Annotated in this window: 106 protein-coding genes, 2 tRNA genes, 2 pseudogenes and 1 riboswitch (1 of these 111 running past the window's edge); of the genes and pseudogenes, 55 read left to right on the forward strand and 55 right to left on the reverse strand. The window is 63.8% G+C overall.

The features are described 5' to 3' along the window. Positions 1-230: 230 nt before the first annotated feature. From thiD to BMX99_RS05905, 10 genes are all read right to left on the reverse strand, one after another. Complete coding sequence (gene thiD / locus BMX99_RS05860) at positions 231-1,052, reverse strand: bifunctional hydroxymethylpyrimidine kinase/phosphomethylpyrimidine kinase (RefSeq protein ID WP_093448559.1); 822 nt, start codon at positions 1,050-1,052, stop codon at positions 231-233. After that, positions 1,049-1,999, reverse strand: a complete 951-nt coding sequence (locus tag BMX99_RS05865) for a HesA/MoeB/ThiF family protein (RefSeq protein WP_093448561.1) — start codon at positions 1,997-1,999, stop codon at positions 1,049-1,051. The genes thiD and BMX99_RS05865 overlap by 4 nt, the downstream gene beginning before the upstream one ends. Then, a complete protein-coding gene (locus BMX99_RS05870; protein ID WP_212632885.1) occupies positions 1,996-2,598 on the reverse strand; it encodes a thiamine phosphate synthase in 603 nt (200 codons plus the stop codon). The genes BMX99_RS05865 and BMX99_RS05870 overlap by 4 nt, the downstream gene beginning before the upstream one ends. Before the next feature lie 5 nt (positions 2,599-2,603). Then, complete coding sequence (locus BMX99_RS05875; protein ID WP_093448564.1) at positions 2,604-3,362, reverse strand: thiazole synthase; 759 nt, start codon at positions 3,360-3,362, stop codon at positions 2,604-2,606. 3 nt (positions 3,363-3,365) lie between these two features. Further along, positions 3,366-3,560 (reverse strand): sulfur carrier protein ThiS, encoded by a 195-nt coding sequence (gene thiS, locus BMX99_RS05880; protein WP_093448566.1) that lies wholly within the window; start codon positions 3,558-3,560, stop codon positions 3,366-3,368. Next, the gene (locus BMX99_RS05885) at positions 3,550-4,656 is read right to left on the reverse strand and encodes an FAD-dependent oxidoreductase (protein WP_093448568.1); all 1,107 of its coding nucleotides are present in this window, start codon (positions 4,654-4,656) and stop codon (positions 3,550-3,552) included. The genes thiS and BMX99_RS05885 overlap by 11 nt, the downstream gene beginning before the upstream one ends. Then, positions 4,653-6,530, reverse strand: a complete 1,878-nt coding sequence (thiC, locus tag BMX99_RS05890; protein ID WP_093448570.1) for a phosphomethylpyrimidine synthase ThiC — start codon at positions 6,528-6,530, stop codon at positions 4,653-4,655. The genes BMX99_RS05885 and thiC overlap by 4 nt, the downstream gene beginning before the upstream one ends. A 134-nt stretch (positions 6,531-6,664) precedes the next feature. After that, positions 6,665-6,785: riboswitch (TPP riboswitch) on the reverse strand. Between the two features lie 162 nt (positions 6,786-6,947). After that, positions 6,948-7,769, reverse strand: a complete 822-nt coding sequence (kdsA, locus tag BMX99_RS05895) for a 3-deoxy-8-phosphooctulonate synthase (RefSeq protein ID WP_093448572.1) — start codon at positions 7,767-7,769, stop codon at positions 6,948-6,950. After that, a complete protein-coding gene (locus BMX99_RS05900) occupies positions 7,766-8,557 on the reverse strand; it encodes a 3-deoxy-manno-octulosonate cytidylyltransferase (RefSeq protein ID WP_093448574.1) in 792 nt (263 codons plus the stop codon). Before BMX99_RS05900 ends, kdsA begins: the two co-directional genes overlap by 4 nt. Before the next feature lie 9 nt (positions 8,558-8,566). Further along, a complete protein-coding gene (locus tag BMX99_RS05905; RefSeq protein WP_093448576.1) occupies positions 8,567-9,517 on the reverse strand; it encodes a KpsF/GutQ family sugar-phosphate isomerase in 951 nt (316 codons plus the stop codon). A 266-nt stretch (positions 9,518-9,783) separates the two neighbouring features. Between BMX99_RS05905 and BMX99_RS05915 the strand changes: the two genes are divergently transcribed. After that, the gene (locus BMX99_RS05915) at positions 9,784-10,272 is read left to right on the forward strand and encodes a fasciclin domain-containing protein (RefSeq protein ID WP_093448580.1); all 489 of its coding nucleotides are present in this window, start codon (positions 9,784-9,786) and stop codon (positions 10,270-10,272) included. An 89-nt stretch (positions 10,273-10,361) separates the two neighbouring features. On the opposite strand, the gene BMX99_RS05920 is transcribed toward BMX99_RS05915, so the two are convergent. Both BMX99_RS05920 and clpB read right to left on the reverse strand, forming a co-directional pair. After that, complete coding sequence (locus BMX99_RS05920) at positions 10,362-10,832, reverse strand: DUF2867 domain-containing protein (protein ID WP_093448582.1); 471 nt, start codon at positions 10,830-10,832, stop codon at positions 10,362-10,364. A 191-nt stretch (positions 10,833-11,023) separates the two neighbouring features. Beyond that, a complete protein-coding gene (gene clpB, locus BMX99_RS05925; RefSeq protein WP_093448584.1) occupies positions 11,024-13,642 on the reverse strand; it encodes an ATP-dependent chaperone ClpB in 2,619 nt (872 codons plus the stop codon). A 201-nt stretch (positions 13,643-13,843) separates the two neighbouring features. Here clpB and BMX99_RS05930 point away from each other — a divergent pair, with 201 nt between their 5' ends. From BMX99_RS05930 to BMX99_RS06015, 19 genes and pseudogenes are all read left to right on the forward strand, one after another. Then, the gene (locus BMX99_RS05930; RefSeq protein ID WP_093448586.1) at positions 13,844-14,146 is read left to right on the forward strand and encodes a hypothetical protein; all 303 of its coding nucleotides are present in this window, start codon (positions 13,844-13,846) and stop codon (positions 14,144-14,146) included. 306 nt (positions 14,147-14,452) lie between these two features. Continuing rightward, entirely contained in the window at positions 14,453-15,166 is a 714-nt protein-coding gene (pyrF, locus tag BMX99_RS05935; RefSeq protein WP_093448588.1) for an orotidine-5'-phosphate decarboxylase, read from the forward strand. Positions 15,167-15,564: 398 nt separating this feature from the next. Further along, positions 15,565-17,094, forward strand: coding sequence for a signal recognition particle protein (ffh, locus tag BMX99_RS05940; protein ID WP_093448590.1), 1,530 nt, complete (start codon positions 15,565-15,567; stop codon positions 17,092-17,094). Next, a complete protein-coding gene (locus BMX99_RS05945; protein ID WP_093448592.1) occupies positions 17,091-17,645 on the forward strand; it encodes a GNAT family N-acetyltransferase in 555 nt (184 codons plus the stop codon). Before ffh ends, BMX99_RS05945 begins: the two co-directional genes overlap by 4 nt. After that, the gene (locus BMX99_RS05950; RefSeq protein ID WP_093448594.1) at positions 17,642-18,184 is read left to right on the forward strand and encodes a GNAT family N-acetyltransferase; all 543 of its coding nucleotides are present in this window, start codon (positions 17,642-17,644) and stop codon (positions 18,182-18,184) included. The genes BMX99_RS05945 and BMX99_RS05950 overlap by 4 nt, the downstream gene beginning before the upstream one ends. Continuing rightward, positions 18,181-18,735 (forward strand): GNAT family N-acetyltransferase, encoded by a 555-nt coding sequence (locus BMX99_RS05955; RefSeq protein ID WP_093448597.1) that lies wholly within the window; start codon positions 18,181-18,183, stop codon positions 18,733-18,735. The genes BMX99_RS05950 and BMX99_RS05955 overlap by 4 nt, the downstream gene beginning before the upstream one ends. Beyond that, on the forward strand, positions 18,732-19,265 hold the full coding sequence (locus BMX99_RS05960) for a GNAT family N-acetyltransferase (protein WP_093448600.1): 534 nt from the start codon (positions 18,732-18,734) through the stop codon (positions 19,263-19,265). Before BMX99_RS05955 ends, BMX99_RS05960 begins: the two co-directional genes overlap by 4 nt. Then, complete coding sequence (locus tag BMX99_RS05965) at positions 19,255-19,860, forward strand: GNAT family N-acetyltransferase (RefSeq protein ID WP_093448602.1); 606 nt, start codon at positions 19,255-19,257, stop codon at positions 19,858-19,860. Before BMX99_RS05960 ends, BMX99_RS05965 begins: the two co-directional genes overlap by 11 nt. Next, positions 19,853-20,161 (forward strand): chorismate mutase, encoded by a 309-nt coding sequence (locus BMX99_RS05970; protein ID WP_093448605.1) that lies wholly within the window; start codon positions 19,853-19,855, stop codon positions 20,159-20,161. The genes BMX99_RS05965 and BMX99_RS05970 overlap by 8 nt, the downstream gene beginning before the upstream one ends. 46 nt (positions 20,162-20,207) lie before the next feature. Then, positions 20,208-20,591: a 30S ribosomal protein S16 gene (gene rpsP / locus BMX99_RS05975; protein WP_093448608.1), complete on the forward strand. Its 384-nt coding sequence runs from the start codon at positions 20,208-20,210 to the stop codon at positions 20,589-20,591. A gap of 77 nt (positions 20,592-20,668) precedes the next feature. Then, the gene (locus BMX99_RS19985) at positions 20,669-20,803 is read left to right on the forward strand and encodes a hypothetical protein (RefSeq protein WP_261315367.1); all 135 of its coding nucleotides are present in this window, start codon (positions 20,669-20,671) and stop codon (positions 20,801-20,803) included. Positions 20,804-20,807: 4 nt separating this feature from the next. After that, entirely contained in the window at positions 20,808-21,308 is a 501-nt protein-coding gene (gene rimM / locus BMX99_RS05980; RefSeq protein ID WP_093448610.1) for a ribosome maturation factor RimM, read from the forward strand. A gap of 4 nt (positions 21,309-21,312) precedes the next feature. Further along, positions 21,313-22,098: pseudogene (gene trmD, locus BMX99_RS05985) on the forward strand (tRNA (guanosine(37)-N1)-methyltransferase TrmD); the annotation flags it as partial. A gap of 429 nt (positions 22,099-22,527) precedes the next feature. After that, positions 22,528-22,911: a 50S ribosomal protein L19 gene (gene rplS, locus BMX99_RS05990; RefSeq protein WP_093448614.1), complete on the forward strand. Its 384-nt coding sequence runs from the start codon at positions 22,528-22,530 to the stop codon at positions 22,909-22,911. An 11-nt stretch (positions 22,912-22,922) separates the two neighbouring features. Continuing rightward, positions 22,923-23,144: a 50S ribosomal protein L31 gene (rpmE, locus tag BMX99_RS05995; RefSeq protein WP_093448616.1), complete on the forward strand. Its 222-nt coding sequence runs from the start codon at positions 22,923-22,925 to the stop codon at positions 23,142-23,144. Between the two features lie 179 nt (positions 23,145-23,323). Then, positions 23,324-25,450 carry a GumC family protein gene (locus BMX99_RS06000; RefSeq protein ID WP_093448619.1) on the forward strand — a complete coding sequence of 709 codons (2,127 nt, stop codon included), beginning with the start codon at positions 23,324-23,326 and terminating at the stop codon, positions 25,448-25,450. A gap of 112 nt (positions 25,451-25,562) precedes the next feature. Further along, positions 25,563-27,311, forward strand: a complete 1,749-nt coding sequence (locus tag BMX99_RS06005; RefSeq protein ID WP_093448621.1) for a DUF2793 domain-containing protein — start codon at positions 25,563-25,565, stop codon at positions 27,309-27,311. 138 nt (positions 27,312-27,449) lie between these two features. Beyond that, positions 27,450-27,656: a hypothetical protein gene (locus BMX99_RS06010; RefSeq protein ID WP_093448623.1), complete on the forward strand. Its 207-nt coding sequence runs from the start codon at positions 27,450-27,452 to the stop codon at positions 27,654-27,656. A 168-nt stretch (positions 27,657-27,824) separates the two neighbouring features. Then, positions 27,825-29,174, forward strand: a complete 1,350-nt coding sequence (locus BMX99_RS06015; protein ID WP_093448626.1) for a polysaccharide biosynthesis/export family protein — start codon at positions 27,825-27,827, stop codon at positions 29,172-29,174. Positions 29,175-29,178: 4 nt separating this feature from the next. Here BMX99_RS06015 and BMX99_RS06020 read toward each other — a convergent pair whose 3' ends face one another. The 3 genes from BMX99_RS06020 to BMX99_RS06030 form a co-directional block, all read right to left on the reverse strand. Then, positions 29,179-30,159, reverse strand: coding sequence for a hypothetical protein (locus BMX99_RS06020; protein ID WP_139216899.1), 981 nt, complete (start codon positions 30,157-30,159; stop codon positions 29,179-29,181). A 7-nt stretch (positions 30,160-30,166) separates the two neighbouring features. Next, positions 30,167-32,425 (reverse strand): glycoside hydrolase family 99-like domain-containing protein, encoded by a 2,259-nt coding sequence (locus tag BMX99_RS06025; protein ID WP_093448630.1) that lies wholly within the window; start codon positions 32,423-32,425, stop codon positions 30,167-30,169. Positions 32,426-32,502: 77 nt separating this feature from the next. After that, positions 32,503-33,270, reverse strand: a complete 768-nt coding sequence (locus tag BMX99_RS06030; protein ID WP_280140390.1) for an ABC transporter permease — start codon at positions 33,268-33,270, stop codon at positions 32,503-32,505. 85 nt (positions 33,271-33,355) lie between these two features. On the opposite strand from BMX99_RS06030, the gene BMX99_RS06035 reads away from it, so the two are divergent. From BMX99_RS06035 to BMX99_RS06055, 5 genes are all read left to right on the forward strand, one after another. Beyond that, entirely contained in the window at positions 33,356-34,603 is a 1,248-nt protein-coding gene (locus BMX99_RS06035; protein ID WP_093448632.1) for a hypothetical protein, read from the forward strand. Position 34,604: 1 nt separating this feature from the next. Then, complete coding sequence (locus tag BMX99_RS06040; RefSeq protein ID WP_093448635.1) at positions 34,605-35,285, forward strand: ABC transporter ATP-binding protein; 681 nt, start codon at positions 34,605-34,607, stop codon at positions 35,283-35,285. Next, positions 35,282-36,121: a glycosyltransferase gene (locus tag BMX99_RS06045; protein WP_093448637.1), complete on the forward strand. Its 840-nt coding sequence runs from the start codon at positions 35,282-35,284 to the stop codon at positions 36,119-36,121. The genes BMX99_RS06040 and BMX99_RS06045 overlap by 4 nt, the downstream gene beginning before the upstream one ends. 96 nt (positions 36,122-36,217) lie before the next feature. Continuing rightward, positions 36,218-37,699: a calcium-binding protein gene (locus BMX99_RS06050; protein ID WP_139199443.1), complete on the forward strand. Its 1,482-nt coding sequence runs from the start codon at positions 36,218-36,220 to the stop codon at positions 37,697-37,699. Positions 37,700-37,786: 87 nt separating this feature from the next. Then, positions 37,787-39,160 carry a calcium-binding protein gene (locus BMX99_RS06055; protein WP_244525475.1) on the forward strand — a complete coding sequence of 458 codons (1,374 nt, stop codon included), beginning with the start codon at positions 37,787-37,789 and terminating at the stop codon, positions 39,158-39,160. A gap of 9 nt (positions 39,161-39,169) precedes the next feature. Here the strand turns inward: BMX99_RS06055 and BMX99_RS06060 are convergent, their stop codons facing one another. Continuing rightward, positions 39,170-39,955, reverse strand: coding sequence for a metallophosphoesterase (locus BMX99_RS06060; protein WP_093448653.1), 786 nt, complete (start codon positions 39,953-39,955; stop codon positions 39,170-39,172). Between the two features lie 9 nt (positions 39,956-39,964). Next, complete coding sequence (gene glmM, locus BMX99_RS06065) at positions 39,965-41,305, reverse strand: phosphoglucosamine mutase (protein ID WP_093448659.1); 1,341 nt, start codon at positions 41,303-41,305, stop codon at positions 39,965-39,967. A gap of 224 nt (positions 41,306-41,529) precedes the next feature. On the opposite strand from glmM, the gene BMX99_RS06070 reads away from it, so the two are divergent. From BMX99_RS06070 to BMX99_RS06085, 4 genes are all read left to right on the forward strand, one after another. After that, positions 41,530-43,626 carry a YjbH domain-containing protein gene (locus tag BMX99_RS06070; RefSeq protein WP_093448663.1) on the forward strand — a complete coding sequence of 699 codons (2,097 nt, stop codon included), beginning with the start codon at positions 41,530-41,532 and terminating at the stop codon, positions 43,624-43,626. Beyond that, complete coding sequence (locus BMX99_RS06075) at positions 43,623-44,273, forward strand: YjbF family lipoprotein (RefSeq protein ID WP_093448668.1); 651 nt, start codon at positions 43,623-43,625, stop codon at positions 44,271-44,273. Before BMX99_RS06070 ends, BMX99_RS06075 begins: the two co-directional genes overlap by 4 nt. Positions 44,274-44,410: 137 nt before the next feature. Then, the gene (locus tag BMX99_RS06080) at positions 44,411-45,502 is read left to right on the forward strand and encodes a carboxynorspermidine decarboxylase (protein ID WP_093448674.1); all 1,092 of its coding nucleotides are present in this window, start codon (positions 44,411-44,413) and stop codon (positions 45,500-45,502) included. Positions 45,503-45,586: 84 nt separating this feature from the next. Further along, complete coding sequence (locus BMX99_RS06085; RefSeq protein WP_093448677.1) at positions 45,587-46,840, forward strand: saccharopine dehydrogenase family protein; 1,254 nt, start codon at positions 45,587-45,589, stop codon at positions 46,838-46,840. Between the two features lie 84 nt (positions 46,841-46,924). Here the strand turns inward: BMX99_RS06085 and BMX99_RS06090 are convergent, their stop codons facing one another. The 3 genes from BMX99_RS06090 to BMX99_RS06100 all read right to left on the reverse strand — a co-directional run bounded on the left by BMX99_RS06090 (position 46,925) and on the right by BMX99_RS06100 (position 50,535). Next, complete coding sequence (locus BMX99_RS06090) at positions 46,925-48,262, reverse strand: capsular biosynthesis protein (RefSeq protein WP_093451116.1); 1,338 nt, start codon at positions 48,260-48,262, stop codon at positions 46,925-46,927. A 4-nt stretch (positions 48,263-48,266) separates the two neighbouring features. Continuing rightward, positions 48,267-49,757: a GumC domain-containing protein gene (locus BMX99_RS06095; protein ID WP_175480266.1), complete on the reverse strand. Its 1,491-nt coding sequence runs from the start codon at positions 49,755-49,757 to the stop codon at positions 48,267-48,269. A gap of 160 nt (positions 49,758-49,917) precedes the next feature. Further along, positions 49,918-50,535, reverse strand: coding sequence for a response regulator transcription factor (locus tag BMX99_RS06100; RefSeq protein WP_093448681.1), 618 nt, complete (start codon positions 50,533-50,535; stop codon positions 49,918-49,920). 425 nt (positions 50,536-50,960) lie between these two features. Here BMX99_RS06100 and BMX99_RS06105 point away from each other — a divergent pair, with 425 nt between their 5' ends. The 3 genes from BMX99_RS06105 to BMX99_RS06115 all read left to right on the forward strand — a co-directional run bounded on the left by BMX99_RS06105 (position 50,961) and on the right by BMX99_RS06115 (position 55,497). Beyond that, on the forward strand, positions 50,961-52,391 hold the full coding sequence (locus BMX99_RS06105; RefSeq protein ID WP_093448684.1) for a WecB/TagA/CpsF family glycosyltransferase: 1,431 nt from the start codon (positions 50,961-50,963) through the stop codon (positions 52,389-52,391). Between the two features lie 165 nt (positions 52,392-52,556). After that, entirely contained in the window at positions 52,557-53,072 is a 516-nt protein-coding gene (locus tag BMX99_RS06110; protein ID WP_244525476.1) for a putative pterin-binding protein, read from the forward strand. A 7-nt stretch (positions 53,073-53,079) separates the two neighbouring features. Then, positions 53,080-55,497 (forward strand): hybrid sensor histidine kinase/response regulator, encoded by a 2,418-nt coding sequence (locus BMX99_RS06115; protein ID WP_093448687.1) that lies wholly within the window; start codon positions 53,080-53,082, stop codon positions 55,495-55,497. Positions 55,498-55,550: 53 nt separating this feature from the next. Here BMX99_RS06115 and BMX99_RS06120 read toward each other — a convergent pair whose 3' ends face one another. Then, positions 55,551-56,741: a polysaccharide biosynthesis/export family protein gene (locus BMX99_RS06120; protein ID WP_244525477.1), complete on the reverse strand. Its 1,191-nt coding sequence runs from the start codon at positions 56,739-56,741 to the stop codon at positions 55,551-55,553. Between the two features lie 264 nt (positions 56,742-57,005). Between BMX99_RS06120 and BMX99_RS06125 the strand changes: the two genes are divergently transcribed. Genes BMX99_RS06125 through BMX99_RS06140 form a run of 4 tightly spaced genes read left to right on the forward strand, consistent with a single transcriptional unit; the run spans position 57,006 to position 61,219 of the window. After that, a complete protein-coding gene (locus BMX99_RS06125; protein ID WP_093448697.1) occupies positions 57,006-58,247 on the forward strand; it encodes an oligosaccharide flippase family protein in 1,242 nt (413 codons plus the stop codon). A gap of 1 nt (position 58,248) precedes the next feature. Next, positions 58,249-59,163: a glycosyltransferase family 2 protein gene (locus BMX99_RS06130; RefSeq protein ID WP_093448700.1), complete on the forward strand. Its 915-nt coding sequence runs from the start codon at positions 58,249-58,251 to the stop codon at positions 59,161-59,163. A 32-nt stretch (positions 59,164-59,195) separates the two neighbouring features. Beyond that, the gene (locus BMX99_RS06135; protein ID WP_093448704.1) at positions 59,196-60,176 is read left to right on the forward strand and encodes a glycosyltransferase family 2 protein; all 981 of its coding nucleotides are present in this window, start codon (positions 59,196-59,198) and stop codon (positions 60,174-60,176) included. A 38-nt stretch (positions 60,177-60,214) separates the two neighbouring features. After that, positions 60,215-61,219, forward strand: a complete 1,005-nt coding sequence (locus BMX99_RS06140) for a glycosyltransferase (protein ID WP_093448707.1) — start codon at positions 60,215-60,217, stop codon at positions 61,217-61,219. A 116-nt stretch (positions 61,220-61,335) separates the two neighbouring features. Here BMX99_RS06140 and arsB read toward each other — a convergent pair whose 3' ends face one another. Beyond that, a complete protein-coding gene (arsB, locus tag BMX99_RS06145) occupies positions 61,336-62,370 on the reverse strand; it encodes an ACR3 family arsenite efflux transporter (RefSeq protein WP_093448711.1) in 1,035 nt (344 codons plus the stop codon). Between the two features lie 114 nt (positions 62,371-62,484). On the opposite strand from arsB, the gene BMX99_RS06150 reads away from it, so the two are divergent. Further along, positions 62,485-62,811 (forward strand): ArsR/SmtB family transcription factor, encoded by a 327-nt coding sequence (locus BMX99_RS06150; RefSeq protein WP_093448715.1) that lies wholly within the window; start codon positions 62,485-62,487, stop codon positions 62,809-62,811. A gap of 69 nt (positions 62,812-62,880) precedes the next feature. On the opposite strand, the gene gyrB is transcribed toward BMX99_RS06150, so the two are convergent. The 8 genes from gyrB to BMX99_RS06190 form a co-directional block, all read right to left on the reverse strand. Beyond that, positions 62,881-65,298, reverse strand: coding sequence for a DNA topoisomerase (ATP-hydrolyzing) subunit B (gyrB, locus tag BMX99_RS06155; RefSeq protein ID WP_093448719.1), 2,418 nt, complete (start codon positions 65,296-65,298; stop codon positions 62,881-62,883). A 116-nt stretch (positions 65,299-65,414) separates the two neighbouring features. Next, positions 65,415-66,035, reverse strand: coding sequence for a LysE family translocator (locus BMX99_RS06160; RefSeq protein WP_093448724.1), 621 nt, complete (start codon positions 66,033-66,035; stop codon positions 65,415-65,417). Then, entirely contained in the window at positions 66,032-66,505 is a 474-nt protein-coding gene (locus BMX99_RS06165) for a VOC family protein (RefSeq protein ID WP_093451121.1), read from the reverse strand. The genes BMX99_RS06160 and BMX99_RS06165 overlap by 4 nt, the downstream gene beginning before the upstream one ends. Before the next feature lie 15 nt (positions 66,506-66,520). Then, positions 66,521-67,624 (reverse strand): DNA replication/repair protein RecF, encoded by a 1,104-nt coding sequence (recF, locus tag BMX99_RS06170; protein ID WP_093448727.1) that lies wholly within the window; start codon positions 67,622-67,624, stop codon positions 66,521-66,523. 76 nt (positions 67,625-67,700) lie between these two features. Continuing rightward, positions 67,701-68,819 (reverse strand): DNA polymerase III subunit beta, encoded by a 1,119-nt coding sequence (gene dnaN / locus BMX99_RS06175; RefSeq protein ID WP_093448731.1) that lies wholly within the window; start codon positions 68,817-68,819, stop codon positions 67,701-67,703. 244 nt (positions 68,820-69,063) lie between these two features. Continuing rightward, on the reverse strand, positions 69,064-70,455 hold the full coding sequence (gene dnaA / locus BMX99_RS06180; RefSeq protein WP_093448735.1) for a chromosomal replication initiator protein DnaA: 1,392 nt from the start codon (positions 70,453-70,455) through the stop codon (positions 69,064-69,066). 495 nt (positions 70,456-70,950) lie between these two features. Next, complete coding sequence (gene rpsT, locus BMX99_RS06185; RefSeq protein WP_093448739.1) at positions 70,951-71,214, reverse strand: 30S ribosomal protein S20; 264 nt, start codon at positions 71,212-71,214, stop codon at positions 70,951-70,953. 104 nt (positions 71,215-71,318) lie between these two features. After that, entirely contained in the window at positions 71,319-71,942 is a 624-nt protein-coding gene (locus BMX99_RS06190; RefSeq protein ID WP_093448743.1) for a helix-turn-helix domain-containing protein, read from the reverse strand. A gap of 139 nt (positions 71,943-72,081) precedes the next feature. On the opposite strand from BMX99_RS06190, the gene BMX99_RS06195 reads away from it, so the two are divergent. Beyond that, a complete protein-coding gene (locus tag BMX99_RS06195; RefSeq protein WP_244525478.1) occupies positions 72,082-73,209 on the forward strand; it encodes an NAD(P)/FAD-dependent oxidoreductase in 1,128 nt (375 codons plus the stop codon). A 5-nt stretch (positions 73,210-73,214) separates the two neighbouring features. On the opposite strand, the gene BMX99_RS06200 is transcribed toward BMX99_RS06195, so the two are convergent. From BMX99_RS06200 to BMX99_RS06215, 4 genes are all read right to left on the reverse strand, one after another. Next, positions 73,215-74,003: an SDR family oxidoreductase gene (locus BMX99_RS06200; protein ID WP_093448748.1), complete on the reverse strand. Its 789-nt coding sequence runs from the start codon at positions 74,001-74,003 to the stop codon at positions 73,215-73,217. A gap of 96 nt (positions 74,004-74,099) precedes the next feature. After that, entirely contained in the window at positions 74,100-74,876 is a 777-nt protein-coding gene (locus tag BMX99_RS06205) for an enoyl-CoA hydratase (protein WP_093448751.1), read from the reverse strand. A gap of 65 nt (positions 74,877-74,941) precedes the next feature. Further along, complete coding sequence (gene mutM, locus BMX99_RS06210) at positions 74,942-75,793, reverse strand: bifunctional DNA-formamidopyrimidine glycosylase/DNA-(apurinic or apyrimidinic site) lyase (protein ID WP_093448755.1); 852 nt, start codon at positions 75,791-75,793, stop codon at positions 74,942-74,944. Positions 75,794-75,800: 7 nt separating this feature from the next. Then, positions 75,801-76,277, reverse strand: coding sequence for a hypothetical protein (locus BMX99_RS06215; RefSeq protein ID WP_175480267.1), 477 nt, complete (start codon positions 76,275-76,277; stop codon positions 75,801-75,803). A gap of 133 nt (positions 76,278-76,410) precedes the next feature. Here BMX99_RS06215 and ubiE point away from each other — a divergent pair, with 133 nt between their 5' ends. Both ubiE and ubiB read left to right on the forward strand, forming a co-directional pair. Further along, entirely contained in the window at positions 76,411-77,157 is a 747-nt protein-coding gene (gene ubiE / locus BMX99_RS06220) for a bifunctional demethylmenaquinone methyltransferase/2-methoxy-6-polyprenyl-1,4-benzoquinol methylase UbiE (RefSeq protein ID WP_170848669.1), read from the forward strand. Between the two features lie 3 nt (positions 77,158-77,160). After that, on the forward strand, positions 77,161-78,693 hold the full coding sequence (gene ubiB, locus BMX99_RS06225; RefSeq protein ID WP_093448763.1) for a 2-polyprenylphenol 6-hydroxylase: 1,533 nt from the start codon (positions 77,161-77,163) through the stop codon (positions 78,691-78,693). On the opposite strand, the gene BMX99_RS06230 is transcribed toward ubiB, so the two are convergent. From BMX99_RS06230 to fliK, 3 genes are all read right to left on the reverse strand, one after another. Next, positions 78,688-79,569 carry a phosphotransferase family protein gene (locus BMX99_RS06230; RefSeq protein WP_093448768.1) on the reverse strand — a complete coding sequence of 294 codons (882 nt, stop codon included), beginning with the start codon at positions 79,567-79,569 and terminating at the stop codon, positions 78,688-78,690. The two genes, ubiB and BMX99_RS06230, sit on opposite strands and share 6 nt — an antisense overlap. Before the next feature lie 63 nt (positions 79,570-79,632). Further along, positions 79,633-80,286, reverse strand: coding sequence for a flagellar hook capping FlgD N-terminal domain-containing protein (locus BMX99_RS06235; protein ID WP_093448772.1), 654 nt, complete (start codon positions 80,284-80,286; stop codon positions 79,633-79,635). 12 nt (positions 80,287-80,298) lie between these two features. Next, entirely contained in the window at positions 80,299-82,899 is a 2,601-nt protein-coding gene (fliK, locus tag BMX99_RS06240) for a flagellar hook-length control protein FliK (protein WP_139199447.1), read from the reverse strand. A 167-nt stretch (positions 82,900-83,066) separates the two neighbouring features. Between fliK and BMX99_RS06245 the strand changes: the two genes are divergently transcribed. Beyond that, positions 83,067-83,285: a rod-binding protein gene (locus BMX99_RS06245; protein WP_370268772.1), complete on the forward strand. Its 219-nt coding sequence runs from the start codon at positions 83,067-83,069 to the stop codon at positions 83,283-83,285. Then, positions 83,278-83,640 carry a flagellar protein FlgN gene (locus BMX99_RS06250; RefSeq protein WP_244525479.1) on the forward strand — a complete coding sequence of 121 codons (363 nt, stop codon included), beginning with the start codon at positions 83,278-83,280 and terminating at the stop codon, positions 83,638-83,640. The genes BMX99_RS06245 and BMX99_RS06250 overlap by 8 nt, the downstream gene beginning before the upstream one ends. 197 nt (positions 83,641-83,837) lie before the next feature. Here the strand turns inward: BMX99_RS06250 and BMX99_RS19465 are convergent. Both BMX99_RS19465 and BMX99_RS06255 read right to left on the reverse strand, forming a co-directional pair. Beyond that, positions 83,838-83,945 (reverse strand): annotated as a pseudogene (locus BMX99_RS19465) (chemotaxis protein MotB); the annotation flags it as partial. Between the two features lie 99 nt (positions 83,946-84,044). Continuing rightward, entirely contained in the window at positions 84,045-85,067 is a 1,023-nt protein-coding gene (locus BMX99_RS06255) for an amidohydrolase family protein (protein WP_093448786.1), read from the reverse strand. A gap of 177 nt (positions 85,068-85,244) precedes the next feature. Between BMX99_RS06255 and BMX99_RS06260 the strand changes: the two genes are divergently transcribed. Further along, a complete protein-coding gene (locus BMX99_RS06260; RefSeq protein WP_244525480.1) occupies positions 85,245-85,955 on the forward strand; it encodes a sugar transferase in 711 nt (236 codons plus the stop codon). Between the two features lie 99 nt (positions 85,956-86,054). Here the strand turns inward: BMX99_RS06260 and BMX99_RS06265 are convergent, their stop codons facing one another. From BMX99_RS06265 to dgcN, 3 genes are all read right to left on the reverse strand, one after another. Further along, complete coding sequence (locus tag BMX99_RS06265) at positions 86,055-86,915, reverse strand: D-amino-acid transaminase (RefSeq protein ID WP_093448794.1); 861 nt, start codon at positions 86,913-86,915, stop codon at positions 86,055-86,057. A gap of 19 nt (positions 86,916-86,934) precedes the next feature. After that, entirely contained in the window at positions 86,935-87,915 is a 981-nt protein-coding gene (dgcA, locus tag BMX99_RS06270) for an N-acetyl-D-Glu racemase DgcA (protein WP_409371769.1), read from the reverse strand. 79 nt (positions 87,916-87,994) lie between these two features. After that, positions 87,995-88,999 carry an N-acetyltransferase DgcN gene (gene dgcN, locus BMX99_RS06275; RefSeq protein ID WP_093448798.1) on the reverse strand — a complete coding sequence of 335 codons (1,005 nt, stop codon included), beginning with the start codon at positions 88,997-88,999 and terminating at the stop codon, positions 87,995-87,997. Positions 89,000-89,266: 267 nt separating this feature from the next. Between dgcN and BMX99_RS06280 the strand changes: the two genes are divergently transcribed. Together BMX99_RS06280 and BMX99_RS06285 are read left to right on the forward strand one after the other, a co-directional pair. Continuing rightward, positions 89,267-90,229, forward strand: coding sequence for an HpcH/HpaI aldolase/citrate lyase family protein (locus BMX99_RS06280; RefSeq protein WP_093448802.1), 963 nt, complete (start codon positions 89,267-89,269; stop codon positions 90,227-90,229). A 197-nt stretch (positions 90,230-90,426) separates the two neighbouring features. Continuing rightward, a complete protein-coding gene (locus BMX99_RS06285; RefSeq protein WP_093448806.1) occupies positions 90,427-90,924 on the forward strand; it encodes a hypothetical protein in 498 nt (165 codons plus the stop codon). A 7-nt stretch (positions 90,925-90,931) separates the two neighbouring features. Here BMX99_RS06285 and BMX99_RS06290 read toward each other — a convergent pair whose 3' ends face one another. Continuing rightward, positions 90,932-91,375 carry an Lrp/AsnC family transcriptional regulator gene (locus BMX99_RS06290; RefSeq protein WP_093451131.1) on the reverse strand — a complete coding sequence of 148 codons (444 nt, stop codon included), beginning with the start codon at positions 91,373-91,375 and terminating at the stop codon, positions 90,932-90,934. A gap of 101 nt (positions 91,376-91,476) precedes the next feature. Here BMX99_RS06290 and BMX99_RS06295 point away from each other — a divergent pair, with 101 nt between their 5' ends. Both BMX99_RS06295 and BMX99_RS06300 read left to right on the forward strand, forming a co-directional pair. Continuing rightward, complete coding sequence (locus BMX99_RS06295) at positions 91,477-92,073, forward strand: LysE family translocator (RefSeq protein ID WP_093448809.1); 597 nt, start codon at positions 91,477-91,479, stop codon at positions 92,071-92,073. A gap of 109 nt (positions 92,074-92,182) precedes the next feature. Beyond that, on the forward strand, positions 92,183-93,181 hold the full coding sequence (locus BMX99_RS06300; protein ID WP_093448813.1) for an acetyl-CoA carboxylase carboxyltransferase subunit alpha: 999 nt from the start codon (positions 92,183-92,185) through the stop codon (positions 93,179-93,181). A gap of 99 nt (positions 93,182-93,280) precedes the next feature. Here the strand turns inward: BMX99_RS06300 and BMX99_RS06305 are convergent, their stop codons facing one another. Both BMX99_RS06305 and BMX99_RS06310 read right to left on the reverse strand, forming a co-directional pair. Then, positions 93,281-93,940 (reverse strand): GntR family transcriptional regulator, encoded by a 660-nt coding sequence (locus BMX99_RS06305; RefSeq protein ID WP_093448817.1) that lies wholly within the window; start codon positions 93,938-93,940, stop codon positions 93,281-93,283. A 66-nt stretch (positions 93,941-94,006) separates the two neighbouring features. Beyond that, the gene (locus BMX99_RS06310) at positions 94,007-94,705 is read right to left on the reverse strand and encodes a M48 family metallopeptidase (protein WP_093448821.1); all 699 of its coding nucleotides are present in this window, start codon (positions 94,703-94,705) and stop codon (positions 94,007-94,009) included. Positions 94,706-94,816: 111 nt separating this feature from the next. Between BMX99_RS06310 and BMX99_RS06315 the strand changes: the two genes are divergently transcribed. The 3 genes from BMX99_RS06315 (at position 94,817) to BMX99_RS06325 (ending at position 96,551) form a co-directional block, all read left to right on the forward strand. Continuing rightward, positions 94,817-95,134: a TIGR02300 family protein gene (locus BMX99_RS06315; protein WP_093448825.1), complete on the forward strand. Its 318-nt coding sequence runs from the start codon at positions 94,817-94,819 to the stop codon at positions 95,132-95,134. A gap of 106 nt (positions 95,135-95,240) precedes the next feature. Beyond that, positions 95,241-95,316: transfer RNA gene (locus BMX99_RS06320), tRNA-Ala, on the forward strand. A 125-nt stretch (positions 95,317-95,441) separates the two neighbouring features. After that, positions 95,442-96,551 (forward strand): THUMP domain-containing class I SAM-dependent RNA methyltransferase, encoded by a 1,110-nt coding sequence (locus BMX99_RS06325; protein WP_093448829.1) that lies wholly within the window; start codon positions 95,442-95,444, stop codon positions 96,549-96,551. A 24-nt stretch (positions 96,552-96,575) separates the two neighbouring features. Here BMX99_RS06325 and BMX99_RS06330 read toward each other — a convergent pair whose 3' ends face one another. Then, complete coding sequence (locus tag BMX99_RS06330; RefSeq protein ID WP_093448833.1) at positions 96,576-98,129, reverse strand: gamma-glutamyltransferase family protein; 1,554 nt, start codon at positions 98,127-98,129, stop codon at positions 96,576-96,578. 48 nt (positions 98,130-98,177) lie between these two features. Then, the gene (locus tag BMX99_RS06335; protein ID WP_093448836.1) at positions 98,178-99,581 is read right to left on the reverse strand and encodes an FAD-binding oxidoreductase; all 1,404 of its coding nucleotides are present in this window, start codon (positions 99,579-99,581) and stop codon (positions 98,178-98,180) included. Between the two features lie 127 nt (positions 99,582-99,708). Between BMX99_RS06335 and BMX99_RS06340 the strand changes: the two genes are divergently transcribed. Together BMX99_RS06340 and chrA are read left to right on the forward strand one after the other, a co-directional pair. Next, positions 99,709-99,785: transfer RNA gene (locus BMX99_RS06340), tRNA-Met, on the forward strand. A 182-nt stretch (positions 99,786-99,967) separates the two neighbouring features. Then, on the forward strand, positions 99,968-101,362 hold the full coding sequence (gene chrA / locus BMX99_RS06345) for a chromate efflux transporter (RefSeq protein ID WP_093448840.1): 1,395 nt from the start codon (positions 99,968-99,970) through the stop codon (positions 101,360-101,362). 56 nt (positions 101,363-101,418) lie between these two features. On the opposite strand, the gene fahA is transcribed toward chrA, so the two are convergent. Both fahA and hmgA read right to left on the reverse strand, forming a co-directional pair. Next, positions 101,419-102,675 carry a fumarylacetoacetase gene (gene fahA / locus BMX99_RS06350; protein WP_093448844.1) on the reverse strand — a complete coding sequence of 419 codons (1,257 nt, stop codon included), beginning with the start codon at positions 102,673-102,675 and terminating at the stop codon, positions 101,419-101,421. A gap of 104 nt (positions 102,676-102,779) precedes the next feature. Beyond that, entirely contained in the window at positions 102,780-104,147 is a 1,368-nt protein-coding gene (gene hmgA, locus BMX99_RS06355) for a homogentisate 1,2-dioxygenase (RefSeq protein ID WP_093448848.1), read from the reverse strand. Positions 104,148-104,297: 150 nt separating this feature from the next. Here hmgA and BMX99_RS06360 point away from each other — a divergent pair, with 150 nt between their 5' ends. The 3 genes from BMX99_RS06360 (at position 104,298) to pepT (ending at position 107,614) form a co-directional block, all read left to right on the forward strand. After that, positions 104,298-104,741 (forward strand): MarR family winged helix-turn-helix transcriptional regulator, encoded by a 444-nt coding sequence (locus tag BMX99_RS06360; protein ID WP_093448852.1) that lies wholly within the window; start codon positions 104,298-104,300, stop codon positions 104,739-104,741. 119 nt (positions 104,742-104,860) lie between these two features. Next, positions 104,861-106,372 (forward strand): L-piperidine-6-carboxylate dehydrogenase, encoded by a 1,512-nt coding sequence (gene amaB / locus BMX99_RS06365; RefSeq protein ID WP_093448856.1) that lies wholly within the window; start codon positions 104,861-104,863, stop codon positions 106,370-106,372. Positions 106,373-106,381: 9 nt separating this feature from the next. Beyond that, complete coding sequence (gene pepT, locus BMX99_RS06370) at positions 106,382-107,614, forward strand: peptidase T (RefSeq protein ID WP_093448859.1); 1,233 nt, start codon at positions 106,382-106,384, stop codon at positions 107,612-107,614. 18 nt (positions 107,615-107,632) lie between these two features. Here the strand turns inward: pepT and paaZ are convergent, their stop codons facing one another. The 6 genes in view from paaZ to paaA are tightly spaced (at most 30 nt apart) and all read right to left on the reverse strand, a layout consistent with a single transcriptional unit that may run on beyond the window. Further along, complete coding sequence (gene paaZ, locus BMX99_RS06375; protein ID WP_093448863.1) at positions 107,633-109,618, reverse strand: phenylacetic acid degradation bifunctional protein PaaZ; 1,986 nt, start codon at positions 109,616-109,618, stop codon at positions 107,633-107,635. Between the two features lie 30 nt (positions 109,619-109,648). Further along, positions 109,649-110,716, reverse strand: a complete 1,068-nt coding sequence (locus BMX99_RS06380; RefSeq protein ID WP_093448866.1) for a ferredoxin--NADP reductase — start codon at positions 110,714-110,716, stop codon at positions 109,649-109,651. After that, positions 110,716-111,198: a 1,2-phenylacetyl-CoA epoxidase subunit PaaD gene (gene paaD / locus BMX99_RS06385; RefSeq protein WP_093448870.1), complete on the reverse strand. Its 483-nt coding sequence runs from the start codon at positions 111,196-111,198 to the stop codon at positions 110,716-110,718. The genes BMX99_RS06380 and paaD overlap by 1 nt, the downstream gene beginning before the upstream one ends. Beyond that, positions 111,198-111,938, reverse strand: coding sequence for a 1,2-phenylacetyl-CoA epoxidase subunit PaaC (gene paaC / locus BMX99_RS06390; RefSeq protein ID WP_093448873.1), 741 nt, complete (start codon positions 111,936-111,938; stop codon positions 111,198-111,200). The genes paaD and paaC overlap by 1 nt, the downstream gene beginning before the upstream one ends. Next, positions 111,938-112,222 carry a 1,2-phenylacetyl-CoA epoxidase subunit PaaB gene (paaB, locus tag BMX99_RS06395; RefSeq protein WP_093448877.1) on the reverse strand — a complete coding sequence of 95 codons (285 nt, stop codon included), beginning with the start codon at positions 112,220-112,222 and terminating at the stop codon, positions 111,938-111,940. Before paaB ends, paaC begins: the two co-directional genes overlap by 1 nt. Before the next feature lie 4 nt (positions 112,223-112,226). Further along, on the reverse strand, positions 112,227-112,786 hold the 3' portion of the coding sequence (gene paaA, locus BMX99_RS06400) for a 1,2-phenylacetyl-CoA epoxidase subunit PaaA (protein WP_093448881.1). Its footprint extends 415 nt past the window's final position; 560 of the gene's 975 nt are visible here — the last part of the coding sequence; its start codon lies beyond the right edge, outside the window — the gene reads right to left on this strand; the stop codon is at positions 112,227-112,229.

The following is a 112,786-nucleotide window of genomic DNA, read 5'->3' on the forward strand; positions in this document are numbered from 1 at the left end:
TTCGGCTTCGGCTTCGGCTTCGGCTTCGGCTTCGGCTTCGGCTTCGGCTTCGGCTTCGGCTTCGGCTTCGGCTTCGGCTTCGGCTTCGGCTTCGGACAGGATCAGATTGTCTGCCGGACAGCAATACAATCGGTGATCCGAACCTAAATGCCTCCGACGTCCAGATCTTCGGGCCCGCCCCGGCGCGGGACCACTCGCCTATGTCCGGTCGCGCAACGCGCCAAGCCTCCTCAAGCCGTACGAAAGCGAAGAAGCAGATCTTCCCGCGCTTCCCGCACCGCCTGCGACAAACCGCGCCCCCGCGCAAGGGACACGGCCATGGCGCTGGCCAGATGACAGCCGGTGCCGCGCAGGGTCTTGTCGATCCGCGGCGCGGCAAAGCGAAGGGGGGTGTCGTCCCTCTTGTAAAGACGGTCCTCCACCTGCACCCGGTCCGACCCGTGCCCCCCTTTGACCAGCACCGCGCCAGCCCCGTGGCGCAGCAGGTGCCCGACCCCGGCCGTTTCGCCGGTGGACAGCGGGGACAGCGCTGCGAGCTCGGGCAGGTTCGGCGTGACCACACTGCACAGCGGCAAGAGTGTCGTCAGCAAAGCATCCTGTCCATCCGCGTCCAGCAAGACCATGCCGGAGGAGGACATGAGAACCGGATCCAGCACGATCGGCAGATCCGCCGGGACGCAGGTCTTTGTCAGGGTCTGCGCATGATCCTTTGGCGGGCCCTCCTTTAAGCCTGCCTGCACAGCCTCGGCCCGGGTTTCAGTCCGGGTCGTCACACGGGGCTCCGCCAAAGTGGCCGCCACCATCCGGGTGATCGCCCCATTGCACAGCATGCCGATTTTCACCGCGTCCACCGGCCCGGCCGCGCGGATCTGGGCCTGCACCACCTCAGGCGAGACCGGGTCGCAGGCGAAACCAGCCTGATCCGTCTGAGCTGTGACAGCGGTGACGGCGACCGTGGCCTGCCCTCCCAGGCGGGTGACGGTCGCAACATCGCGCAGGATCCCCGCACCTCCGCTAGAGTCCAGACCGCCGATCACCAGCACACGGGTCATTCCGCCACCCTCGCCATCGGGGCGGTGCAGATGGCGACGTTCTGATGCCCCCGTTGGATCAACTGGCGCGCCGCGCGCCAGGCCCGCAGACCAGTGACGCATTGGAAGACCACGCGCTGGTCTGCCTTAGGCCTATGCCCCTGCCCAAGGCCGTCGTCCGCCGTCAGGTCGACGAACAGATCGCCCTGCGCGACCTCGGATGCCGCGATGACCGCCGGGATCTGCGCGGGTTCCGGTGCCGCCGCAAAGGACATCGTGTTGACCCGCCAGGATGCCAGATCCATCGACATCAACCGCCCGAGCGGAGAGGGATCGTGCCCCAGCAACAGGCTCAGCGCCATCTGAGCCTGCAGCGCCCCAAGCATTGCAACCACGGGCCCCATGACGCCGCCGGTGGCGCAGGTCTGCGCCTGGCCGGGCAGGTCCGGGAATAACGCCCGAAGGCTGGGCCCAGAGCCGCAGAAGGCACCGACATAGCCCTGGCGACCCAGCACGGACGCGCTGACCAAGGGGACCTTTGCCAACTGGCACGTATCCGAAAGCGCGTAGGACACAGCGAAATTGTCTGCCGCATCAATCACCAGGTCACACTGTCGAACCGCCTCACGGGCCAATACCGGGTCCATTGCCCTGCACTCTGCCCGGATCGCGACATCAGGGTTCAGGGCGACAAGAGCCTCTGCCGAGACCTGGGCTTTGGGTCGTCCAAGATCGGCCTGCCGGAACAGGATCTGGCGGTGCAGGTTATGTTTTTCGACCCGGTCGGAGTCGAATATCCGGATCTCTCCTTTCTCATGCGCAAGGCCAACCCCCGCACCGGCGAGCAAGGGAAGCAGCGTCGCCCCAAGACCGCCTGCGCCCACGACAAGCACACGGGCAGAGGCCAGCCGTGCCTGTCCCCCTGCCCCGACCTCGGGCAGGATCATCTGACGGGCATAGCGGTTCATCCCGCGTACTCCCGCGTGGCGGCAAGCCATTCGGCACAGCGGGCCCCGGGGCTGGAGGCCTCCTGGATATCGGTCACGACGGCGGCGCTGTCCGCCCCGGCGGCGAAAAGCCCGGGCAGGCGTTCGGGGGTCAGCCCGCCGATTCCGACCAAGGGAAGGCTACCGACAAGACCTTTCCATTCGGTTACCCGATCCAGTCCCTGCGGCCCCCAGGCCATCTTTTTCAACAGCGTCGGATAGACAGGGCCAAGCGCGACATAGGCCGGATCCAGCGCCAGGGCGCGCTCCAGCTCGGCCCGGCCATGGGTCGACAGGCCGAACCGCACGCCCGCCCGGCGCAGCGCGGCGAAATCCGCCGTCTCCATATCCTCCTGGCCCAGGTGGACCATGTCGCAGCCCAGATCCAGGGCGATCCGCCAGTAATCATTGACCACCAGTTGCGCATGATGCGCCTGACAGACGGCCTTGGCGCGGGCGATCTGATCGCGCAGCTCGGCCTCGCTCCGGTCCTTGATCCGCAGCTGCACCAACCGCACGCCAAGCGGCACCAGACGCTCCAATGCGCTGATATCGCTGACGATAAGATAGAAGGGATCCAAGCGCATCAGCCCAGCACCCCCATGCCGAAAATCGGGGTCGAGGCCTGCGCCATGTCCCGCACCGGCATCAGCCCCGCGCCATGGGCCTCTTGCCCCGCCGCGATGGCCAGGGCGAAGGCCCGCGCCATGGCGACCGGGTCCAGCGCGCGCGCCACGGCGGTGTTCAGCAGCACGGCGTCAAAGCCCATTTCCATCGCCCGCGCGGCCTGGGACGGGGCGCCGATGCCTGCGTCGATCACCAGAGGAATGCCTTCGAAATGGGCCCGCATCGTGCGCAGCGCCTCGGCATGGCGCAGCCCCTGGCCCGAACCGATCGGTGCGCCCCAGGGCATCAGGACCTGACAGCCGGCCTCGATCAGCTTTTCGCCGACGATCAGATCCTCGGTCGTATAAGGAAAGACCTCGAACCCGTCAGAGCACAGGATGCGCGCGGCCTCGACCAGAGCGAAGGGATCGGGTTGCAGCGTGTCGGCGTGGCCGATCACCTCGAGCTTGATCCAGGGCGTGTCGAAGATTTCGCGCGCCATATGAGCGGTGGTCACGGCCTCTTGCACGGTATGGCAGCCTGCGGTGTTGGGCAGGATGCGGCAACCGCTGTCGCGCAGGAGGTCGCGAAAACCTTCGCCCTGCGGCCCTTCCCGCCGGAGAGAGACGGTGATGACCTCGGTCCCTGACGCCTGGATCGCGTCGCGCAGGATTTGTGGCGAGGGGTATTGAGCGGTGCCAAGCATCAACCGATTGTTAAGCTCTGTGCCGTAGAACATGTCTCAGCCCCCCTGCATGGGCGACAGAACCTCGACCCGCGCACCGGGGTGAAGGGGGCGGTTGCGTGCATCGCGGGGGATGAATGTCCCGTCAAGTGCCGTGGCAACGCTGGCGGCTTCGAAGTTCTGCTCGGTAATGAGGTCGGCAAGCGTCGCGGCTCCGGTCTCGATCGGGGTGCCGTTCAGATCAATGCGCATGGCTCTGGTCCTGTTTTGGGGCTTGGGTGTTTGGGGTGTTGTTTGGGGCGGGCGTGGTCATTTTCGGTCTGGCGGGTGCCGGGGACTGCGCCGGGGTCTGTCCGGTCGACGCATTCCTTCGGACCTGTGACGGCTGCGAAGGCGGCCGAATCGTGCCGGTTTGGCGACTGGTTCGTTCGGGCAGCGGAAGGCGCGCCACAAGGTCGGTGGCCAAGGCCGGGGCCAGAAGAAAGCCGTGACGGTACAATCCGTTGAGGCGAAAGACCGTGCCGTCCTGCCGGATCGTGGGCAGGTTGTCGGGAAAGGCGGGGCGCAGACCGCAGCCCGTGGCGATCACCTGCGCCTCGGCGAAACCGGGGTGAACGGTGTAGGCGGCGGACAGAAGCTCCATCATAGCGCGGGCGGTGACGGGGCCGGTGTCGCCGCTTTCCACCATGGTGGCGCCGACCATGTAGCGATTGGCCGGCCGGGGCACGATGTAGCAGGGAAAGCGCGGGTGCAGCAGTCGGATCACCCGGGTCAGCGTGACGTCGGGCGCATGGAGCTCCAGCATCTCACCGCGCACCGGGCGTAGATGGGGATCTTCGGGGATGGCAGCGGGGCCGCAGCAGTCGATGATCCAATCGCCTCTTGGGGCGGGGCGCGTCTGCACACCCTGTAGGGCGAGGGTGTCACGCAGGGTTGTGAGGGCGGAGACCGGGTTCAGATGCGCCTCACCCGCGTAGAACAGACCGCGGGCAAAGCGGCCGGAAAGCGCGGGTTCCAAGGTGGCAGGGTCAACCCATCTGTGGCCCGTCGTGGCGCTGGCGAAACGGGTCAGTTCCGCCGAATCGCGCGGCGGGGCCAGCACCAACGTACCGCGCCGGACCACGCCGGGAACGCGGTCCGACCACCAGTCGATGGCCCCGCGGCCACGTAGGGTGACGTCCTTAGGTGCGGATTCACCTTCACAAAAAGGGGCCAGCATCCCTCCGGCAAGGCGGGAGACCGGCGGGGGCGTGCCATCGGGCAGAACAAGTTCGACCTTGTGCCCTGCCTCGACCAGGGCGGTGGCGGCGCAAAGCCCCGCCACCCCTGCCCCAAGGACCGAGATCATTCTGCCGGACCCGATGCGGCGGGCGAAGGTTTTGCCGATGACTGCGCGGGCACCTTGTCAACGGATGCTCCTTCGACGTCGGAAACGAGACCTGTATCGGCTTCTGCGGGTACGTAAAGCTTGCCGCCCTTGCGGAACAGATCCGCCATGTCGGCCATGCCCTTGGACTTCTCGGCCTCGGCCCGGATGTCGTGGCTGATCCGCATCGAACAGAACTTCGGCCCGCACATCGAACAGAAATGCGCGACCTTGTGGGCCTGCGCGGGCATGGTTTCGTCGTGCATCTCGCGCGCGGTGTCGGGGTCGAGACCTAGATTGAACTGGTCTTCCCATCGGAATTCGAACCGCGCCCGGGACAGTGCATCATCGCGTGCCTGGGCCCCTGGGTGCCCCTTGGCCAGATCGGCGGCATGGGCGGCCAGTTTATACGTGATCACCCCGGTCTTCACGTCGTCGCGGTCGGGCAGGCCAAGGTGTTCCTTGGGCGTCACGTAACACAGCATCGCGGTGCCGAACCACCCGATCATCGCCGCGCCGATGGCGCTGGTGATGTGGTCATAGCCGGGCGCGATGTCGGTGGTCAGCGGCCCGAGCGTGTAAAAAGGGGCGTCATGGCAATGCTTTAACTGTTCGTCCATGTTGGCCTTGATCTTGTGCATCGGCACATGGCCCGGCCCTTCGATCATCACCTGGCAATCCTTGGCCCAGGCGACTTTTGTCAGCTCGCCCAGGGTGTGCAGTTCGGCAAACTGGGCGGCGTCATTGGCATCCGCGATCGAGCCGGGGCGCAGCCCGTCGCCAAGCGAAAACGACACGTCATAGCGGCGGCAGATGTCGCAGATTTCCTCGAAGTGTTCATACAGGAAGCTTTCCCGGTGATGGTGCAGGCACCATTTCGCCATGATCGAGCCGCCGCGCGACACGATGCCCGTCACCCGGTCGATGGTCATCGGGATCATGTGCAGACGCACGCCGGCATGGATGGTGAAATAGTCGACGCCCTGTTCCGCCTGTTCGATCAGCGTGTCGCGGTAAACTTCCCAGGTCAGATCCTCGGCGATTCCGCCAACCTTTTCCAATGCTTGGTACAAAGGCACCGTCCCGATCGGCACCGGCGCGTTGCGGATGATCCAGTCGCGGATGTTGTGGATGTTGCGCCCGGTCGAAAGGTCCATGACCGTATCGCCGCCCCAACGGATGGCCCAGACCATCTTTTCCACCTCTTCCTCCATCGAGGAGGTGACAGCCGAATTGCCGATATTGGCGTTGATCTTCACCTTGAAGTTGCGGCCGATGATCATCGGCTCCAGCTCTCGGTGGTTGACGTTGGCGGGGATGATCGCGCGACCCTCGGCGATTTCCTGACGGACGAATTCGGGGGTCACAAGTTCGGGCAGGGTCGCGCCGAAGGGTTCGCCATCGGTGGCGTGGCGGGCAAGACGGCCTTCGTTTTCGCGGATGGCGACGAATTCCATCTCGGGGGTGATGATCCCCTGACGCGCATAGGCCAGCTGGGTCACGGCGCGGTCGCCGACGGCGCGCAGCGGCGGGTGCTGCACCGGAAAACCCGGGGTCAGGCGGTCGCCGGTCGCGAAACCATTGTCGGCCTCGGTCACTTTGCGGCCCGCGTAGGCCTCCACATCGCCGCGGGCCTGAAGCCAGCCACCGCGCACAGGTGGCAGCCCCCGGGCAATGTCGATCTGCGCGTCGGGATCGGTATAGGGGCCAGAGCTGTCGTAGACGGTCAGCGCATCCTCTCCGCTGACGGAAATTTCGCGCATGGGGACGCGCAGGGGATGCAGCGTGCCCTCAAGATAGATCTTGCGAGAGGCAGGCAGGCCGCCGGTGGTGATTTCGGGAGCAATGTCTTTCATATCGGTCTCTTCTTCACGATGAGACCCAAGCGAAACGACGATAGAAGGCGGCCACGCGGGCCCGGCACGCCCGGACGGGCACATGCCATGGGCCATCAGCGGCCCGAAAGGACCGCCCCTGTTCAAACATGGGGGGAATTGCCCTTCGGTCTTCCTACGCCAGCGTCAACTGGGTCAGGTTCAAAGGGTCGCGTCACCGGGGTTTCCCCCTGTCAGCCTCTCAGTCCCCTTGGCGGGACTCCCCTGACGTAAGCTTGGGGTAGCACCGTTTGCGGGGCCGTGGGAAGGGGGGATTTGTGAAAAGGGCGGGTGTGCAAAAGCACGACGGCCGCCCGGGTCGGGGCGGCCGTCCTAGGGATGCAAAGGGCTGGACCGATCGGTCCAGCAAATTTGAACGAGCCCGAAGGGGGGCTAGCCTTACAGCCCCTTGGTCAGGTCGTCGATCTGCGCCAGGCGCTTCAGCACCGCGGGCAAATCCTGGATCGGCAGCATGTTCGGCCCGTCCGAGGGCGCATTGTCCGGGTCTTCGTGTGTTTCGATAAACAGCGCCGCGGTGCCAACGGCCACCGCCGCCCGCGCCAGGGTTTCCACGAATTCGCGCTGACCGCCGGTCGAACCGCCCTGCCCGCCGGGCTGCTGAACGGAATGGGTGGCGTCGAAAACCACCGGGTATCCGGTCTGCGCCATGATTGGCAGGGCACGGAAATCGGACACCAAGGCATTGTAACCAAAGGAGGTTCCGCGTTCGCACAGCATGATGCGGTCATTCCCGGTCGACGCGACCTTGTCCGCCGCATGCACCATGTCCCAGGGGGCGAGGAACTGACCCTTCTTGATGTTGATCGCGCGCCCGGTTTCCCCGGCAGCCAGCAGAAGATCGGTCTGGCGACACAGGAAGGCGGGGATCTGCAGGATATCGCAGACCTCGCCGGCGGGGGCGCAATGGCCGGGTTCATGCACGTCGGTCAGCACCGGGCAGCCGAATTCGCGCTTGATCTCGGACAGGACATGCAGGCCCTTTTCCATGCCCAACCCACGCTTGCCCTTCAGCGAAGACCGGTTCGCCTTGTCATAGCTGGCCTTGAACACCCAGGGGCGGTTCGCGGCCTCGGCTGCGGCGGCAATCTTTTCGGCCAGCATCCGCGCGTGATCCAGGCTTTCCATCTGGCAGGGGCCCGCGATCAGCATGTAGGGCGCGGCGTTCGAGACCTCGATCTCACCGATCTTCAGGGTTTTCATGCGATACCTTCCTTCTTCAGGACACCTTCGATGCGGGCGACGTCCACGGGGTTGTTCAGCTCCCAGAACACACGGCCCTTGCCTTCGACCGCGACGCAGGCCACGGGCCAGCCGTTTTCCAGAAACCGCAGCTGTTCAAGGCCTTCGGCCTTTTCCAGCGGGCCTTCGTCCCAGCCGGCATAGGCGGTCAGCGCCTCGGGGCGGTAGGCGTAGCAGCCCACATGGTGCCAGACCTGCGGCGGAGATTCGAGCGATCCGACGTAAGGCAGCACCTCTTTCGAGAAGTAGATCGCCGTGCCGTCCGCGCGCATGACCGCCGTGGTGCCGCCAACGCGGCCTTCCTTGCGGTCGGTGACAAAGTTCGCCAGCGTTTCAGCATCGGTCAGCAGGACCGGCGTCGCCATCTGGGCGTCGGGGTTGGCCTGCATATGCGCCACCAGATCCGAGACGAACCAGGCGGGCGTCAGCGGCGCGTCGCCCTGCAGGTTCACCACGACCTCGGGGGTTTCGGGCAGTTGCGCAACGCCTTCGGCGCAGCGTTCGGTCCCGTTGCGCGCCTGGGACGAGGTCATCAGGACCTTGGCCCCGAAACCCTCTGCCGCAGCGCGGATGCGGTCATCGTCGGTCAGCACATAGACCGCGTCGATGCCGGGCACGGCGCATGCGGCTTCCCATGACCTTTGGATCAGGGACTTTTTCTCTCCGCTCGCGCCGGTCAGTTCGACCAGCGGCTTGCCGGGATAGCGGGTCGAGGCATAGCGCGCCGGAATGAAGACAACAGTTTTCATGGGACCCCCTCAGGCCACGCCGACGCGCAGGGCGTCATGGATATGCACCAGCCCTTCCAGCTGGCCGTCGGCATCCACGGCAAAAAGCGCCGAGATCCGGTTTTCGTTCATGATCCCAAGGGCATCGACCAGCAGGATATCGGCGGAAATGGTGCGCGGGCTGCCGGTGGCGACGCCCCCGGCGGTGCGGTCCAACAAGCCCTGAAGGTTGCGCCGCAAATCGCCGTCGGTGATCACACCGGTCAGCTTTCCGCCTTCGGTTACCGCGACGACGCCGAACCCCTTGGCCGACATTTCCAGCAGGGTGTCGCCCATGTCGGTCTCGGGCGTGACGACGGGAAGCGCTGCGCCCTTGTGCATCACCGCGCGCACCGTCAGTAGCTGTGCGCCCAGGGTGCCGCCGGGATGGAAGGTGCGGAAGTCGGCCTGGTTGAAGCCCCGCGTCTCCATCAGCGCCACGGCCAGCGCATCACCAAGCGCCAGCGTCATCGTGGTCGAGGTCGTGGGTGCCATGCCGATGGCGCAGGCCTCGGGGGCGTTGGACAGCAACAGCAGATGATCGGCCTGCTGCGCCAGGGTGCTGTCGGCGTTCTTGGTGATCGCGATCAGCGGAATATCAAAGCGGCGGGTGTGCCCGATGATGTCGGCCAACTCCTTGGTTTCGCCCGAGTTCGAGATCAGGATGCAGGCGTCATTGCGGGTGATCATGCCCAGGTCGCCATGGCTTGCCTCGCCCGGATGCACGAATTGCGCGGGCGTCCCGGTCGAGGCCATGGTGGCCGCGATCTTGGCCGCGATATGGCCGGATTTCCCCATGCCCGAGACGATGACGCGGCCGGGCACCTGGATCAGCCGGTCGATAACGTCGGTGAAGTCCTCGGTCAGTTCCGAGGCAAGCTGCGCCAGGGCGGCACTTTCCGAGGTCAGAACCGCGCGGGCGGTTTCAAGGGCTGTGGTCATGGTCGGACTTTCAAGGATCTTTGCTGTCCGGGTGATAGCCTTGATGCCGCGAAGTGTCCAACGCTGCGCTTGGGTGGGGGGGGATCACGCGAAAATCGGTGCCAAAGGTCACGTCTTTGTCATTGGAAACCTCGGCCAGCCCGGGCTTGGCGCGCGGGGGCAGCAGGTCAAGCGACGCTACGAAAATGTGAGGCAGATCCAACCGCGATCAGCGCCCGTAGCCGATCCGATGCCACAACGGCAGACCCCAGCAACGGAGAACCACCATGTTTCGCAGAACCCTTCTGTCCCTGACCGCCGCCACCCTGATCGCGGGCCCCGCCTTGGCCGGATCGCATTCCATGAAGAAAGACATCGTCGACACCGCGGCCGAGGCCGGGTCCTTCACGACCCTGCTGGCCGCAGCCGAGGCCGCCGGCCTGGTCGACACGCTCAAGGGCGAAGGCCCGCTGACCGTTTTCGCGCCGACCGATGACGCCTTTGCCGCCCTGCCCGAAGGCACCGTCGACAGCCTTCTGCTGCCCGAAAACAAGGACAAGCTGACCCAGATCCTCACCTATCACGTGGTCGCAGGCGCGGTGAAATCCACCGATCTGAGCGATGACATGAAGGCCGCCACGGTCGAGGGCAGCGAAATCACCGTCGATCTGGACAATGGCGTCATGATCAACGACGCGACCGTGGTTCAGGCGGATATCGAAGCCTCGAACGGCGTGATCCACGTGATCGACAGCGTGCTGATGCCGGGCATGTGATCCCTCCGGGCCGGGTCCTTCCCAGCCCGGCCTCCCTGGGGCGGCCTGATCTTCGGGCCGCCCTTTCACGTCATTCGGCCAGGTTCACATCATTTGGTCAGACGGCGCAGCATCGCCCGGACGATCACCCGATGCGCCAGGCCGACGGGGATCATGTAGACCCGGCCAAAGAGGTTCTTGACCACGACGGATGAGGTCACGGTGACCTCTTGCCCGTCGACCGACAGGCAGGTCATGACGTCCAGGTGCCGGTCGCGTTCGGTCAGCACCAGAAGATCCGGTCTTACGTCCTCGACCAGGAAGAAATCCAGATGATCGCCGACCGCGACGGATGTGGGTCGCGCGTTTCCGGAAAAACCGCCGATCCGCTTCACTCCAAAGCGCGACGCAATCGCATCGCGGATGCGAAAGGCCAGCGATAACAACGGCAAAGGTCGGTCCTGCATCCGCATCCAGGCGTCGAGCGCGGTCAAGGGGGCCGGCACCGTGACGCTTTGCACCGCGTGATAGTTCAGCCCGTCGCGCGGGGCCAAAAGCGGGACGTCGGCAATCGCAACCATGGGAACCTCTTACAATTTGGCAGTCTTGAGACGGTGTGACCCGCCTGTGCTGAACCACTTAACCATGGGCCGGTGATCCGCGCCCAGTGACGAAATGTCCCGCAGGCGGCGGGTGCCAACGCGCAGCGAAAAGGGCGATCGAAGCCGCCCTTTTGTCTGTCAGATCAGGCCATTGGCCCGGTTCATTCGGCCTAGTGCACCGTGGCTTCGTCAGGCGTGCCCCGATCCGAGGTGCCAAGCCGGTCGCCGATGATCAACCCGTCGGCCCCGGCACTGACCGGAACCGAGTCGCCATCCTTGACCTCTCCGCCCAGCAGCGCCTCGGCCAATGGGTCCTGGATGGCCTTCTGAATCACGCGCTTCAGCGGACGCGCGCCAAAGACCGGGTCATAGCCTTCGTCGGCCAGCCATTTTTTCGCGGCCTCGTCCAGCTCCAACCGGATGTTGCGGCCTGCCAGACGTTTCAGCAGACGCGCCATCTGGATGTCGACAATGCCGTCCATATCCGCCCGTCCCAGCCGGTCGAAGACGATGATCTCGTCCAGACGGTTGAGGAATTCGGGACGGAAATGGGCCTTGACCGCATCCATCACGTCGCGTTTCGCCGCGCCTGCATCCGCCCCTTCCGGCAGCTGGCTTAGCGCCTGCGCGCCGAGGTTCGAGGTCAGCACGATCAGCGTCTGCTTGAAGTCCACGGTGCGGCCCTGACCATCGGTCAGCACACCATCGTCCAGCACCTGAAGCAGCACGTTGAAGACATCCGGATGGGCTTTTTCGACCTCGTCGAACAGCACGACCTGATAGGGCCGGCGGCGCACGGCTTCGGTCAGCACACCGCCTTCGTCATAGCCGACATAGCCCGGAGGGGCGCCGATCAGACGCGCGACCGAGTGTTTCTCCATGAATTCGGACATGTCAATGCGGACCATCGCGCTGTCGTCATCAAACAGGAATTCGGCCACGGCCTTGGTCAGTTCGGTTTTCCCGACACCCGTCGGCCCGAGGAAAAGGAAAGACCCAAGCGGCCGCCCCTCGTCGTTCAGACCGGCGCGCGCGCGGCGCACCGCATTGGCCACGGCACGCACGGCCGAGTTCTGGCCGATGACGCGCTTGTGCAGCCCGTCTTCCATGCGCAGCAGCTTTTCACGCTCGCCTTCCAGCATCTTGGTCGTCGGAATGCCTGTCCAGCGTTCGACCACCTGGGCGATCTGTTCCGGACGCACGGCTTCCTCGACCATGACGCCATCGGCTTCCTGTGCCTCGGCCTCGCCCAGCTGTTTTTCCAGCTGGGGGATGATGCCATAGGACAGTTCGCCCGCCCTGGCCAAGTCCCCGTGACGTTTGGCAATTTCCAGGTCGGCACGGGCGCGGTCCAACTGTTCCTTCAGCTCGCGCGCGACGCCCAGCTTGTCACGCTCGGCCTGCCATTTCGCGGTCATCTCGGCGGATTTTTCCTGCAGGTCGGCCAAGGCCTTTTCCTGCTTCTCCAGCCGATCCTTCGACGCGGCGTCGTCTTCCAGCTTCAGCGCCTCGACCTCGATCTGCATCTGCAGGATCTGGCGATCCAGCTGGTCGAGTTCTTCGGGTTTGCTGTCGACTTCCATGCGCAGACGGCTGGCGGCTTCGTCCACAAGGTCGATGGCCTTGTCGGGCAGGAAACGGTCGGTGATATAGCGGTTCGACAGGGTCGCCGCCGCCACCAGGGCGCTGTCCGAGATCCGCACGCCATGGTGCAGTTCGTACTTTTCCTTGATGCCGCGCAGGATGGAAATCGTGTCCTCGACCGTCGGTTCCTCGACCATGACGGGCTGGAACCGGCGGGCCAAGGCCGCGTCCTTTTCGACGTATTTGCGGTATTCATCCAGCGTGGTCGCGCCGATGCAGTGCAATTCGCCCCGCGCCAGCGCCGGCTTGATCAGGTTGGCCGCGTCCATCGCGCCATCCGTCTTGCCCGCGCCCACAAGCGTGTGCATTTCGTCGATGAACAGGATGATTTCGCCTGCGGCGGTCTCGATCTCTTTCAGGATGGCCTTCAGGCGTTCTTCGAACTCACCGCGATATTTCGCGCCGGCAATCAGCGCGCCCATGTCCAGCGCCAGAAGCTTCTTGTTCTTCAGGCTCTCGGGCACGTCGCCGTTGATGATGCGCAGGGCCATGCCTTCCGCGATCGCCGTTTTACCAACGCCCGGTTCCCCGATCAGAACGGGGTTGTTCTTGGTCCGGCGGCTCAGCACCTGCATCGAGCGGCGGATTTCGTCGTCGCGCCCGATGATCGGGTCGATCTTGCCTTCTTCGGCGGCCTTGGTCAGGTCGCGGGCGTATTTCTCCAACGCTTCGAAAGTATCCTCGGCATTGGCGCTGTCTGCGGTCCGGCCCTTGCGCACGTCGTTGATCGCCTCGTTCAGTTTCTGTGCCGTGACGCCGCCGGCTTCCAGTGCGTCCTTGGCGGGGGATTTGACCAGCGCCAGCGCGGTCAAAAGCCGTTCGACGGGCACAAAGCTGTCCTTGGCCTTTTCCGCGACCTTCTCGGCCTCGGACACGACGCGGACGGTGGCATTGTCCATATAGACCTGGTCACCGCCGCCGGTAACGACGGGGATCTTGGCCATGGCCGAATCAACCGCCTGTTTCACGGCCTTTGCGTTGCCGCCCGCCTTGGCGATCAGGTTGCTGGCCAGACCTTCGGGGTCATCCAGCAGGGATTTCAGGATATGCTCGGGCGCGAGCCTTTGGTGGTTTTCGCGAATGGCGATGGTCTGGGCGGCCTGGATGAAGCCGCGCGACCGCTCCGTGAACTTGCTCAAGTCCATGGTTCTTCTCCTTTTCAAAGCGTCCCTCTTGGCCGCACCCTGATTAGGCATGCCGCCGCGGAACCTCTGCATTGATCTGGGTTCGAAAATGCGCGGATTCAAGCCGATGTGAACCGCTTTGGGGAACTTTTCGCGGATTCCCACGGTTTTTCCGTCACAGCGTCCCCATATGGGATCTATCGCAGCAGGAAGGAGGGTCCCGTGCAGACCACCCAGATCCAGAACGTGACCTACAACCCGGCAAGCCGCGCTTTCGAGGCGCGGGTGTCGATCACCGAAGACGGTGAAATCTTTACATACCCCTGCGCCCTGCGCGCGCCGATGGACATGGACAGCACCCTGGCGGCGCGCCGCCTGGTCGAACTGGCCCTGCGCCGGCACGCAAGGGATGCGCGCCCGACCGTGTCGCGCCGCCCCGAGAACGTCTTTGCCGCGCACATCCCGGACGAGGTGGCGCATGCCACCGACGCCCTGTGGCAACGGATGCTGGGCCACGCGGCCTGAGCTTTTCCAGTCAGGCCCCCGCAGCCTGACGTGATTTCCCCGCCGAATGACCGGGCGGGGACACCTTTGCGCCTCCACCCCTGTCCCTCTGGAGGCGGCAAAGCCCGGCGCTGCCACGCCGGGCCCGGAACCGGTGGCATCCCCCGCTAACCCGAGGTGGGGTGATTGCCCCGGTTCTTTAATTTCCCCAGCATGCCGCCAAAGCCTGAAGATCCGCTTACCGGGGCCGCTTTGCCCTGCGGACTTGACTGGCCGCCCCCCGCGGATGAGAAGACGGCAGTTTTTGTTGCATCGCAGGGGCCCGCCATGACCACCGACACACCCAAGACCTCCGACAAGCTGATCGTTGCGCTGGATGTGCCGAATGCGGTCGCCGGGCTGGAGCTGGCCGGCAAGATCGGCGACGCGGTCAGCTTCTACAAGATCGGGCTGGGGATGCTGACCGGCGGGGGCCTCGCCCTGGCGAATGAGCTGAAGCAGGAACACGGCAAACGCATCTTCCTCGACATGAAATTGTTCGACATCGGCGCCACGGTCGAGGCCGCGGTGCGCGGGCTGGTGCAGTTCGACATCGACTTACTGACCGTGCATGGCGATCCGCATGTGGTGCGCGCCGCCAAGGAAGGGGCCGCCGGATCTGGCACCAAGATCCTGGGCGTGACCATCCTGACCTCGCTGGACCGCGCCGATCTGGACGACGGGCTGATGGTCCCCGGCACCCCGCGCGAGCTGGTGATCGAACGCGCCGGACGCGCTTTTGACGCCGGTGCAGATGGCATCATCTGTTCGCCGCAGGAGGCCGCGGATGTGCGCGCCCTGTCCAATTCCTCCGGTCGCCTGATCGTCACCCCCGGCGTGCGCCCCACGGGCGCTGCGCTTGGCGATCAGAAACGCGTGGCCACCCCGGCTTCGGCCATCGGGGATGGGGCGGATCATATCGTTGTCGGCCGCCCCGTGTGGCAGGCCGAAAGCCCACGTCTGGCTGCCCAGGCGATCCAGGACGAAATCCGCGCCCTCTGAGACACCGTGCAGGGGGGGGGGCCAGCCCCCCTTGCGCCAAAGCCGAAGCTTTGCCGCACCCCCCGGGATATTTCGGGCAAGAGGATGGAGGGGCGCGCGCGCCCATGTCATCCTCTTGCCGAAAATATCCTCGCCGGCAGGCGAAATCCGCATCTGAGGCGCAGGGTCCACCCAGCCGGGCGCGCCCGGTTTCCTTGACTCATTGAGTCCAAGCGCCTAAACGGCCTGTCAATACCCGGAGTCTATCGTGATTCCGGTCCCCGCCGGTGTTGTGGGGATCGCCACCAGTCAGCGCGGATGCGCCCACTGGTGTGCTTGTCGTTTGAGCCGTCCTCACCCACTTTGAGGACATTGTCTGAAGAAGGTCGCAGGAGGGCCCGACATGATTGAGAACGCGCATGTTTGAAAATCTATCCGAACGCCTATCCGGTGTCTTCGATCGCCTGACGAAACAAGGCGCGCTGAGCGAAGAGGACGTGAAGACCGCCCTGCGCGAGGTGCGCGTCGCCCTGCTTGAGGCCGACGTCTCGCTTCCCGTGGCGCGCGATTTCGTAAAGGCCGTGCAGGACAAGGCCACCGGCCAGGCGGTCACCAAGTCGATCACCCCCGGCCAGCAGGTCGTCAAGATCGTCCACGATGAACTCGTGCATGTGCTGGCGGGCGATCCCGACGCGGATCCCGGCAAGCTGAAGATCGACAACCCGCCCGCGCCGATCCTGATGGTCGGTCTTCAGGGCTCGGGCAAGACGACGACCACCGCCAAGCTTGCGAAACGCCTGAAGGAGAAAGAGGGCAAGCGCGTCCTCATGGCCTCCCTCGACGTGAACCGCCCGGCGGCAATGGAACAGCTGGCGATCCTCGGCACGCAGATCGGCGTCGACACCCTTCCGATCGTGAAGGGCGAAGACCCGGTCGCCATCGCCAAGCGCGCCAAGACCCAGGCGGCCATGGGCGGCTATGACGTCTATATGCTGGATACCGCCGGTCGTCTGCACATCGACCAGGAGCTGATCGCCCAGGCCGCCGCCGTGCGCGACGTGGCCAACCCGCGCGAGACCCTGCTGGTGGTCGACGGTCTGACCGGCCAGGACGCCGTCAACGTCGCGACCGAGTTCGACGACAAGATCGGCGTGACCGGCGTGGTCCTGACCCGGATGGACGGCGACGGGCGCGGTGGTGCGGCCCTGTCGATGCGCGCAGTGACCGGCAAGCCGATCAAGTTCGTCGGCCTTGGCGAAAAGATGGACGCGATCGAAACCTTCGAGAGCGAGCGGATCGCCGGCCGTATCCTGGGCATGGGCGACATCGTGGCCCTGGTCGAGAAGGCGCAGGAAACCATCGAGGCCGAGCAGGCCGAGAAGATGATGAAGCGGTTCCAGAAGGGCCGGTTCAACATGAACGACCTGAAGATGCAGCTGGAACAGATGCTGAAGATGGGCGGCATGGAAGGCATCATGGGCATGATGCCGGGCATGGGCAAACTGGCCGGTCAGGCCAAGGACGCCGGTTTTGACGACCGCGCCATCAAGCGCCAGATCGCCATGATCCAGTCCATGACCAAGGTGGAGCGCGCCAATCCGCAGCTGCTCCAGGCCTCGCGCAAGAAACGGATCGCGGCCGGGTCGGGCATGGAGGTCGCGGACCTCAACAAGCTGCTGAAGATGCACCGTCAGATGGCGGACATGATGAAGAAGATGGGCAAGGGCGGCATGCTGAAACAGGCCATGAAGGGCATGTTCGGCAAGGGCGGCGACATTCCCGAAGGCTTCGACCCCTCGAAGATGGACAAGCGCGCCATCGAACAGGCGGCCAAGCAGATGGGTCAGAGCGGCGGATTGGGCAAGATGCCCGGTCTTCCCGGCCTGGGCGGCGGATTGGGCGGCGGCGCGCTGCCCCCCGGCCTGTCGGGGTTCGGCAAGAAGAAATGATCGTCGCGGCGCCCCCTTTTCCGGTGATCGAAACCGACCGGCTTCGGCTCGTGTCCCCTGCGGGACCCGAGTTCGACGCCGTGACCGCGTTTCTGGGCCCGGAGGCGCCGCATTTCCTGGACCATCACCCGGATGAAGAGGCCACCTGGTGGTCCGTGGCCACGATCATCGGCCATTGGCACCTGCGCGGCTATGGCATGTTCGCCGTGGTCGACAAGGCCACCGGAGAAGCCCAGGGCCTGGTCGGGCCGTGGTTCCCCAAGGGCTGGCCCGAGCCGGAGCTGTCGTGGAACCTGGTCGAAGGGGCCGAGGGCCAGGGCTTTGCCGAAGAAGCGGCGCGCGCCGTGCTGGACTGGCTGTTCACCGATCAGCGCTGGCCTTCGGTCGTGTCGCTGGTGGATCCGGCCAATGCGGCCTCGACCCGGCTGGTCGAAAAGCTGGGCGCCCGGGCCGAGGGCACCTTTGCCCACGAGATGGCCGGCGAATTCCGCATCTGGCGGCACCTGCCCCGGACTCTGGCCGGCAAACGCCTGATCGAGGGGCTGGCATGACCGATATCCCCACGCTCACCACCGAACGCCTGATCCTGCGCGCGCCGAAACAATCGGATTTCGACGTCTTCGCCGCCTTCTATGCCTCGGACCGGGCCAAGTTCATCGGCGGCCCGCTGGAACGCGATCGCGCCTGGCGGCAGCTGGCGACCGAGGCAGGGCATTGGACCCTGCTGGGCTATGGCCGCTGGATCGTTGCGGAAAAGGACAGCGACGCGCCCGTGGGCATGGTCGGCCTGTGGAACCCCGAAGGCTGGCCCGAGGCCGAAATCGGCTGGGATCTGTTCGACGGCCACGAAGGCAAGGGCTATGCGACCGAGGCCGCCGAGGCCGCGCGCGCCTACGCCTATGATGTGCTGGGCTGGACCACGCTGATTTCGCTGGTGGCCCCGGGCAACGACGGTTCTGCCAAGGTGGCACTGCGTCTGGGCGCGTCCTGCGAAAGCGAATTCACCCATGCCCGGCTGGGGCATCTGCATGTCTATCGTCACCCCGGCCCCGATGCGCTGGTGAACGGCGGCACGGAGGCCTACGCATGACGCTGCCCCGCCAGACCCCTGCCCTTGAGATCCCCGTACCCCGGCTTGAGACCGCGCGCCTTGTGCTGCGCGGCCCCGAGGGACGGGATTTCGACGCGGTCACCGAGTTCATGATGGACGCCGGACGCACCCGCTATATCGGCGGCCCCGTGGCCAGCGTCTTCGATGCCTGGGGCGGGTTCTGCCGGGTGATCGGCCATTGGATGTGGAATGGCTTTGGCTTCTGGACGCTTGAAGACAAGGCCTCGGGGCAGGCGGTCGGCCGTGTCGGGCTGTTGAACCATGCGGGCTGGCCGGAACCGGAACTGGGCTGGCACATGTTTGCCGCGGGGGAAGGGCGCGGGCTGGCGCATGAGGCGGCACTGACCATCCGGAATTTTGCCGCGCGGGACCTCGGGCTCAACCGTCTGATCAGCCCGATTCACCCCGACAATACGCGCTCGCGCGCCCTGGCCGAACGGCTGGGCGCAGCGGTCGAAAAGGAAACCGTTCTGCTGGGTGATCCCTGTCTGATCTACCGGCACCCGTCCGTGTTTGAGGAGGCACAATGACACCGAGCTTTACGATTCCGACGTTCGACACCGACCGTATCCGCCTGCGCGGCGCGCATCCCGAAGACCTGGATGCCATCGACGGCTTCTTTTCGTCCCAGGCCTCGCGCTATGTGGGCGGGCCGCGGGCACGTGCGGAAAGCTGGGAAGCCATGTGTGCCGGTGTCGGCCACTGGGCGCTGCGCGGCTTCGGGCTGTGGATCCTGACCGCGAAGGACAGCGGGGACGTCATCGGCGTCGCCGGTCTGCAGCAACCCGACGGCTGGCCCGAGGCCGAGCTGATCTGGGTGATGTTCCCCGAATACACCGGCCAGGGCCTTGCCACCGAAGCGGTGCAGGGCATCCGTGGCTTTGCCGCGCGGGAACTTGGCATCAAGTCTCCGATCAGCCTGATCTACCCGGAATACCGCAAGGTGGTCGACATGGCGGAAGCCATGGGGGCAACCCGGATCGAGGATGTGATCATCCCCGACGGGGCTGTCGCGGCCTGGCGTTTCCCCGACCCGGAAGGGGGGACCGATGCCGGCTAAGACCATCCCCGTCATTGAAACGGAACGGCTGATCCTGCGCGGGCCCGAGCCCGAGGATTACCCGAATTTCAAGCATACGTTCAGCTCGTATCGGTCGCGGTTCATGGGTGGACCGCTGAACGCCTATGAGACCTGGATGCTGTATGCCGCCGAAATCGGGCATTGGCAGATCCGTGGCTATGGCATGTGGATGATCCACGACCGCAAGACCGACGCGACACTTGGCATGGCGGGTGGCTGGAAACCGGCCGCCTGGCCCGAGGCGGAAATCGCCTGGATCATCTGGCCGGATACGGCCGGGCGGGGCTATGCGCTGGAAGCGACCCATGCGGCGCGGAAGTACTTCTATACCCAGCTGGGATGGGAGGGCGCGGTCAGCTACCTTGATCCCAAGAACCTGGATTCGATCCGCCTGGCCGAACGGCTGGGCGCGAAGAAGGACGATCAGGCCCCGACCGTCGATGGCGATGACGTGTGCTATCGCCATCCCTCGCCCGCGCAACTGGCCAGCGGCCAGATCGCCGACGGGATCGAGCTTGAGATCAAGTCCTACCAGAACCCGCTTTTCACCCCGAAAGGATACGCCATTGACTGATGATCAGACCGATGTCGTGGCCCGTGCGGCCGAGCTTCTCAAGGGCCATCGCGCCAGCATCGACCGGCTGGATGCGATCCTTGTCTACACGCTCGGAGAGCGGTTCAAACACACCCAGGCCGTGGGCAAGCTGAAGGCGGAACATGATCTTCCGCCCTCGGACCCCGCGCGTGAAGCCTCGCAGATTGCGCGGCTGGAAGACCTTGCGGAACAGGCCGACCTGGATCCTGATTTCGCCAAGAAATTCCTGAATTTCATCATTCAGGAGGTGATCCGGCATCACCGGCAACACCAATCGTAAGGCGGGATTTTCCCGCTAACTAACGCCATTCAAAGGAGAAACTCAAATGGCCATGAAAATCCGTCTCGCCCGTGGCGGCTCCAAGAAACGCCCCTTCTACCGTATCGTTGCTGCGGACAGCCGCATGCCCCGCGACGGCCGCTTCATCGAGAAGCTGGGCACCTACAACCCGCTGCTGCCGAAAGATTCGGAAGAGCGCGTGAAAATGGACGTCGAGAAGGTGAAAGCCTGGCTCGAGAAGGGCGCTCAGCCGACCGACCGCGTGGCACGTTTCCTCGAAGCGGCCGGCGTTCTGGAGAAGAAAGAGCGTTCGAACCCCAAGAAGGGCACCCCGGGCAAAGCCGCCCAAGAGCGCGCGGAAGCCAAAGCTGCCAAGGCTGCTGAAGCTGCCGAAGCCGCTGCTGCCCCCGCAGAAGAAGGCGCAGAGTAATCTGACGCTTCATCCGGCAGGTCTCCGGCCCGGTTCCGACCGGGCTGGCCCCTGCCGGATGGCCCCTTCCCGCGCCGATGCTGTTCCGTCCGATCCGCCTGCTGATCCTGCTGACCGTCGCTTTCGGCGCTGGAATGCTGTACGAACGGGAACGCCAGGCCGAAGAATGCCTGAACGAGGCCGGGATCTTGCAGGATATCATGTGCGGATGACGAAATGAGCGATCAGGTCTGTGTTGGAGCCATCGCCGGGGCCTATGGCGTCCGGGGTGAGGTCCGTCTGAAAAGTTTCTGTGCCGATCCGCAGGCGATCGCCGATTACGGCCCGCTGACGGATGAAAATGGCACCGCCTATACCGTCACGCTGATCCGCCCGATCAAAAACGGCTTTGTCGCCCGCCTAAGCGGCGTGGCCACCAAGGAAGACGCAGATGCCCGCAAGGGCGTGCAGCTGTATGCGCCGCGCGACCGTCTGCCCGAGGCAGGCGAAGACGAATATTACCATGCCGATCTGATCGGGCTGCGGGTGCTGGACACCGGCGGGACTGAAATCGGCACGATCCGCGCCGTGATGGATCACGGGGCCGGCGATCTTCTGGAAATCCAGGGGCCGGGGCTGAAGAACACCGTGCTTCTGCCTTTCACCCGCGCCTGTGTGCCGACCGTGGACCTGGCCGGTGGCAAGGTCGTGGCCGATCCGCCCGAAGGCCTGTTCTAAGCAGATGAGCGCGAAGACCCCGAAATCCCACGGCCGCAAATCCATCCGGCCCACGCTGGTGCCGCGCGACCTGATGAACGAACCGACGGCCCTTGCGGGGGTCTGGACCGCACGGATCATCACCCTGTTTCCAAAGGCCTTTCCCGGCGTTCTTGGCGAAAGCCTGACCGGCAAGGCGCTGGACGAAGGCAAGTGGCAGCTGGACACGGTGAACCTGCGCGACTTTGGCGAGGGCAAGCATCGCAACGTCGATGACACGCCCGCCGGGGGCGGCGCGGGCATGGTTCTGCGCCCCGACGTGATGGGCCGCGCAATCGACCACGCCATGCAGGGCGCACGCGGGGCCTGGCCGCTGGTCTACCTATCACCGCGCGGGCGGCGGTTCGATCAGCGTATGGCCGAACGGCTGGCGCAGGCGCAGGGCGTGACGATGATCTGCGGCCGGTTCGAGGGCCTGGATGAACGGGTCATCCAGCACTATGGCATTCAAGAGATTTCCCTGGGGGATTTCGTCATGACCGGCGGCGAACTAGCCGCGCAGGCCGTGATCGACGCCACCGTGCGGCTTCTGCCCGGGGTGCTGGGGAACGCGGAAAGCACCGAAAACGAAAGCTTTTCCGACGGCCTGCTGGAGCATCCGCAGTACACCCGCCCCGCCGAATGGCGCGGTCACAAGATCCCCGACGTGCTGATGTCGGGCCATCACGGCGAGATCGCCAAGTGGCGTCAGCAGATGTCCGAAGAGATCACCCGCCTGCGCCGCCCCGACCTGTGGTCGGCTGCCCGCGAAGGGCTTCTGGACGACGCCGTGCGCGATGTGCGCGGTCCCGAAGCGCTCTCCGCGCTCTTGCAAGCGCGTCTCGCCAGCGCCCCGGGGCTGGAGCAGATGCTGGCCGTCGCCAATGCCCATCCCACCCTGCCCCGCGATCCCTGGATGGCCGTGGCGCAATTCCTATGGGACGCCGCCGGGCGGGACGCGAAACAGGCTTGATCCAAAGGCGAATCCGGCCTATACGCCGCCCGTCCGGGACCCTTTGGGTTTTGCGGACCGTTCTTCTGTTCGATTGGGCCGGTTTCTTCGCCGGATCACCCCCGAACGCGGGACGAGCAAAGAAAAGATGACCTTACCTCTGTTGGGCGGCGCGACCGGACCCAGGTGAAGACCAGAGCTATGAGGCGGAAATCACTGCGGGAAAACCGCTGATATAGGAGAATTGCGATGGACCTGATCGCACAGCTGGAGGCGGAACAGATCGCCGCCCTGGGGAAAACCATCCCCGATTTCAAAGCGGGTGACACCATCCGCGTCGGTTACAAAGTGACCGAAGGCACGCGTAGCCGTGTGCAGAACTACGAAGGCGTTTGCATTTCGCGCAAGAACGGGTCGGGCATTGCCGGGTCCTTCACCGTGCGGAAGATCTCCTTCGGTGAGGGCGTGGAACGTGTGTTCCCCCTCTACTCGACGAACATCGAAAGCATCGAAGTCGTGCGCCGCGGTCGTGTGCGCCGTGCGAAGCTGTACTACCTCCGTTCGCGTCGCGGCAAATCCGCCCGTATCGCCGAGGTTTCCAACTACAAGCCCAAGTCGGGCGCAGAAGCGTAAGGATCGGCGAGATGAAAAAAGACACCCATCCCGAATACCACGTCATCGACGTCAAGATGACCGACGGCACCGTGATCCAGATGCGTTCCACCTGGGGCAAAGAAGGCGACCAGCTGTCGCTGGACATCGATCCGTCCGTGCACCCGGCCTGGACCGGTGGCTCCTCGCGTCTGCTGGACGCCGGTGGCCGCGTGTCCAAGTTCAAGAACAAATACGCCGGTCTGGGCTTCTGATCCCGACCTTGGGTTCGGGTCTTCGTCCCGATCCAGTGCGATTTGCGAAACGCCGCCCTTTCGGGGCGGCGTTTTTCGTTGTGGATTTGCCGCCTGTTCCGGGGGCTTGGACGGGGCCGGGATTGCTTTCAAACAGGAGGTGTGGGAAGAGCTTGGCAACAGGCAAACTGGGCTGACACATGGCAAATTCCAACGGGCAGGCGCAGATTACGCGCGGGCAGATCGCCACCGACGACGAAATCGATCTGGGGCAGGTTCTGCAGACCCTCTGGCGTGGCAAATGGGTGATCGCGCTTTGTGCGGTGCTGTTCCTGCTGCTTGGCGCGTATAACGTCTTTTTCCGCGCCGTCCCGGTCTATACCGCGACCGCCGCGCTGGCGCTGGAAAGCCGCGAAGAACAGATCGTCGACATCGAAAGCGTCGTGACCGGCCTGGGGGGCGATCAGGCCACCGTGAATACCGAGATCGAGGTGCTGCGCTCGCGCGGGTTGATCACCGACCTGGTTGAAGACATGGGCCTGGTCGAGGACCCCGAGTTCAACCCCGAGATCCGCGACAAGAGCGGGTTGTCCATCGGCAACGCCGTGAAATGGGTCAAGGGCACGATCCTGCGGATGGACACCACCGAAGAGCCCAAGGAACCGCAGGCGATCTTCGACAAGGTCGTCGAGAACGTCATGGGCACGATCTCGGTGTCCAACCCGCGCCAGACATTTGTCTTTCAGATCAGTGTCGTGACCGAAGATCCGCGCAAATCGGCGCGCATGGCCAACCGCCTGGCCGAGCTGTATATCGCCGACCAGATCAACGTTAAATTCGAGCGCACCGAACAGGCGACCATCTGGCTGACCGATCGCGTATCCGACCTGCGTGTCGATCTGGAAACTGCCGAAACGCGGCTGAAAGCTTTCAGCGCCAGCACCGACCTGATCAGCGCCGAGGGTCTTTATGCCCTGAATCGCCAGATCAAGGAGCTGCGGGACCGCCGCGCCGCGCTGATTGACGAAGTCGCCAAGGCCGAGTTGCGCGCCACGACCCTCACCGCCAATCAGGACGCCAGCGTCGACCAACGCGCTGCGGCGGCGGACGACATCCAGCTGAACGGGCTTGCCGGGCGGGCCGCGGATGGCAATGAAGACGCGCTTGAAGCCTTCGACACCCGCTATGCCCTGCTGCAAATGCGTTCTGCGCAAGAGCTGAGCCGGATGCAGAACCAAGTTGCCGTTCTGGACGCGTCGATCACGGACCTGGCACAGCGCATCGAACGCCAGTCGACCGAACTGGTGAACCTGCAGCAATACCAGCGGGAGGCCGAGGCCAACCGTCTGATCTATGAACACTTTCTGAGCCGCCTGAAGGAAACCAGCGTGCAGCAGGGGATCCAGCAGGCCGACGCCCGGATCCTGTCGCGCGCCGTGGTGCCGCAATCGCCTTCGGCCCCGCGGAAGGGGCGCGGCATGGCCCTGGCGATGATCCTGGGTGCGATCATCGGTGCCGCGATCGTCTTGGGGCGTGAGGCGGCGCAGAACACTTACCGCCTGGCTGAAAACATCGAACGCGCGACCGGTCTGCCAGTGATCGGCCAGATCCCGACGATCCCTGCGCGTCGGCGGAAAAACGTGCTTAAATACCTGTCGGAAAAGCCGAACTCCGGCGCGGCCGAGGCGATCCGCAATCTGCGAACCTCGGTTCTTCTGGCGGATCTCGACAATCCGCCGCAGATCATCATGTCGACCTCTTCCGTCCCGGGTGAAGGCAAGACGACACAGTCGCTGGCCATGACCCAGAACCTCGCCGGATTGGGCAAGAAGGTGCTTCTGATCGAAGGCGACATTCGCAAACGGATCTTTGGCGAATACTTCGAGATCGAGACCGACAAGGGCCTTCTTGCCGTGCTTTCGGGCGAAACGACGCTGGACGAGGCCGTGCGCTACAACGAAACGCTGCAGGCGGATCTGCTGATCGGCGAGGCTTCGAAGGTCAACGCGGCGGATGTCTTCTCCTCCGAACGGTTCAACGCCTTCCTGCGCGAGGTGCGCGAGAAGTACGACTATGTGATCATCGACACGCCGCCGGTGCTGGCGGTGCCGGACGCCCGCGTGATCGGGCAGTCCGTCGACGCGATCATGTACGCGATCAAGTGGGACGACACGACCAAGCGGCAGGTCGCGGATGGCCTTCGGTCGTTCCAGAACGTGAACGTGAAGGTGACCGGACTGGTGCTGACGCAGATCAATCGGCGCGGCATGAAGCAATATGGCTATGGCGACAGCTATGGCTCCTACGACAGTTATTATTCGAACTGATCTTCGGGTAATTTTTCGTACTGATCTGTGTGGTCCTCCGCAGCGCGCGCTGCGGTAAGGAAACGTTCATCACCTTTGCGGATCTTCCGATGCTCATTATCGGGAGATCACGATGTCCGACGCCTCTGCCAATCTGTCCTTGCCGTTGATCCAGCCGTCCCAGGCGCAGAAACACGTCACGCATAACGAGGCGCTGCTGATCTTGGACGCATTGGTCCAACTCTCGGTGCTCAGCGCGACCACAACCGCCCCGCCGGCAGAGCCCGCAACCGGAGATCGCTATCTGCTGCCGTCAGGGGCCACGGGTGCCTGGTCCGGTCAGGCGGCGACGATTGCTATGTGGCTGGGCGAGGCCTGGACATTCCTGGAGCCCCGTGCCGGATGGACCACCTGGATCGCGGATACGGGTGCGCAACTGCGGTTCGATGGCAGTACCTGGCAAGCCGAGGCCGCCGATCTGCAGAACCTGCCGATGGTGGGCGTAAATTCCGCGGCAGATTCGGTGAACCGTCTGTCCGTTGCCTCTGCCGCCAGCCTTCTGACCCATGAAGGGGCCGGGCATCAGCTGAAGATCAACAAGGCCTCCTCCGGCGATACGGCGAGCCTGCTGTTCCAGGATGGTTGGTCCGGCCGGGCGGAAATGGGCCTGGCAGGCAGCGACGACTTTGCCGTGAAGGTCAGCGCGGATGGCTTCGTGTTTCACACCGCACTGACCGCGACGGGCGGTTCCGGATCCGTGCAATTTCCGAACGGTGCCGAGGTGAGCGATCCTTCCGGGATGGGCGATGGCCCGGTCGTAGCGATGCCCTATATCCATTCGCGGGGCCTGAACCTGGTCAGCAATGGACTGGGCAGCCTGACAGCCCCCTATAATTATCCGGCCGGCCTCACGCGTGACCCGGTACAGACACCTGATGTCCAAGCCAGCTTTTCGCATGCGGGCCATGCGAGCGGATGGATGCAGATGACCGAAACCATTCCGGTCAATCCGAACGATATCCATGAGATTTCGTGTCTTCTGCGGCAGGAGGCGATGCCCGGCGATTGGTCTGCTCACGCGCACGAGGACCGACATGAAAATAGCCTTGGCCTGGTCTGCATCGACGCGGACGGCCAGGAAATCGCGCCGCTGCACCATGCGCGCTACAAGTCCGGCGGCACCGACAGCCTGACCACGCTGGCGGCACCGTTGGCCCCCGGTGACACCCAGGTTTTTGTCAGCGATGCGAGCGGCTGGAACGACGCCGAAAGTGATCCGGCGAAACTTGGCCTTCGCATTGATGGCTATCGGGATTCGCATGGGCGCTCCTACAGCTTTTACTCACGTTTCGCTTTGGCTGCCGCGTTCTCAACCACCGGGGTGAACAAGGTGACCCATGTGATCACCCTTGATGCCCCACTGCCGGGCAGCATGGGCAATCCAGACGATGCCTCTGGCATCTGGCCTGTCGGGACTCAGGTCGCCAATGCGGTTCAGGGCGATGCTGCCAAGCCAGTTGTTTACTCTGCCATTCTCTCCTCTTCCGATCAGTGGCACCGCGCCATGGGACATATCGGCGGGCTGGACACCTCCGGTACGAATGCACCGGGGAATTTCGCCCCGGGAACGGTGGCCGTTCGACTGGCCTGGTCGCTGAACAGCAGCAACCAGCCCGGCGGAACGGGCGGGTTTCCGGACACAGGCGCGGCACAGCGCGTCTGGATCGCAGGCGCGTCGTTTAGGTCCGCGCCAATCAGCGCCTTGCAATCAGTCACCACTGGTCCCGCGGCAGGGTCCAAGACGATCCACGTGGCCAAGGCGGATGTCGCCGGGTCCCAGATCCAGTTGCAGCAGGCCGCATCAGAGGTCGTGCCGATTTAGCGCGCTACGAAATGCAGATTAATTGGCTCAGGTTAATATTGAGTTTCGTTTTCTTGCCGATGCAAATTTGTTCGTTGCCCGGTCAGGGGGGCTGCACTATCCTTTTGGGGCATGCTGTTTAACCTTGAGGAGTTACCCATGAAGCGCATCGCAGCTCTGTCGCTTGTCGCCGCCCTGGCCGCAACCGGCGCATCCGCCGAGAACGCCACCGTGAAGGCTGACAAGCCGACGGTCTCCACCCAGGCGGGCCTGGCCCTGTCCGGCATGGCGCCTGCCGCTGCTGTTGTCGGCCTGGCTGTCATCGCCACGGCGATCGCAGCCGCAGACGCAAGCTCCGGCACCTGATCGACCGATCACCGATTTCGAAAAGGCCCTGCCCCGGCAGGGCCTTTTTCATTTGGTCCCCGGGCGGACCTTGCCCCGGGGGCGCCGCAAACCGTCAAAAACCCTGCTCGGTCCTTGATATGCACGTCTTTTTCACCCAAACACGTTTTTGATGAAACGGGGGAATCGATGAAGAAACTGGTCGCTCTGGCTGTCACCGTCCTGCTGTCCGGCTGTGGCGCGGCGTATATTTCCTCAAAGGTCAGCGATGATCCCGGCAAGGTGACTATCGTTCCTCTAACTGCCGCGACCGTGTCTTCCGCGAACCAGTCATCCTATAGCCCCCGCACTCTGCCATCGGTTTTCTTTGCCAATGCCGGAGGTCCCGCAGGCGGACGAGGGATCGGCGCGACGCCCCCCGCCTCGCTGGACCAGGAGGTGCGGCCAACGCGGCTGACATTGAATGCGCCGCCGCAGGTCGCTGTTCAGGCCTACACCATCGGCATCGGTGACGTTTTGCTGTTGGCCACGCGTGGCAATGCCTCGACTGTTGAAGAGCTTTCCGGTCTGCTGGCGGCGCAGAACCGACGCCAAGGTTACACCGTGCAGGATGACGGCGCGATTGCCATCCCCGAAGTCGGTCGCGTGCCCGTCGCCGGCCGCACCCTGGAAGAGGCCGAAGCGGCCCTGTTCCAGCGGCTTGTCGAAAACCAGATCGACCCATCTTTCAGCGTCGAGATCGCGGAATTCAATTCCAAGCGCATTGCGATCGGGGGGGCTGTTGCACAGCCGACCGTCGTGCCGATCACGCTGACGACGCTGACCCTGGACGAGGCCCTTTCGGCCGCCGGAGGGATCTCGACCACGGACCTGGATTATGCGTCGATCCGGATTTATCGGGCCGGAACGCTGTATCAGATTCCCGTTCAGGAATACTTGAAGCGGCCGCAGCTGCAAAAGCTGCGCCTGACCGCCGACGACAGTGTCTTTGTCGACACCGAATATGAGCTGAGCCGCGCGCAGGCTTATTTCGCGGAGCAGATTCAACTGGCCGAGTACAAGCAACGCGCACGCGAAAACGCATTGGCCGAGCTGACGGCCGAGGTGGATCTGCGCCGTGCCGCCTTGAACGAGGCGCGCGCCAACTTCCGTGACCGCGTCGAGTTCGATGGCGTGGATCGGGATTATGTCTACCTTACGGGCGAGGTCACCAAACCGAGCCGCTTCCCCCTTCCCTTCGGGCGTCAGGCCAGCCTTGCGGATGCGCTTTATTCCGAAGGCGGCTTCGACAATCAAACCGGCAACCCCGCCCAGATCTACGTTCTGCGCGGTGCCACCGACGGTGCCGGGGCTGAAACGGTGACGGCGCTGCATCTCAATGCTCGCAATGCGGCGAACCTTGTGCTGGCCACTCGGCTTGAGATGCGACCCAATGACATCGTCTTCGTCGCAGAACAACCGATTACCCGATGGAACAGAGTTGTTCAGCAGATTGTACCTTCGCTTTTGACCTCCGGTGCGGGCCTCGCCTCGCAGTAATTGCTCAGGCGGCATCGGCACTACAGGCAAAAGAAAGCCGTCGGGCGAGTCGGATCCAATATTCTTGGTCGATGTCTTCGCGATGGATCGTAGCCGGATCATGGGCGGCAATGCTGAGTACGAATTCGGCTCCGTCCATATAGACCAGATCCTGCAGACCCTGGTTCCAAAGGTGCAACTGCGCAGTCAAAGCCGTATGCTCCTGGCGCGTAAAAAGGCATTGCGGGCGGCTTTCGAAATGCAGATCAAAAGCCTCTGCGGCCGCATCTTTCAAATGCGCGGGCGGCACCGTCCAGCCTGCTACCACCTGTGAAGCCCAGATCGGCAAGACCCTGGGAGAGGCATTGGCCCAGTTCCTGTCGGGGACAATTGTTGGATCCGAAATCTCTGGGGAAATGGCGCGCCAAATTGTTCCGACCAGCCCATCCTTTGATCGACGAGCAGAGGCATAGTCGATCAGAAAGATCTCTGACGGCTCAAAGGCTTCCCTAAGCTGTCGATAGAGCCCGCCGTAGTCGCACCACAGGCCGTCGACCTGCCCGCTTTCGAGACAGGATTTCAGATAGTCAGGCGGGCGGTTGGGCAGCGAGTGACGGGAAAGCTCCAGATAGACCGACTGCAGAAACTCTGCCTGAGGTCTCAGCACGCAAAGAACTTGAAACTGATAGCCAGAAAAAATCTTTCGGAGGGCAATGAAGTCGACCTTGCCGCCCCGGCCGCCAGCTCGGCTAAACTCTTCACTAGACAAGAGAATCTTGGTGTCGGTGTCCCGATATGTATCAGCAAGATGTTTAAGAGACGCGCCCCCCCCCTTGGGCAAGGCGTAGACCTGCGGAAGGGCGATCCAATCTGTCAAAAAACCGTGGTGCCCGGAATGCGGTGTCAGATCCGGATAGACGATCCCCGCCTGCGACAAGGCCTGTCGATTGGCGTGCCAGTGGTTCTGAAGACTCGTAGTGCCGGTTTTGTGCGTTCCGATATGCAATATCAGCCTAGGCATGGACTTGCTCCGGATTGACCGACGCGCCGTGTTTGTTCGACGTTACCTCGGACAGGACATCTAGATAGAGGTGACCGAAGGTCTGGCTGGGTTCGAGCATGGCCTTCTCTCCCCATTCGTTCCAGGCGTTAATGAACAACTCATTTCTGTAAGAGGTTTCCAGCACGGTCTCATGCATTTCCCGCAACCATTTTCGAAAGGTGGCCGGAGACCCCCCGCGCGCGATGTGCGCCCGCACTTTGCGCCGGGCTGTATTGTCCCAGCTTGGCATGATTCCCGCTATGGTCCGAGAGGGTAAAGTGCGCCGATACTTGGGATCGACACTAAGCTGCGCGATCTTGGAATAGTCATAGATCACCCCTGAAAATCCAGGCACCGGGCTGGCGTCGTTCATGAGGTTCCCTGCCGCTCCTCCGAAAACATAGCTTTCATTTTTGACCAATCCGTGCGGGGGCATTTCGATCCAGAAATCAAAAAGACCCTCCGCCACTTCAGCTTCGCCAGTGACATGGAATGCAACGGCACCAATCTCGACCTCGCCGATCCCCGCGCGACGCCAGGCCCTTCGCATGCGCGCGATGTTCTGCTCGGGCGCTGGAAGGTCGGAGGGGCGGTAGACGACAAAGCGGGGGCGTTGGCCATCCGGTCGCTGGTATCGCGCGTCTTGCATGTATGGCAGGGTTGAGGCGACCAGATCCGTTTCGAAATCGGGCTTATAGTCTTGCGCGACCAAGACTTCGCCACTCAAACCATCCCAATTGCGCCGCCAGCTTTCATTTGCCCAACAAAGATAGAATGGAAAGTCGATGTCCGGTTCCATCAGCAGACGATCAAGGGGTTCTTCTAGCAGTCGTTTGCCGCCAAACCAGTAGTGGTAAACACAGAAAGCATCGATCCCAGCCCTGCCGGCCAATGCCGCCTGCGCAGCTAGTGTTTTTGGCAGGCGAAGATCGTAGAACCCGAAATCGGCAGGTCTTGAAGGTTGCAAATGTCCCGGAAAAACAGAGGTCCCAGACGTCACCGCAGACCATTCCGTATAGCCTGGTCCCCACCATGCGTCATTTTCTGCGATTGGGTGAAATTGCGGCAGATAAAACGCAGACACGAAACGAGGCGCGCGCGGAGAAGGGCGGATCTTGGCACGCAATTCCGAAGATTGTCGAACGGTTTGCCCAGCAGCCTTTGCGATCGCCCCGATTCCACGTTCAAAGGCATGTGCTAAAGTGCCATCGATCTGGCCCTCTTCGAGTTCGAAGAGAGCGTCGTCCAAGTGTAGCGCCTTGATCATGCCGATCATCAAAGGCTTTGCCCAGTATATTGATCCGGCGGGAAAATCATGGTCGTTTGGCAGATCCATCTCGATTCGTCGTAGAAGGGCTTTGGTTTTTTCCCGATTGCAGCCCCACCAGGTTTTCACTGCATACCGTTGTCCATCCGCAACCCAGAATGCCGCGTCTGAATCCGACAGGAAGTGGTCCAACTGGGTGGCAAGGCCATTCGGGAGGATCCCCGAAACAAGATGGCGGCGCCAAGTATCGCCGTCATTCCGATGAAGAGATTTCTTGCCGTGAAGCTTGCAAACAGCTTCATACCCGTCGAGGGCACCAGCATTTATGAGCCGCACAAAGGGTAGAATATCACGGCCGCGGTTGGGCAAGGTAAAGACCTGGGCCGTAGGAATAGCCTCGGCGATCTGATCGGCGAGCCAGTCTGTCTTTTTACCTTGCCATGTAAGAGTGACAAAAAGGTCAAATTGGATGTCGAGGGTGATCAAAATGTCCCTGAATTCAGGCCAAAGATCAGGGTAGTGCAGGTGAAGGTGGATTGCGAAGGGGGCTTTCCGCCGTTTCGGATCAAACCTTGGGATTCGCCCGTCATGCGGCGGCGAAACCTCGACCTTTGCAGCGCTAGCTCTTGAGCTTCGTGCGGAACGTCCTTCCGCTAGTCCAAGGGTCAGAAAATGACCGAGTGGAGATAGCCCGGCAGCGGCGACATCTGGATTGAACCGCAAATATCCCTGCGGCGAGAATTCTGGATGAGGGGAAAAGCCCATTCTTTCACCCCTGAGAAGGTAATGCCGCATGGGAACGAGCCGCCAGATCGGGTGTAGCCCCCTGATCTGATTTCGATAGTACAAACGATCGAACCAGCCGGACCGCGCGATCCGCCACATCAACAGCATATCCTTCACCGAAGGCAGAAAGACTTGAACCGCCAAAGACAGAATCCGGACGATGCGGGCAGTGTTCATGCGATGCTCCTAACCTCGTGAGATACGGAATCGCAGAAAACTCCTAAAGTTCGCCTAAGATCCGGCGGCAAAAGCGTTTAGTTCAGCCACATGCTACTTCGCGCGTGCAGCGAAAGACAAACCAAGCCGACAACCAATACGGCGGCAGGCACGATAGTGGCAAAATAGAGGTCAACAGTTGCGGGCTGATAGCCGGAATAAACCCCTGATCTGAAGACCGAAATCGCGTGAACAAGAGGGTTTAGCCAAACCAAGTCATCGAAGGGTTCCGGCACCGAATCGGGAAGAAACAGCACACCAGAGACGATGAAAGCTGGCCGATTAAGGATGGCCCAGATCCGCTCCCAAACCGGGAACGCTTCGAACAGAAAGGTGTTCAGCGTTCCAAATGCCATGCCGCAGAGCGATGCCAAGGCGATGCCCGCTGCGCATAGAAGGATGTTGGCCGGAACCACGCCCTCGATCGTACAGATGACGACCAGAACGCACAGGATGATCCCGAAATGCGTAAAGGCATTCAACAGGAAGCGCGCAAGTATCGTATCCGCCCATGTGAGCGCCGGGTAGCTCAGCAGTGGTTTGGAAAAGCGCATTGCAACGCCGATTTTCTGCGCCAAGTCGCTGTAGAAGGCAAAGGGCAGGTAACCTGTCGCGTAGAACAGGGCAAAGCTGCGCCCCAGGGGCGGCGAGTCGAAGGCCAGCGCAAAGATCCATGAAAGCAGGGCAACTGCGGCCATCGGTTCCAACAGGGCCCAGATGTAGCCCCCCGGTGTCCGTCCATAAGTTGTTGCCATCTCGCGTAAAACCAACGCTCCGATAGCTCTGCTTGATGCAAAGGATTGCAAATCTTTTTCCTTGTTAGCGAATTGTTTGCCTCTTGGGTCTAGACGGGAGATCTAAAGAACAAATTAGCAACGGAACATTTCTTCAATGGCGCAACAGGGCGTTCGAAAATTGAAGACCGATCGGAAGCCTGCATTGCCAGAGGGCTTCCCGACGCTCGTTGAGGACAGGGCCGACAAAGGCACGGCGGCTGCCGCACGCCTCCGTTTTCGGCATCGTACCGCTATCGCGAGTTTTCTGCTTATGGTGCTCATGCCGATCGCTGCAACTGGCTGGTATCTTTTTGCGCGGGCGGTCGATCAGTTCAGCTCACACCTCGGCTTCGTTGTGCATTCGGAAGATCCTTCATCGTTTTCCGGCCTAGCATCATTGCCTCTTGTGGCGGCTTTTGGCGGAGCCAGCTCTCCGGATGCCGACATTCTTGAGGCCTACCTGACATCCCAAGCGCTGGTCGAAGCGATGGACGATCGCTTTTCTCTTCGTGAGTCTTGGTCGCAAACACATGAAACAGATCCGGTTTTTGCCTTTTCGCCTGGTGGAAGTATTGAAGACCTGACCCGCTATTGGTCGAGAATGGTGAAGGTCGACCATGATCATGGATCGGGCATAATTGCTGTTGAAATCCGCGGCTTTGACCCTGAGCGCACCCAGGATATCGGCATAGAACTTCAGCGCCTTGGCAGTGATCTGATCAATCGGATCGGCGATGTCGCCCGCACGGACAGGCTGCGCCATTCCAAGCAAGAGCTTCAGTTGGCAGAAGAACGATTGTCGATGGCCAGGCAAGTTTTGACGACCTTTCGACTTTTGCATCGGATCGTTGACCCGATCGCCGACCTGCAAGGCGACATGGCAGTCATTCACCAATTGCAACAGGACTTAGCTGACGAAAGGATTTCGTTGGACCTGCTTCGTCGAAACCTTGCGGCAGGGTCTTCCAGTGCACGGCAAGGGGTCATCGCGGATTCCCGTATCGTACAATCAGAGCGACGGATTGAAGCAATTCGCGGCAGAATCGAGGAAGAACGACAAGCATTCGGTGACGCGGGCGGACAACGTGACCTTGCGCGTCTCATGGGTGACTACGAAGAACGTGTCGTAGCCGTGGAACTGGCGCAGGACGGCTATGCTTTGGCCCTGGCTGCGCATGAAGCAAACCGGGCCGCTGCCAATTTGCAAACGCGCTATCTAGCCAGCTATTCCCCCCCGACACTGGCCGAGAGGCCGATCTACCCGAAGCGATGGTCCATCTTGGCGAGTGTTGGTTTTGCCGCCTTTCTTCTTTGGGCAACCGTCGTCCTGTTTGGATACGGCTTGAGAGACCGGTTTCAGTGACATGACCCTCTGCCTAGAAGACGTCAGCAAAAGTTTTCGGGCCGGCGCGCGCACACTGCATGTTGCCCGATCCTTGACGTTTCAATTCCCAGAAGGCCAAGCTATGGCCCTGATCGGCCGAAACGGGGCGGGCAAGACAAGCCTTCTTCATATGCTTGCCGGTACGATGCGGCCCGACCGTGGCACCGTCCGTCGAACGGGTCGCATTTCCTGGCCCGTCGGCTTCCAGGGCAGTTTTCACCCGGATTTGACCGGCTTGGAAAACGCCCGATTTGCTGCTCGGCTCTATGGCGTGGACACGGACGACGTTTGTGCATTCATCTACGATTTTGCAGAGCTCGAGACACAATTTCACTCACCCGTCCGAACATATTCCGCCGGCATGAAGGCGCGACTGGCGTTTGCGCTTTCCATGGCCATGCCCTTTGATGTCTATCTGATCGATGAGGTCACATCGGTTGGCGACGGAGCCTTCCGCCAGAAAAGTGAAGATTTGCTGCGCCGCAGGCTTTCGGCCTCATCTGCGGTTGTTGTCTCCCATTCGATGGAACTGTTGGCCCGGCTCTGCACCTCCGGCGCAGTGTTGGAGAACGGCCGCTTGTTCTTCTACGCTCGCGTCGCCAAGGCAATCGAACACCATCGATACTTGATGCGCGGGCAGCCCCCCCCTTGGCTCTCATGACAGGAAACCTGACTATTTGCCTTCCGATGTTGAACGGTGAGCTCTACCTGCAAGAGCAATTGGACAGTCTTCTTCGGCAAACTCGGCCGCCGGACCGCGTCTTTCTTTCCGACGACGGGTCCACCGATTCAACAGTGTCGATTGCCAAAAAATTTCAAGCGAAAGCGCCTTTCGAAGTTAGGATTATCGATGGTCCGCAGGCCGGATATGGCAACAACGTGATGCGTTTGCTGGCCGAAGCCCCTGAAGGTCACCTAGCTTTCTGTGATCAGGACGATATTTGGGATGAGTTCCGGCTAGAACATGCCACCGCAGCCTTATTCAGACTTCATTTGCCAACGTTGCTAGTCTGCGGAAGGACGTTTCGACCATCGCGAACCAATACCACTGTTCGACCGACGACCGCCAACTTTGTGCAAAGCCTGTATCGCAATCAAGCTCCAGCCAACGCCACGGTTGTGAACCCTGCTGCGACGCGGCTCATTAAGGAAAATGCACATCTTCTGGCGACCAACCCGAGCTTTCCCGACTGGTGGATCTACTCTTTGATCCTGGGGCACGGAGGCAGCCTGCTTTTTGACCCCAAACCGGGGCTTTGTTACAGGCAGCACGCTGGCAATCTTATTGGTGCGCGAACGGTCCGCGGGCTGTTGAAGAGAGGAAAAGCGATCCTTTCTGGACAGCACAAGACGTGGAAAGAGACCCACCTCCTAGCCCTTTGGTCATGTCGAAAAGCCCTGACACCAACCAATCGCGCCGCGCTATACAAGGCTCTAAAGGCCAGTCGCCGGAAGAAGATCGCGCGGTTTCCAATTGATTTATCTAGAATTTCTTGAAGTCTTTCATGTTGGGCCACCAACCAGCCTCAGCTTTGTCACCTGGATGTCTCGCCAGGATACTAAACCGACCTTCGCGAAAACGCGGGGGACGACATGGTTGCACTTCATTTTGGCAATTCGCTTATCGGAGCAGACGCGGCAAGATTTGGCGCGATCCAAACTCTGATCGCACTCGAAGATCCGGTATTAGGGTTCTACTGGCTGTATTCCGGTGCCCAATCGGAGGGTACGATTACCAGAACCCGCTTAATCGAAGGGCAGCCCATGGCAAACCCAGAGGTCACGCATGTTGCGGGAACCACGCAGGTCTACCGATCCTCGGACATGATTTTGCGTGAAACTGCGGGCGATGTGGAGCTTTGGGTCGCGGGAACCAATGTTAGCACGCTGATTTCATTCGACATCATCAAGGAAGGTCGCCTGAATGGACAGACCAACTTCGAGGCGCAGGATCCGATCACAAAGATCGAGAATGTCAAAATCGGCTTCCAAGACTTCCTGATCAGCGGAACGCGGGACGGCAGTGGTCTGCAATCCTCAACATACGCGGACAGCGCACTGCAAAAAATCGATGCCATCGAAGATACGCCGAAAACTGCTCTCGGCTCGATCGGGGATCTGGCGCAGATCACGAATACGAACGGGACCTTCTTGATCGCTGGCTCCGGGTTGGATGAAGGCATCACTTCGCTTCACATCCAATCGGACGGAACTTTGAAGCTGATCGACACCTTGGCACCATCGGATGGGCTTTGGCTCTCGGGTCTCGACTGTCTTGCCACCGTTGCCGCGCATGGGAGGGATTTCGTTGTTGTCGGAGCGATCGGGTCGTCCTCACTCAGCCTTGTTCGGGTGAATGATCTGGGCGTTCTGTTCGTCGAAGACCATACTTTCGATACTCTGACTTCGCGGTTCTCGAAGGTGGATGCCATCACCAGTTTTTCGATTTCAGATCGAGGGTTTATCGTGGCCGGAGGAGCTGACGACGGATTGAGCCTTTTGGAAGTTCTGCCGGATTTCACGTTTTTTCATCATGGAACACTGGTGAATGGCGTAGATGGTAGCCTGGACGCGATCACCGCCCTCACGACAGCCGAATTCGGCACCGAAATCCAAGTGATCGCTGCAGGCCAGCCCGGATTTACAATGGCACGCATTGATAAAACTTCGATTAACGCAACCCTCGTGGGCTCGGCGACGGCCGACACTCTGACCGGAGATAATGCCGACGACCTGATTTGGGGGGCGGACGGCAACGATTCCCTAAGCGGCAGCGGTGGCGATGATCTGATTGCCGGCGGGGCCGGTCTTGATCGGCTGTCCGGAGGTGCCGGCGCGGATGTTTTCCTTTTTTCCAATGACCTGGAACGCGACGAGGTTCTTGATTTTGAGCTTGGCATCGACCGCCTGGATCTGAGCGATTGGGGACGCATCTACGATGCTTCTTCTCTGTCGATCCAAGAACGGTCAGACGGCGCGATCATCTCCTACAACCATTTGTCACTAAGGCTTTTTTCCGACGACGGCAGTCGAATCGAAGCGGAAATGGTGAGCAACGACATGTTTTTGTTCTAGGCCCTTTCGATGTTTGCGATCGCTTAAGCTTTTGATGCGACAGTCCATACGGAAGGATTGGAGGGTGGGCGTATGGCAACGGGTCAAGTGATCCGCACCCTCGGCGGGGCCGAGGGCTTCGGAGAGATAGCATTGGAACGGGCAGATGACGCGGCCTTTTCCGTTGATGCGACAAGTATTTTTTCAGACGGGCTGCACTACTTTGGCAACATCTACACGGGAGAGGAGATCTGGATAAACACCAACGGGGTGCTTAGTTTCGGCGGAGCAGTGACGCAGTACCCGGCGGTAGACGCACACTTTCCAGTGGCAGACTTCATTGCATCTTTCTGGGCTGACATCGACACACGGATCGATGGTGAAGGCGCTGAAAGTGGCCAAATCTGGGTCGATCTGGATCCGCTCGGCGGTCATCTGACAGTCACTTGGGCGGACGTAGGATACTATAGGTATCAGGCGGATAGGACGAACCTGTTTCAAGTTCGACTAAGCGATCAAGGCAACGGTGATTTCGACATTCGGATTACATACGAAAGGATTGAATGGACATTGGGCAACCTGCAAACGGATGCCGGTGCCTGGGCCGGGCTATCCGGTCTTCGGCTGCCCGATCCCTGGCAGCTGAGTGACAATCCGTCGGATCTCCCTAACGAATTGGGCAATACCGGCTTGGCTGGAAGCTGGCTGATCGAGTTGAGAGGAGGCACCGCGCTAGGACAATCACCCACATCGGGCGCGACCCTGACCGGAGACCATGCCGGAAATATCCTGACCGGCGGGGCGGACGGAGATATTGCACGGGGTTACAACGGGCCGGACATCCTACGCGGCCACGGTGGCGACGACTTCCTGTTCGGTGGTGATGGCGGCGACACGCTGAACGGAGCCGACGGAGACGACTGGATCCGCGGAGGCGATAGCGAAGCAGACCTGCGCGACGTCATCTATGGCGGCGGCGGAGCGGACAATATCGACGGAGGATACGGCAACGATCTGGTCTACGGCGGCGAAGGCAACGATACTATCGAAGGCGGCTTTGGCGTGGATGAGTTGATCGGCCAGGGTGACGACGACGTGTTATCCGGCGCAGCTTGGTCTGACCTTCTCTACGGCGGTGACGGGAACGATTTCCTGAACGGCGGCTTCGGCTTTGACCGGCTGAATGGTGGCACCGGTGCAGACCGCTTCTTTCACCTAGGGATTTTTGATCACGGTTCGGATTGGGTTCAGGACTACACCGCTGCAGAAGGTGACGTGCTGGTCTGGGGGCGCGGGCCTGCGACCGGAACGGATTTTCAGGTCAACTTTGCCGACAAGCCGGACGCAGGGCTGCCGGGTGTGGCAGAGGCCTTTGTCATCTATCGCCCGACAAACCAGATCATCTGGGCATTGATCGACGGGGCGGCACAAGAAGAAATCAACCTTTTGGTCATGGGTGTCGGCTATGATCTGATCGGATAGCGTCGCGCATCACGTCAGGAAGGTGCAGGTCCCTTTTTCAATATAGGCTGCGGTCAGTCGGCCATTCAGATACGCCCCGGTGTCGAGCGATACGCGACCGTCCCAAACAGCCGCCTCTTGCATGACGGTATGTCCATGCACCACCGTCACGTCATCTTGGCGCGCGCGGGTCAGGAAATTGGGGTGGCCGTTGATCATGACCTTGGTTTTCTGGGCATCGGCCGCGATGTCCGGGTCCATGCCGGCGTGGACACAATGCATATTGCCGCTGACCCAAGTGGCTGGCAAGGTGCGCAGCCAGTCCAGCATGCCGTCCGGCAGGGCGTCTTCCAGCGCGTCGGCCGCCTCCAACGCATCCTCGGCGTCGTAACGGATCGAATTCTGCGAGATCCCAAAAGAATGCAGCGTCTCGATCCCGCCGAAGGTCAGCCATCGCGCGCCCTTTCCGGCCGGGTCATCGATAAACTCGATCATCATCTTTTCGTGGTTGCCGGTCAGGGCGATATCTACATCCGGCCGCGCCATGTTCAGATCCCGGACCATGCGCAGAACACCCGCGGACTCTGGTCCGCGGTCAACGAAGTCGCCCAGGAAAACCACGGGAATATCAGCGCCATAGGTCGCACGGATCCGGTCATAGAGCGGGGCCAGAAGGTCCAACCGCCCATGGGCATCCCCGATGGCGCAGAAAGGGGCGTCGGGGTTCAGAAGGGTTTCACGTGTTGCCACCCCGGTGCGAGCGCGCGGCGCATTCGGAGACGACCCGAGAAGCGACTTCAGTTTCTTCAGAACCATGTGAACCCCCTAGCCGACTTGCTCCACCGCGTCGCAGATGGACTTGAGCACCTTGGCCAGCAAAGCCCGATCCTCGGACTCGCCCATGACCCGGATCAGCGGCTCTGTTCCCGACTTGCGGATCAACAGGCGGCCTGACCCTGCCAGCGTCTTTTCACCATCTGCAATCGCTTGCTGTACCGCGTCCGCCGCCAAAGGATCAGAGCCCGCCTTATAACGCACGTTGTGCAAAGCCTGGGGTACTGGTTTGAATACGCGGGACAATTTCGACGCAGACTGGCCGGTTTCAATCATGGCCGCCAGGACCTGAAGCGCGGCAACCAGGCCGTCGCCGGTTGTGGCATAGTCGGTCATGACGATGTGGCCGGATTGCTCCCCGCCAAGGTTGAACCCGCCATCGCGCATCTTTTCAACAACATAGCGGTCGCCGACCTTGGTCCGCTCCATGTTGACGCCGATGCTGTTCAGATGGCGTTCCAACCCGAGGTTCGACATCACGGTGGTCACCAGGGTGTCGCCCGAAAGCCGCCCGTCCGCCTTCCAGCGAGAGGCGATAAGTCCCATGATCTGGTCCCCGTCGACCTGGCGGCCGGTTTCGTCGATTAGGATCAGGCGGTCGGCGTCACCGTCAAGGCACAGACCCACGTCGGCGCGAGTGTCGCGCACCTTGGCGGCAGCCGCTTCAGGATGGGTCGAGCCACAATTTTCGTTTATATTCAGACCATTGGGAGTATTGGCGACGGGGATCACATCCGCCCCGAGCTCCCACAGAATGGCGGGGGCCACGCGGTGAGCAGCCCCGTTGGCGCAATCGACAACGACGCGCAGACCATCCAGGCGCAGCTGCCGAGGAAAGGTCGTCTTAACATATTCGATGTAACGTGAGCCGGAATCATCAATCCGTTTGGCCCGGCCGATGCGCTGCGGATGGGCCAGCGTCACTTCGCCCTGCATCAGCGCCTCGATCTCGGCCTCAGCCTCGTCCGACAGTTTGAAACCGTCGGGGCCGAAGAACTTGATGCCATTGTCCTCGGCCGGGTTGTGACTGGCCGAGATCATAACGCCCACATCTGCCCGCATCGACCGGGTCAGAAAGCCGACCGCCGGGGTCGGCACGGGCCCAAGGAGAAAGACGTTCATGCCAGTTGATGTGAAACCCGCCGTCAGGGCGTTTTCCAACATGTAGCCGGACAGTCGCGTGTCCTTACCGATCACCACGCGATGTTCCTGCTGATCGCGGCGGAAGTAGCGGCCCGCTGCGGCGGCCAGTTTCATCGCGACCTCGGCGGTCATCGGATAGGCATTGGTGCGCCCGCGAACGCCATCGGTACCAAAGAGGGAACGGGTCATGGAGGCTCCGGCTGGAATGAAAATATGATCGAATTGCTCAGACCTGTTACGCCGGAGGGCGCGCCAAAGTCCAGAAGCTTGCCCGCCACACCCCGGCGAAGCCCCGCCCGCTGGCGGAAAACCCCGTTGCCCCGAAAGGCCCTGGCCTTTAGGGTTCTCGCAAAATGTTGGTCTGATGTGATCGGGGGCAGTTCGGGGTGAAGAAGGCATGTTTTGCTGGTGCCATGGCGGTCGTCGTCGGGATCGCGCCCTTGTCCTTCGTGCTGGCGCAGGGGCGGCCTTCGGTCAGCTACAACCAATATGGTGTCCCCGGCCTGATCGACATGCCCACGGCGCAAAGCGCACCGGACGCTGAACTGGCGACTACGCTGTCCTATTTCGCCGGGACCACGCGCGCCACGATGAGCTTTCAGATCACGCCACGGCTGTCCGGGTCGTTTCGGTACGGGCGGATGGATCGCTACTACAATACAGGCGGCGCGATCTTTGATCGGTCTTTCGACCTGCGCTACCGGTTGATCGACGAGGGTCGGTACCGTCCGGCTGTCGCCATCGGGCTGCAGGATTTTATCGGCACGGGGCTGTATTCCGGCGAGTATGTCGTGGCGACAAAGACGTTGTCACCGCGCCTGACCGTGACCGGCGGCATCGGCTGGGGAAGGCTGGGCACCTATGGCGGCTTCTCGAACCCGCTTGGCGCGCTGCACAGCGGGTTCAAGACCAGGCCGGGCGGCTTCTCGGGGCCCGGGGGGCAGGTCGAATACGGTCGCTGGTTCCGCGGCGACGCGGCGCTTTTCGGCGGGCTGAGCTTTCAGGCCACGGATCGCCTGACCCTGAAGGCCGAGTATTCCTCGGACGCTTACAGTCTTGAAACCACGCCGGGCCGCGATCTGTTCAACCGCCGCTCTCCGATCAACCTCGGGGCCAGTTACACCGTCGCGCCCGGGGCGAATATCCAGCTTAGTTTCATGCATGGCGACACCATCGGGCTGGGCGTCAACCTGACGACCAACCCGAAGAATGCCGCCGTCAAGGGCGGGAGCGAGGAAGCCCCGATCCCGGTGAAGGTGCGCGACCGGACCTCGGCCCAGGCGCTGGGCTGGACCACCGATGATGCGCTGAAAGCGCAGCTGCGGGACGGGATCGCCCAGATCCTGGCGCAAAGCGGGATCGAGGTCGAAGCCGTCCGCCTGACCGGGCGCGAGGCCGTGGTCTATATCCGCAACGAACGCTACCTGGCGCGGGCCGAGGCGATCGGGCGCACCGCGCGGATCCTGACCCAGGCCACGCCCAGTTCCATCGACAGCTTCCGCATCGTGCCCATGGTCAACGGCATGCCAAGCGCCGCCGTTGTGATCCGCCGCGACGACCTGGAACAGCTGGAACATCACCCCGACGGGGCCAAGCTGATGTTCGCCCGCGCCCAGGTCAGCGATCAGCGGCGCGGCCCCGCGCAGGAAGACCTGCTGGACGACCAGTTCCCGCGCAGCAGCTGGTCGCTGGGTCCCTTCGTCAAGGCCAGCTATTTCGACCCCGATCAGCCGGTTCGCATCGATCTGGGCGTGCGGGCCAATGCGGAATATGTCATCCGGCCGGGGCTGATCCTGTCGGGCCAGATCGATCAGAGGCTGGTCGGAAATCGCGACAGTTCGACCCGGGTGACGCCTTCGGGGCTGACGCGGGTCCGGTCCGACGCGGGGCAATATGCCAAGGCCGACACCGCGCTGACCAAGCTGACGCTGGCCAGCTATTTCCGCCCCGGAGAGAACCTTTATGGCCGCGTTACCGCCGGCTACCTGGAACCGATGTATGCCGGGGTCTCGGGCGAAATCCTGTGGAAACCGGTCGACAGCCGCCTGGCCCTCGGGCTTGAGGTGAACGCCGTGCAACAGCGCGCCTTCAACCAGGGGTTCGGGCTGCGCAGCTATCAGACCGTGACCGGCCATGCCTCGGCCTATTATGATTTTGGCAACGGGTTCCACGGCCAGCTGGACGCCGGCCGTTACCTGGCGGGCGACTGGGGCACCACCGTGTCGGTCGATCGCGAATTCGCCAACGGCTGGAAGGTCGGGGCCTATGCGACGATGACCAACGTGCCCGCCAGCAGCTTTGGCGAAGGGTCGTTCGACAAGGGCATCCGCATTTCCGTCCCGCTGAGCCATTTCCTGGGCAAACCGACCACCAAGGTCTATGACGCCAAGATCCAGTCGCTGTCGCGCGATGGCGGCGCAAGGGTCAAGGTGGACAACCGCCTGTATCAGAACGTGCGCGACTATCACCGGCCCGACCTGGAAAAAAGCTGGGGGAGGTTCTGGCGGTGAGCCGGATCCTTTTCCTGGCGATCGCAGCCTGCGTTGCCCTGACCGCCTGCAGCAGTGACAAGGACCGCGAACCAGGGCTGATGAAACAGGCCAGCGGCGCGATCAAATCCCGGTTTTCACGGCAAGAGACCACGCCGCCCCCGACCCGCGACCAGCTGCGCGCCGCCATCACGCCCGAGTTCCGCGAACAGACCGGCGGCGTGCCGCTGCTTCTGGTGACCTCGCAACGGGTGCCGGTGTCGTCGATCCTTACCCGGTTCAGCGTCAATGGCCCGGTCGAAACCTATCTGACCCCCGACCAGATCAGCCTGTCGCTGCGGGACGGGATCGTCGTATCCTCGCGCGGGTTGGGCAATGACCTGATGTCGGCCGAGGTTACCGGCGTGCTCGACGCCATCCGCGCCGGTGAAGGCCGCGCCCTGCGCAAGCACCGCTATCTGGACGGCGAAAACCAGGAGGTCATCGACCGCTTCACCTGTGATTACAGCCGCCCCGAAGACCCCGAAGGCACGGTGATCGAACGCTGCCGGGGCAGTGATCAAGGCTTTACCAACAGCTATGCGCTGGACCAGGATGGCCGCATCACCCTATCGAGCCAGTGGATCAGCCCCGGGCTGCAATCCTATCTGATCGAAGATATCCGCTGACCCCGCGCAGACCCCGCACGGATACATGCAGCCAATCACACGGCAAAACCATTGCGATAGCGCCGCATGTGCCCTAGATGGGCCACGAACCCCACAAGGGGCCGCCACGTCCTGACCCGTCAAAGGATCCGACGCGCATGCAAACGCCCTACTACCTGATCGACAAGTCCCGCCTGCTTCCCAACATGGAGAAGATCGCCCATCTGCGCGAGGCCTCGGGTGCCAAGGCGCTTCTGGCGCTGAAGTGTTTCGCCACCTGGTCCGTCTTCGACATGATGAGCGACTATATGGATGGCACGACCTCGTCTTCGCTGTTCGAGGTCAAGCTGGGGCGAGAGAAGTTTCCCGGCGAAACCCATGCCTATTCCGTGGCCTGGGCCGAACATGAGATCGACGAGGTTCTGGCATCATCCGACAAGGTGATCTTCAACACCGCGCAGCAGTTGCAGCGTTTTGAAGAGGTCAGCCGCGATCACGTGCGCGGGCTGCGGGTCAACCCCGGCGTCTCGACCAGCGGGTTCGACCTGGCCGATCCGGCGCGGCCGTTTTCCCGCCTGGGCGAACACAGCCCCGAAACCATCGAACCCGTGGCCGATCTGATCAGCGGCTTCATGTTCCACAACAACTGCGAAAACGCTGATTTCGACCGCTTTGACGAGATGCTGACCCAGATCGAGGCGCGTTTCGGTTCCCTGATCCGCCGCATGGAGTGGATCAGCCTGGGCGGCGGCATCCACTTTACCGGAGAGGGCTATCCCCTGGACCGCCTGGCCGAGCGTCTGAAACGTTTTGCTGGCGAGAACGAGGTTCAGGTCTATCTTGAACCGGGTGAAGCGGCGATCACCCAGTCGACCACGCTTGAGGTCAGCGTGCTGGACACGCTGTACAACGGCAAGAACCTGGCGATCGTCGACAGCTCGATCGAGGCGCATATGCTGGACCTGCTGATCTACCGCGAAAGCGCGAAGATGCAGGAAAGCGGCGACAAGGACTGGATGATCTGCGGCAAGTCCTGCCTGGCCGGAGACATCTTCGGAGAGTTCAAGTTCGACCATGACCTGAAGCCCGGCGATCGCCTGTCGATCCAGGACGCGGCCGGTTACACGATGGTCAAGAAGAACTGGTTTAACGGGGTGCAGATGCCCGCCATCGCCATTCGGGAACTGGACGGTTCCGAACGGTTGGTGCGTGGCTTCACCTATGACGATTTCGCGGCGGCCCTGTCGTGATCTATCCGCGCCGGCCGGACGCCGGCGCCTGTTGACTGGCCTCGCGCGGCGCGCGGGTCCGTATCATCTGAGGGGATTTCAGAGTTGAAGAAGAACGTTCTCATCATTGGCGCCGGCGGCGTCGCGCAAGTGGTCGCCCATAAATGCGCCCAGAACAACGACGTGCTGGGTGATCTGCATATCGCCAGCCGCACGGCGTCGAAATGCGATGCGATCATCGCCAGCGTGCACGAAAAGGGCGCGATGAAGCAGGACGGCGTCTTTGACGCGCATGCGGTCGATGCGACCAAGTCCGACGAGGTTGCCGCGCTGATCCGCAAGACTGGGGCCGAGATCGTGATCAACGTCGGCACCGCCTTCGTGAACATGCACGTGCTGGACGCCTGCATCGAAACCGGTGCCGCCTATATCGACACCGCCATCCATGAAGAGCCCGACAAGATCTGCGAAACCCCGCCGTGGTACGCCAACTATGAATGGAAGCGCCGCGACACCTGCACCGAAAAGGGCGTGACCGCGATCCTGGGTGCGGGTTTCGATCCGGGCGTGGTGAACGCCTATGCCCGCTTTGCCATCGACCAGATGGACGAGGTCAAGTCGATCGACATCGTCGACATCAACGCGGGCTCGCATGGCAAGTATTTCGCCACGAACTTCGACCCGGAGATCAACTTCCGCGAATTCACCGGCGTGGTCTACTACTGGGAAGACCAGCAGTGGAAGGAAACCACCATGTTCGCCAGCGGCCACGAATGGGATCTGCCCGTCGTCGGCCCGTCCAAGGCCTATCAGTCCGGCCACGACGAGGTGCATTCGCTGGCGACCAACTATCCGCAGGCCGACGTGCGCTTCTGGATGGGGTTCGGGGACCATTACATCAACGTCTTCACCGTGCTGAAGAACATCGGCCTGCTGTCGGAACAGCCCGTCACCACCGCCGAGGGCCAGGAGGTCGTGCCGCTGAAGGTGGTCAAGGCCTGCCTGCCCGACCCGGCCTCGCTGGCGCCGAACTACACCGGCAAGACCTGCATCGGTGACCTGGTCAAAGGCGTGAAGGACGGCCAGGAGATCGAGCTGTTCGTCTACAATGTCGCCGATCACAAGGACGCCTATACCGAGGTTGGCAGCCAGGGGATTTCCTATACCGCGGGCGTGCCTCCGGTTGCAGCGGCCATGCTGGTGGCAACTGGCGAATGGGACGCCAAGACCATGAAGAACGTCGAGGAACTGGACCCCAAGCCCTTCTTCACACTGCTGGACCGGATCGGCCTGCCGACCCGCGTCATCAAGGGTGGCCTGGGCGGCGAAGACATGGCCTGGACCGACTACCAGGGCTAAGGGCTTAAGGCCCCTTCCCCAAGCACCAAAGACACCGGCGGTCCCCCCGCCGGTGTTTTTCGTTCCGGCCCCCGGTGTGATCCGTCATTCGGCCGGGTGACCGGCTCCGGTCCCGGCCCGGGTGCGACCCGCGCGGGTGGCGCTGGCGATCTGATCTTCGCGGATCTCGGCGGCGTGGATGCCCAGCATCAGCAGGCCGGGCCAGATCAGATAGGCCTCGATCTCGACGTTTTCGCCGAAGGACAGCAGAAGGATCGTCATCATGATGCCCAGGGGAAGACGTCCGCGCGGGCCACGGGCGGCGTCGACCAGGGCGATCCCGGTCTGCCAGACCACGGGCACAGTCCAGGCCAGGAAGCCCACGACCCCCTTCACGAACAGCAGCGCCCACCAGGTGTGGTGGCTGCCGATCGGCATGTATTCCACGATATGCGGTCCCGGCTGGACGCGGCCATGACCGAACCACCAGGCCTCGTGTTCCCATCGTTCGACCGCGATGCGTTGCAGGGTGGCGCGGACCCGGGTGCTGTCGGCGCGGGCCCCCTTGAAGGCGGCGATGCCTTCCTTGAGCATCTGCACCAGCGCCGGGCCGAACATCGCCAGGGACGCGGTCAGCGCCGCAAGGACGTGCCAGGCCCAGCCCTTCATCACCAGCGGCAGCATACGTGGCCCGATGGTGCAGGCGACCAGCCCGACCAGGCCCATGCGCGACTTGGACATCAGGATCATCGCCATGCCCGCCGCCAGGCCGATGGCGCGCCATTTGCGGTCTTTCTCTTCCAGCGCGAAACAGACCTGGATAACGCCCAGCAGCGCCGCGAAGGGCGACCAGGGCGCATAGAACTGCCAGCGTGGCGTCCAGCTGCCGGGATCCCAGGTGAAGAAGAAGACGGTGAAATATTCCGGCCCCGGCCCGCCCACGGCCTTGAGAGGAGAGGTGAAGATCCGTTCCGGCAGGCCGACATAGGGCGCGACCGCCAGGATGGGCAGCAGGGCCAGCGTCCAGATGCCGATGATGCACTGCCCCCGGATGACGATATCCCGGCGGATCGGCAGCACCGCGCCGGCCAGCGGAAACAGCGCCAGAAGCGCCCAGCCCTTGGCCCATCCGATCGAGGATTTGATCGTCGTCTTGGTGCCGAGGTTCCAGTTCAGATGCCCGACCCAAAGCGCGATCAGCATCACGATCATGCCCAGGATCCAGGCCCAGACCACCGGCGGGATCGGCCCCCTGGCGCGCAGGTCTTCACGGATGGCGGGGCCAAGGTACAGCACCAGGACCGCCAGCCCCGCCATCAACCAGGCCAGCACCGGCCCGACAACGTAAAGCGCGCCCAACCCGTAGAAGGGCCATGTCCAGCGCAGGGTGAACATCACCATGCGCTCTGCCAGGTTGGCGGGGACAAGGGGCGTTGTGGTCATCGCGTCACTCGGCCGGGACCAGCAGGCCACGGGGCGGGCGGGACGCGCCGGGGGTGTCACCGCCGTCCTTCAGCAGGCGGTCGATCAGCGACCGGCGGGTCCAGCCCAGGGTCAGGCCGATCAGCAGAAAGATCATCGCGGCCACACCCGCGGCAACGGCCAGCTTGCGGCGCGGCGAAGAGGGTTCGGTCGGAAGCGACGGGTCTTCAAGCACCTGCACCAGCGGGTACGACGCGAAAAGATCGGCCTTGTTGGTCTGGGTGCGCGCGATGGCAGAGGCAAAGACCGCCTCGGCCACGGCGAAGTCGCGTTGCAGATCCTCAAGCCGGGCGGCGGGTTCGATCAGCGCCATCTGGCGGGCACGAGCCTGATCCAGGCGCAGCACGGCCCCGGCGTATTCGGCGGCCAGGCCCGCGCGCTCGGCTTCAAGAGAGACGAGATCGCTAAGCAGCCCGGCGCGGTTGCCCACATGGGACATGTCCAGCGCAGACAGTTCACGCTGGTCCAGGTCGGTGATCGCCTGGGCGCGGGTCATGGCCGCGGCCTGGGCGGTGTCGTAACTGCCCTTGGCGGCGCGGACTTCGGGGTGGCGCGGGCCAAAGCGGGCCTGTTTGCGGGACAAAAGCGCCGCTTGGTCGGAGGCTTCTTCGGTCAGCGCGATAAAGGTCGTGTCGGCATGCAGTTTCAGCGCGGCCGCCGCCAGACGCGGGGTGGTCTGCAACGCCTGGGTCAGGGCATTCACCGCTTCGGTCTTTTCGGCCAGCGTGGCGGCCATGTCATCGGCGCGGCGGGCCAGTTCGTCGGTCTCGGCCACCAGCGCGTCGAACTGATCGGCAGAGATCAGGCCGGTTTCCTTCTGCAGGCGGGAAATCTCTTCGCGGGTGGCCAGCACCGACAGGCGGTAGTCGTCGATCGCTTGGCCGGCGCCGGTTTCGCGCATGTCCAGTTCGTCGTTCCGCAGGGCCTCGATCTCGGTGAAGAAGGCGGCCAGCAGGGCGTCGCCACGGGCGCGGGCATCCTCGGGCGAATTGCCGACGATGCTGACGTGGATCAGGCCAGTCTGGTCCACTAGCTCGATCCGGGGCTGACCGAAATCGCGGGCCTCCATGTCGACGGCGGCGGCGGCGGAATCCAGGATGCGGCCCGCGACCAGCAGGCGCTTGTAGGTCTCGGTCGGGCTGACCGAAGTATGCGCGTAGGGAGAGCTTGCATAGGACGACGCCTGGCCGATCCGGTCCAGGTTGACCGAGGCCGACGCCCCGGAGCCCGGCAGGATCAGCGACAGGCTTGAGGTATAGCGCAGCGGCGCGGACGACAGATAGGTGGTGATCGGCATCCAGATGCAGACCGCGCCGATGGCCAAGAAGCCAAGATAGCGCGGCAGGCGGCCCGCATCGCTTAGGCGTCCACCCCGCAGCAGACGCGCGGGCGTGATACTAAGGATGGGGCGCCGGATCAGGGCGGGGATGCGGAATTTGAAGCTGTGTCCTGGCATGGGTCTCTCCTTGTGAGAGAGCGTAGCGCGGGGCGCTTTCCGAAGCATCTGCGCGGGCGGGTGGGCCTGTGGCGCAGAGGGTTGGGGGACCTATCCGATCGGACAGGTGGCCCCGGCACGACCGCCCGTCTGGGCGCGGTGCGGGGGCCTGAAGGGGGCCTTAGAACAGGCCCTCTTCCTTGGCGATCATGGCCGCCTGGGTGCGGTTGGCCGCGCCGATCTTGCGATACAGCGTCTTGACGTGCAGCTTCACCGTGGGTTCGCGGATGTCGAGATCGCGGGCGATTTCCTTGTTGGACTTGCCCTGCGTCAGACCTTCCAGCACCTCGTATTCGCGCTGCGACAGCTGTTTGGCCAGCGGGTGTTCCTGGGCGTCTTCCTCGCTTGCGCGCATGAAGTCGAGAGGGGCGTATTGTTCGCCAAGCGCCATGAAGCGCAGTGCGTTGACCAGCGACTTGGCCGAGAGCGTCTTGGGCAGGAAACCGGCAGCCCCGGCAGCCAGCGCTTCCTCGGCGGTGTCGCGCTGCGCGGTGCCCGAGATGATGGCGACGCGGTGGCCGCCCGGCATCTCCATGATGCGGCGCAGACCGTCCAGGCCGTTCATCCCCGGCATGGTGAAGTCCAGCAGGATCAGGTCATAGACCTCGCCCGCGGTCAGGCGGGACACGACCGATCCCAGGTCCTCGACGCTTTCGGCGTCCATGCCCGGTTCGTTGTCGATATAAAGAAGCAGGGTATCGCGCAGCAATTCGTGGTCATCGGCAATCAGGATACGCATTACAGAACTGTCCGCTTTGTTCACGGGGCCACCAAAAGGCCCGGCATGTCTTTGAAAGGTCACTCTATACACCTCCGACCTGGTTGTCGCGCGAATGCTGGGACCCGCGGCGATCCATTGCTCAGTCAAATTTGGCCCGACGCTCAATCGGGCGCTCTATTTAATGGTATATTAACCACTATGAATTCGGCGTTTCTATGGCGAGGAGGGACAGATCCCCTATCCAACCGGATAGCCGGCCCCGTCAGACCGGGTGTGCCCCGCCCCGGGCGGAGGGGGACAGGACCCCTGTCGGAAGCGCGGGCCATCCACGCAGGTCACCCATGATCCGACCGGGGCGCGCACCTGTCCGGGCGCGGCGTTGAGAGACAGGGGCACGGCACGGCACGGTTAAGGCAATCGAACGCCAACAACGGATCGCCGCCATGACCTATGCCAACCACACCGACTTTGCCCTGATCCCCGCCCAGGACGTCGCACCCCGCGCCGCAAGGACGGATGCGCTGTCCACGATCCGGCTTTTCAACATCGACGTCGTGTCCGCCAGCACCGAGACGGTGATCACCCGGCTGCTAGAGCCCGGCCGCCGCAGCCGCGTTGCATTCCTGAACGCCCATTGCGGCAACGTGATGGCCCATGACGCCGATTACGCCGACGCTCTGGCCACCGCCGACATGGTTCTTCCTGACGGCATCGGCGTCGAACTGGCGGCCCGGATGACCGGTGAACGCTTTGTCGCGAACCTCAACGGCACCGATTTCACCCCCGCCCTGCTGCGCCGCGCCGCTGCCAAGGGGTTGTCCGTCTTCCTTCTGGGCGCCCGCCCGGGCGTGGCCGAAGATGCGGCGAACAAGCTGTGCCTGGACATCCCCGGGTTGCGCGTTGTGGGCACCCGTGACGGATACGACGGCATGGCGGATGACACCGCGACGATCGCCGCGATCAACGCCGCGCAGCCCGATATCCTTCTGGTCGCCGCCGGCGTGCCGATGCAGGACCTCTGGCTGGCTCGCAATGCCGCCCGGCTGCATCCGCGTATCTGCCTGGGCGTCGGCGCGCTGTTCGACTTCCTGGCCGGCCGGGTGCGCCGCGCCCCGGACTGGGTGCGCCGGGCCAAGTCCGAATGGATGTGGCGCCTGGCGATGGAGCCGCGCCGCATGGCCCGCCGCTATCTGATCGGCAATGCCACCTTCATGGCCCGCGCCGCCGTATCGGCCCTGCGCCAGGGTCAGGACCAAGGCCAGAATCGAGGCGTCGGATCGCTGAACGTCAGCCGCGTGATGGATGTGGCACTGGCGGGCGGATCGCTTCTGGCGCTGGCCCCGGCCGCGCTTCTGGTGGCGGCGGCGATCAAGCTGGAAAGCCCCGGCCCGGTGTTCTTCCGCCAGACCCGCGTTGGCAAGGACGGGCGGCAGTTCTCGATGCTGAAGTTCCGGTCGATGCACGTGGACGCCGAAGCGCGCCGCGCCGCATTGCTTGCGAGTTCGGACCGGGAGGGTGTCTGCTTCAAGTCGCGCAACGATCCGCGGGTGACCCGCATCGGGCGCGTCCTGCGCCGCTTCTCGATCGACGAGATGCCGCAGATCTGGAACGTACTGCGCGGCGACATGGCCCTGGTCGGCCCCCGCCCTGCCCTGCCCTCCGAGGTGGCGCAATACCCGGCCCGCGCGTTGGAGCGACTGGCCTGCAAGCCCGGGCTGACCGGCATCTGGCAGGTCTCGGGCCGGGCCGAGATCGGGTTCGACAAGATGATCGACATGGATGTGGCCTATGTCCGCTCGCGCTCGACCCTGCTGGACGTGATCCTGATCGCCATGACCTTCAAGGCGGTGCTGGGCGGACGCGGGGCCTATTGATCCCGCAGCAAAACCAAGGAAACCGGCGCGGATTTAGCGCCGGACCGGCAAGAAGGGATAGGCGCCTATCCGATCGGATACAGCGCCTATCCCGACGCCATCGCGACGGCACCCCTTACCCTTTGTTACCTTATTTCCAGCAGATTGAGCATTTCGGAGGCTGCAATGTTGACGACGACGACCAAGACCGCCCTTTCCACCATCGCCGCGCTGTGCCTTGCCGCGTCCGTGCAGGCCGCCGACCTTGGCCAGCCCGAGGGTGAGACGATCCTGACCATCTCGGGCGAGATCACGACCACCAATGCCGGCGCGACCGCCACCTTTGACCAGGCGATGCTGGAGGCGATGGACACCGTCACCTACGAAACCGAAACGATCTGGACCGAAGGCCCCCAGACCTTCACCGGCGTTCTGCTGTCCGATCTGATGGAACTTGTCGGCGCGACGGGCGACAGCCTGGCCGCCACCGCGATCAATGATTACGCGGTGAAGATCCCGGCGACGGATTGGGTGGATGGCGGGCCGATCATCGCCTATCTTCAGAATGGCAATCCCATGTCGGTACGGGACAAGGGCCCGCTTTGGGTCATCTATCCCTACGATGACAACCCCGATTACCAGAGTGAGGTGACCTATTCCCGCAGCATCTGGCAGCTCGACCGGATCACCGTCGAAAAGTGATCTCGACATGACCCGCACTGTCGCCCTGGCCACCACTCCGGACCGTGCGGATCAGCGACGGCGAACGCGTTTCCAGACGGGAATGGCGGTCGCCGTCCTTGTCGTCTGCGTGTCGCTGATCGCGGGCATGGCGCTGTTCATCCTGCGCGAGATCGAGGATCTGTCCTCGGCCAATTCCGACAACGTGCAATGGAGCCTGTCGCAGGCGGACGTGGAATTCATCCGCTTTCAGCTGGCGCTGAGCCAGGCGCAGGTGGATGGCGATGCAGAGCATCTGAACCTGCTGCGCCGGCGCTACGACATCTTCTACAGCCGCATGACGACCCTGCGGACCGGCACGGTCTATGCCGACGTGCGGCAGGATTTCGAATTCACCCGCCACCTTCTGGCCGTCGACAGTTTCCTGAACGACGTGATGCCGGTGATCGACGCCCCCGACAGTGAACTTCTGGCCGGGCTGCCGCTTTTGACGCGCAAGGCGCAGATGGTCTTTCCCGATGTCCGGTCGATGTCGCTGGCGGGCCTGGCGGCCTTTGCCGAACGGTCCGATGAACGGCGCACCGGGCTGATCAGCATGCTGGTGGTGCTGGCTGTCGTTCTGGCGGTGATCTTCTCGGGCCTGGTGCTGTTTGCCTATTTCCTGTTCCGGCTGTACCGGCTGGCGGAAACCCGCGCCGACCTTGTGGTGGAGGCCAGCGAACACACGCGGATGATCGTCTCGGCCGCGCCGGATGCCATCATCGTGACAGACGCCAACGGGCGGATCCTGGACTTCAACCCCGAGGCGCAGCGCACCTTCGGGCACAGCCGCAGCGCCGCGCTTGGCGAAGATGCGCTGACCTTCCTGTTTGCAGAGGAGTCCGCTGATGACCTGCGGCGGGAACTGGCCTCGGACGACGATGCGCCGACGCGTCATTTCGAAACCCGCGACCGCGCCCTGGCCGGGGAACGCGCCAAGGCCGAATTCCTGGCCGTGATGAGCCACGAGATGCGCACCCCCCTGAACGGCATGCTGGGCACCATGCAGCTGATGCGCGATCATAAGCTGGACGAACGCCAGACCGATCTGCTGGACCGGATGGAACGCTCGGGGCGGCAGCTGCACGGGCTGGTCGACGACGTGCTGGACCTGTCGAAATTCGAAGCGGGCAAGATGACGGCCAGTCGCAAGCCCTTTTCCATCGGGCGGGTGCTGGACGGCGTGGTCGAAACCGCCGCCCCCCTGGCCAGTGCCGCGCAGAACGACCTGGGCTGGAGCTGGCAGGGTCCCGAAAAGGACGATGCGATCGGCGATGCGCGGCGGCTGCGGCAGGTGCTGCTGAACCTTGTCGGCAACGCGATCAAGTTCACCCGTGGCGGCAGCGTCGATATCGAGGTCGAATGCCTGCGCGACGGCAAGACGCTGGAAATCCGCGTCATCGACACCGGGATCGGCATCTCCTCGGACGACATGACGCGGATCTTCAACGATTTCGAAACGCTGGACAGTTCCTATGCGCGGCAGGCGGGCGGCACGGGCCTTGGCCTTGGGATCGCGCAGCGGCTGATCCGCCTGATGGGCGGTGAGATCGGTGCCGAGAGCGAGCCGGGCGAAGGGTCCATCTTCTGGGTGCGCATGCCGCTTTGCGCCGACGGGGTCGAGGCCGAAGCCGTGCCCGCCGCCGAGGTCGAAGATCGCACGCCCAGCCGCAGCCTGGACCTGTTGCTGGTCGAAGACAACGAGACGAACCGCTTTGTCGCCCGCCAGATGCTGGAGGCCGAAGGCCACCGCGTGACCGAGGCCGTGAATGGCCGCGCCGGGCTGGAATGGGCCGAAGACCGGGCGTTCGACGTGATCCTGATGGATGTCTCGATGCCGGTGATGGACGGCCCCGAGGCGACCCGGCGAATCCGCGCGGGCGGCGGCCCGTCCTCGGACCGGCCGATCATCGCGGTCACCGCCCATGCCCTTCCCGAAGAGATCGAGGGCTTCGAGGCCGCCGGCATGAACGCCTGTATCAGCAAACCGCTGAGCCGCGCCAAGCTGATGACGACGCTTGCGGACATCGTCGATGGTGCGGGGGCCGGCCAATCCCGTGGGGCCGCGCCGTCGCGGTCCGATCTGATCGACACCGAACAGCTGGACATCCTGCGTGCGGGTCTGCCCGAGGACCGGCGCGACGACATCCTGCAGCGTTTCATTGATGAAACCGACCAGACCATTGCCAGGCTGTCGACCGACACGCCCGAGGCCGAAGGGCTGGTCGCCCGCGTGCATGCCTGCGCCGGCAACTGCGGCACCTTCGGGGCCGTCGCCCTGCGCGCCGCCCTCGCCGGGATTGAAACGAATTCCAAGCGCGGCACGCCGATCACCCGCGATCAGCTGACCGCGCTTGCCCCCCTTTGGCAGGACACACGCGCGGCGCTTCTGGATCATATTCAGTAGGTTGCCGATGGCGTTTTCGGCCGTCTGGTCGCCCCTCTGGTCGTCCGGCCGGTTTACGGCAGCAGGGACACCGCGCCGATGACACCGATCACGCGCCCGATCTCGGCCAGGTTGGTGACGCCGCTGTCGTAACAGGCAATGGCGTCGCCGGGCAGAAGATAGGGGTCGTAATCATCGCGGTCCGCGCGGCTGCGCATCACCTCGACCTTGCGTTCGATCACCGCCGAAACGCCCGTCACCGGGTTGCGAGAAAACAGCGCGGCGGACCGGTCGGCGCTGGTCGCCCGCGCACCGCCGACACAGTTTGCATCCACCACGGCCTGCATGAAGCGGGTGCCATAGGGGACCTCTCGGACCGTCTGGCCGATGGCCGAGGGCGCGTTGCCGGTCGCGGGCTGGGTCAGGTTCGACAGGTAAAGCGAAATCCCCGGCGGCGAAATCGGGCTGGGTTTCATCAGGTCGTCCTGGAAACACTCGCGCGAGGGGACGTGCACCTCGTCCCCGGTGATCAGCATGACGTCATCGACATTCTCACCACGCATCACCCCGCGCAGATCCAGCGTATAGTTCCGCCCCGCCCGCGTCAGGCGCACGGCGGACAGGTCGGCGTCGGGGCGGATGCCCCCGGCGCTGCGCAGCGCGACCGAGAGGTTCCGCCCCTCGGTCGAGGCGCCAAGCGCGGCCTGGCGCCGGTCGTCGACCATATCGCCCGCGACGCCGCCGATATCGGTTGGCCGTGCCTCGAACACCGCGCCCGAGACCCCGACGCGCACCGGCGCGAGATCCTTGATCAGCAGCGACATCAACGGCACCTCGGCATAATGGCCGTCGTTGATCAGCGCGCGTCGGATGGCCCCGGCCACCTGGTCGGGCGTGCGTCCGGCCGCGGGGACGGGCGCAATGAAGGGCAGTTTGACCGTGCCATCGCGCGACACGACATAATCCCCCGAGAAGGTTTCATCCTCGGGCAGGCGGAATTCGACCAGATCGCCGCGCGACAGCAGCTCTCCCCTCAGGGCGTATAGATCGCCAGAGGTGTATTTCTGGTCACTCAGCAGGCTGTCGCCGCCGATCGCGGGCCGGCATTTGGCCGCGTTCATCGTCGCCGATTGCAGGAACTGCGCCGCGTCGCGGTCGGTGTCGATCTGCCGGTACTGGGCCTGATAGGCGCCGCCGATGGCCACGGGTTCAAGGTTGTCCGCCGATTGCGGGGCCGCACAGGCCACGACGACCGACAGGGCCAAACCACTGGCACCATTCCTGAAAACCTTACCGGACAAGGGCTGCTCCCGCTTTGCGCGTCTTTGTTGCGGCAAGGATACCCGCAGGACCCGGGCTGCGTCCACGCTCCGGTTGGGGGCGGGACCAATCCGAAAGGATATTCGGCTAAACCGTTGCGCCGCTGCACTCTCCTGCCGTGACAGCGCATTCGGCCTCGGGCTTTCGTACAAAGGTTCTGCGCTCAATGTCCCCCCACATACTCCCAGAGCGCACCAGGAGCGACCGCCATGACAACCGTCAGTCAGACACGCAGCTTTGCCAGGAACCTGGCCGCCTATTGCCTCTCCGAAGTTGCGGCCAAGGCAAGCCGTCTGATCGTTGTCGTGGCGGTCGCCCGTACCATGGACGTCGCCGCCATCGGGGTCGCCGCAGGGGCCATCGCCGCTGCGGATATCCTCAAGGCGCTGACGGAAAACGGTGTCGGGCAGCGCATCATCGCCGCCCGTGACGAAGACCTGGATGCCACCTGCGTCCGGGCCCATCAGATTTTCTGGGCCTGGTGCCTGGGCCTTTTCGCGCTGCAGATCGCCGCCGGGGCCCTGGTCTGGAGCCTGACCGGCGACGCGCTTCTGTTCGCGCTGATCGCCATCCTCGCCGGAGAATACCTGTTCATGCCCGCCGGGCTGGTGAACTGCGCCCTGGCCATGCGGGCCGGCAAGATGCGCCAGACCGCCGCCATCGCCGGGGGCCAGGTTGTCGGGGCCAATGTCGCCACCGCCGTTCTGGCGCTGATCGCGCCCGGTCCGATGGCCCTGGTCCTGCCCCGTCTTCTGGCCGCGCCGATCTGGCTGATCGCCATGCGCCGCCTGCAGCCCTGGATCCGTCCCGCCGCCGTTGCTGCCGCGCCCCTGCGCCCCTTCGTGCGCTATGGCTGGGCCGTGCTGGGCGTCGAACTGGTCAAGGTGCTGCGCCTGCAGGCCGACAAGGTCGTGATCGGCCTTCTGATGGGCCCCGAGGCGCTTGGCCTGTATTTCATGGCCTTCAACGCTGGTCTCGGCCTGTCGAATTCCTTCGCCCAGGCGTTTTCCGTCGCGCTTTTCCCGCATCTGTGCACCGCCACCGACCGCGCCCGAGAGCTGCGCCGCGCACTTGTGATGACCTGCGCGGTCATCGGTCCCGCCGTGGTGCTGCAGGCGCTGGCCGCCCCGATCTACGTGCCGATCCTGTTCGGTGCGGGCTGGGACGGTCTGTCCGAGGTGGTCTCGATCCTGTGCCTGGCGGCCATTCCCGGCGTGATCTGGTCCGCCGCCGCCCAGTGGCTGCGCGCCGACAACCGTCCGCAGCGTGAATTCGCCGTCACCGCCGCGATCACCGCCGCGCTGATCCTGAACACGGCCCTGCTGGCCCCCTACGGTCTGACCGCCGTGGCCATCGGGTACCTGATCCTCGCCACCGTCGGCCAGCTGCTGGGTGCCCTGCCCGTGCTGCGCGCCGCCTTCCAGTCCCCCCAAGTTGCAAAGGTTGCCTGATATGCCGTTCTTCTCGATCATCATCCCCTGCTACAACGCAACCAAGACCCTGGGCGACACGCTGGACAGCATCGCGGCACAGACCGACACCGACTGGGAAGCGCTGATCATCGACGACGGGTCCACCGATGCGACCTGGGCCATGGCGGTGGAGCGCGCCGCGCGCGACAGCCGCATCAAGGTCTACCGCAACCCCGCCCGAGGCCCGAGCGCGGCGCGCAATGACGGGGCCTTCCGGTCGCGCGGCCAGGTGATTGCCTTCTGCGATGCCGACGACCTCTGGCTGCCCGAGAAGCTGGCGCGCATGCGCAGCGCCTTTGGTTGCGCCGATGTGGACGGGGCCTTTGCCCGCATCGCCTTTTTCGACGATCGGGGGTCGCGCACGGAATCTCAGGTGCCCGAGGGCGCGCTGACCGTGCCCATGCTGCTGGGAGAGAACCCGGTCTGCACCATGTCCAACGTCGCCGTCCGCCGCGCGGTTTTCCTTGAGACCGGGGGCTTCGACACCACGCTGGTGCACAACGAGGACCTGGAATGGCTGATCCGCCTGGCCGGCCAGGGGTTCCGCATGATCGGCCTGCCGGATCTGCTGGTGCGTTACCGCACCTCTCCGACCGGGCTGTCGGCCGACATCCGCGCCATGCAGGCAGGCCGCCGCGCGGCGCTGATCACCGCGGCGCGGCTGGGCTTCGTGCCCGACAGTCGGGCCGAGGCGATCCACATGCGCTATCTCGCCCGTCGTGCGCTGCGCACCGATGCGCCGCCGATGCAATCGCTGCGCCTGGCCGTCGAGGGCGCGATGATGTCGCCGCGCGGCTTCTTTTCCGACCTCAAGCGCGGCGCGCTGACCCTGGCCGGCGCGATCTGCGCCCCCGTCATGCCGCGCGGCATGCGCCGCAGCCTGTTTTCCCACTGATCCGCCACACCTGCCCGACCGGAGTACACCAGATGCCCAAAGCCTCGATCATCGTTCCCGCCTACAATGTTGCCGGCACCATCCGCGAGACGCTGCAAAGCCTTCTGGCCCAAAGCTTTTCCGACCTTGAAATCGTCGTGGTCGATGATGGGTCCACCGATCGCACCGTGTCGGTCGTGCGCAGCTTTGGCGATCCCCGGATCCGTCTTGTGCAACAGCCCAACCGCGGTCTGGCCGGGGCGCGCAACACCGGGATCAACCATGCGCGGGGCGACTACATCGGCTTTTGCGACAGCGACGATCTGTGGCGGGCCGGCAAGCTTGCGGCGCATGTGGCGCATCTGGATCGCAACCCGCACGTCGGCCTGTCCTTTTCGGGATCCGAGCTGATCGACACCGAAAGCAAAGGCCTGGGCCTGGCACAGCGCCCGCGTCTGCGCGGCATCTCGGCCGCGGATGTGTTCCTGTACAACCCGGTCGGCAATGGCTCGTCGCCGGTGATGCGGCGCGCAGCGCTTGCGGCGATTTCCTTCCGCCCCGCGCATGAGCCGCTGCGCGACTGGTACTTCGACGAACGGTTCCGCCAGTCCGAGGATATCGAATGCTGGCTGCGCCTGGCGCTGACCACTGACTGGGTGATCGAAGGCGTGACCGGCCTGCTGACCCGTTACCGGGTCGTCACCGGCGGGCTTTCGGCGGGGACCGCGCGGCAATACGCCAGCTGGGAGGCCCTGGTCGAAAAGCTGTCGCCCCTGGCGCCTGACTTCTTCGCCCGCCATGCGCCCGCCGCCCGGGCCTTCCAGCACCGCTATCTGGCCCGCCGCGCCGTCAGTTCCTCTGACGGGGAAGAGGCGCTGCACCGCATCCGCGCCGCCTGGTCGTCGTCGCCCCGCGCCCTGCTGCGCACGCCATTGAAATCCGCAACCACCACGGTGGCAGCGCTGGTGCTGGGCGCGCTTGGGCCGGATGTCCTAAGCGTCTTTGCCCGCGCCGCCGGGCGCCGTCTGGCCTGACCCTGTTTCCGTTCAAGATATTTAAAGGAGTTTCCCCCATGCTGAAGATCGCCCATCTGATCGACGACACCACCGCCGGTGGCGTCACCCGGTACCTCGACTTCCTGCGCCAGGATCCCCGCCTGGGCCGCCAGGCCGACCACCAGGTGATCGAGGTCAAGCGCAACCGCCCCGGCGGCGTCCCGGCGGATGCGGATATCATCGTGTCCCACCTGGCTGTCAGCTGGGCGGGTCTTCCCGGAATGATCGCCCTGCGGGCCCGGCACACGGGCACGCCGATGGTGCACGTGGAACACAGCTACTCGGAAGGGTTCGCGGCGCTGAACGTCACCTCGCGCACCCGGTTCCAGTGCCTGTTGCGCAGCACCTATTCGCTGTTCGACCGGGTCGTCGCGGTGTCGGATGCCCAGGCCGGGTGGCTGGCGCGCAACGGGTTGGCGCGGGTGGATACGCTGGACGTGATCCCGCCGATGGTGGATCTGACCGCGTTGGAGGATATCGCCGCCCCCGAGGGCCCGGTTCGCAAGATCGCCGCGATCGGCCGGCTGGACCGCCAAAAGGGGTTCGACATGCTGATCCGCGCCTTCCGCCTGGTCGAGGACCCGGATCTGACGCTGACCTTCTTCGGGGAAGGCGACGCGCGCGACGAATTGCTGGCGCTGGCGGAAGGTGACAGCCGCATCCGCTTTGCCGGCTTTGCGGTCAATCCCGCTGCGGCCTATGCGGGCAGCGACCTGGTGGTGATGCCCTCTCGTTGGGAACCCTACGGGCTGGTCGCGGCCGAGGCCAACGTGGCCGGCCGCCGCGTGCTGATGTCCTGCGTCGACGGGCTACAGGACCAGGCCCCGCGCGGCAATCCGATCGTCGGAGAGCCGACCGTCGCCGCCTGGGCAGACGCGCTGACGCGAATCGCCGGTCGTCCCGCCGCCTTGGCGCAACGTCCCACGGCCGCCAGCCTGCGTAATGAAACGATCACTGGATGGGAACGCCTGCTGGATGTTCTGACCAACCAGCCCGCGGAAGCCACGGCCCAGACGGCCTGAGCTTCCGCGCCAAAATCCGGGCCAGGGCATTCCGATCGGTCGGAGCTCAACAGCTAAGTCATAGGCTTGGGCGCTGTTGCGACCGGAAAGCCCGGCCCGCCTGATGAGTTATGGCCTCAGGTCAAGGGGAACCTTGACCGGGTGCGGTTCGCAAAGGCGACCAGCGACAGCATCACCGGCACCTCGACCAGCACTCCCACGACGGTCGCCAGCGCCGCGCCGGAGCTCAGGCCAAACAGGCTGATCGCCACGGCCACCGCCAGTTCAAAGAAGTTCGACGCCCCAATCATGGCGCAGGGTGCGGCGATCCGATGTGGCACCTTCATCAGAAAAGCCGCGCCATAGGCCAGGGCGAAGATCCCGTAGCTTTGGATCAGGATCGGCACGGCGATCAACGCGATGATGCCCGGGCGCGACAGGATCGTATCGCCTTGCAAGCCGAACAGGATCGCGACCGTGGCGATCAGCCCGATCATCGACAGCGGCTTGATCCGCGCGGTGAAGGCCGCGATAGCCGCGTCAGACCCCAGAGCCCGACGGGTCAAGAGACCTGCAAACAGGGGTAGGACCACGTAGAGCACAGTGGCCAGAACCAGCGTGCTCCAGGGCACGACGATCTCGGTCACGCCAAGCAGCATCGCAACGATCGGGGCGAAGGCCACCACCATGATCAGGTCGTTCACCGAGACTTGCACCAGGGTATAGGTCGCGTCGCCCCGGGTCAGCTGGCTCCAGACAAAGACCATCGCCGTGCAGGGGGCCGCGCCCAGAAGGATCAGCCCGGCAATGTATTGCGCTGCGTCTTCGGGTGCGATCCAGGGCGCAAAGATATGGTCGAAGAAGAGAACGGCCAGAAACGCCATGGAAAAAGGTTTGATCAGCCAATTGACGACCAGCGTAATCAGCAAGCCCTTGGGCTGGCGGGCAACCCCGACGACGGCCCCGAAATCGACGCTGACCATCATCGGATAGACCATGGCCCAGATCAGTACGGCGACGACAAGGTTGATCGATGCCACCTCGGCCGCGGCTATGGCATCGACCAGCCCCGGTGCCACAGTGCCGATTGCGATGCCCGCGACCATGGAGGCCGCCACCCAAAAGGTCAGAAGGCGTTCGAAGCGACCCATCGGGGTGGCAGTGTCGGACATGGGCGGGCTCCGGTCTGTCATGTGTTCGTCATTTCGTAAATACGCGAATTGAGGGATGCCTAGGATGGATCCGGCTATCTTGTCAACTATCCTAATTTCGCGTAATTACGAAATATGAAGCAAACTTTGGCCATAGATGCCTTCAGTGCCCTTGCCCACGATACGCGGCTGGACATCTTTCGTCTGCTGGTGAAACGCGGCCCCATGGGAACGCCGGCGATGGAGATCGGCCGACTGCTGGATATCAAGCCCTCGACCCTGTCAGGCCATCTGGCCACATTGAAACGGGCCGGGCTGGTCAGCAGCGAACGCCAGCACCGCAAAATTCAATACGCCCCGCGACTTGAGGCGGTGAATGGGTTGGTGCGGTTCCTGCTAGAGGATTGCTGCGGCGGCGATGAAAGCGCCTGTGCGGGTATCGATCTGCCGGCCCAAACGTAGTTGCCGGGGGTGCCTTGCGCACCCCCAACCTGTTCAATCGCGATAGGCGACGGGCCCTATTGGAACCCTTTAGATGTCCAGGTTTTCCACGTTCAGCGCGTTGTCCTGGATGAACTCGCGGCGGGGTTCGACGACGTCGCCCATCAGCTTGGTAAAGATGTCGTCGGCCTCGGCCATGTCGTCGACCTGGACCTGCAGCAGGGTGCGGGCCTCGGGGTCGAGCGTGGTTTCCCAAAGCTGTTCGGGGTTCATCTCGCCCAGACCCTTGTAGCGCTGCAGCTGCAGGCCGCGTTCGCCCTCTTCCAGGATAGCGGAAAGCAGCTCCAGCGGGCCGTGGATCATCTGGGTGCGGTCGCGGCGGACCAGCTTGGCGGGGTCGGTGTAGACGCCGCGCAGGGTCTCGGTCATCTGGCCAAGGCGGCGCGCCTCGCCCGAGCGGAGGACGGCACCGTCGAGGGTCCGAAGTTCTTCGACCCCGCGCAAGACACGGGACAGGCGGATGCCGTGGTCCTGGGTGATGCGCCCCGTCCAGCCGCGTTCGTATTCCACCGCGATCTGGTCAAGACGGGCGGCGACCTGGTCGGCGACGCCCTGAAGATCGGCATCAGCCTTGCCGCTTTCAAAGGCCCCGGCGATGGCGGCCTGTTCCAGGATGTGGCGCGGGTATTGCGTCGGGAAGGCATCCAGGATGCGCTTCACCTGGCGCGCGCCCTCGACCACGCGGATCAGGTCGTTGCCGGTGATCTCTTCGCCCGAGGGAAGCCGCAGCACGGCCCCTTCGGTGCCCTGGGCGATCAGATAATCCTCAAGCGCGGCCTGATCCTTCAGGTAGACCTCGGACTTGCCGCGAGCCACTTTGTACAGGGGCGGCTGCGCGATATAGAGGTATCCGCCGTCGATCAGTTCGGGCATCTGGCGATAGAAGAAGGTCAGCAGAAGCGTGCGGATGTGGGCGCCGTCGACGTCCGCATCGGTCATCAGGACGATCTTGTGATAGCGCAGCTTCTCGATGTTGAACTCGTCCCGGCCGATGCCGGTGCCAAGCGCCATGACAAGGTTGCCGATCTCCTGCGAGGACAGCATGCGGTCGAACCGCGCGCGTTCCACGTTCAGGATCTTACCCTTCAGCGGCAGGATGGCCTGGGTGCCGCGATCCCGGCCCGTCTGGGCCGAACCACCGGCCGAGTCACCCTCGACGATGAAGAGTTCGGTTTTCGACGGATCCTTTTCGGAACAATCCTTCAGCTTGCCGGCCAGATAATTGACGTCCATCGCGGTCTTGCGGCGGGTCAGTTCGCGCGCCTTGCGGGCGGCTTCGCGGGCCAGGGCGGCCTCGACGATCTTGCCGACGATGCCGCGGGCCTCGTTCGGGTTTTCCTCGAACCACTCGGCCAGCTTTTCGTTCATCAGGTTCTCGACCGCCGGACGCACTTCAGAGCTGACAAGCTTGTCCTTGGTCTGGGACGAGAACTTGGGATCGGGCACTTTGACGGACAGAACGCAGGTCAGGCCTTCGCGGGCGTCGTCCCCGGTGAAAGACACCTTTTCCTTCTTCGCGATACCCGATTCCGCCGCATAGCGCGTCAGGGTCCGGGTCAGCGCGCCACGGAAACCCGCCAGGTGCGTGCCGCCGTCGCGCTGCGGGATGTTGTTGGTAAAGGGCAGGACGTTTTCGTGGTAGCTGTCGTTCCACCACATGGCGACCTCGACCCCGATGCCGTCCTTTTCGCCTTCGACATAGATCGGTTCGGGCATCATCGACTGCTTGGAGCGGTCGAGATACTTCACGAATTCCTTCACGCCGCCTTCGTAGAACAGCTCGGTCTTCAGGGGCTCTGCGGGGCGTTCGTCTTCCAGCACGATCCGCACGCCCGAGTTCAGGAAGGCCAGTTCGCGCAGGCGCTTTTCCAACGTGTCGTAATTGTATTCGAGGTTCGAGAAGGTCTGGGTCGAGGACAGGAACCGCACCTCGGTGCCCTTTTCGCCATTGGCGTCGCCCACCACTTCCAGCGGCTTCACGGTCTGGGAGTTCTCGAACCGGACGTAATGTTCCTTGCCGTCGCGCCAGATCCGCAGCTCAAGCCAGTCGGACAGGGCGTTCACGACCGAAATCCCCACGCCGTGCAGGCCGCCCGACACCTTGTAGGAGTTCTGGTCGAATTTCCCGCCGGCGTGCAGCTGGGTCATGATGACCTCGGCCGCAGAGACGCCTTCTTCGGGGTGCATGTTGACCGGAATGCCGCGGCCGTTGTCCCGCACGGAAACCGAATTGTCGGCATGGATCTTGACCCGGACAAAGTCCGCGTGACCGGCCAGCGCCTCGTCGATGCCGTTGTCCACGGCCTCGTAGATCATGTGGTGCAGACCCGACCCGTCGTCGGTGTCGCCGATATACATGCCCGGCCGTTTCCGGACAGCATCCAAGCCCTTGAGAACCTTAATGGAATCTGCGTCGTACGTCGGTGCGTCTTGCTGCGGATCAGCCATGCGGAAAACATCCCCTTTAGTCGTACGATTTTATACCGTTCGAAGGGGGGATTGTCACGCAAATGGCACAAGATTTTGTGGGCAGGCGGCGGGCCTCTCCATAGGTCCGGTTGCGGTCAGAGGATCGCGATGGCCAGGCCCACGCAGATCATCAGACCGCCCGCCACAAGGTTCGTCCGGCGCATTGCCCGCCCCGAGGCCAGGACCCGCCGCACCCGGTCCACCATCAGCGCAAACAGCAGGTTCCCGATGAAGGGCACCAGCATCGACACGCCCATGATCGCGGCGATGTCCCAGGCGGTGATCTGCGTCAGATCGAAGAAGCCGGGCAGCACGCCCATGTAGAACAGGATCGCCTTGGGGTTGCCCAGAATCACCACCAGCCCGGCGACGAACCCGGCCCACATGCCGGGGCGTGTCAGGCGGCTGTCGCTGGCGATGGTCTTGTCGGCGTTGCGGATCAGCAGGATCCCCATGGTCAGGAACATCGCCGCGCCCACATAGCGCAGGATGATCATAAAGCCCGCGATCTGGTCGACCAGCCAGCTGACCCCCAGCACCGCCAGCAGCGGCCAAAGCGCATCGCCGATCACCACGCCCAGGGCCAGCGGCCAGGCGGCGTGGAAGCCGCCCGAAAGCGCGCGGGCGGTCAGGGCCAGCCAGACCGGCCCCGGTGTCAGGAACAGGATGAAAAGCGCTGCGGCGTAAAAGCCCAGCTCCGTCAGGGTCAGGCTCATTCGGGGGCGGGCCCCTTGGTGTCCTCGGCTTCCGCATCCGCGCCCTGTTCAGGGATCGTCAGGCTGCCGTCGTCATTTACCGTCCAGAAGGGGTTATACGCCAGTTCCCAGACATGCCCGTCGGGATCGGCGTAATAGCCCGAATAGCCGCCCCAGAAGACCTCTTCCGGCTGCTTCAGCGCCGTGGCCCCGGCCGCCAGCGCCGCCGCAAAGGCCGCATCAACCCCGGCCTGGTCCTGGAAGTTCTGCGCCAAAGTCATCGCGCCCGTGCCAAGCGGCGCGCCCTCGCGCCCCTGGTCCTTGGCCAGGTCGGCCTTGCCGAACAGCCCAAGCGCCGCGCCCTGCATGCGGAAGAAGACCACGCCCGGGGCCTCGTCCGCCGCCACCCAGCCAAGCGCCTCGTAGAAGGCGCGGGACCGGGACAGATCCTCGACCCCCAGGGTGATCAGGTTCACCCGCTGCGGCGTCAATGTCTTGGTCATGGCTCAGGCCTCCTGGATCGCGGATTCTCCGCCCGTTTCGGTAATTTTCAGATGCTGCGCCCGCGTGCCCAGCTCTTCGAACAGCTCGGCCCCGGTGCCCGTCATCCAGGCCTGCGCACCCAGAGCGCAGACCTCGTCATAAAGGGCAGCGCGCCTCTCGGCGTCAAGGTGAGCCGCGACCTCGTCCAGCAGAAGGATCGGCGGGGCGCCGAAATCCCCGGCCAGGGCGCGGGCATTGGCCAGGATCAGCGAAATCAACAACGCCTTCTGCTCGCCGGTCGAGGCATCGCGGGCAGCAATCCCCTTGGTGGCCCAATGCGCATCAAGATCAACGCGGTGCGGGCCGATCAGCGTGCGGCCCGCCGCCATGTCGCGCCGCCGCCCCCGGGCCAGCGCCTCTTTCAGGGCCAGCTCATCCTCGGGCAGGGCCTCATCGGGGTGCGACATGGACAGATCGGGGGCGGGAAAGGCGGTTTCCGCCGCGCCCGTGGCCCCGGCGATCAGCGCCAGCGCCTCTTCACGATGCGCTGTGATGCGCGCGCCCGCCTCGGCCATCTGGGATTCCAGCGCGACATACCAATGGTCATCGCGCACCATGTCCTTCAACAGCCGGTTGCGTTCGCGCATGGCCTTCTCATAGGCCAGCGCGGCCTCGGCATGGGCGGGATTGAAGCTTAGCGTCATGCGATCCAGAAAGCGGCGGCGCCCCTCGGCCCCCTCGATCCACAGCCGGTCCATGGAGGGCACCAGCCACAGCACCCGCGCCACCCGGCCAAGGGCGGCCTGGGCGCCCGCCTTGCCGTCGATGCGCACGCTGCGCGCCGTGCCCGGTTCGGCCATGGTTTCAAGCTCGTGCATCTGGTGCAGGGACCGCAAGACCCCGGTCAGCTTCCAGCCAAGCGCCTCGGGGCGGCGGATCAGATCCTCGGCCCCCGCCCGGCGCAGCCCGCGCCCCGGCGAAAACATCGACACCGCCTCAAGCAGCGATGTCTTGCCGGCCCCGTTCGGGCCGTGAATGGCCACGGGCCGGCCATCGGCCTCGACAATGCCGCGCCGATAGGACCGGAAATGCGACAGGGTCAGCCGGGTCAGGCAAAGCACCCCCATGCGACCCCCATCATCCTCTTGCCAGAAATATCCCCGCCGGAGGCAAACCCGCCCTGCGGCCCTTCCCTGCGCCGGGTCAGACGCGCATCGGCATGACCACGTAGACCGCGCTGGTGTCGCCACCTTCGCGCATCAGGGTCGGATCACCGGCGGAATTGAACAGGAATACCGCGTTCTCGCGATCCACCTGGGATGCGATTTCCAGCAGGTATTTCGCGTTGAACCCGATCTCCAGCCGTTCGTCGCCATAGGCCACGGCCAGCTCTTCCTCGGCGGCCCCGCTGTCGGGCGCGTTGACGGACAGGATCAGGCGATCCTCGTCCAGCGCCAGCTTCACCGCGCGCGACCGTTCCGAGGACACGGTGGCCACACGGTCGACCGCCTTGGCAAAATCAGCGGCGTCCACTTCCATCTTGCGGGTGTTGCCCTGCGGAATCACGCGGGTGTAGTCTGGGAAGGTGCCGTCGATGACCTTCGACGTCAGGGTGATCGCGGGGGTGGCAAAGCGCACCTTGGTCTCAGAGACCGACACGGCGATCTTCATCTCGTCGTCGTCCAGCAGCTTGCGCAGTTCCCCCACGGTCTTGCGGGGCACGATCACGCCGGGCATGTCGGCCGCGCCCTCGGGCAGTTCGGCGTCGATGCGGGCCAGGCGGTGGCCGTCGGTGGCGACACAGCGCAGCACGCGGCCGTCTTCGGATTCGGCGATGTGCATGTAGACGCCGTTCAGATAGTACCGGGTCTCTTCGGTCGAGATGGCGAATTTCGACTTGTCGAACAGGCGGCGCAGCACCGGCGCGGGGGCCGAGAAGTTCGACTGGTATTCCGAGGACGCCATGACCGGGAAGTCTTCCTTGGGCAGCGTCGCCAGGTTGAAGTTAGACCGGCCCGCGGCCACGGTCAGGCGGCCGGCGGCGCTGTCTTCGGACAGGGTCACCATGGCACCGTCGGGCAGCTTGCGGACGATTTCATGCAGGGTCACGGCGCTGACGGTGGTGGCCCCGGCGCGTTCGACCATGGCGGGGGCCTTGTCGACCACCTCGATATCCAGGTCGGTGGCGCGGAACTGCACCTCGTTGCCTTCGGCTTCGATCAGGACATTGGCCAGGATCGGGATCGTGTTGCGGCGTTCCACAACCGACTGCGCCTGGGCGACGGCCTTGAGCAACGCGGCGCGTTCGATGCTGAGTTTCATGTCCCTTCACTCCTGTCCAAGTCAGGTCATCGCGAAATCCTACGCGATCAACCTGCCGATGCCGGGATCGGAAAGCTACCCGTTTCAGGGGTCAGCACAAGTGTTTTGTTGGATTTTTCCCCGGTTTCGGACGGCAGAAAGGCAAAGACCGGGCACGGGGCCCGGTCCTGTCGCATCTGTTCGGCTGACGGGCCGGTTTGACGGCCCTTTGGCTATGTCTTTCAGACGGGTTCTTCGGCGCGCCTTAGGCTTCCAGCGCGCGGCGCAGCAGTTCGATATCCTCGGCGATCTGGCCGTCCTGCTGCTTCAGCTCCTCGACCCGGCGCACGCCGTGAATCACCGTGGTATGGTCACGCCCGCCAAAGCGGCGTCCGATTTCCGGCAGCGACCGCGAGGTCAGCTGCTTTGCAAGATACATCGCCACCTGACGGGGGCGGGCATAGGTGCGCACCCGCTTGGGTCCGATCAGGTCGGACATGCGGATGTTGTAATGCTCGGCCACCTTGCGCTGGATTTCCTCGACCGTGATCTTGCGTTCCGAGGCGCGCAGGATGTCGGCCAGGCATTCCTGGGTCAAGTCCAGCGTGATTTCGCGACCCACGAGGGACGAGAAGGCGAACAGCCGGGTCAGCGCGCCTTCCAGCACGCGGACGTTGGTTGAGATGCGGTGCGCCAGGAATTCCAGCACGCCGTCGGCCATCTTCAGATCCGGGTACTGCGACCGCTGAGCGTCCACCTTGCTTTGCAGGATGCCCAGGCGCAGTTCGTAGTCGGTCGGGTGCAGATCGACGATCAAGCCGCACTGCATGCGAGAGCGGATCCGCTCCTCCATATCGGTCATCTCACCGGGGGCGCGGTCGCCCGAGATGATGATCTGTTTGTTCTGATCCACAAGCGCGTTGAACGTGTGGAAGAATTCTTCCTGCGTGCTGTCCTTTCCGGCAATGAACTGGACGTCATCGACCATCAGCACGTCGACAGTGCGGAACAGCGATTTGAAGTCCATCGTGCGGCGTTCACGGATCGCTTGAACAAAGCGATACATGAATTGTTCTGCCGAAAGGTAAACGACGGTCAGCTCGGGGCGGTTTTTCTGCAGCTCATTCGCGATGGCGTGCATCAGGTGCGTCTTGCCCAGACCAACGCCGCCGTACAGGAACAGCGGGTTGAAGGTCACCGGGCCGCCTTCGGCGACGCGACGTGCAGCAGCATGGGCCAGTTCGTTCGGCTTGCCGACGACAAAGCTGTCGAAGGTGAAACGCGGGTCCAGCGGGGCGGGCTGAAGCATGGCGTCCAGGGCCGAGGGCTTGGCCGGTTTGGCAGCTTCCGGCGCAGGCGCGGGTTCGACCTCGACCTGGGCAGGGCGGGCAGGTTCGGCCGCATTCACGTTGGCCGCCTGGCTGACGATGAACTCAAGCCGGCGAATCTGCTGGTTGACCGACGAGACCTCGCCCAGAATCAGATCCCCGAAATTGCGCGACACATAGGTGCCGGCATAGGAATTCGGCGCACCGATTACGGCGACACCGTCTTCGGTCCGGTCCAGAACCAGCGGTTCGATCCAACTTTTGTAATTATGCTGCCCGACATTCGCGAGAAGGTTCTGTTTGACTGCGCCCCACTGATCTTTTGTCATTCTTTCCTTGCCCCCAGGATTTCTTAATTCTCAATACACCTCATACCCGGAAGGCTTTGCCGACCGGTCACGACACCGTTGCCCCAAACCACAGCACACTCACCCCGTTCCCGCAGAAGGAACGGCCGCAAACGTGCCGCAATCTGTGTCTGGAACTGCAACTGGTTCAGTGGAGAATGTCCCCGACCACTCAACCCAAAGTTGCACATTCCGCCTGCTCAGCCTTTCTGGCCGATCCCGAGGTCGTGGCGTCGGAAGCTTGTATAGTAGCCTCTGTGAACACCGCGACCTTCGACCAGTAGGAGTCGAGCCCCCCAAGACGACGTGAATCGCATGAGTGAACCTAGCAACTGTGACGAGAGGCGCGCAACGGCAAGAAGCTCTTGACTCAGAATTGGTCGAAATCGAATCTCGAGGCGGTGGCAGAGGCGCCACATAGCAAAGGGGCACCGCCGTAGCGATGCCCCTTTAACGTTCAGTCACTTGCGCGCTGGTTCAGGCGATTGCCTTCACGCGGGCTGCAAGACGCGACATTTTCCGGGATGCGGTATTCTTGTGCAGGATACCCTTGGTCACACCGCGCATCAGCTCGGGCTGAGCTGCTTGCAGGGCGTTGGAAGCCGCAGTTTTGTCACCCGATGCAATCGCCTCTTCCACCTTGCGAAGGAAGGTACGGATGCGCGAGCGACGCGCCTTGTTAACCGTAGTACGGCTAACCGTCTGACGGGCGCGCTTCTTGGATTGAGGCGTATTGGCCATGTTCTATCGTCCCATGGTTTGGGTTCGTACGTTCTGAAGCCGCGCTGATAGGACCGACTCGCCGCAAAGTCAACAGCCTCGGCCCGGAACATGACAAGTTTGCGTCAGGGCGTGCCGTCCGGGCTGTCGAATTGGGTACAGAGCACGAGAATCCGCGCCTCGTCCTGCCCGTCGGCCGCATAAAGGTGTCCGCGTCCGCTGTCGAAATACATGGAATCACCCTGGTTCAGCGTGACCGGATCGCGGCCCTCCAACTGAACGATCACACGACCCGAGAGGATATAAAGGAATTCTTCACCGGGATGACTTACCATCCGATCAAAATTCATCCGCTGAAGCGGCTTCAGCGTGCCGCGCATGGGCACCATGGATTTGCCGCGCACATCCGGGAACATCATCTCGTAGGTGTAGTTCTCGGTTTCCAGATAGGCGAAGTCATGGGCCCGGGCGATTTCCACGGTGCCGGCGGCGAAACTGTCGGTGCCGTCGGAAAACAATTCGGCGACGTCCACGCCCAGCCCCTTCGCCAGGCCCGAGAATCGATCATAGGTCGGGGCCATCAGCCCGCGTTCGATCTTTGAGATGGTCGAAATCGCCAGCCCGCTGCGGTCGGACAGGGCCTGAAGCGTCAGGCTGCGCGCCTCTCTCAGAGCTTTGATCCGGGTGCCAAGCAGCGTGCGGCTGCTTTCGGCATCGGGTGTTTTCGTCGTGTTTCCAGTCTCTTCCATGACATCAGGACCTTTGCGGCCAGCCTTAACTTTTATCGGAAGGGTGATGGAACACATCTTTTCCTATCGGAAAATTGTGTTATGTCTCCCCCTCTACGTGTATATTTAGGTGATTTTTCGCCGATGAACAGGTGTACCCTTGATTAATGAGTCGCAGCCCACCGTCGTCCTGATCGGTGCCGGAATAGCAGGCATCTCGGCCGCGGCGGCGCTGGCCGACCATGCGCAAGTCACTTTGATCGAACGCGAAACCCAGCCCGCCTACCATGCGACGGGCCGGTCGGCGGCGATCCAGTCGCAGGCGTACGGCAGCCCGGCGGTGCGGGCGCTGACCCGCGCCTCTGACCCGTTTCTAAGTGCCCCGCCCGACGGGTTTTCCGAACATCCGCTGCTGACCCCGCGCGGGCTGATCAGCGTGGCGCGGGCCGATCAGCTGGACCACCTGCGGGCGGAATACGAGGAAAACAGCGATTCCGCGCTGACCTGGCTGGACGCGGACGAAGTCGAATCCCGCCTGCCGCTGCTGCGCAGGGGCTATGCGGTGGCCGGCTTCCTGAACGCGGACGCACAGGACATCGACGTGCATGCCCTGGTGCAGGGGTATCTGCGGCAATTCCGTGCGGCCGGGGGCAGGCTGATCCGCGGTGCCGAGGTGACCGAGATCCGGAAGACCGGCGATCACTGGCAACTGCGCGCCGGGGACGACATTCTGCAAGCCGATATCGTGGTGAACGCGGCCGGTGCCTGGGCAGATGGGCTCGCCCGGATCGCCGGCGTGAATCCGATCGGGCTGGAGCCGCTGCGCCGGTCTGCCCTGACGTTCCGCCCGCCCGAAGGGGTGGACACCGCAGCGATGCCGATGATCCTGGACGCCGAGGAGCGGTTCTACGTCAAGCCGGACGCCGGGATGCTTCTGGCCTCACCCGCGAACGAATCCCCTTCGGATCCGGTAGATTCCCAGCCGGAAGACATCGAGATCGCCGAAGCCATGGACCGGGTGCTGCAGGCGCTGGACCTGGACGTGCGGCGGATCGAATCGAAATGGGCCGGGCTGCGGACCTTCCCGCCGGACCGGACGCCGATCTGCGGCTTTGACCCCGATCACGCCGGGTTCTTCTGGCTGGCCGGACAGGGCGGATACGGCATCCAGACCGCGCCCGCGATGGCGGCACTTGCAGCGCACCTGATCGGCGGCGCACCCCTGCCCGCGCCGGTCCGGGATCTTGGGCCCGATCCGGCGCTGCTGTCGCCTGCGCGCTTCCGCTAGAGCGCTCAGGTCTCGCGGTACTGGCGCTGGAACTTGGCCATGCCACCGATCCAGCGGTTGTATTGCGCGGCCTTGGCTTCGATGTAGCCCTGCACCTGGGGATGCGGAAGGATCAGGAATTCTTCGTTCCGGATGCCGTCCAGGGCGGATTGCGCCACGGCTTCGGCGGTCAACACGCCATCGCCGGACTGCGGACCCTGGTTGTCGATCGAATCCAGCATCGGCGTCGCCACCCCCTGAGGACAGAGGATTGAGACGCGAATCCCTTCGTCCCGGTGCGAAATGGCCAGGTTTTCGGCAAAACCGACGGCGGCGTGCTTGGTCGTGGAATAGGTCGCGCTGCCGATCTGGCTAAGAAGCCCCGCCGCGCTGACCGTATGCAGGAAGTACCCGCCGCCGCGCGCGATCATGCGCGGCACCAGAACCTTGGCCGCATGGACGTGGGACATCACGTTGACCTCCCAGGCCAGCTGCCAGTCTTCGGCGCTGGCCCCGGCGGCGTTTTTCACCGACAGATCAAAGGCATTGGCGATACCCGCGTTTGAACACATCAGATCGACGGGGCCGTGGTCGGCCTCGATCTGGTCGATCATCGCAGTGATCTGATCGGCGTCGCGCACGTCGACCTGAAGGCCGGTGCCGCCGATTTCCCCGGCCACGGCGCGCGCGTTGTCGCCGTTCAGATCCGCGACGCAGACGTGTTTCGCCCCGGCCGCGTGCAGCGCGCGGGCCAGTGCCGCGCCGATGCCCTGACCACCGCCCGTGACGATGGCGATTTTTCCCGTGATATCCATGTGTTTCCTCCCGTTTGCGGCATCAAACCGGGTTGGGCGGAAAAAGAAAAGCCGCCGGAGGTCCGGCGGCTTCGTGACGTAGCGATCCGGGGTGGATCAGCGGTCGCGGAACTGCGGCTGACGCTTTTCCAAGAAGGCGTTCATGCCTTCGGTCTGGTCGTCGGTCGCGAACATCGAATGGAACAGGCGACGTTCATACAGCAGCCCCTCGGCCAGCGGCGTTTCATAGGCGCGGTTGACAGATTCCTTCACCGCCATGGCGGAAATCATGGATTTCTCGGCGATCTTGGCCGCGGCGCCCATGGCCTCTTCCATCAGCTTCTTGCAGGGGACCACACGGCTGACAAGGCCGGCACGCTCGGCCTCTTCGGCGTCCATGAAGCGGCCGGTCAGGTTCATGTCCATGGCCTTGGACTTGCCGATCAGACGGGTCAGACGCTGCGTGCCGCCGATGCCGGCGATGACGCCCAGGTTGATCTCGGGCTGGCCGAACTTGGCGTTGTCGGCCGCGATGATGAAATCGCACATCATCGCCAGTTCACAGCCGCCACCCAGGGCATAGCCCGCCACAGCCGCGATCATCGGCTTGCGGTTGCGCTGAATCGCGGTGCCGCCTTCCCCGAAGAGATCCGAGGTGAAGACGTCAACAAAGCTCATCTCCGACATCATCTTGATGTCGGCACCCGCGGCAAAGAACTTATCAGTCCCGGTCAGGACGATGCAGCGGACCTTGTCATTGGTCTGGGCCGACGACAGGAAATCGCCAAGTTCCTCGAACACCTGCAGATTCAGAGCGTTCATCGCATCGGGACGGTTCAGTTTCACCAATGCGACGTGGTCTTCGATTTCGACGATGATCGTCTCGTATGCCATGAGGTCGGCCAATCTGTTGTGAGCGTTAGCCGCGATTCACTAACAAATTGCCCCCCTCGATCAAGTTATCTTTGGCATTGCGGACAATAGAATGACGATCTGCCCGATTGCACGACGCGACGAATCGCCGTGCCGCATCCGGGCGTCCGGCAGGGGTCGCCTTCGCGGCCATAGACGTCGAAGGAATGCTGGAAATAGCCCAGCTCCCCGTCTGCCTGACGGTAATCTTTCAACGACGATCCCCCTGCCGCGATCGCCTCGGACAGGACGTCGCGGATGATCGGCACCAGCGCGGCCAGCCGCTGCGGGGCGATGCGGTCGGCGCGGCGGGTCGGGGCAATGCCGGCGCGAAACAGCGCCTCGCAAACGTAGATATTGCCCAGGCCCGCAACCAGTTTCTGATCCAGAAGCACCGATTTGATGGGGCTGCGGCGGGGCCGGACAGCAGCGACGAAATAGTCCTCGTTGAAAGCGTTGCCCAGGGGTTCCGGCCCGATATTGGCCAGCAGGGGATGCAACTCGGCCGTGGCCGTCGGCAGCAGGTCCATCGCCCCGAAACGGCGCGGATCGTTGAAGGTGACCCGCGCGCCGTTGGCCATGTCAAAGACCACGTGGTCGTGTTTTTCCGCCGCCGGATGGTCGTGCACGAACTGCCCCAGGGGATCACCGGAAACGGTCATCCGCCCGGACATGCCCAGGTGGATCAACAGGCTTTCGCCGCGATCCAGATCCGCCAGGATGTATTTGGACCGCCGCCGCAGCCGTTCGATCCGGGCACCGGTCAGCCGTTCGGCCATGCGGTCGGGGAAGGGCCAGCGCAGATCGGGGCGGTTGACGGTCGCGAGGGCAATCACCTGTCCCTCCATCGCGGGGGCCAGGCCGGTGCGGACGGTTTCAACCTCGGGCAATTCGGGCATGGGCGGCCTAGTAGTAGGGCTGCGCCTCGTCCAACGCGTGACGCAGGGTGTCGTGACCGTTCACATATCTCAGAAGCCAGGCCGAAGTTCCATCCTGGAAGCGCAGCCGGTAGGTGCCAGGGATGTCTTCGTCCAGGGCGATCAGCCGGGTCAGATCGTGGGTGTCCAGCCGGAACCAGGGGGTCATGACGCTAAGGTCCGAGCCCTCAAGCACCGCGCGAAACTGCCAGCAATAGGCGTTGAGATAGGCCAGCACCGGCACCAGCATGCCGCCCCAGATCAACGCGGTCTGCGACTGCTGCGCCAGTTCCGACATCTTCAGCAGGATCACCAGCGTGACCAGCGCGGTGGCCAGCCGCACGGGGATCGTGACGCCATGTTCGCTGTGGCGTGGCGGCGCGCGGTCGGCGGCCAGATCCGGCAGGTCGAACTGCGGCAGACGTGCGTGCATGCGAATAAGCACGACGAACAAAGCGATCGCCAAGGCGAGTAAAAGGATGGGTAGTACCTGCTCCATACCGCTTCGGTCCTTATATGCGCCGATTTGACGGTTTGTGTCTCGACCCCATCTATGGCAGGGAAATCGGGCTAATATTGGGCAGGGTAAACGCATCTCCATGAGTGACCAGAAAACCACGCATTTCGGGTTTGAAACCATTCCCGAAGAGGACAAGGCCGGCAAGGTCCGGGGTGTCTTTTCGTCCGTCGCGTCGCGCTATGACGTGATGAACGATGTGATGAGCCTGGGCATCCACCGTGTCTGGAAGGACGCGATGATGGACTGGCTGGCACCGCGCGCCGGGCAGAAGCTGCTGGATGTGGCGGGCGGCACCGGGGATATTTCCTTCCGGTTCCTGCGCCGCGCCGGGTCGGGCCATGCCACGGTCTGCGACCTGACCGAATCCATGCTGGTCGAGGGGCGCAAACGCGCCGAGGCCGAACAGATGGGCGCAAGCCTGGACTGGGTCGTCGGCGACGCCATGGCCCTGCCCTTCCCCGACAGCAGCTTTGACGTCTACACGATCAGCTTCGGCATCCGGAACGTGACCCGCCCGCAAGAGGCCCTGAACGAGGCCTACCGCGTGCTGAAGCCCGGCGGCCGCCTGATGGTGCTGGAGTTTTCTCAGATCCCGACGCCGGCGCTGCAATGGGCCTATGACCGCTATTCCTTCAACATGATCCCCGCCATGGGTCAGATGATCGCCAACGACCGCGACAGCTATCAGTATCTGGTGGAATCGATCCGCAAGTTCCCCGATCAGGATACCTTCCTGGGGATGGTGCGCGCGGCCGGGTTCGAACAGGCCAAGTATCGCAACCTGACGCTTGGGATCGCGGCGCTGCACTCTGGCTGGAAGATCTGACCGATGCGCGGACCTCACAATCTTTGGCGGTTGATCCGCACCGGGGCCACGCTGGAACGCACCGGCGCGATGAAGGTCGTGCTGGACGCCTATGACGCGCCGCCGCTTTTGCGGATGGCCGCGCGGGTGGCCGGCTGGCCGTTCCAGTGGCTGGGGTTGAAGGGCGATCCGTCGATGCCCCCCGCCACGCGGGCGCTGACCGCGCTTGGGCCGGCCTATATCAAGTTCGGCCAGATCCTGTCGACGCGGCCCGACCTTGTGGGCGATGACCTGGCGCTGCAGTTGCGGGTTCTGCAGGACCGTCTGCCCCCGTTTTCCGTCGAACAGGCCAAGGCCACGGTCGAGGCTGAACTGGACCTTCCTGTCAGTTCTGTCTTTTCTGAATTCTCCGAACCCGTTGCCGCCGCGTCAATTGCGCAGGTGCACCGCGCCCGCCTGAACGAAACCGGCGAAGAGGTCGCCGTGAAAGTCCTGCGCCCGGGGATCGACCGGGCCTTCCGCAAGGATATCGACGCCTTCTACCTGGCGGCCTCGATCATCGAATTCCTGTCGCCCGCATCGCGCCGCTTGCGCCCCTCGGACGTGGTGGCGCATTTCGATGGCGTCGTGCAGGGAGAGCTGGACCTGCGGCTCGAGGCCGCCTCGGCCTCGACCTTCCAGTCCAACACGGAAGGCGACGACGGCTTTGGCCTGCCTTCGGTGAAGTGGCCGCAAAGCGGTCGCCGCATCATGACGATGAGCTGGGTCGAGGGCACGCCCCTGGGCGACAATGCCGCGCTGGATGCCGCCGGGCATGACCGTTCGGATCTGGGTGCGCGGGTGCTGACGCTGTTCCTGAACCACGCGCTGCGCGACGGCTATTTCCACGCCGACATGCATCAGGGCAACCTGAAGGTCGCGCCCGACGGTCGAATTATTGCCTATGATTTCGGGATCATGGGGCATATCGACGAATACACCCGCCGGGTCTATGCCGAGATCCTATATGGGTTCATCAAGCGCGATTACATGCGCGTCGCCATGGTCCATTTCGAGGCCGGATATGTCCCCGCCGATCAGGACGTTGACGAATTCGCCCGCGCCCTTCGGGCCGTGGGCGAACCGATCTTCGGCATGGATGCGACTAAGATCTCCATGGGGCGGCTGCTGTCTTATCTCTTCGATGTGACCGAACGTTTCGGCATGGAAACCCGGACCGAGCTGATCCTGCTGCAGCGCACCATGGTCGTGGTCGAAGGCGTCGCCCGGTCGCTGTCGCCGCAGCTGAACATCTGGGAAGTCGCCCGCCCCGTGGTCGAGGCCTACATCCGCCGCAACCTTGGCCCCCGCGCCTTTGCCCGCGATCTGGGCAAAACGGCCGAGGTTCTGGCCCGCTTCGGCCCCCGCCTTCCGCACCTGGTGCAGAACGCGCTGGTACAGCAGATGACTAGCATGGAGACCAACCGCCGCAAGGCTGAGCGTAGGCCCTATGTCTGGCTGATCTCCGGCGCGATCCTTGGTGCGGCTGTGGCTGGGGTGGCCTCGGCGCTGCTATAATTCCGTTATTTCTGAAATTTCCGAAAAACGCAGTTCATCTGGGACTGCGCTTTTTCCTGCGCCTCGCCCGGCCTCGGTACACCATTGTGCATAGGCCGCCATACGGGCTGCGAAGAACGGTGCCAACGTCCGATACCGCGCGACCGTTTCCGCGCAGGCATATGATTTCAGAAATTCCTGAATTTCCTGCGCAACCAAGCGCCGACCCAGGTAGGTGACCTGCATGAAGGGCGACAGAACAATCGCGATATCCTCGCACGGGTCACCCATGGCCGGGCACTGCCAATCGATCAGAACCACACCGGATGACGACCGAACCACGTTGGTCCAGACCGGATCGCGGTGGATCAGGGCTGGCGTTTCAACCCCGTCGATCGGTGGAACGTGGCGCAGGGCCTCTATGCGTGCGGCAACGCCGTGCGGATCGTCCTGACACCGGGACAGGATTTCCGAGGCCTGTCGCAAAAGCGCCCCTGACCCGGAGGGCATCAGGCCAGGCGGGTTATCCGGCCGAAGCTGATGCACCCGACGCAGGACCTTGGCCAGATCGGTCAGCGTGACGTCCCCGGCCTGCCCGTCGACAAAGCGATAGATCAGCGCGCTGCCGAAATCGCCGTGGATATGGGCCAGAGCCTCGGGGGCCAGACCAAGCGGGCCGAGGCCCTGCAGGATCTGGTATTCGGCCGCCGGGTCGTTCGGGAACAGGGGCGTCGCCCCGCTTGGCAGGTATAGCTTGACCACAAGGTCCGCACCCCCTGTCCGCCCGCGCCAAAGCGCGTTGCTGCGCCCACCCAGCAGCTTCTCCCATTGGGAAGGCAGCTGGCCGACGGCACGCTCGACGGCGGCGATCAAAGACTGCGGAGGCAAGGACGTCATCGGCGGACCAGGAATAGTGGTCCGACCGGATTAGGTCACCGCATGCGGCAAGGCAAGCTGCGGCTACTGCGCCTGTCGCAGCCCCGTCACCCCCTGGGCGTTCACGATCAGCCCGCCCTTGAGAACCAGAAGCGTGTCGTCACCATCGCGCCGCGCTTCAATCACCTGGGAATAGGACGGGACGGGTTCGGTTTTCAGAACTTCGCCCTCGGCCGAGGATTCCAGCAGGAAACTGTATGTCCCCTGTCCTGCGGTGCCGCCGGTTGCGGTCCGCCCGTCCCACTCAAATGGGCCTTCGGTCAGGGGAAGATCCTGCCTCAGGACGACCGCCCCGGATGCGTCCTTGACCACCAGGACAGCCCGGTCCGCCGCCGCAGGAGGGTCGGGCAATAGCGTGATTGGGTCACCGTCGAAATAGGCCGCCGACAGGCTCTGCGCCTCCATCCCGACCCAGCCGGCAAGGTCGCTCATCCCGGATAGGGCGATGCGATTGGCCAAGGCTTCCAGGTGGTTGTTGGTCAGCACCTGTTGTTCGACCGAGGAAAATGTCGCCAACTGCACCGCGTAATCCGCCGAATCCACCGGGTTCAGCGGGTCCTGGTTCTGCAATTGCGTCGACAACATCTTGAGAAAGGTTTCGAAATCCGAGCTGATGACCGCCTTGGGCGCGGCCGTGCTGGCCTGAGTGCTGGTTGATGTATTGCTGGTGACTTCCATTGGGGATGCTCCTTACAAGCGGATGTCGATGCCGTCGCTGGCAATCTGTTCAGGAGGCGGGGATTCGGGCATGTTCGCCAAGGATTCGGGCTGAGCCCAGGCTTGGGTCTGACCGTATTTTTGCCCTTCGGATCCACGCTGATCCCCGCCTGCGGCAAAGGAAAAGCTGATGCGGTCGTAGCCCATCTGCCGATAGTCCTGCGCCAACTGATCAATATGCCGCCGCAAGAGATCCATGGTTTCCGGGCGATCGGCGACAATCGACAGATTGACACCATTGTCAGCCGCGATGACCTGAATGCGGACGCGGCCAAGCTCTTCCGGTTTCAACGTAATTTCGATCGGCCCTCCAGGATTCTGCTGCACGGCATCCCGAACCTGATCTAAAATCGGGTCTTTCGTCAGCGGCACCGCCTGGGTGATCGTAGGTGGAAATATTGGGGCCAACGGGCCTGAATGCAGTCCGATTTCTTTGGCTTTGACCTCGGCCAGGGCACCTTGCGAGCCCATGGACTGTTCGGTTCCTACGGCCTCGGGGCCGGACTGAACGAACGCTGCCGCCGGCGTGTCCACCTTCGACGCCTGATCCGCATGCTTCGGTGTGACCCTTGAGACCTGCTTGTATGCTTTGTCCAGTCGGGCAAGCGTCGGCAGCTCAGGTGTCGTTGAGTCAGCACGCGTGTGGGTGGTTGTAGTTTCCGACCTTGCTAGGGTTCTGACCGCCTTCGGCACCATAGGACGTGAACCAACTTCATTTTCGGAAAGAGCAGCTTGAGGCACAAAGTGGTCCTTGGCCGGCAACCGCTTGTCTTGTGTTTCCGATGATCGGTTCGGAACTTCTGCCTGGCCTATTGTCGTAGAAGTCTTACCTGCAATAGCCTCCGTTTGATGAGCGACGGGGCGATCATCCTGATGTGCTCTTGTGGCCTCTGCCGGCGGTTTCGAGCGCGCTTCAAGGTCCCGCGTGCTGGAAACAGCTACCGTAACACGCCGAAGAGGCGCGCTCTTTTCCAGCACTTTACCTTCAATTCCAAGCCCCGGAAGGTCTGTCGGTTTTGTGCCGTCAATAGTTGGCGGACTGGCCTCCGGACGGTTTTCAAGATCTTCAGAAACGGGTCCTGATACCAGCATTGAGCGGATCGGCATACCGGGATTTATGACCTTGGTGTCGACCGCAGGGGCCGGCCCAACTTTTGGCAACGTTTCCTTTTCAGAATTCGAAGTGCCACTGCGGACAAATTCCATCTGCGAACCGATCTGGTTCTTCTTGGCCGTCACCGAAGCTTCGTCGGTTGGCAGCTGAACCGCGGCAAAACCGGTCTTTTGCCTAGCGACGGGAATGGCCGCCCCATCGCGGCGGCCAGTGTCGACCGAAGCCCTCTGTTCGATTACTAGCCTATTAACAGACGAGCGAGACCCTAGTGTTTTTGGTACGATAGAACCTTCCGTTTGGAGCTTCCGTATTTCCGGTTCATCTGTGCCTCTTGTCGAATAATCAGACTGATTTGATTGCGAAAATTTGCTTCTTGAAGATGCAGTTGGAGCAGCTTTGAAAGCGACGCTCAGATGGATCTTGGCTGCTTTGCTTTCATTTACTTGTCCTGCATTGCGCCCCATTAGTTCTGGATGAACCGGTCTCGGTTCAGGTGAGCCCTGATTCCTAGCGCCATGTTGTTGGGGTTGTTGGATTTTCCCGTGCCAAGAAGCAGGTGCATCTTGCGTTGCAAGGCCACCGACTCGAGGTTCAATTTGCACATCGCCAACCTTATCCGTCGCGGGCGTGGCATTTGCTTTTCCGATTTCAGGAATGGCTTCGGATGCGGGGGCTTTTCGCTGCTCATGACCTTTCGGAACTGCTCCATTGGCCGCTGGTTTTGGCGATGTTTGGTTGATCCAGTGCGCCGCTTGGGGCTTCTCGGTTGATTCTCCCAGCGCCTTCGAGCCTTTGGCCGGGCGATCGGTTTCATCTACCGGGAATATATTTGACTTAGAATCCGCGACGCGGCCTGCAATCGGTGTCGCCAGCATTTCTGTTGTTGGAGTCTGCACCGGCCCAAACGATGAGTTTTGCTTGCCATGATGCGCCGAAAAGTCGGAAATTCTACTTGCGCCTGCCGAATTTCGCGCCTCGCTTCGCGTGTTGGGCGTAGGCGCGTTGATTGAAAAGCCAACAGCAGGCGGGCGCTCCTTAACTGCGTTTTCCTGTTCCGTGAACCCGGGCGGCACGGACGGCCGCGTAGGGTCTCGCATGTGTTCCTTGTGATCCTCCACCAAGTGAAAACTCCGCGTGTCGGACTGCGAGGTTGCAACACTTGGGAATGGGTATTTGAAGACTTCGGCTTCCAACCCTTCCGACACTTCTGTGGCACTGGCATCCGGCGACCAAGCTGCCAACTCAGTTGGAAAACCCTCGTCCAAGGACAACTCTGGATTTTGATCAGACGTCGGATCAGCCAAGACGAGAAGGTCGTCGGGAGCGTCAGCCACGACAGCCATTTCTGATGTCATGTCCCGGTCGAAAACCTCTGCAAACGCAACGTGTTCGCCCCCTTTTGACAAAGGGACTTCTGGCGCTCTTGCAATCCGCATCAGGGACAGAAGATCAATTTTCATATTGGCCTCGGGAATTCTTCCGCTCACGGCCACTGTCTCAGATCCCGGTTACTGATCCTTTACCGCTCTCAGGCAAAATCGAGCAATCTGATGACAATTGGAGGTATCTGATGTTTGTCGATTCGAACCGGCCTACCGCTGTGCCACAGGGTCCCAAGGACGCGCAGTTGCGTGACGCCGCCGTGGCGTTGGAGGCGTCCTTCTTATCTGAAATGTTGAAACATTCCGGCTTGGATGGGTTGTCCGGATCGTTCGGGGGAAGCACGGGAGAAACCCAATTCGCATCCCTCTTGCGAGACGAACAGGCGCACCAGATGGCCAAAGCCGGGGGAATCGGCCTGGCGGAAAAACTATTTCAAGCGTTGAAGGAGCAACAGGATGGCTGAGCCTATGTCCGAAACCGAGGCCGTCGCGCGTCTTGATGACCTGCTGGATCGGGAACGCCTTGCGCTGATCCAAGGCGACCTGAGCGTGATCGCAACCATCCTGGAAGAGAAGGAAGCGTTGTTGGAGCGCCTTCCAGAACTTGACGGTCCTGCGCGTGGCAATCTGGCCAGCCTGCAGGGCAAAGCGCTGCGAAACCAGGCGCTCCTGGACAGCGCCCTGCGGGGCATCCGATCCGTCGCCAACCGTTTCGCGACCCTGCGGAGAATTCGCAAATCGTTGGAAACATATGATGAGTTTGGCCAAAAAACCGCTTTTCCAGCCAGCGAAAATAATCAGGTTGAAAAGCGCGCCTAGACCGAATGATTCAAATCGGAGGGAAATGGAGGGGGCGTCTTAGGTTTCCGTTAGGGTCTGTTCGTCACAGTGCCCGGGCATCCCCATCGGATGGCGCGGCACCGGGAAAGACCCGGTTCCAGCACAAGTCAGAACGACGATAGATCCGCCCCGACGGGGGGCGGGATGTGCAACGGGTGCAAAAGCATCCAAGATCAAAGGAACCTATGCATGGCCACCTTCCAGGCTCCGCCGTGGTGACCATCACCGCCGACGACCTTCTTCCGTTTGATGATGACCGGCGCCGCGTTTGCCTGCGCGCTCATCCACTCACCCTTTCTCACCCGCTACCGGGATAGGCGGGGAGTGTTAGCAGGGGGTTAAATTGCGCGCAGGCGAGGCCCGGGAAACGGGGCGGGATTGTCTTAAAGTCGATAGACCCGCGCCGCCGTGTCGTGGAACAGGCTGGCCTTTTCCGCATCGCTCGCCCCTGCGGCGATCCGTTTGAAGGCGTTCCAGACCACGGGGTAGGACACCGCGCCTTTGTCCACCGGGAAGTTGCTTTCGAACATGCAGCGGTCTGCGCCGAACAGTTCGATCGCGGTTTCGATATAGGGCCGCCACAGCCGCGCGCATTCGCCAGAGGATGGCGGCAGTGGCTCAAGATGCAGGTCAAAGCCGTTCACATCCATGGCCAGCCCGCCCAGCTTGATGATGACATTGGGACAGCCCGCCAGGTCCTGCATGTAGCCCTTCCATTCGGCAAAGACTTCGTCGCCCTTGCCGCGATAGGGGCCGATGCCCAGGGGGCCACCCAGGTGATCCAGGATCATCGTGGTGTCCGGGAAGGCACGCGCCAGGTCGGTGAAATCCGGGATCTGCGGATGGTACAGCCAGGCATCATAGGTCAGCCCGTTGGCCGCCAGATGGCCAAAGCCCTTGCGGAAGGCGTCGTCGTACATCAGCCGCAGCGGAGAATTCGGAACCGCGCCGGAAAACCGGTCCCCGCCCGAGGCGGTGTAATGCCGGATCCCGCGCAGCCGCCCCTTCGCGGCCTCTTTGTGGGCGTCCAGCACGGGCTGCACCGCGTCGCCCAGCAGCAGGTTGGCATGGGCGACGATGCCGTCGCAGGCCCCGATGTCGGATCGTTTGCGGGCGCATTCCTCGGCGATGCCCACGACGAACTCCGTCTCTCCCACGGGTTTCAGATCGGTCGGCCCCTCTTCGCGATAGCCATAGCGGCACTGGATGAAGACCGTCTTGCGGATGTTGTGGCCCGAGGTCAGATCGGCCAGCAGCTCATCCGCGAAATAGGGGCCAAGCCGGTCCCAAAGGTGATGATGCGGGTCGATGATGGGCAGCTCGGGTTCCAGGATCTCCTCGCTCGCCTTTGCCAGCCAGTCGTCTCGCGTCAGGATATGGGTCGTCGCTTCGTAATCTTGCGTCATGTTGGTCCTCCCTTCCGGGAAGATACGACAAAGCGTCATCAGTGGAAGAAAATTCCTGCATGCGGAATTGAATGCGCCGGGTTTGTGTAAAATTCCGAGTATCTCGGGCCGGGAAACCCGGGCCAGCGTGCGGTGCGATTACCGATCCTTAAGCAGCGCGGCCCTAGGGTCGCGCGCATGGCTTATGACATGATCCCCTTTGCCGTTGTTCTGCCCCGCCTGTCCTGGGTCCGCCTCTCCTGGGCCCGAAACGCTTGGGCGTCTCTTGCCGGCCTGCGGGGTCGTCCGGACGGAAAGCGGCTGTTGGACGTGACGCTGGTGCTGCTGGCGCTGCCGGTCTGGGGGCCGCTTCTGCTGGCCCTTGTCGGGCTGCTGCGGCTGCGCCAGGGGCCGGGCGTCTTCTTTCTGCATCCCAGGATCGGGCGCGACGGGCGCGAATTCCGCATGATCAAGCTGCGGACCATGGTGCCGGATGCCCCCGACCGGCTGGCCCCGCTTCTGGCCGACCCGAGGATAGGTGCGCATTGGGCCCGCCATGCCAAGCTGCCGGAAGATCCGCGCCGCACGCCCCTGGGCCGCTGGCTGCGCGACACCAGCCTGGATGAGCTGCCCCAGATGATCAACGTGCTGCTCGGACAAATGAGCCTTGTTGGCCCCCGCCCCGTGCCCCAGTCCGAATTCGCCGCGCAATATTCCGGGGCCTCTGCCCGGGCCTATTTGTCGCTGCGGCCGGGGGTATCGGGGCTGTGGCAGGTGACAGCGCGCGGCGGCTCCTATGACCGCCGCCTGGCGCTGGACTGCTACTATGCGGACAGCCGCAGCCTGATGCTGGACCTGCGGATCCTGCTGCGAACATTCGGTACCGTATGGAATGGAACCGGGGCGTGATGCGCGCGCAGCATTCACCTGCAAGTCGCGTCGCATAAACGAAAAAGCCCCGGCGCATTCCGGGGCTTTTCATGTTCCAGATTGGCCAATCCGGCCCGATCAGATCGCCTTCTTGCGGCTCTCGTCGATGTAGATCTCGCGCAGGCGCAGGGCCACCGGACCGGCTTCGCCCTTGCCGATCGTTGCTCCGTCGATCGACACGACGGGCTGCACGAATGTCGTGGCCGAGGTGATGAAGGCCTCATCCGCCTGCTGCGCTTCCTCGATGGTAAAGCCGCGCTCTTCGACTTCCATCTGCGCTTCCTTGGCCAGCCGCAGAACGGCGGCGCGGGTGATGCCGTGCAGGATGTCGTTCGACAGCTGGCGGGTGATGATCTTGCCGCCCTTCACGATATACGCGTTGTTCGAGGTGCCTTCGGTCACCTGCCCGTCTTCGACCATCCAGGCGTCGTCGGCCCCGGCGGCCTTGGCCATCATCTTGCCCATCGACGGGTACAGCAGCTGCACCGTCTTGATGTCGCGCCGCGCCCAGCGCTGATCCTCGATCGAAATGACGCTGATGCCCTTCTGCACGGCCGGGGAATTCGCCAGGTTCTTCGCCTGGGTGAACAGCACGATGGTCGCCTTGGTCTCCGCCGGGTCGGGGAAGACGAAGTCGCGGTCGGCCGGTGCGCCACGGGTGATCTGCAGATAGACGCCGCCCTCTTCCAGGTCGTTGCGCGCCACCAGTTCGCGGTGAATGGTCAGAAGCTCGTCCATGGTGACGGGGGCCACCAGGTCCAGTTCTTTCAGCGACCGCTCAAGCCGTTTGGCGTGGCCGTCGAAATCGACCAGCTTGCCGTCCAGCACGCTCGTCACCTCATAGACGCCATCCGCCATCAGGAAGCCACGGTCAAAGATCGAGACTTTCGCCTCTTCCTCGGGCAGGTAGTCGCCGTTCACATAAACGATGCGAGACATGTTTTCTCCTTCTCGGCGGTCAGCCCCACAGGGCGGGGTCGGACGGGTGAACGCCCTTTTCGTCGAAGCGCAGGGCATGGTCGCGGTCTTGGGCCAGCAGAAGCGGCCCGTCAAGATCCGTCACCATCGCACCCTGGGCGACCAGAAGCGCCGGTGCCATCGCAAGCGAGGACCCGACCATGCAGCCGACCATGATGTCATAGCCTTCAGCCCGGCCGGCATCGCGCAGGGCCAGCGCCTCGGTCAGGCCGCCGGTCTTGTCGAGCTTGATGTTGATGACATCGTATTTGCCCTTCAGCTTGGGCAGGCTGTCGCGGTCATGGCAGCTTTCGTCGGCGCAGACCGGCACCGGACGGTCCATCCCGATCAGGGCGTCGTCTTCCCCGGCGGGCAGCGGCTGTTCGACCAGCGCAACGCCAAGACGCACCAGGTGCGGGGCCAGATCGGCATAAACGGCGGCGGACCAGCCTTCGTTGGCGTCGACGATGATCCTGGCCTCGGGCGCGCCGCGGCGCACGGCCTCAAGCCGGGGCATGTCGTCAGGCGTGCCCAGCTTGATCTTCAGCAGCGGACGATGCGCATGCTTCCGGGCCGAGGCCTCCATCTGCGCCGGTTCGGCCAGCGACAGGGTATAGGCGGTGATCTCGGGGCCTGGCACGGGCAGGCCGGCCAGCTCCCAGACGCGCTTGCCCGCGCGCTTGGCCTCAAGATCCCAAAGCGCACAATCCACGGCATTCCGCGCGGCCCCCGCCGGCAGCGCCTGCGCCAGCGCGGCGCGGTCGGCCACGCCCTCGGCGCTGCGGATCTGGTCCATCACGCTGTCCAGGGTTTCGCCATAGCGCGCGTAGGGTACGCATTCGCCACGCCCCTCGTGCGTGCCGTCGGAAATCCGGACGGACACGACATGCGCCTCGGTCCGGCTGCCGCGGCTGATCGTGAAGACCTCCGCCAGCGGAAATGTATCTGCGGAAACCTCGATCTTCACGGGATCCTCCATCATCTTGCCAGAAATACTCGCGCCGCCGGCATCCGCCCCGAGGGGCGGATTTTCTGTCCGACGCGAAGGCTCAACCCAAAGGTTACCCCAGGGCGACCAGGGCATCCACCAGGCGTTCCGCGCCGTGGCGGTAGGGATCGACCGTGGGCAGGCCCATCTCGTCCTCGACACCCTTCATGTAGGACCGGGCGTCCTCTTCGCTCATGTGCTGGGTGTTGACCGAAATGCCGACGACCTCGCAGGCGGGGTTGGCGACCTTGGCCAGCTCAAGCGCCATGTCGCGCAGGGCGGTCAGGCTGGGCAGCTTGTACCCCGGCAGGCCGCGCATGTGTTCGCGGGTCGGCTCGTGGCACAGGATCAGCGCGTCGGGCTGGCCGCCGTGGATCAGCGCCATGGTCACGCCGGAATAGGACACGTGGAACAGGCTGCCCTGCCCTTCGATCATGTCCCAGTGGTCGGCGTCATTGTCGGGCGTCAGCCATTCGATCGACCCGGCCATGAAGTCCGCGATCACGGCGTCCAGCGGCACGCCTTCACCGGTGATCAGGATGCCGGTCTGGCCGGTGGCGCGGAAGCTGGACTTCAGCCCGCGCTTCTGCATTTCGCGATCCATGCATAGCGCGGTGTACATCTTGCCGACCGAACAATCGGTGCCGACGGCCAGGCAGCGCTTGCCGGTGCGTTTCTCGCCATTGGCGATCGGGTATTTCACCGACGGGATGCGCACGTCATGAAGCTGGCGGCCGGTGGCTTCGGCGACGGCCTTCAGGTCTGCTTCGTCGCGCAGCAGGTTGTGCAGGCCCGAGGCCAGGTCGAACCCTTCCTCAAGCGCCTGGATCAGCACCTTTTTCCATGCGGCAGAAATCACGCCGCCGCGGTTGGCGACACCGATCACCAGGGTCTTGGCCCCGGCGGCCTTGGCTTCGGCCAGGGTCATGTCGGTCAGCTTCATGTCGGCCTTGCAGCCTTCCATGCGGAACTGGCCGACGGCGTTATCGGGGCGCCAGTCCTTGATGCCCTGCGCGACCTTTGCGGCCAGCATGTCGGGGGCGTCACCGAGGAAAAGCAGATAGGGGGTCTCGATCATGGGAAAACTCCGATTTGTTGCCGCCAGCTTCGCCGATCTGCTTTGAAATGACTTTGCAATTCCGCGGTTGCGAGAGGAAAGTTTCGAAGCTTCTTCGCCTATGTGCTGAAAATTCGCACAAATCTTGCGGGGATTCCCCGGCTGACGCCCGATATCGGTGGTTGGGCCGGGGTTTTGCTGCGCCGCAATATCGCCTTGCCTCACGCGTTGTAATTTAATAACCCTCACCATGACCGAAACGAAATTTCCTTACCTATAGGTGACGTGATGTCCTTCCGTATCCAGCCGACCCCGCCGTCCCGTCCGAACCGCTGCCAGCTGTTCGGGCCCGCGTCGAACACCAAGCTGCCGCCGAAGATGGCGACCTCGGCCGCGGATGTGATCAACCTCGACCTCGAGGATTCGGTGTCCCCCGACGACAAGCCGCAGGCGCGGAAACTGGCGATCGAGGCGATCGGCGACATCGACTGGGGCAACAAGACCCTGTCGGTGCGGATCAACGGGCTGGACACGCCCTATTGGTATCGCGACGTGGTGGATATCGTCGAACAGGCTGGTGAGCGGATCGACATGATCATGATCCCCAAGGTCGGCTGCGCCGAGGATATCTATGCAGTTGACGCGCTGATCTCGTCGATCGAAATGGCGAAGGGCCGCAAGAAGAAGATCGCGCTTGAGGTGATCATCGAATCCGCCGCCGGTATCGCCCACGTGGAAGAGATCGCCGCCGCCTCGCCCCGCCTTCAGGCGATGAGCCTGGGCGCCGCGGATTACGCCGCCTCCATGGGCATGCAGACCACCGGGATCGGAGGCACGCAGGAAGATTACTACATGCTGCGCGAGGGTCAGAAATACTGGTCGGACCCGTGGCACTGGGCACAGACCGCCATCGTCGCGGCCTGCCGGACCCATGGCCTGCTGCCGGTTGATGGCCCGTTTGGCGATTTTTCCGACCCCGAGGGCTATCGCGCCCAGGCGCTGCGGTCTGCCACGCTTGGCATGGTCGGGAAATGGGCGATCCACCCCAACCAGATCGCCGTCGCAAACGAGGTCTTCACCCCGCCTGAACACAAGGTGACCGAGGCCAAGGAGATCCTGGCCGCCATGGAAGAGGCGACCCGCTCCGGCGCCGGTGCCGTGGTCTACAAGGGCCGCCTGGTCGACATCGCCTCGATCAAGCAGGCCGAGGTGATCGTGAAGCAGGCCGAACTGATCGCCGCCAACGCCTGATCCCGGGCCCAGGGCTTCCATAGCCTAAATGCAGATACCGACCCCGCCAGACCTTCTGGCGGGGTTTTTCATGCCTGGATCACGAGGTTCTGACCAGCAACGAGCCCCTCGGACCCCTGCCGCCACGGCATCGCCCCTTGGCAAAGGGGGCGGTCGCGATACAACAGGGCAAAGCCAATTGGCCAAAGAGGACCCCCATGCGCGCATTGCTCCCCGCCGCCCTGCTGATCGCAACCGCCCTGCCCGCCCTTGCGGATGTCGTGGAAAACGACGTCATCAAGGTCTTCGACGGGAAATGGGTGCAATCCAAGGATCCGTCGCAGAACGGCATCCTGATGTATCTGACGCAGGAACGGTCCTCGGTCGGGGAATATTTCTCGGTCCGCTGTGACGGGGCCGAACCTTCGGTCCGCGTGGCCTATCCGAAACGCCATTCGGCCAAGGACATCGGCCTGACCGTGGACGGCGTCGAACAGCGCGTGCCGGCCGAATTCACCGGCAAGACCAAGGATCCGCATTTCCTGAAGGGCAATGTCTTTGGCTATGCGCTGAAGTTCGAAGACGCAGCCGCCCGCGATGCCTTCCTGCAGGGTCTGGCCCAGGGCCGGATGCTGACCGTCGAAGGCCAGAGCCTGCCGGTCGAACTGGCCGGATCCGCGCAGGCTTTGCGCGAACAGGCGGGCTACTGCAAGTAACCCGCGTCTAGGCCCGTTCGTCCTTGGGCGAGGCCATAACCACGTAGGAGGTGATGGCGCTGACCTGCGGGACGGTGCCCAGCACCTCGGTGTGGAAGGCCTTGTAGGCGGCCAGATCCGCCGCCTCGATCCGCAGCAGGTATTCCCAGGCCCCGGTGATGTTGTGACACTCCCGCACCTCGGGCGCGGCGGCGATGGCCTGTTCAAAGGCCTCCTGCGCGGACTTGGTGTGGGTATTCAGCCCGACCGTCACATAGGCGGTAAAGCCGACGCCGTTCTTGGCCGGGTCCAGCACGGCGCGATAGCCGGCGATTACCCCGCTGCGCTCAAGCTCTTGCACGCGGCGCAGGCAGGCCGAGGGCGACAGGCCCACCTGCCCCGAAAGCTCGAGATTCGAAATGCGCCCGTCCCGCGTCAGGACGCGCAATATCTTGCGGTCGATTTCGTCTATATTCGCACCCGATTGCTTAACAGGCCTTGCAGCCGCCACATTATGCAACCCAATGCCGCCTGGGAAGCCCTAGGATGTCCCGACCAAGACCGGAGCCCCCCATGACCCCCGACCTGATCCTGGCCCTTGCGGCCTTCTGCCTTGTCTCCTCGATCACGCCGGGGCCGAACAACCTGATGCTGATGGCCTCGGGGGCGAACTTTGGGTTCCGCCGGTCCATGCCTCATATGCTGGGCATTGCCGTGGGCTTCACGGTCATGGTAGTGCTGGTCGGGGCCGGGCTGATCCAGATCTTCGACGCCTTCCCGATCAGCCACACGATCCTGACCGTGTTCAGCGTCGCCTATCTGCTGTGGCTGGCCTGGAAGATCGCCAATGCCGCCGCGCCCGAAGGTGCGCCGGATGCCGATGCGCGGCCCTTTACCTTTCTTCAGGCGGCGCTGTTCCAATGGGTGAACCCCAAGGCCTGGACCATGGCGCTGACCGCGATCACCGTCTATGCGGCCGATCGCAGTCTTCTGGGCATCCTTCTGGTCGCCGCCGTCTTTGGCGCGGTGAACCTGCCCTGCATTTCCGTCTGGACCGTCATGGGCCAACAGGTGCGGCGGGTGCTGACCAACCCCGCCCGGCTGCGCGCCTTCAACTGGACCATGGCGGGATTGCTGGTGGCATCGCTTGCGCCGCTGCTGTTCCCCTAGGTGCGGCGCGCGATCGGCGGCGGCGGGCTTGTAAATCCGGGCCAAACCCAAGCAGAGTTGCAAAGCCGCCACCGCGTGGGCATATACCCCGCAAACCAGAGGTATCCCAATGTCCGACCAGAACACCGACCGGCCCGTGCGCGAACCCAGCAGCTATCTGGATTTCGAAAAGCCCCTGGCCGAGATTGAAGGCAAGGCCCGAGAACTGCGCGCCATGGCGCGGCAGACCGAAGGCATGGACATCGAGTCCGAGGCCAAGGGTCTGGACGCCAAGGCCGAAACCATGCTGCGGGATCTCTACAAGTCCCTGACGCCGTGGCGGAAATGCCAGGTGGCGCGGCACCCCGACCGGCCCCATTGCCAGGATTACATCGAGGCGCTGTTCACCGAATACACGCCGCTGGCGGGCGACCGGAACTTTGCCGACGATCACGCCGTCATGGGCGGCCTGGCCCGGTTCAACGACACGCCCGTCATGGTCATCGGCCATGAAAAGGGCAACGACACCAAAAGCCGGATCGAACGCAATTTCGGCATGGCGCGCCCCGAAGGCTACCGCAAGGCCGTGCGCCTGATGCAGATGGCCGACAAGTTCAACCTGCCCGTGGTGACGCTGGTCGACACCCCCGGGGCCTATCCCGGCAAGGGCGCGGAAGAACGCGGCCAGTCCGAGGCGATCGCCCGCTCGACCGAGGCCTGCCTGCAGATCGGCGTGCCGCTGGTTTCCGTGATCATCGGCGAAGGCGGGTCCGGCGGGGCGGTGGCCTTTGCCACGGCCAATAGCGTCGCGATGCTGGAACATTCGGTCTATTCGGTGATTACCCCCGAGGGCTGTGCCTCGATCCTGTGGAAGGATTCCGAGAAGATGCGCGAAGCGGCCGAGGCCATGCGCCTGACCGCGCAGGACCTGAAGGAACTGGGCGTGATCGACAGCATCGTGCCCGAACCCCTTGGCGGCGCGCATCGCAACCGCAAGATGGCCATCGACGGCGTGCGCAAGTCGATCCAGTCCATGCTGAACGGGCTCGAGGGCCAGAGCCGCGAAAAGCTGATCAAGGCGCGCCGCGACAAGTTCCTGAACATGGGCTCCAAGGGGCTGGCGGCCTGATCGGGCTTGGTTGGACCGCCGCCCACTGGGCATCCCGGACATGAAAAACGGGCCTGCAATCTGCGGGCCCGTTTCTGTTTTCGCTTTCGCAGCAAGGGTTTAGTTGGCCAGCATCCGCAAGCCCTGGGTCACGTCCGACCGCACTGCCAGCCGCAGCCCCGGTTCGTCCCCGGCCTTCAGCGCGGCGATGATCAGCCGGTGGAAATGCGGCCCTTCTTTCCGGTTCAGACGGCCGTAAAGCTTGCGCATGGTCGGCCCCAGCTGAAGCCAGACGGTTTCCGCCATGGCCAGCATCGCCGGGGCCTGGGCGCGCAGGTACAGCGTGCGGTGGAATTCCAGGTTGGTGCGGATGTAGCCGACGGCATCGTGCCGCTCGACCACCTCGGAAATCGTGGCGTTGATCGTCTGCAGCCGGTCGATCAGCGCGATATGGGCCCGCGGCAGCGCGCGCGAGGCCAGCTCGACCTCGAGCAGGGCGCGCAGGGCGGCCAGTTCTTCGATCCGGTCGTTGCTGATCTCGGGCGTGGACACCCGGCCCGAGGCGGACAGCGTCAGCGCCCCTTCGGCCACCAGCCGCCGCACCGATTCGCGGGCAGGCGTCATCGAGACGCCGTATTGCTTGCCGATGCCGCGCAGGGTCAGCGCCTCTCCCGGGGGGATTTCACCGTACATGATGCGCGTGCGCAGCCCGCGATAGACGCGTTCATGCGCGGCGGGGCTGGGATCTGGGCGGGCGTCGGGACGAGATTGCATCAACATGGCGCGGACTGTGATCACAAATCCGGGCGGGGTCAATGGGTCTATTGGGGGCGACCCTCAGCCCGATCAGCCCTCGGCGTCGAAACGATAGCGGTGCAGCGCGGCCCCGTCGCTGCGCAGCCAGCCGCGCTGGACCTCGTAGGGGCCGTGGATGCGGGTCACGGTGTCCCAGAAGGCGCTGGAATGGTTCATTTCTTTCAGATGCGCGACCTCATGCGCGGCGACATAGTCCAGCACCTCGGACGGGGCCAGGATCAGCCGCCAGGAATAGGACAGCGCGCCGCTTGCGGAACAGGATCCCCATCTGGACCGCGTGTCGCGCAGGGTCAGCCGGCTGTAATTCCGCCCCAGCCGCGCCGCGTAATGGTCCGAAGCCCGCGCCAGCCGGTCCCGCGCCAGAGTCTTCAGCCAGGCGGCCAGCCGTGTCGGCACCTGATCGGGTGCGCCGGGCACCAGGATGCGCCCCTCGGTCACCTTCACCGACCGGCCCGTGCCCTGCGAGATTTCATGCCGCACGCCAGCAAGGGGGATCGTTGCGCCCAGGGCCACGGGAAACAGCCCGCCGTGGCGCGCCAGATGGGTACGGATCCAATCGGCCTTGTCCCCGGCAAACCGCAGCCCTTCACGGTCGCTGACCCCGCGCGGCAGGGTCAGGGTCACCCGCCCATCCAGCGACGACACCCGCAGCGAAATCCGCCGTGCCCTGGGGGAACGTTTCAGATTGATTTCCACCGGGGGGTTGCCCGGCAGGACATGCTGGCCCATATGACCCCCGTTCTAAGCCCCGATCTCGCGGAAAAGCCTTTGACACCCTTAGCCCGGTATGGCAGGGGACGCGGATTGTCGGCAAGTGATGTCATCTGAGAGGGAATGTCCATGCCCAAGGAAGAATGGGGTACGAAGCGTGTCTGCCCCACGACCGGAAAGCGGTTTTACGATCTGAACAAATCTCCGATCGTCAGCCCCTACACGGGTGAGATCGTCGAGTTTGACGAATCCAAGAACCGCATGATCGCTGCGGATGCCGAGGATGCCTCGGCCAAGAAAGGCAACGACGACGTCGAAGACGATGTTGTGCTGGACGATGACGACGTCGATGTGGATCTGGACGATGATCTGCTGGACGACGACGAGGATGACGACAACGTCTCTCTCGACGAAATCGCCGACGTTTCGAACGACGACGACGATTGATCTGACGGGAAGTTGGACGGGGTTTTCAGGGCGCGATTTTTTCGCTTGATCCCCCCCGCAGCTTCCCATACACAGCGCCGCACGGGCGATGCAGCCCGTGCCAAATGGGGCCTTAGCTCAGCTGGGAGAGCGCTTGCATGGCATGCAAGAGGTCAGGGGTTCGATCCCCCTAGGCTCCACCAAACACCCTGTCTCAGGGCGTTTCCTTCCCCCCGAATTTGAACCGATCGCCCCGCCACCCGGGATCCCTGCGTTTGCAGCCGCGAAACCCGTGGGCCTTTGGCGCAAAGGGCGCTAAGGCTGTGGCATGAGCGTTGAACCTTTCGAAATCTTCCTGGTCTGTGCGCCGGGGCTGGAACCCATGCTGGCCGAAGAGGCCCGCAGCCTTGGCTTTCCCGTATCCGGCATCCTGCCCGGCGGCGTGACCTTCAATGGGCTCTGGCCGGATGTCTGGCGGGCGAATCTGGCGCTGCGCGGGGCGACCCGTGTGCTGGCCCGGATCGGTGATTTCCGCGCCTTCCATCTGGCGCAGCTGGACAAGCGGGCGCGCAAGTTCGATTGGGGCGCGGTCCTGCGCCCGGATGTGCCCGTCTCGGTCGAGGCGACCTGCATCAAGTCCAAGATCTACCACGACCGCGCCGCCGCGCAGCGGATCGAAACCGCCCTGCGCGAAGAGGCCGGGATCACCATTGCCAAGGACGCGCCGCTGAAGGTCATGGCCCGGATCGAGGACAACCTTGTCACGATTTCGGTCGATACCAGCGGTGATCTGCTGCACAAGCGCGGGCACAAGGCCGCCGTGGGCAAGGCCCCGATGCGCGAAACCCTGGCGGCGCTGTTCCTGCGGCGCTGTGGCTATACCGGCGGTGAAACGGTGGTCGACCCGATGTGCGGGTCCGGCACCTTCGTCATCGAGGCGGCGGAAATGGCGCTTGGCCTGTTACCGGGGCGGTCGCGCCGCTTTGCCTTTGAACAGCTGTCGACTTTTGACCCCGACGCCGTCGCCGCGCTGCGCGAACAGGCCCCGACCCAGACGTCCCTGCGGTTCTACGGGTCCGACCGCGACGCGGGCGCGGTGAAGAACGCCACCGCCAATGCGGACCGTGCTGGCGTATCGGACGTGCTGCAGATCACCCAGGCCCCGATCAGCGATCTGGCCCGCCCCGAGGGCGCGCCCGGTCTGGTCATCATCAACCCGCCCTATGGCGGACGGATCGGCAACCGGAAGATGCTGTTCTCGCTTTACGGCACCGTGGGCGAGGTGCTGACCGAACGCTTCCGCGGCTGGCGCGTCGGCATCATCACAGATGACGGCGGGCTGGCCAAGGCGACCGGCCTGCCCTTCCTGCCGATGGAGCGGGCGATCGACCACGGCGGGCTGAAGGTCAAGCTCTACCGCACCGATCCCCTGCCCTAAGGCGCGGGGGCCTTCGGACGGCGCTTACAGGTCCTCGACCCGGACCGCATCGGCCCAGGGCGACATGACCTCGGTGCAGCCCGTGTTCTGCCCGTCAACGCGCCGCACGACCGAGGGACAGGCCCAGTGGAAGGGATAGGCGGCATTGGGGCGCGGCGCGACCTGGTGACGTTCTGACAGCTTTTCGATCACATCCCCGGCAAATGTCGCATCCGCGATCAGCAGATCGCCCGAAATGTCGAACCGCGGGCTGTGGAAGGCTTCCTCCAGGGTTTGTGCGCCGTCGGTCATCATCGTGACCAGCTGCGCCACCGCGCCGACGATCTTGCGCCCGCCCGAGGCACCGATGGCAAAGCCCCCCGCAGGGTCGCAGACAATCGCCGGGCAGATGTTCATCAGGCAGGGTTTGCCAGCGGCAAGCGAGTTCGGTTTGCCCGGTTCAGGGTCGAACCACATGATGCCGTTGTTCATCGGCAGGCCGGTCGATTGCGATAGAACACGGCTGCCGAAGATCGACAGAAGGGTCTGGGTCACGGCGACCATGTTGCCTTCGGCATCGACGACCGAGAAATGGCTGGTGCAGCCGGGGCTGGCGTGGGTTTCACCGTCGTGCCCCATGGTCTTCAGCCGGTGTGCATAGGCCCCGGCCAGGGCGTCGGCCATGGCGGGAATATCGGCTTTTCCCCCGGATTCGAGCCTGTTCAGGTAATCCGCAAGCGTCGGCCCGGCGGTCAGGCCCGGCATCAGGTGAACCTGCGCCGCGCCATGGGGAACGGTCAGCGGTTCCTGAACCCGGGCGCGATAGCTGCGCAGGTCTTCCAGCGACAGGCACCCGCCCTTGCCCTGGATGTCGCGCACAAGGTCCTGCGCGATCTGCCCTTCGTAGAAATCACGCGCCCCGGCCTGGGCCAGACGCGACAGCGTGGCGGCCATGCCGGACATGTCCAGCCGGTCCTGCCCGCTGGCCGTCCAGGCCCCGACACGCGGCCAGGTGCCGTCGTGCAGGAAGAGCGCCGCCAGATCCGGATCCCGCGCGATCAGCTGCGCCGATGACGCGGTCAGCAAGGCGGAATACCAGTCGATCAGCGGCCCCTGCCGGGCCAGGTCGATCGCCGGGGCCAGAAGGTCGGCCCAGCCCCTGGTGGCAAAGCGCTGATGCGCCGTATCCATCCCCGCGACCATGCCGGGAATGGCGATGGCCGTGGCCCCGGTGACATTGCGGTCGTCCAGCACCGAGGGCCAGGGAAACAGGTCCGAGACGCGCCCCTGCCCGGTCAGCGGATAGTCCGCCGGATCCAGCCCGGCGGGTGATTCCATGCCGAAGTTCACCGCATAGGCGCGCTGTTCCTTTTCCCGCCAGATGACCATGGCCCCGCCGCCGCCCGGGCCGCTCATCCAGGGTTCGACCACGCCCAGGGCAAAGCCCGTGGCGATGGCCGCGTCCACCGCGTCGCCGCCGTCCTTCAGCACCTGCGCGCCGACCCGCGACGCCACGGAATGCTGGGACGCCACCACCCCGCCACGGGTTGGGACAACCCGTTTGCGGACCTCCTGCGTGGTTGAGAAGTTGCTGTGCATGGGGCGTCCTTTCGCGGGGAAATCAGGCTCTGATCGGCGGAATAGGGTCTATTCCGGGGGCAGCACCTTGCCGGGGTTCATCAGGTTCAGTGGATCCAGCGCCACCTTGATCGCCCGCATCGCCATCAGCGCGGCCGGGTCCTTGCGCCGGGCCATCGACGACAGCTTGGCCGTCCCGATGCCATGTTCGGCGCTGAAGGATCCGCGCAGGTCCAGCACGATGTCCTCGACCCGTTCCATGATCCGGTCCTTCAGCGCGTCATCGGCGCGGGTCGGGAAGACGGTGTAATGCACGTTGCCGTCGCCCAGGTGCGACACGACCGAGGTCGTCGCGCCCGGGTCGACCTCTTGCAGGGTGGCGTCGGCGCGGGTCAGGAAGGTTTCGATCTTGTCCAGGGGCACGGCCACGTCATTGGTCAGCCGGACACCGCGGGCGGTCGCAATCTCGGCGGCGGCCTCGCGCCGGGACCACATGTCCTTGCGCTGCGCTTCGTTGCGGGCGACCACGGCGTCGTCGATCATCTCGTTTTCAAGGTAGCGCGCCAGGATCTCTTCCAGATGGCCGACGATCGGGATCTCTCCGGTGTCGTCCGGGGTGCAATCGCGCGGGGCCAGAGCCCCGACCTCGATCAGGATATTCACCGGATAGGGCTGATCGAACGGCGGCTTATGCGCGGCATTCAGCGCGACATGATCGTCAATGTAGCTTTGCGGCATGTATTCGAAGGCCTCGACCTGGCCGCCAGTCTCGCGCTGAACCTCGTTCAGCAGGGGCAGCGCATCGGTCAGGCGCTGCATGCCGATCATCGCGGTGGCATAGGCCCCCGGCTTGGGGTGCAGCTTCAGCACCGCCGCCGTGATGATCCCAAGCGTACCTTCCGACCCGATCAGCAGGTGGCGCAGATCATAGCCCGAGTTGTTCTTGTGCAGCCCGCTCATCAGATCGACGATCTCGCCGGTCGGCAGCACGGCCTCGATCCCCAGGACCAGGTCGCGGGTATTGCCATAGCGCAGCACGTTGGACCCGCCCGCGTTGGTCGCAAGGAATCCCCCGACCCGGGCCGAGCCCTTGGCGCCGAATGTCAGCGGAAAGACCAGGTTCTGCGCCTCGGCCGCGTCGTGGATGTCCGACAGGATCACCCCGGCTTCGACCACGGCGGTGCGGGCATCGGCGCTGATATCGCGGATCGCCGTCATGCGTTCCAGGCTGATCAGGATCGCCTCTCCTACGGCACCGCCACACAGGCCGCTGCGCCCGCCGACGGGAATCACCGGCAGCTTCAGGTCATTGGCCAGGCGCACGACCGCCGCGACCTCTTCGGTGGTGCCTGGGCGCACGACGGCCAGCGGCTGCGCAGTGCGATATCCCGAGATGTCGGTGGCGAACGGGTCCGTATCCGTCCCGGTCAGGACGTGTTTTGCGCCACAGATGGCGACAAGCTGCTCTTTCATGAAGGCTCCTCCCAAGCGGGGCGATGATGCGGCGGGCCAGCGGCAAGGGCAAGAGGCGGGCAGGCAGCAAAAAGCCGGGTTTTCGTGCTTGACGTGATCCCAAAGCTGGCCTAAACGGCCCCGGTCTGGCGGAGTAGCTCAGTTGGTTAGAGCAGCGGAATCATAATCCGCGTGTCGGGGGTTCAAGTCCCTCCTCCGCTACCAGACTTCCCCATCATCAAATGCGTCTCAACGGCCCCTGTGCAGGGCCTGGCTGTCGCTGCGCCGTAGCGGTTGACATGATGGGCGGGCTTTCGTTCAGTCGCGCCCAAGGGGCCCGTGATCGGGCCCCGTTCCGCGCAGGGCGCGGTTCGCTGTGATCCGTCTGATGCAAAGGACCGCACCCCGTGACATCGCCCGCGACGCCCCCCGCAAAAGGCGCCCCCCAAGACCCCCGCGCCACCTGGCCAACCCTGGGCGAGGCGACCCGCGTCTGGGCCCGCGTCGCGGCGCTGTCCTTTGGCGGGCCCGCCGGGCAGATGGCCGTCATGCACCGCATCGTGGTCGAGGAGAAACGCTGGATCGGCGATGCCCGGTTCCTGCATGCGCTGAACTTCTGCATGCTGCTGCCGGGACCCGAGGCGCAGCAGCTGGCGACCTATATCGGCTGGCTGATGCATGGCACCCGTGGCGCGGTGATCGCGGGCGGGCTGTTCATCCTGCCGGGCGTCCTGGCGATCCTGGGCCTCAGCTGGATCTATGTCCTCTGGGGCGATGTCCCCCTGGTCGAAGGGGTCTTCTTCGGCCTCAAGGCGGCCGTTCTTGCCATTGTCGTGCAGGCGCTGCTGCGGATCTCGTCCCGGGCGCTGAAGACGCGGGCGATGCGGGGGATCGCGGTGCTGTCCTTCGTGGGGATCTTTGCGCTTCAGATGCCTTTTCCCCTGATCGTCGCGCTGGCGGCTCTGGCGGGCTACCTGGGCGCGCGGGCTGGCCTGACGGGCTTTGCCCCCGGCGGCGGGCAAGGGGCGCAGGGCGGCCCCCATCTGGCCGATGCCGACAGCCTGCTGGGCGATGAGGCCGCCACACAGGACGCAGCCGGGCGGCGCGGGGCGCTGGTGGCCGGGCTTGCGGCACTGGTGCTGTGGCTGGCGCCTGTCGCGGCGCTGGTGCTGCTGGCGGGGCCGGGCAATGTCTTCGCCGATATCGCGCTGTTCTTCTCGAAGATGGCGGTGGTGACCTTTGGCGGCGCCTATGCGGTTCTGGCCTATGTCGGACAAGAGGCCGTGGGCACCTATGGCTGGCTCAGCGCCGGGCAGATGCTGGACGGGCTGGGCATGGCAGAGACCACGCCGGGGCCGCTGATCATGGTGCTGCAGTTCGTCGGCTTCCTCGGAGCCTGGAGCGCAAGCGGAGATATCTGGATCGCCACGCTTGGCGCGCTTCTGACCACCTGGGTGACCTTCGCGCCCTGTTTCGCCTGGATCTTCCTTGGCGCCCCCTGGATGGAGCGTCTGCGCGCCAACCACGGCCTTTCGGCGGCCCTGACGGCGGTGACGGCGGCGGTCGTGGGGGTGATCCTGAACCTGGCCCTGTGGTTCGCGATCCACGTGATCTTCACCCAGGTCACGACCTGGGCGGCAGGCCCAGTCGCGCTGGAGCTTCCGCGCCCGGCCTCGGTCGACTGGGCGGCGCTGGCGCTGACCCTGCTGGCGCTGGTGGCGGTGCTGCGGCTGAAACTGGGGATGGCCGCGGTGCTGGGCGGCGCGGCGCTGGCCGGCGTGGTCCTGACACTGCTAGTGTAAGGGCTAAGGCCACCGGCAGGCCACAGCCCGCCGGTGACGTATCCTCAGGCCCCTTGTCAGGCACCCGGGATCTGTGTCGCGTCCAGCGCGGGCAGAACCTTGCCCGAACAGGCGCCGAAGCCCACGCGATAGCCATCGCCCCGGGCGGCCCCATAAAGGGTCAGCGTATCGCCATCTTCCAGGAAGCTGCGGCTGCCACCCCCGGTCAGGCTGACCGGCTCTTGCCCGCCCCTGGTCATCTCAAGCAGCGCGCCAAGGCTGTCGGGCGTGGGCCCCGAAATCGTGCCCGACCCCAGCAGATCGCCCACCCGCATCGGACAGCCTGAGATCGTGTGATGGCACAGCTGCTGCGCCGCCGAATAATACATCGTGGCGTAGTTGGTGCGCGAAATCACCGTCTCCTCGCCCCCTTCGGGGGTCAGCCCGATGGTCAGGTCGATGTCATAAAGCATCGGGCCGGGTTCCTGCAGATAGGGCAGCAGGGGGCGCTCCCTCTCGGGCGTCGCAGTGCGGAAGGGCTCCAACGCGGCGCGGGTGACGATCCAGGGGCTGATCGAGGTCGCGGTGGCCTTGGCCTGAAACGGGCCAAGCGGCTGGTATTCCCAGGCCTGGATATCCCGCGCAGACCAGTCGTTCAGCAGCACGTAGCCAAAGATCATCCGGTCGGCCTCGGCCACCGATACCATCCCGTCCGAGGGCTGACCGACAATTGCGCCCAGCTCCAACTCCAGGTCAAACCGCTGGCAGGGGGCGAAACGGGGAAGCGCCTCATCCGGGGCCTTCAGCTGCCCCCAGGGGCGGCGCACATCCGTTCCCGAGACCACAACCGAAGACGCCCGACCGTTGTAGCCGATCGGGATCGACAGCCAGTTCGGCGGCAGCGCGTTCTCGGCCCCGCGAAACAGCACGCCGACGTTGAAGGCGTGGTTCTTCGAGGCGTAGAAATCCGTGTATTCCGCGACCTGGATGGGCATCCGCATCGCCACATCGGCCTGAGGCACCAGGTATTCGGGCCGCGGCGTGGCATCGGCCCCAAGCAGCGCCAGAAGCTGGCTGCGCAGGCTGTCCCAGGCCTCGGGCCCAAGGTCCATGAGGTCGTTCCAATAGGGCACATCAAAGACCGGCGCACCGCCCAGGTCGATCAGCCCGTCGCCCTCGGCCTTGCACAGATCCAGGATCTGGTCGCCAATGGCCACGCCACAGCGCGGCATGGTGCCATTGCCCGCATCAAACACCCCATAGGGCAGGTTGTTCAGCGGAAAATCGGTGTCGGCGGAATTCGCGCTTTCCACCCAGCTTGTCATCAATGTCATTCACTGTCCTTTCGGGGGTGCAATCGCGCGCCCCCCTGATCATCTTGCCGGAAATACTCCGGGGGGTGAGGGGGCAGCGCCCCCTCGCGTCAGCCCGGATGGCGCTAGTCCCAGTTCCCCTCGGGCGTGCCGTCAAAACGCTTCTTCAGGCTGTCCCAGCAGTCGATGTAATCGTCCTGCAGGGGGGCTTCTTTCGCGGCAAAGGCCGTCAGGTGCTGCGGGAAACGGGTTTCGAACATGAACGACATCGTATTGTCGAGCTTGCCGGGCTGAAGATCCGCGAATGTCGCCTTTTCAAAGGCTTCATTGTCGGGACCATGGGGCATCATCATGTTGTGCAGGCTCATCCCGCCGGGGGCAAAGCCGTTCGGTTTGGCGTCGTATTCGCCATAGATATTGCCCATCAGCTCGGACATGACGTTCTTGTGGTACCAGGGCGGACGGAAGGTGTTTTCCGCCACCATCCAGCGTTCGCGGAACAGCACGAAGTCGATATTCGCGGTGCCCTCGACCCCCGAAGGCGCGGTCAGCACGGTAAAGATCGACGGATCGGGATGGTCGAACAGGATCGCGCCGACGGGGCAGTAGGTGCGCATGTCGTATTTGACGGGGCAGTAATTGCCGTGCCAGGCGACCACATCCAGCGGCGAATGGCCGATGTGCGTCTCATGGAACTGGCCCTGCCACTTGATGGTGATCTTCGAGGGCGCGTCGCGATCCTCGAAGGCGGCGACGGGCGTCTTGAAGTCGCGCCGGTTGGCCATGCAGTTCGCGCCGATCGGACCCCGGCCCGGCAGGTCGAATTTCTGGCCGTAGTTTTCGCAGACAAAGCCCCGGGCGGGGCCGTCCAACAGCTCGACCCGGTAGACCAGGCCGCGGGGCAGGATGGCGATTTCCTTGGGCTCGATGTCGATGATGCCCAGTTCGGTGCAGAACCGCAGCCGGCCTTCCTGCGGCACGACCAGCAATTCGCTGTCGGCCGAATAGAAATATTCATCCACCATGGACTCGGTCACCAGGTAGATATGGCTGGCCATGCCGACCTGGGTATAGACGTCGCCCGCCGTGGTCATGGTGCGCATGCCAGTCAGCCAGGTCAGCGGCTTGTCGGAATGCGGCACCGGATCCCAGCGGTACTGCCCCAGGGATGTCACGTCCGGGTCCACATTCGGGGCCGACTGCCAATAGGGCAGGCTGATCTTCTGATACCGCCCGGAATGTTTCACCGAGGGCCGGATACGATAGCACCAGGTGCGTTCGTTCTGATGGCTGGGCGCGGTGAAGGCTGTGCCGGACAGCTGTTCACCATACAGGCCATAGGCGCATTTCTGCGGGCTGTTCATGCCTTCGGGCAGGGCGCCGGGCAGGGCCTCGGTTTCGAAATCATTGCCGAAACCGGGCATATATCCATCGTGCAGGGCGCTGATCCCGGCGGCGCGGGTCAGTCCCGAGATCTTGGTCTGGTCGTTCATGGGCCTTGTCCTTTCTGGCGCGTCCCGGGGTGTTCGGCCATGCGGCGGCCCCACCCGGGAACTTGGCGTCATTGCGGCTTGTCTGGTCCGTGGATGATAGTTACTTTTGTAACTAACAAGGAAAATCTTCGGAAAGAGGCGGAAAAAACAATGGACCCGCAGGATCCCGCCAAGGCGTTCGAGCTTTCGGCCTTTACCCCCTATCTTCTGAACCTCGCCGCCGAGACGCAGGGCGAAGCCTTTTCCCGCATTTATCGCGAACGCTACGGGATGCTGCGCACGGAATGGCGGGTGCTGTTCCACCTGGGCCGGTATGGCGCGCTGAGTGCGCGGGACATCTCCTCCAGGGCGCGGATCCACAAGACCAAGGTGTCGCGCGCGGTCGAGGCGCTGTCGCGCAAGCGGTTCCTGACCCGTGAGGTCAGCGAAGAAGACCGCCGGGTCGAGATCCTGTCGCTGACCCCGGCGGGCTATCGCGCCTTCACCGATCTGTCCGGTGCCGCCAGGGAATTCGAGGCCGGTCTGGCCGCGCGCCTTGGGGCCGAAGACCTGGCCCTGCTGCGGCGGATCCTGGACCGGCTGGCAAGCGCCTAGGCCCTTCCGTCCCGTCATCCCGCCCTTGCCCCCGGTGCTGCGCTGCCTGCCCTAGACCTTTGCGCCGGGGCGGCGATAGGGTGCGGAAAACAAGACGACCAAACCAGAGAGGACGCGCCATGACGCTTGCCGAAACCACCCGATCCACGATGCAGGCCTGCGGGGTCAGCGCCGATCTTGCCGTTTCGGGCGGGATGGATGTCGTCTCTCCGGTCAGCGGAGAGGTCGTGGCGACCCTGGCCGTGCATGACGTCGCCGCAACCCATGCCGCGATCGACCAGGCCCGCGCCGCCTTCAAGGCCTGGCGCATGGTCCCCGCCCCCCGCCGGGGCGAGCTGGTGCGCCTGTTTGCGGAAGAGCTGCGCAAATCCAAGGAAGACCTGGGCCGCATGGTCAGCATCGAGGCGGGGAAATCCCCGTCCGAGGGGCTGGGCGAGGTGCAGGAGATGATCGACATCTGCGACTTTGCCGTGGGCCTGTCGCGGCAGCTGTATGGTCTGACCATCGCCACCGAACGCCCCGGTCATCGCATGATGGAAACCTGGCACCCCCTGGGGGTCGTCGGCATCATCACCGCCTTCAACTTTCCCTGCGCGCCCTGGTGCTGGAATTCCGCGCTGGCGCTGGTCTGCGGCGATCCAGTGATCTGGAAGCCCTCGGAAAAGACTCCGCTGACCGCGCTGGCCTGCCAGGCGGTTCTGGACCGGGCCATCGCACGCTTCGGCACCGACGCGCCCGAGGGGCTGAGCCAGGTCCTGGTCGGCGGGCCCGAGGTTGGTGAGGCGCTGGTGGACAGCGAAAATGTGGCTCTGATCAGCGCAACAGGGTCGACACGGATGGGTCGGATCGTCGGCCCCAAGGTGGCGGCGCGCTTTGGCAAATCCATCCTGGAACTGGGCGGGAACAATGCCGGGATCGTCTGCCCCTCGGCCGATATGGATATGGCGTTGCGGGCGATTGCCTTCGGGGCCATGGGCACCGCCGGGCAGCGCTGCACCACGATGCGGCGGCTTTTCGTGCATGACAGCGTCTATGACCAGATCGTGCCAGCGCTGATCCGGGCCTATGGCTCGGTGAGTATTGGCAACCCGCTGACATCCGACGCGCTGGTCGGTCCGCTGATCGACAAGGCGGCCTTTGACGGCATGGGCGCGGCTCTGGCCGAAGCGCAGGCCCTGGGCGGCACGGTGCACGGCGGCGAACGCCACGACGTCGAAGGCGCGGCGTCCTACTATGTCCGGCCCGCGCTGGTGGAAATGCCGGTGCATGACGGCCCGGTGCTGCGCGAAACCTTTGCGCCGATCCTTTACGTCATGAAATACAGCGATTTCGACAGCGTTCTGGAGGATCACAACGCGGTTGGCGGCGGGCTGTCGTCGTCGATCTTCACCACCGACCTGCGCGAGATGGAGACCTTCCTGTCCGCACGCGGATCGGACTGTGGCATCGCGAACGTCAATATCGGCACGTCCGGCGCGGAAATCGGCGGGGCCTTCGGCGGTGAAAAGGAAACCGGCGGCGGCCGCGAAAGCGGGTCCGACGCCTGGCGCGCCTATATGCGCCGCGCCACCAATACGATCAACTATTCCCGCGACCTGCCTCTTGCGCAGGGCGTGACCTTTGACATCTGAGGCAGCGACATGAGCTTTGACCGAAATCTCGAGGACCGGCTGGTCCGCTATTGCGCCGTGGACACCCAGTCGGACGCCGACAGCGCCACCGCCCCGTCCACCGAGATCCAGTATGACCTGCTGCGGATGCTGCAGGCCGAGCTGACGGAGATGGGCGCGCAGGACGTCACCCTGACCGATTACGGCGTTGTCCTGGCCACGATCCCCGCCACGGCCGAAGGGCCCACCATCGGGTTTCTTGCCCATGTGGACACTGCACCGCAGTACAATGCGACGGGCGTGAAACCCCGGGTGATCCGGGGCTACAACGGCGGGGACATCACTTATCCCGACAACGCAGACCTGGTGCTGTCGCCGTCGAATTCGCCTTATTTAGGGACGAAACAGGGGCATGACATCGTCACCGCATCCGGCCTGACGCTTCTGGGTGCCGACGACAAGGCGGGCGTGGCCATCATCATGAGCGCCGCACAGCACCTGCTGGACAACCCCGAGATCCCGCATGGCAAGATCCGCATCGCCTTTACCCCAGACGAGGAAATCGGACGGGGTGTCGGGCCGCAGTTGCCCAAGGATCTGGCCTGTGATTTCGCCTATACCTTCGACGGAGGAGAGCTGGGCGAAATCGAATACGAAAGCTTCTCCGCCGACGGGGCCGAGGTGCGGATCAAGGGGGTCTCGATCCATCCGGGCTATGCCAAGGGCAAGATGGTCAATGCCATCCACCTGGCCGCCAAGATCATCGACATGCTGCCGCAGCAGAGCATGGTGCCCGAACTGACAGACGGTCGCGACGGCTTCATCCATGCCACCGACATGGAGGGCGGGTCCTCGGACATGCGGATCAAGCTGATCCTGCGCGACTTCGAACTGGAGGGGCTGGAGCAGAAGCGCGACATCCTGCGCAAGGTCTGTGACGCGGTTCAGGCCGCAGAGCCCCGGGCCGAGATCACCTGCAACATCACCCCGCAGTACCGCAACATGCGCTATTGGCTGGAGAAGGACATGACGCCGGTCGACCTGGCGCGGGGGGCTGCGGAATCGCTTGGGATAGAGCCGATTTCCGTGCCGATCCGCGGCGGCACCGACGGATCGCGCCTGACGGAAATGGGCGTGCCGACGCCCAACCTGTTCACCGGGATGCAGATGATCCACGGCCCGCTGGAATGGGTGTCGGTCCAAGATATGGCCCGCGCAACGGACCTGTTCCTGGCCCTGGTCCAGCGCGCCGCGAAGGCGTGACGAAAAGGGGGACCGCGATCAGAGTGTTCGCGGTTCCTTGGCCACCAGTGTCAGCACGTCGTATTGGGCCACGACCGCGTCGCCGTCGCGCAGAACGGTGCAATCCCACCTGACCTCACCATGACCTTCGCCTTCGCGGGGGGTGATTTCCTTGGCGGTCAGGATCACCGACAGCGCATCGCCCGGGCTGACCGGGGCCATGAAGCGCAGGTTGTCGACGCCGTAGTTGGCCAGCACCGGCCCTTCGGAGGGTTCGACAAAAAGCCCCGCCGCAAAGCTGACGATCAGGTATCCATGCGCCACCCGGCCCGGGAAGAAGGGGTTCCGCCGGGCGGCGTCTTCGTCCATGTGGGCATAGAAGGTGTCGCCGGTGAAATTGGCGAAATGTTCGATATCGTCGAGCGTTACGGTGCGCGAGGCGGTGCGGATCGTATCGCCGATCTCCAAATCGCTCAGCGGTTTCAGGAACGGATGGCGATCTTCGCGCTGCGCGGCTCCGGGCACCCAGACACCGGTGACGGCTGCGATCTGGTCGGGCGTGCCCTGCAGGGCGACGCGGTGCATGTGGTGGAAAACGGCGCGGATGCCGCCCAGCTCCTCTCCTCCGCCCGCACGACCCGGGCCGCCGTGGATCAGCATCGGCAGGGGCGATCCATGGCCCGTCGATGTTTTGGCGGACCCCCGGTTGCCGAACATCACCCGCCCGTTCAGCCGCGCAATGCCAAGGGCAAAGTCACGCGCCACATGGTCGTCGTTGGTGAAGACCGAAGACACCAGCGACCCGCCGCCAAGGTTGGCGATGGCGATCGCCTGGTCGATGCCGTCATAGGGCATGAGGGTGGCCACCGGGCCGAAGGCTTCGACCTCATGCGGCGCGCGGGCGGTCATCGCTTCGTCGCAGCGCAACAGGGTCGGCGCGTGCCAGGTGCCGGCATAGGCCCCGCCTGCGACCAGCGTCGCCTCTTCCGTCAGGGCCGCGATCGCGGCACGGACGTCATCGGCCTGCCCCTGCGACACCAGACGGCCCATGTCCCCGGGGCCGGTGGCGGCGATCCGGTCGGCCAGCGCGGATTGCACGGCGTCGATCAGGGCTGTGGGCACGATCACCCGGCGGATCGCGGTGCATTTCTGCCCGGCCTTCACCGTCATCTCGCGGAAGACTTCAGTGATGAAGAGGTCGAATTCGGGTGCCTCGGGCGTCACGTCGGGCCCCAGGATCGCGGCGTTCAGGCTGTCGGCCTCGGCGTTGAAGGGCACGGGGCCCGCCAGAACCGCCGGATGAGCGCGCAGCTTTTGGGCCACGGCGGCGGACCCGGTGAAGCTTAGCATATCCTCCGGCCCCAGCTGGTCGATCAGATCCCCCGCATCGCCGCAGATCAGCTGGATCGCGCCCTCGGGCACCAGCCCGGTGTCGATCATCATGCGCACGGCCAGTTCGGTCACATAGGCCGTCTGCCGCGCCGGTTTCACGATGGCCGGCATGCCCGCGATCCACGCCGGGGCGAGCTTTTCCAGCATTCCCCAGACAGGGAAGTTATAGGCGTTGATCATCACCGCCGCGCCCTGACGCGGCACGCGGACGTGCTGGCCGACGAAACTGCCGTCCTTGGCCAGAACCTCGGCCCCGCCGTCGCGCATGGTGTTCTGGTTGGGCAATTCCCGCCGCGCACGCGACGCATAGGTCAGAAGCGTTCCGATGCCGCCGTCGATGTCGATCCAGCTGTCGGACCGCGTGGCCCCGGTATGGGCGGACAGGGCATATAGCTCTTCCTTCCGCTCCATCAGCTTCTGGCCAAGCGCCTTGAGCATCAACGCCCGCTGGTGCGGCGTCATCGCGCGCAGCGCCGGGCCGCCGACTTTGCGGGCGTGATCCAGCACCGGCCCCATGTCGGGCGCGGCACCGGTTTCAAAGATCGCCTCACCCGTGACGGCATCGGCCAGAACGGCACCCGTGCCTGCGGCCGGGGTCCAGGCCCCGGTGATGTAATGCTCCAACCGGCGCATGTGTCCTCCCTTATCGGCTTTCGGCCTGCCTTAGTGGCTTTCGTATTCCACGGTGATCTTGTCGGTCAGGGGAATGGCCTGACAGGACAGGACCAGCCCGCGCTCGACCTCGTAATCCTCAAGCGCGAAGTTCTGCATCATCTCGACCTCGCCGTCCTTGAGGCGGCACATGCAGGTCGAACAGACGCCCGCCTTGCAGGAATAGGGGGCCTCCAGCCCGTGTTCCCGCGCGGCTTCCAGAACCGACTGGCCCCGGCGGGGCATGTCAAAGCGATGCGCATGGCCTTCGATCAAAACGGTGACCGCAACCATGTCGCCCGCGGCCTTGGCGGCCTCGGCCTCGGCCTTGCGGGCGGCGCGGCCGGGCTGGTCCGACAGGAACAGTTCAAAATGGATCTGATCCTTGGCAAGGCCGGCGTCTGCAAGCGCGGCGGCGACCCCGTCCATCATCGGCTTGGGTCCGCACAGGTAGGCGGCGGTGACATCGCCAACCGGCACCCAGCCGGCAAACAGGTCCTTCGCCTTGCTTTCGGTGATCTGGCCCGAGAACAGCGGGATTTCCTGATCTTCGCCGTCAAAGATATGCACGATGGACAGGCGCGTCAGATAGCGGTCCTTGAGCTCGGCAATTTCGGATTTGAACATGATGCTGGCGGTGTCACGGTTGCCGTAGATCAGCGTGACCCGCGCGTCGGAGCGTTCAAGCAGCGTCTTGGCGATCGACAGGACCGGCGTGATCCCCGACCCGCCCGCGATCAGCAGGTAATGCCCGGCGGGGGCCTCGGGCGCGGTAAAGCGGCCCTGCGGCGGCATCACGTCGACCACGTCGCCGACCGCCAGATCCTCCTTGGCGAAGGAGGAAAACGCCCCGCCCGCGACCCGCTTGATCCCGACGCGCAGCCCCTGATCGGGGGTGGCGCAGATCGAGTACGACCGGCGCAGCTCCTCGCCATCGAAATCGCGGCGGAAGGTCAGGTACTGACCGGGTTTGAAGGCGAAACGCGCCGCATCCTGCGCGCGCGGGGCGAGGGATACAACCACCGCGTCGCGGGTGTCATGGCGGATGTCGGTGACGGTGAGGGGGAAGAAACGGTCCATCAGATCGCCTTGAAATAGTCGAAGGGTTCGAGACAGGAGTTGCAGCGGAACTGCGCCTTGCAGGGCGTCGATCCGCGCCCCGCGATCAGCGCCGTATCGGCCGATCCGCACAGCGGGCAGTCCGGCGACTGGGCCGAGAGCATGCCGGCACAATTCGCCGCCGCGACCGTGGGCGGCGCGATGCCATAGGCGCGCAGCTTTTCACGCCCCTGGTCCGTGATCCAGTCTGTGGTCCAGGCGGGCGACATGCGGGTGTCGATGCGCACCTTGTCCGCGCCCTGCCGCAGCAGTTCGGTTTCGATGTCCAGCGCGATGACAGCCGTGGCCGGGCAACCGGTGTAGGTGGGGGTGACGGTGACAACGACCGTCTCGCCCTCTAGCGCCACGTCGCGCACGATGCCCAGATCGACCAGAGAGACCGCCGGGATCTCGGGGTCCGGGACCTGGGCCACCACCGCCCGCATCTGATCGAGCGTCGGCATTACCAGTGCGCACCGGGATGGGCGCGCGGCACGGATTGCATCACCGCCAGCAGGTATCCCATGTGTTCGGAATGGTTGCCGGTGCGGCCCCCGGTGCGGCGCGGGCCGTCGGGCGCTGTCAGCGTGGCGCGGGCGAAGGTTTCAGCGGTTTCCCAGTCGAAGGCCTGTTGCACGGGCGCGGCTGCGGGGATCATGCCCTCGGCCACCAGCGTGTCGTCGGCCGCGTCGCGGGCCAGCAGATCGGCGGTAAATGGCCAGAGCCAGTCCAGAGCCGCCTGCATCCGGTCATGGCTTTCCGGCGATCCATCGCCCAGGCGCACGATCAGATCGCGCGAGCGGTCGATGTGATAGCGCACTTCCTTCACCGATTTCTCGGCCAGCGCGGCGACATCGGCGTTGGTCGACCCGGTCAACCCGTCCAGCATCGGCAGATGCCAGGCGTCGAAGAGATACTGCCGCATCAGCGCATGGGCGAAATCGGTGTTGGGCTGTTCGACCAGCAGGGTGTTCAGAAACTCCCGCTCGCCCCGAAAAAATGCCAGATCGTCGGGGGATTTGCCCAGCTCGTCCGAGACCATGCCATACCACAGCTGGGTCTGGCCGATCAGGTCCAGCCCCATGTTGGCAAAGGCGATGTCTTCTTCCAGCACGGGCGCATGTCCGCACCATTCGCCGGTCCGCTGGCCCAGGATCAGGGCGTTGTCACCCATCCGCAGGCAGAAGGTCGCGAAGGGGCTCATTACATGGCCCCCACGTCTTCGGGAATGTCAAAGAAGGTCGGGTGGCGGTAGATCTTGGATTCCGACGGGGCGAAGTTCTGTTCCGCCTCGGACGGGTCGAGCGCGGCAATGGCCGACGACGGCACGACCCAGATCGACACGCCTTCGTTGCGGCGGGTGTAGACGTCGCGGGCGGATTTCAGCGCCAGTTCGGCATCCGGCGCATGCAGCGATCCGACATGACGATGGGCAAGGCCGTGCTGGCCCCGGATGAAGACCTCCCAGAGGGGAAATTCGGTGCTCATGGGATCACTCCGCTGCGATGTTCTGTTTGGTGGTCTTTTCGGCATGGGCCATCAGCCCTTCGCGGAACCAGGCGCCGTCATCCCAGGCCTTGTTGCGCGCATCCAGGCGTTCGCGGTTGCAGATGCCGTTGCCCTTGATGACGTTGAAGAATTCGTCCCAGTCGGGCGTGCCGAAGTCATAGCTTTGCCGGTCTTCGTTCCACTTCAGGTCCGGGTCGGGCAGCGTCAGCCCCAGCCATTCGGCCTGCGGCACGGTCTGGTCGACGAATTTCTGGCGCAGCTCATCGTTGGAGTTCAGCTTGATGCCCCATTTCATCGATTGTTCGGAATGGGTCGAATCCGCATCCGGCGGGCCGAACATCATGATGGCGGGCCACCACCAGCGGTTCAGCGCGTCCTGCGCCATGGCTTTCTGATCCTCGGTGCCCTCGACCAGGGCGCGGACGATGTCGAAGCCCTGGCGCTGGTGGAAGGATTCTTCCTTGCAGACGCGGATCATCGCGCGGGAATAGGGCCCGTAGGAGCAGCGCTGCAGCGGCACCTGGTTCATGATCGCCGCACCGT

The organism is Pseudooceanicola nitratireducens, from assembly GCF_900109195.1.
Classification (GTDB): Bacteria; Pseudomonadota; Alphaproteobacteria; order Rhodobacterales; family Rhodobacteraceae; genus Pseudooceanicola; species Pseudooceanicola nitratireducens.

Coding starts and splice junctions, on each gene's coding strand:
- thiS (WP_093448566.1), bottom strand. CDS start 3,560: ATGCGCATTGATCTGAACGGCACCCCGATCGAGACCGGAGCCGCGACG.
- clpB (WP_093448584.1), bottom strand. CDS start 13,642: ATGGACTTGAGCAAGTTCACGGAGCGGTCGCGCGGCTTCATCCAGGCC.
- arsB (WP_093448711.1), bottom strand. CDS start 62,370: ATGTCCGACACTGCCACCCCGATGGGTCGCTTCGAACGCCTTCTGACC.
- BMX99_RS06255 (WP_093448786.1), bottom strand. CDS start 85,067: ATGACGCAAGATTACGAAGCGACGACCCATATCCTGACGCGAGACGAC.
- hmgA (WP_093448848.1), bottom strand. CDS start 104,147: ATGAACGACCAGACCAAGATCTCGGGACTGACCCGCGCCGCCGGGATC.
- BMX99_RS06140 (WP_093448707.1), top strand. CDS start 60,215: ATGCTGAAGATCGCCCATCTGATCGACGACACCACCGCCGGTGGCGTC.
- pepT (WP_093448859.1), top strand. CDS start 106,382: ATGAGCTTTGACCGAAATCTCGAGGACCGGCTGGTCCGCTATTGCGCC.
- BMX99_RS06115 (WP_093448687.1), top strand. CDS start 53,080: ATGACCCGCACTGTCGCCCTGGCCACCACTCCGGACCGTGCGGATCAG.
- BMX99_RS06260 (WP_244525480.1), top strand. CDS start 85,245: ATGGCTTATGACATGATCCCCTTTGCCGTTGTTCTGCCCCGCCTGTCC.
- BMX99_RS06190 (WP_093448743.1), bottom strand. CDS start 71,942: ATGGAAGAGACTGGAAACACGACGAAAACACCCGATGCCGAAAGCAGC.
- BMX99_RS05905 (WP_093448576.1), bottom strand. CDS start 9,517: ATGACCACAGCCCTTGAAACCGCCCGCGCGGTTCTGACCTCGGAAAGT.
- BMX99_RS05865 (WP_093448561.1), bottom strand. CDS start 1,999: ATGAACCGCTATGCCCGTCAGATGATCCTGCCCGAGGTCGGGGCAGGG.
- rpsT (WP_093448739.1), bottom strand. CDS start 71,214: ATGGCCAATACGCCTCAATCCAAGAAGCGCGCCCGTCAGACGGTTAGC.
- BMX99_RS06095 (WP_175480266.1), bottom strand. CDS start 49,757: ATGCCAGGACACAGCTTCAAATTCCGCATCCCCGCCCTGATCCGGCGC.
- BMX99_RS06070 (WP_093448663.1), top strand. CDS start 41,530: ATGGCGGTCGTCGTCGGGATCGCGCCCTTGTCCTTCGTGCTGGCGCAG.
- ubiB (WP_093448763.1), top strand. CDS start 77,161: ATGCGCGGACCTCACAATCTTTGGCGGTTGATCCGCACCGGGGCCACG.
- mutM (WP_093448755.1), bottom strand. CDS start 75,793: ATGCCCGAATTGCCCGAGGTTGAAACCGTCCGCACCGGCCTGGCCCCC.
- BMX99_RS06150 (WP_093448715.1), top strand. CDS start 62,485: ATGAAGCAAACTTTGGCCATAGATGCCTTCAGTGCCCTTGCCCACGAT.
- BMX99_RS06135 (WP_093448704.1), top strand. CDS start 59,196: ATGCCCAAAGCCTCGATCATCGTTCCCGCCTACAATGTTGCCGGCACC.
- BMX99_RS06310 (WP_093448821.1), bottom strand. CDS start 94,705: ATGGGCCAGCATGTCCTGCCGGGCAACCCCCCGGTGGAAATCAATCTG.
- BMX99_RS05955 (WP_093448597.1), top strand. CDS start 18,181: ATGACGCTGCCCCGCCAGACCCCTGCCCTTGAGATCCCCGTACCCCGG.
- BMX99_RS06330 (WP_093448833.1), bottom strand. CDS start 98,129: ATGCACAGCAACTTCTCAACCACGCAGGAGGTCCGCAAACGGGTTGTC.
- BMX99_RS06025 (WP_093448630.1), bottom strand. CDS start 32,425: ATGAACACTGCCCGCATCGTCCGGATTCTGTCTTTGGCGGTTCAAGTC.
- glmM (WP_093448659.1), bottom strand. CDS start 41,305: ATGACCCGTTCCCTCTTTGGTACCGATGGCGTTCGCGGGCGCACCAAT.
- BMX99_RS06090 (WP_093451116.1), bottom strand. CDS start 48,262: ATGACCACAACGCCCCTTGTCCCCGCCAACCTGGCAGAGCGCATGGTG.
- BMX99_RS06005 (WP_093448621.1), top strand. CDS start 25,563: ATGTCCGACGCCTCTGCCAATCTGTCCTTGCCGTTGATCCAGCCGTCC.
- BMX99_RS06035 (WP_093448632.1), top strand. CDS start 33,356: ATGGCGCAACAGGGCGTTCGAAAATTGAAGACCGATCGGAAGCCTGCA.
- BMX99_RS06285 (WP_093448806.1), top strand. CDS start 90,427: ATGCGCGCATTGCTCCCCGCCGCCCTGCTGATCGCAACCGCCCTGCCC.
- BMX99_RS05965 (WP_093448602.1), top strand. CDS start 19,255: ATGCCGGCTAAGACCATCCCCGTCATTGAAACGGAACGGCTGATCCTG.
- BMX99_RS06300 (WP_093448813.1), top strand. CDS start 92,183: ATGTCCGACCAGAACACCGACCGGCCCGTGCGCGAACCCAGCAGCTAT.
- BMX99_RS06015 (WP_093448626.1), top strand. CDS start 27,825: ATGAAGAAACTGGTCGCTCTGGCTGTCACCGTCCTGCTGTCCGGCTGT.
- dnaA (WP_093448735.1), bottom strand. CDS start 70,455: ATGACAAAAGATCAGTGGGGCGCAGTCAAACAGAACCTTCTCGCGAAT.
- BMX99_RS06040 (WP_093448635.1), top strand. CDS start 34,605: ATGACCCTCTGCCTAGAAGACGTCAGCAAAAGTTTTCGGGCCGGCGCG.
- BMX99_RS06295 (WP_093448809.1), top strand. CDS start 91,477: ATGACCCCCGACCTGATCCTGGCCCTTGCGGCCTTCTGCCTTGTCTCC.
- BMX99_RS06380 (WP_093448866.1), bottom strand. CDS start 110,716: ATGGACCGTTTCTTCCCCCTCACCGTCACCGACATCCGCCATGACACC.
- paaD (WP_093448870.1), bottom strand. CDS start 111,198: ATGCCGACGCTCGATCAGATGCGGGCGGTGGTGGCCCAGGTCCCGGAC.
- rplS (WP_093448614.1), top strand. CDS start 22,528: ATGGACCTGATCGCACAGCTGGAGGCGGAACAGATCGCCGCCCTGGGG.
- BMX99_RS06235 (WP_093448772.1), bottom strand. CDS start 80,286: ATGGAAGTCACCAGCAATACATCAACCAGCACTCAGGCCAGCACGGCC.
- BMX99_RS06110 (WP_244525476.1), top strand. CDS start 52,557: ATGTTGACGACGACGACCAAGACCGCCCTTTCCACCATCGCCGCGCTG.
- fahA (WP_093448844.1), bottom strand. CDS start 102,675: ATGACATTGATGACAAGCTGGGTGGAAAGCGCGAATTCCGCCGACACC.
- BMX99_RS06010 (WP_093448623.1), top strand. CDS start 27,450: ATGAAGCGCATCGCAGCTCTGTCGCTTGTCGCCGCCCTGGCCGCAACC.
- BMX99_RS06280 (WP_093448802.1), top strand. CDS start 89,267: ATGTCCTTCCGTATCCAGCCGACCCCGCCGTCCCGTCCGAACCGCTGC.
- BMX99_RS05950 (WP_093448594.1), top strand. CDS start 17,642: ATGACCGATATCCCCACGCTCACCACCGAACGCCTGATCCTGCGCGCG.
- thiD (WP_093448559.1), bottom strand. CDS start 1,052: ATGACCCGTGTGCTGGTGATCGGCGGTCTGGACTCTAGCGGAGGTGCG.
- BMX99_RS06315 (WP_093448825.1), top strand. CDS start 94,817: ATGCCCAAGGAAGAATGGGGTACGAAGCGTGTCTGCCCCACGACCGGA.
- amaB (WP_093448856.1), top strand. CDS start 104,861: ATGACGCTTGCCGAAACCACCCGATCCACGATGCAGGCCTGCGGGGTC.
- BMX99_RS06325 (WP_093448829.1), top strand. CDS start 95,442: ATGAGCGTTGAACCTTTCGAAATCTTCCTGGTCTGTGCGCCGGGGCTG.
- dnaN (WP_093448731.1), bottom strand. CDS start 68,819: ATGAAACTCAGCATCGAACGCGCCGCGTTGCTCAAGGCCGTCGCCCAG.
- BMX99_RS06130 (WP_093448700.1), top strand. CDS start 58,249: ATGCCGTTCTTCTCGATCATCATCCCCTGCTACAACGCAACCAAGACC.
- BMX99_RS06360 (WP_093448852.1), top strand. CDS start 104,298: ATGGACCCGCAGGATCCCGCCAAGGCGTTCGAGCTTTCGGCCTTTACC.
- BMX99_RS06200 (WP_093448748.1), bottom strand. CDS start 74,003: ATGGATATCACGGGAAAAATCGCCATCGTCACGGGCGGTGGTCAGGGC.
- paaZ (WP_093448863.1), bottom strand. CDS start 109,618: ATGCGCCGGTTGGAGCATTACATCACCGGGGCCTGGACCCCGGCCGCA.
- BMX99_RS06230 (WP_093448768.1), bottom strand. CDS start 79,569: ATGACGTCCTTGCCTCCGCAGTCTTTGATCGCCGCCGTCGAGCGTGCC.
- BMX99_RS06060 (WP_093448653.1), bottom strand. CDS start 39,955: ATGGTTCTGAAGAAACTGAAGTCGCTTCTCGGGTCGTCTCCGAATGCG.
- BMX99_RS06265 (WP_093448794.1), bottom strand. CDS start 86,915: ATGTCTCGCATCGTTTATGTGAACGGCGACTACCTGCCCGAGGAAGAG.
- BMX99_RS05960 (WP_093448600.1), top strand. CDS start 18,732: ATGACACCGAGCTTTACGATTCCGACGTTCGACACCGACCGTATCCGC.
- thiC (WP_093448570.1), bottom strand. CDS start 6,530: ATGAAAGACATTGCTCCCGAAATCACCACCGGCGGCCTGCCTGCCTCT.
- BMX99_RS06045 (WP_093448637.1), top strand. CDS start 35,282: ATGACAGGAAACCTGACTATTTGCCTTCCGATGTTGAACGGTGAGCTC.
- BMX99_RS05875 (WP_093448564.1), bottom strand. CDS start 3,362: ATGTTCTACGGCACAGAGCTTAACAATCGGTTGATGCTTGGCACCGCT.
- rpsP (WP_093448608.1), top strand. CDS start 20,208: ATGGCCATGAAAATCCGTCTCGCCCGTGGCGGCTCCAAGAAACGCCCC.
- BMX99_RS06205 (WP_093448751.1), bottom strand. CDS start 74,876: ATGGCATACGAGACGATCATCGTCGAAATCGAAGACCACGTCGCATTG.
- dgcN (WP_093448798.1), bottom strand. CDS start 88,999: ATGATCGAGACCCCCTATCTGCTTTTCCTCGGTGACGCCCCCGACATG.
- kdsA (WP_093448572.1), bottom strand. CDS start 7,769: ATGAAAACCCTGAAGATCGGTGAGATCGAGGTCTCGAACGCCGCGCCC.
- BMX99_RS06125 (WP_093448697.1), top strand. CDS start 57,006: ATGACAACCGTCAGTCAGACACGCAGCTTTGCCAGGAACCTGGCCGCC.
- BMX99_RS05945 (WP_093448592.1), top strand. CDS start 17,091: ATGATCGTCGCGGCGCCCCCTTTTCCGGTGATCGAAACCGACCGGCTT.
- paaB (WP_093448877.1), bottom strand. CDS start 112,222: ATGAGCACCGAATTTCCCCTCTGGGAGGTCTTCATCCGGGGCCAGCAC.
- BMX99_RS06105 (WP_093448684.1), top strand. CDS start 50,961: ATGACCTATGCCAACCACACCGACTTTGCCCTGATCCCCGCCCAGGAC.
- dgcA (WP_409371769.1), bottom strand. CDS start 87,915: ATGATGGAGGATCCCGTGAAGATCGAGGTTTCCGCAGATACATTTCCG.
- BMX99_RS06050 (WP_139199443.1), top strand. CDS start 36,218: ATGGTTGCACTTCATTTTGGCAATTCGCTTATCGGAGCAGACGCGGCA.
- paaC (WP_093448873.1), bottom strand. CDS start 111,938: ATGAGCCCCTTCGCGACCTTCTGCCTGCGGATGGGTGACAACGCCCTG.
- BMX99_RS06100 (WP_093448681.1), bottom strand. CDS start 50,535: ATGCGTATCCTGATTGCCGATGACCACGAATTGCTGCGCGATACCCTG.
- pyrF (WP_093448588.1), top strand. CDS start 14,453: ATGACCACCGACACACCCAAGACCTCCGACAAGCTGATCGTTGCGCTG.
- BMX99_RS06080 (WP_093448674.1), top strand. CDS start 44,411: ATGCAAACGCCCTACTACCTGATCGACAAGTCCCGCCTGCTTCCCAAC.
- rpmE (WP_093448616.1), top strand. CDS start 22,923: ATGAAAAAAGACACCCATCCCGAATACCACGTCATCGACGTCAAGATG.
- ffh (WP_093448590.1), top strand. CDS start 15,565: ATGTTTGAAAATCTATCCGAACGCCTATCCGGTGTCTTCGATCGCCTG.
- BMX99_RS06305 (WP_093448817.1), bottom strand. CDS start 93,940: ATGTTGATGCAATCTCGTCCCGACGCCCGCCCAGATCCCAGCCCCGCC.
- BMX99_RS05900 (WP_093448574.1), bottom strand. CDS start 8,557: ATGAAAACTGTTGTCTTCATTCCGGCGCGCTATGCCTCGACCCGCTAT.
- BMX99_RS06250 (WP_244525479.1), top strand. CDS start 83,278: ATGGCTGAGCCTATGTCCGAAACCGAGGCCGTCGCGCGTCTTGATGAC.
- BMX99_RS06000 (WP_093448619.1), top strand. CDS start 23,324: ATGGCAAATTCCAACGGGCAGGCGCAGATTACGCGCGGGCAGATCGCC.
- gyrB (WP_093448719.1), bottom strand. CDS start 65,298: ATGGCTGATCCGCAGCAAGACGCACCGACGTACGACGCAGATTCCATT.
- BMX99_RS19985 (WP_261315367.1), top strand. CDS start 20,669: ATGCTGTTCCGTCCGATCCGCCTGCTGATCCTGCTGACCGTCGCTTTC.
- fliK (WP_139199447.1), bottom strand. CDS start 82,899: ATGAAAATTGATCTTCTGTCCCTGATGCGGATTGCAAGAGCGCCAGAA.
- rimM (WP_093448610.1), top strand. CDS start 20,808: ATGAGCGATCAGGTCTGTGTTGGAGCCATCGCCGGGGCCTATGGCGTC.
- recF (WP_093448727.1), bottom strand. CDS start 67,624: ATGGGGGTGCTTTGCCTGACCCGGCTGACCCTGTCGCATTTCCGGTCC.
- BMX99_RS06160 (WP_093448724.1), bottom strand. CDS start 66,035: ATGAGCCTGACCCTGACGGAGCTGGGCTTTTACGCCGCAGCGCTTTTC.
- BMX99_RS05915 (WP_093448580.1), top strand. CDS start 9,784: ATGTTTCGCAGAACCCTTCTGTCCCTGACCGCCGCCACCCTGATCGCG.
- BMX99_RS06335 (WP_093448836.1), bottom strand. CDS start 99,581: ATGAAAGAGCAGCTTGTCGCCATCTGTGGCGCAAAACACGTCCTGACC.
- ubiE (WP_170848669.1), top strand. CDS start 76,411: ATGAGTGACCAGAAAACCACGCATTTCGGGTTTGAAACCATTCCCGAA.
- BMX99_RS05885 (WP_093448568.1), bottom strand. CDS start 4,656: ATGATCTCGGTCCTTGGGGCAGGGGTGGCGGGGCTTTGCGCCGCCACC.
- BMX99_RS05920 (WP_093448582.1), bottom strand. CDS start 10,832: ATGGTTGCGATTGCCGACGTCCCGCTTTTGGCCCCGCGCGACGGGCTG.